General features: G+C 70.3%; 102 protein-coding genes, 5 tRNA genes and 1 pseudogene. 53 read left to right on the forward strand and 55 right to left on the reverse strand.

Features of this window, described 5'->3' with window-relative positions; all coding sequences use genetic code 11:
* Positions 1-96: 96 nt before the first annotated feature.
* The 3 genes from ndk to ASG74_RS01105 are packed head-to-tail and all read right to left on the reverse strand — an operon-like array spanning position 97 to position 1,191.
* Positions 97-519, reverse strand: coding sequence for a nucleoside-diphosphate kinase (gene ndk / locus ASG74_RS01095; protein WP_056138090.1), 423 nt, complete (start codon positions 517-519; stop codon positions 97-99).
* Positions 520-529: 10 nt separating this feature from the next.
* Positions 530-925 carry a DUF4233 domain-containing protein gene (locus tag ASG74_RS01100; RefSeq protein ID WP_056138092.1) on the reverse strand — a complete coding sequence of 132 codons (396 nt, stop codon included), beginning with the start codon at positions 923-925 and terminating at the stop codon, positions 530-532.
* Positions 922-1,191, reverse strand: coding sequence for a hypothetical protein (locus ASG74_RS01105; RefSeq protein WP_056138093.1), 270 nt, complete (start codon positions 1,189-1,191; stop codon positions 922-924). Before ASG74_RS01105 ends, ASG74_RS01100 begins: the two co-directional genes overlap by 4 nt.
* 108 nt (positions 1,192-1,299) lie before the next feature.
* On the opposite strand from ASG74_RS01105, the gene ASG74_RS01110 reads away from it, so the two are divergent.
* The gene (locus ASG74_RS01110) at positions 1,300-1,881 is read left to right on the forward strand and encodes a cation transporter (protein WP_235498756.1); all 582 of its coding nucleotides are present in this window, start codon (positions 1,300-1,302) and stop codon (positions 1,879-1,881) included.
* Positions 1,882-1,957: 76 nt separating this feature from the next.
* Here the strand turns inward: ASG74_RS01110 and ASG74_RS01115 are convergent, their stop codons facing one another.
* From ASG74_RS01115 to ileS, 4 genes are all read right to left on the reverse strand, one after another.
* Complete coding sequence (locus ASG74_RS01115) at positions 1,958-3,349, reverse strand: bifunctional folylpolyglutamate synthase/dihydrofolate synthase (protein ID WP_056138095.1); 1,392 nt, start codon at positions 3,347-3,349, stop codon at positions 1,958-1,960.
* 51 nt (positions 3,350-3,400) lie between these two features.
* Complete coding sequence (locus tag ASG74_RS01120) at positions 3,401-3,844, reverse strand: VOC family protein (RefSeq protein WP_056138097.1); 444 nt, start codon at positions 3,842-3,844, stop codon at positions 3,401-3,403.
* Positions 3,841-4,341, reverse strand: a complete 501-nt coding sequence (locus tag ASG74_RS01125) for a helix-turn-helix transcriptional regulator (RefSeq protein WP_056139518.1) — start codon at positions 4,339-4,341, stop codon at positions 3,841-3,843. Before ASG74_RS01125 ends, ASG74_RS01120 begins: the two co-directional genes overlap by 4 nt.
* A gap of 146 nt (positions 4,342-4,487) precedes the next feature.
* Positions 4,488-7,832 carry an isoleucine--tRNA ligase gene (gene ileS, locus ASG74_RS01130; protein WP_056138099.1) on the reverse strand — a complete coding sequence of 1,115 codons (3,345 nt, stop codon included), beginning with the start codon at positions 7,830-7,832 and terminating at the stop codon, positions 4,488-4,490.
* Positions 7,833-8,355: 523 nt separating this feature from the next.
* Here ileS and ASG74_RS01140 point away from each other — a divergent pair.
* From ASG74_RS01140 to ASG74_RS01165, 6 genes are read left to right on the forward strand one after another with little or no spacing between them, the layout of a single operon-like run.
* Positions 8,356-9,975, forward strand: coding sequence for a prenyltransferase/squalene oxidase repeat-containing protein (locus tag ASG74_RS01140; protein WP_156465238.1), 1,620 nt, complete (start codon positions 8,356-8,358; stop codon positions 9,973-9,975).
* The gene (locus ASG74_RS01145) at positions 9,972-10,904 is read left to right on the forward strand and encodes a hypothetical protein (protein WP_056138105.1); all 933 of its coding nucleotides are present in this window, start codon (positions 9,972-9,974) and stop codon (positions 10,902-10,904) included. Before ASG74_RS01140 ends, ASG74_RS01145 begins: the two co-directional genes overlap by 4 nt.
* Before the next feature lie 21 nt (positions 10,905-10,925).
* Positions 10,926-12,041, forward strand: coding sequence for an energy-coupling factor transporter transmembrane component T (locus ASG74_RS01150; RefSeq protein WP_056138108.1), 1,116 nt, complete (start codon positions 10,926-10,928; stop codon positions 12,039-12,041).
* The gene (locus ASG74_RS01155; protein ID WP_056138110.1) at positions 12,038-13,657 is read left to right on the forward strand and encodes an ABC transporter ATP-binding protein; all 1,620 of its coding nucleotides are present in this window, start codon (positions 12,038-12,040) and stop codon (positions 13,655-13,657) included. The genes ASG74_RS01150 and ASG74_RS01155 overlap by 4 nt, the downstream gene beginning before the upstream one ends.
* Positions 13,654-14,502 carry an ECF transporter S component gene (locus tag ASG74_RS01160; RefSeq protein ID WP_056138116.1) on the forward strand — a complete coding sequence of 283 codons (849 nt, stop codon included), beginning with the start codon at positions 13,654-13,656 and terminating at the stop codon, positions 14,500-14,502. Before ASG74_RS01155 ends, ASG74_RS01160 begins: the two co-directional genes overlap by 4 nt.
* A 30-nt stretch (positions 14,503-14,532) precedes the next feature.
* On the forward strand, positions 14,533-15,072 hold the full coding sequence (locus tag ASG74_RS01165; RefSeq protein WP_056138118.1) for an NUDIX hydrolase family protein: 540 nt from the start codon (positions 14,533-14,535) through the stop codon (positions 15,070-15,072).
* Positions 15,073-15,295: 223 nt separating this feature from the next.
* Here ASG74_RS01165 and ASG74_RS01170 read toward each other — a convergent pair whose 3' ends face one another.
* Both ASG74_RS01170 and eccCa read right to left on the reverse strand, forming a co-directional pair.
* A complete protein-coding gene (locus ASG74_RS01170) occupies positions 15,296-16,066 on the reverse strand; it encodes a lysophospholipid acyltransferase family protein (protein ID WP_056138120.1) in 771 nt (256 codons plus the stop codon).
* Positions 16,067-16,153: 87 nt separating this feature from the next.
* Positions 16,154-20,122, reverse strand: coding sequence for a type VII secretion protein EccCa (gene eccCa / locus ASG74_RS01175; protein ID WP_056138121.1), 3,969 nt, complete (start codon positions 20,120-20,122; stop codon positions 16,154-16,156).
* 138 nt (positions 20,123-20,260) lie between these two features.
* Here eccCa and ASG74_RS01180 point away from each other — a divergent pair, with 138 nt between their 5' ends.
* Entirely contained in the window at positions 20,261-21,916 is a 1,656-nt protein-coding gene (locus ASG74_RS01180) for a hypothetical protein (protein ID WP_056138123.1), read from the forward strand.
* A 72-nt stretch (positions 21,917-21,988) separates the two neighbouring features.
* Here ASG74_RS01180 and ASG74_RS01185 read toward each other — a convergent pair whose 3' ends face one another.
* The 5 genes from ASG74_RS01185 to ASG74_RS01205 all read right to left on the reverse strand — a co-directional run bounded on the left by ASG74_RS01185 (position 21,989) and on the right by ASG74_RS01205 (position 26,388).
* Positions 21,989-23,536, reverse strand: coding sequence for a WXG100 family type VII secretion target (locus tag ASG74_RS01185; protein WP_056138125.1), 1,548 nt, complete (start codon positions 23,534-23,536; stop codon positions 21,989-21,991).
* Complete coding sequence (locus ASG74_RS01190; RefSeq protein ID WP_056138128.1) at positions 23,520-25,061, reverse strand: S8 family peptidase; 1,542 nt, start codon at positions 25,059-25,061, stop codon at positions 23,520-23,522. Before ASG74_RS01190 ends, ASG74_RS01185 begins: the two co-directional genes overlap by 17 nt.
* Positions 25,062-25,063: 2 nt before the next feature.
* Positions 25,064-25,603 carry a hypothetical protein gene (locus ASG74_RS01195; protein WP_056138129.1) on the reverse strand — a complete coding sequence of 180 codons (540 nt, stop codon included), beginning with the start codon at positions 25,601-25,603 and terminating at the stop codon, positions 25,064-25,066.
* A 171-nt stretch (positions 25,604-25,774) separates the two neighbouring features.
* Complete coding sequence (locus tag ASG74_RS01200; RefSeq protein WP_056138131.1) at positions 25,775-26,068, reverse strand: WXG100 family type VII secretion target; 294 nt, start codon at positions 26,066-26,068, stop codon at positions 25,775-25,777.
* Entirely contained in the window at positions 26,068-26,388 is a 321-nt protein-coding gene (locus tag ASG74_RS01205; protein WP_056138133.1) for a WXG100 family type VII secretion target, read from the reverse strand. The genes ASG74_RS01200 and ASG74_RS01205 overlap by 1 nt, the downstream gene beginning before the upstream one ends.
* A 220-nt stretch (positions 26,389-26,608) precedes the next feature.
* On the opposite strand from ASG74_RS01205, the gene eccD reads away from it, so the two are divergent.
* The 4 genes from eccD to valS all read left to right on the forward strand — a co-directional run bounded on the left by eccD (position 26,609) and on the right by valS (position 33,316).
* Complete coding sequence (gene eccD / locus ASG74_RS01210) at positions 26,609-27,940, forward strand: type VII secretion integral membrane protein EccD (RefSeq protein ID WP_056138134.1); 1,332 nt, start codon at positions 26,609-26,611, stop codon at positions 27,938-27,940.
* A gap of 9 nt (positions 27,941-27,949) precedes the next feature.
* The gene (gene eccB / locus ASG74_RS01215; RefSeq protein WP_056138137.1) at positions 27,950-29,296 is read left to right on the forward strand and encodes a type VII secretion protein EccB; all 1,347 of its coding nucleotides are present in this window, start codon (positions 27,950-27,952) and stop codon (positions 29,294-29,296) included.
* A gap of 74 nt (positions 29,297-29,370) precedes the next feature.
* The gene (locus ASG74_RS01220) at positions 29,371-30,510 is read left to right on the forward strand and encodes a S8 family serine peptidase (protein ID WP_156465239.1); all 1,140 of its coding nucleotides are present in this window, start codon (positions 29,371-29,373) and stop codon (positions 30,508-30,510) included.
* Between the two features lie 133 nt (positions 30,511-30,643).
* Positions 30,644-33,316: a valine--tRNA ligase gene (gene valS / locus ASG74_RS01225; protein ID WP_056138141.1), complete on the forward strand. Its 2,673-nt coding sequence runs from the start codon at positions 30,644-30,646 to the stop codon at positions 33,314-33,316.
* 24 nt (positions 33,317-33,340) lie between these two features.
* Here the strand turns inward: valS and ASG74_RS01230 are convergent, their stop codons facing one another.
* On the reverse strand, positions 33,341-34,024 hold the full coding sequence (locus tag ASG74_RS01230) for a hypothetical protein (RefSeq protein WP_056139520.1): 684 nt from the start codon (positions 34,022-34,024) through the stop codon (positions 33,341-33,343).
* A 121-nt stretch (positions 34,025-34,145) separates the two neighbouring features.
* Here ASG74_RS01230 and ASG74_RS01235 point away from each other — a divergent pair, with 121 nt between their 5' ends.
* From ASG74_RS01235 to ASG74_RS01255, 5 genes are read left to right on the forward strand one after another with little or no spacing between them, the layout of a single operon-like run.
* Positions 34,146-34,850: a DUF4129 domain-containing protein gene (locus ASG74_RS01235; protein WP_056138143.1), complete on the forward strand. Its 705-nt coding sequence runs from the start codon at positions 34,146-34,148 to the stop codon at positions 34,848-34,850.
* A complete protein-coding gene (locus ASG74_RS01240) occupies positions 34,847-35,344 on the forward strand; it encodes a hypothetical protein (RefSeq protein ID WP_056138145.1) in 498 nt (165 codons plus the stop codon). The genes ASG74_RS01235 and ASG74_RS01240 overlap by 4 nt, the downstream gene beginning before the upstream one ends.
* Complete coding sequence (locus ASG74_RS01245; RefSeq protein ID WP_056138147.1) at positions 35,345-36,340, forward strand: AAA family ATPase; 996 nt, start codon at positions 35,345-35,347, stop codon at positions 36,338-36,340. It begins immediately after the preceding gene.
* A complete protein-coding gene (locus ASG74_RS01250) occupies positions 36,337-37,866 on the forward strand; it encodes a DUF58 domain-containing protein (protein WP_056138149.1) in 1,530 nt (509 codons plus the stop codon). Before ASG74_RS01245 ends, ASG74_RS01250 begins: the two co-directional genes overlap by 4 nt.
* The gene (locus tag ASG74_RS01255) at positions 37,863-38,429 is read left to right on the forward strand and encodes a hypothetical protein (protein ID WP_056138151.1); all 567 of its coding nucleotides are present in this window, start codon (positions 37,863-37,865) and stop codon (positions 38,427-38,429) included. Before ASG74_RS01250 ends, ASG74_RS01255 begins: the two co-directional genes overlap by 4 nt.
* A gap of 92 nt (positions 38,430-38,521) precedes the next feature.
* Here the strand turns inward: ASG74_RS01255 and clpX are convergent, their stop codons facing one another.
* From clpX to ASG74_RS01280, 5 genes are all read right to left on the reverse strand, one after another.
* Entirely contained in the window at positions 38,522-39,796 is a 1,275-nt protein-coding gene (clpX, locus tag ASG74_RS01260; protein WP_056138153.1) for an ATP-dependent Clp protease ATP-binding subunit ClpX, read from the reverse strand.
* 308 nt (positions 39,797-40,104) lie between these two features.
* Positions 40,105-41,061 (reverse strand): hypothetical protein, encoded by a 957-nt coding sequence (locus ASG74_RS01265; protein WP_056138156.1) that lies wholly within the window; start codon positions 41,059-41,061, stop codon positions 40,105-40,107.
* A gap of 276 nt (positions 41,062-41,337) precedes the next feature.
* Positions 41,338-42,000: an ATP-dependent Clp protease proteolytic subunit gene (locus ASG74_RS01270; RefSeq protein ID WP_056138158.1), complete on the reverse strand. Its 663-nt coding sequence runs from the start codon at positions 41,998-42,000 to the stop codon at positions 41,338-41,340.
* 26 nt (positions 42,001-42,026) lie between these two features.
* Positions 42,027-42,650 carry an ATP-dependent Clp protease proteolytic subunit gene (locus ASG74_RS01275; protein ID WP_056138160.1) on the reverse strand — a complete coding sequence of 208 codons (624 nt, stop codon included), beginning with the start codon at positions 42,648-42,650 and terminating at the stop codon, positions 42,027-42,029.
* A 124-nt stretch (positions 42,651-42,774) separates the two neighbouring features.
* Positions 42,775-44,091 carry an MFS transporter gene (locus ASG74_RS01280; RefSeq protein ID WP_056138162.1) on the reverse strand — a complete coding sequence of 439 codons (1,317 nt, stop codon included), beginning with the start codon at positions 44,089-44,091 and terminating at the stop codon, positions 42,775-42,777.
* Positions 44,092-44,242: 151 nt separating this feature from the next.
* On the opposite strand from ASG74_RS01280, the gene ASG74_RS01285 reads away from it, so the two are divergent.
* Positions 44,243-45,331: a LacI family DNA-binding transcriptional regulator gene (locus ASG74_RS01285; protein ID WP_235498757.1), complete on the forward strand. Its 1,089-nt coding sequence runs from the start codon at positions 44,243-44,245 to the stop codon at positions 45,329-45,331.
* On the opposite strand, the gene ASG74_RS01290 is transcribed toward ASG74_RS01285, so the two are convergent.
* On the reverse strand, positions 45,317-45,784 hold the full coding sequence (locus ASG74_RS01290) for an SRPBCC family protein (RefSeq protein WP_056138166.1): 468 nt from the start codon (positions 45,782-45,784) through the stop codon (positions 45,317-45,319). The two genes, ASG74_RS01285 and ASG74_RS01290, sit on opposite strands and share 15 nt — an antisense overlap.
* Positions 45,785-45,912: 128 nt before the next feature.
* On the reverse strand, positions 45,913-47,301 hold the full coding sequence (gene tig, locus ASG74_RS01295) for a trigger factor (RefSeq protein WP_056138169.1): 1,389 nt from the start codon (positions 47,299-47,301) through the stop codon (positions 45,913-45,915).
* A gap of 267 nt (positions 47,302-47,568) precedes the next feature.
* Between tig and ASG74_RS01300 the strand changes: the two genes are divergently transcribed.
* The 4 genes from ASG74_RS01300 to ASG74_RS01315 all read left to right on the forward strand — a co-directional run bounded on the left by ASG74_RS01300 (position 47,569) and on the right by ASG74_RS01315 (position 52,473).
* Positions 47,569-48,513 (forward strand): zinc metalloprotease, encoded by a 945-nt coding sequence (locus ASG74_RS01300; protein WP_056138171.1) that lies wholly within the window; start codon positions 47,569-47,571, stop codon positions 48,511-48,513.
* A 136-nt stretch (positions 48,514-48,649) separates the two neighbouring features.
* Entirely contained in the window at positions 48,650-50,302 is a 1,653-nt protein-coding gene (locus tag ASG74_RS01305) for a long-chain fatty acid--CoA ligase (RefSeq protein WP_056138173.1), read from the forward strand.
* Between the two features lie 148 nt (positions 50,303-50,450).
* Positions 50,451-51,812: a TrkH family potassium uptake protein gene (locus ASG74_RS01310; protein ID WP_200942498.1), complete on the forward strand. Its 1,362-nt coding sequence runs from the start codon at positions 50,451-50,453 to the stop codon at positions 51,810-51,812.
* A complete protein-coding gene (locus tag ASG74_RS01315; protein WP_056138177.1) occupies positions 51,805-52,473 on the forward strand; it encodes a potassium channel family protein in 669 nt (222 codons plus the stop codon). Before ASG74_RS01310 ends, ASG74_RS01315 begins: the two co-directional genes overlap by 8 nt.
* A gap of 189 nt (positions 52,474-52,662) precedes the next feature.
* Here the strand turns inward: ASG74_RS01315 and ASG74_RS01320 are convergent.
* Positions 52,663-52,733 (reverse strand) — tRNA-Gly (locus ASG74_RS01320).
* A 116-nt stretch (positions 52,734-52,849) separates the two neighbouring features.
* Here ASG74_RS01320 and ASG74_RS01325 point away from each other — a divergent pair.
* A tRNA-Pro gene (locus ASG74_RS01325) sits at positions 52,850-52,923 on the forward strand.
* Between the two features lie 17 nt (positions 52,924-52,940).
* On the opposite strand, the gene trmB is transcribed toward ASG74_RS01325, so the two are convergent.
* The 4 genes from trmB to ASG74_RS01345 form a co-directional block, all read right to left on the reverse strand.
* Positions 52,941-53,657, reverse strand: a complete 717-nt coding sequence (trmB, locus tag ASG74_RS01330) for a tRNA (guanine(46)-N(7))-methyltransferase TrmB (protein WP_056138178.1) — start codon at positions 53,655-53,657, stop codon at positions 52,941-52,943.
* 28 nt (positions 53,658-53,685) lie between these two features.
* Positions 53,686-54,726, reverse strand: coding sequence for a PP2C family protein-serine/threonine phosphatase (locus ASG74_RS01335; RefSeq protein WP_056138180.1), 1,041 nt, complete (start codon positions 54,724-54,726; stop codon positions 53,686-53,688).
* A 150-nt stretch (positions 54,727-54,876) separates the two neighbouring features.
* Positions 54,877-55,344: a ribose-5-phosphate isomerase gene (locus tag ASG74_RS01340; protein ID WP_056138181.1), complete on the reverse strand. Its 468-nt coding sequence runs from the start codon at positions 55,342-55,344 to the stop codon at positions 54,877-54,879.
* A gap of 62 nt (positions 55,345-55,406) precedes the next feature.
* Positions 55,407-56,039: a mycothiol-dependent nitroreductase Rv2466c family protein gene (locus ASG74_RS01345; protein ID WP_056138183.1), complete on the reverse strand. Its 633-nt coding sequence runs from the start codon at positions 56,037-56,039 to the stop codon at positions 55,407-55,409.
* Positions 56,040-56,185: 146 nt separating this feature from the next.
* On the opposite strand from ASG74_RS01345, the gene ASG74_RS01350 reads away from it, so the two are divergent.
* The 8 genes from ASG74_RS01350 (at position 56,186) to ASG74_RS01385 (ending at position 67,259) form a co-directional block, all read left to right on the forward strand.
* A complete protein-coding gene (locus tag ASG74_RS01350) occupies positions 56,186-57,490 on the forward strand; it encodes a lamin tail domain-containing protein (protein ID WP_056138185.1) in 1,305 nt (434 codons plus the stop codon).
* 109 nt (positions 57,491-57,599) lie between these two features.
* A complete protein-coding gene (gene pepN / locus ASG74_RS01355) occupies positions 57,600-60,158 on the forward strand; it encodes an aminopeptidase N (protein WP_056138188.1) in 2,559 nt (852 codons plus the stop codon).
* Positions 60,155-61,090 (forward strand): mechanosensitive ion channel family protein, encoded by a 936-nt coding sequence (locus ASG74_RS01360; protein WP_056138189.1) that lies wholly within the window; start codon positions 60,155-60,157, stop codon positions 61,088-61,090. The genes pepN and ASG74_RS01360 overlap by 4 nt, the downstream gene beginning before the upstream one ends.
* Positions 61,087-61,494 carry a globin gene (locus ASG74_RS01365; protein ID WP_056138191.1) on the forward strand — a complete coding sequence of 136 codons (408 nt, stop codon included), beginning with the start codon at positions 61,087-61,089 and terminating at the stop codon, positions 61,492-61,494. Before ASG74_RS01360 ends, ASG74_RS01365 begins: the two co-directional genes overlap by 4 nt.
* 78 nt (positions 61,495-61,572) lie before the next feature.
* Positions 61,573-63,330 (forward strand): glycoside hydrolase family 13 protein, encoded by a 1,758-nt coding sequence (locus ASG74_RS01370; RefSeq protein ID WP_056138193.1) that lies wholly within the window; start codon positions 61,573-61,575, stop codon positions 63,328-63,330.
* Between the two features lie 3 nt (positions 63,331-63,333).
* On the forward strand, positions 63,334-64,149 hold the full coding sequence (locus ASG74_RS01375; RefSeq protein WP_056138195.1) for a glycerophosphodiester phosphodiesterase family protein: 816 nt from the start codon (positions 63,334-63,336) through the stop codon (positions 64,147-64,149).
* 31 nt (positions 64,150-64,180) lie between these two features.
* Positions 64,181-65,590 carry an MFS transporter gene (locus ASG74_RS01380; RefSeq protein WP_056138197.1) on the forward strand — a complete coding sequence of 470 codons (1,410 nt, stop codon included), beginning with the start codon at positions 64,181-64,183 and terminating at the stop codon, positions 65,588-65,590.
* Positions 65,591-65,810: 220 nt separating this feature from the next.
* The gene (locus ASG74_RS01385) at positions 65,811-67,259 is read left to right on the forward strand and encodes an HNH endonuclease signature motif containing protein (RefSeq protein WP_056138199.1); all 1,449 of its coding nucleotides are present in this window, start codon (positions 65,811-65,813) and stop codon (positions 67,257-67,259) included.
* Between the two features lie 90 nt (positions 67,260-67,349).
* Here the strand turns inward: ASG74_RS01385 and ASG74_RS01390 are convergent, their stop codons facing one another.
* Positions 67,350-68,006, reverse strand: coding sequence for a hypothetical protein (locus ASG74_RS01390; RefSeq protein WP_056138200.1), 657 nt, complete (start codon positions 68,004-68,006; stop codon positions 67,350-67,352).
* Positions 68,003-68,479, reverse strand: coding sequence for an acyl-CoA thioesterase (locus ASG74_RS01395; protein WP_056139522.1), 477 nt, complete (start codon positions 68,477-68,479; stop codon positions 68,003-68,005). The genes ASG74_RS01390 and ASG74_RS01395 overlap by 4 nt, the downstream gene beginning before the upstream one ends.
* A gap of 189 nt (positions 68,480-68,668) precedes the next feature.
* Between ASG74_RS01395 and ASG74_RS17510 the strand changes: the two are divergent.
* The 3 genes and pseudogenes from ASG74_RS17510 to ASG74_RS01405 all read left to right on the forward strand — a co-directional run.
* Positions 68,669-69,053, forward strand: a pseudogene (locus tag ASG74_RS17510) (AMP-binding protein); the annotation flags it as partial.
* Positions 69,054-69,144: 91 nt separating this feature from the next.
* The gene (locus ASG74_RS01400) at positions 69,145-70,536 is read left to right on the forward strand and encodes a serine hydrolase domain-containing protein (RefSeq protein WP_056138202.1); all 1,392 of its coding nucleotides are present in this window, start codon (positions 69,145-69,147) and stop codon (positions 70,534-70,536) included.
* Between the two features lie 34 nt (positions 70,537-70,570).
* A complete protein-coding gene (locus ASG74_RS01405) occupies positions 70,571-72,688 on the forward strand; it encodes a RecQ family ATP-dependent DNA helicase (protein WP_056138204.1) in 2,118 nt (705 codons plus the stop codon).
* A 231-nt stretch (positions 72,689-72,919) separates the two neighbouring features.
* Here the strand turns inward: ASG74_RS01405 and ASG74_RS01410 are convergent, their stop codons facing one another.
* Positions 72,920-73,915, reverse strand: coding sequence for an N-acetylglucosamine kinase (locus tag ASG74_RS01410; protein ID WP_056138206.1), 996 nt, complete (start codon positions 73,913-73,915; stop codon positions 72,920-72,922).
* Between the two features lie 72 nt (positions 73,916-73,987).
* On the opposite strand from ASG74_RS01410, the gene ASG74_RS01415 reads away from it, so the two are divergent.
* Positions 73,988-74,755, forward strand: a complete 768-nt coding sequence (locus ASG74_RS01415; protein ID WP_056138208.1) for a sugar isomerase domain-containing protein — start codon at positions 73,988-73,990, stop codon at positions 74,753-74,755.
* Here the strand turns inward: ASG74_RS01415 and yczE are convergent.
* A complete protein-coding gene (gene yczE / locus ASG74_RS01420) occupies positions 74,728-75,441 on the reverse strand; it encodes a membrane protein YczE (protein WP_056138211.1) in 714 nt (237 codons plus the stop codon). The genes ASG74_RS01415 and yczE overlap by 28 nt on opposite strands.
* 61 nt (positions 75,442-75,502) lie before the next feature.
* Between yczE and yczR the strand changes: the two genes are divergently transcribed.
* Together yczR and ASG74_RS01430 are read left to right on the forward strand one after the other, a co-directional pair.
* Positions 75,503-76,960, forward strand: a complete 1,458-nt coding sequence (gene yczR, locus ASG74_RS01425) for a MocR-like transcription factor YczR (protein WP_056138214.1) — start codon at positions 75,503-75,505, stop codon at positions 76,958-76,960.
* A gap of 65 nt (positions 76,961-77,025) precedes the next feature.
* Positions 77,026-77,991 (forward strand): acyl-CoA thioesterase, encoded by a 966-nt coding sequence (locus ASG74_RS01430; RefSeq protein WP_056138217.1) that lies wholly within the window; start codon positions 77,026-77,028, stop codon positions 77,989-77,991.
* An 87-nt stretch (positions 77,992-78,078) separates the two neighbouring features.
* Here the strand turns inward: ASG74_RS01430 and treZ are convergent, their stop codons facing one another.
* From treZ to glgX, 3 genes are read right to left on the reverse strand one after another with little or no spacing between them, the layout of a single operon-like run.
* On the reverse strand, positions 78,079-79,797 hold the full coding sequence (gene treZ / locus ASG74_RS01435) for a malto-oligosyltrehalose trehalohydrolase (protein ID WP_056138222.1): 1,719 nt from the start codon (positions 79,795-79,797) through the stop codon (positions 78,079-78,081).
* Positions 79,794-82,319, reverse strand: coding sequence for a malto-oligosyltrehalose synthase (treY, locus tag ASG74_RS01440; RefSeq protein WP_056138223.1), 2,526 nt, complete (start codon positions 82,317-82,319; stop codon positions 79,794-79,796). Before treY ends, treZ begins: the two co-directional genes overlap by 4 nt.
* A 5-nt stretch (positions 82,320-82,324) precedes the next feature.
* The gene (gene glgX, locus ASG74_RS01445) at positions 82,325-84,478 is read right to left on the reverse strand and encodes a glycogen debranching protein GlgX (RefSeq protein WP_056139524.1); all 2,154 of its coding nucleotides are present in this window, start codon (positions 84,476-84,478) and stop codon (positions 82,325-82,327) included.
* Between the two features lie 157 nt (positions 84,479-84,635).
* On the opposite strand from glgX, the gene fabG reads away from it, so the two are divergent.
* The 4 genes from fabG to ASG74_RS01465 are packed head-to-tail and all read left to right on the forward strand — an operon-like array spanning position 84,636 to position 87,368.
* Positions 84,636-85,391, forward strand: a complete 756-nt coding sequence (fabG, locus tag ASG74_RS01450) for a 3-oxoacyl-ACP reductase FabG (protein ID WP_056138225.1) — start codon at positions 84,636-84,638, stop codon at positions 85,389-85,391.
* 9 nt (positions 85,392-85,400) lie between these two features.
* A complete protein-coding gene (locus tag ASG74_RS01455) occupies positions 85,401-86,444 on the forward strand; it encodes an acyltransferase family protein (protein WP_056138227.1) in 1,044 nt (347 codons plus the stop codon).
* Positions 86,445-86,493: 49 nt separating this feature from the next.
* Entirely contained in the window at positions 86,494-86,850 is a 357-nt protein-coding gene (locus ASG74_RS01460; RefSeq protein WP_056138229.1) for an ArsR/SmtB family transcription factor, read from the forward strand.
* Positions 86,847-87,368: an SRPBCC family protein gene (locus tag ASG74_RS01465; RefSeq protein WP_056138231.1), complete on the forward strand. Its 522-nt coding sequence runs from the start codon at positions 86,847-86,849 to the stop codon at positions 87,366-87,368. Before ASG74_RS01460 ends, ASG74_RS01465 begins: the two co-directional genes overlap by 4 nt.
* Before the next feature lie 10 nt (positions 87,369-87,378).
* On the opposite strand, the gene ASG74_RS01470 is transcribed toward ASG74_RS01465, so the two are convergent.
* The 12 genes from ASG74_RS01470 to ASG74_RS01525 all read right to left on the reverse strand — a co-directional run bounded on the left by ASG74_RS01470 (position 87,379) and on the right by ASG74_RS01525 (position 96,695).
* Positions 87,379-87,999, reverse strand: a complete 621-nt coding sequence (locus tag ASG74_RS01470) for a flavodoxin family protein (RefSeq protein WP_056138233.1) — start codon at positions 87,997-87,999, stop codon at positions 87,379-87,381.
* Complete coding sequence (locus tag ASG74_RS01475; RefSeq protein WP_056138235.1) at positions 87,996-88,952, reverse strand: TIGR03557 family F420-dependent LLM class oxidoreductase; 957 nt, start codon at positions 88,950-88,952, stop codon at positions 87,996-87,998. The genes ASG74_RS01470 and ASG74_RS01475 overlap by 4 nt, the downstream gene beginning before the upstream one ends.
* 65 nt (positions 88,953-89,017) lie before the next feature.
* Positions 89,018-89,851, reverse strand: a complete 834-nt coding sequence (locus ASG74_RS01480) for a hypothetical protein (protein ID WP_056138237.1) — start codon at positions 89,849-89,851, stop codon at positions 89,018-89,020.
* On the reverse strand, positions 89,851-91,080 hold the full coding sequence (locus ASG74_RS01485; RefSeq protein ID WP_056138239.1) for an NRAMP family divalent metal transporter: 1,230 nt from the start codon (positions 91,078-91,080) through the stop codon (positions 89,851-89,853). The genes ASG74_RS01480 and ASG74_RS01485 overlap by 1 nt, the downstream gene beginning before the upstream one ends.
* Positions 91,077-91,460, reverse strand: coding sequence for a hypothetical protein (locus tag ASG74_RS01490; protein WP_056138245.1), 384 nt, complete (start codon positions 91,458-91,460; stop codon positions 91,077-91,079). Before ASG74_RS01490 ends, ASG74_RS01485 begins: the two co-directional genes overlap by 4 nt.
* A 346-nt stretch (positions 91,461-91,806) precedes the next feature.
* The gene (locus ASG74_RS01495) at positions 91,807-92,280 is read right to left on the reverse strand and encodes a hemerythrin domain-containing protein (RefSeq protein WP_056138247.1); all 474 of its coding nucleotides are present in this window, start codon (positions 92,278-92,280) and stop codon (positions 91,807-91,809) included.
* 72 nt (positions 92,281-92,352) lie between these two features.
* Complete coding sequence (locus tag ASG74_RS01500; RefSeq protein ID WP_056138249.1) at positions 92,353-93,120, reverse strand: GAF and ANTAR domain-containing protein; 768 nt, start codon at positions 93,118-93,120, stop codon at positions 92,353-92,355.
* A gap of 169 nt (positions 93,121-93,289) precedes the next feature.
* The gene (locus ASG74_RS01505) at positions 93,290-93,589 is read right to left on the reverse strand and encodes a GlsB/YeaQ/YmgE family stress response membrane protein (protein ID WP_056138251.1); all 300 of its coding nucleotides are present in this window, start codon (positions 93,587-93,589) and stop codon (positions 93,290-93,292) included.
* Positions 93,590-93,669: 80 nt separating this feature from the next.
* Positions 93,670-93,930 (reverse strand): WhiB family transcriptional regulator, encoded by a 261-nt coding sequence (locus ASG74_RS01510; RefSeq protein ID WP_235498758.1) that lies wholly within the window; start codon positions 93,928-93,930, stop codon positions 93,670-93,672.
* Positions 93,931-94,030: 100 nt separating this feature from the next.
* Positions 94,031-94,282 (reverse strand): DUF2795 domain-containing protein, encoded by a 252-nt coding sequence (locus ASG74_RS01515; RefSeq protein WP_162252769.1) that lies wholly within the window; start codon positions 94,280-94,282, stop codon positions 94,031-94,033.
* Positions 94,283-94,365: 83 nt separating this feature from the next.
* The gene (locus tag ASG74_RS01520) at positions 94,366-95,178 is read right to left on the reverse strand and encodes a sigma-70 family RNA polymerase sigma factor (protein ID WP_056138257.1); all 813 of its coding nucleotides are present in this window, start codon (positions 95,176-95,178) and stop codon (positions 94,366-94,368) included.
* A 362-nt stretch (positions 95,179-95,540) separates the two neighbouring features.
* Positions 95,541-96,695, reverse strand: a complete 1,155-nt coding sequence (locus ASG74_RS01525; RefSeq protein ID WP_056138259.1) for an acyl-CoA dehydrogenase family protein — start codon at positions 96,693-96,695, stop codon at positions 95,541-95,543.
* A gap of 71 nt (positions 96,696-96,766) precedes the next feature.
* On the opposite strand from ASG74_RS01525, the gene ASG74_RS01530 reads away from it, so the two are divergent.
* The 3 genes from ASG74_RS01530 (at position 96,767) to gdhA (ending at position 99,602) form a co-directional block, all read left to right on the forward strand.
* A complete protein-coding gene (locus tag ASG74_RS01530) occupies positions 96,767-97,408 on the forward strand; it encodes a TetR/AcrR family transcriptional regulator (RefSeq protein ID WP_082569451.1) in 642 nt (213 codons plus the stop codon).
* Between the two features lie 11 nt (positions 97,409-97,419).
* Complete coding sequence (locus ASG74_RS01535; protein ID WP_056138261.1) at positions 97,420-98,151, forward strand: class I SAM-dependent methyltransferase; 732 nt, start codon at positions 97,420-97,422, stop codon at positions 98,149-98,151.
* Between the two features lie 101 nt (positions 98,152-98,252).
* Complete coding sequence (gene gdhA, locus ASG74_RS01540) at positions 98,253-99,602, forward strand: NADP-specific glutamate dehydrogenase (RefSeq protein WP_056138264.1); 1,350 nt, start codon at positions 98,253-98,255, stop codon at positions 99,600-99,602.
* Positions 99,603-99,609: 7 nt separating this feature from the next.
* On the opposite strand, the gene ASG74_RS01545 is transcribed toward gdhA, so the two are convergent.
* Positions 99,610-100,521, reverse strand: coding sequence for an LLM class F420-dependent oxidoreductase (locus ASG74_RS01545; protein WP_056138267.1), 912 nt, complete (start codon positions 100,519-100,521; stop codon positions 99,610-99,612).
* Between the two features lie 27 nt (positions 100,522-100,548).
* Here ASG74_RS01545 and thpR point away from each other — a divergent pair, with 27 nt between their 5' ends.
* Complete coding sequence (gene thpR, locus ASG74_RS01550) at positions 100,549-101,154, forward strand: RNA 2',3'-cyclic phosphodiesterase (RefSeq protein ID WP_235498759.1); 606 nt, start codon at positions 100,549-100,551, stop codon at positions 101,152-101,154.
* Here the strand turns inward: thpR and ettA are convergent.
* The 4 genes from ettA to ASG74_RS01570 all read right to left on the reverse strand — a co-directional run bounded on the left by ettA (position 101,141) and on the right by ASG74_RS01570 (position 106,990).
* Positions 101,141-102,823 carry an energy-dependent translational throttle protein EttA gene (ettA, locus tag ASG74_RS01555; RefSeq protein ID WP_056138268.1) on the reverse strand — a complete coding sequence of 561 codons (1,683 nt, stop codon included), beginning with the start codon at positions 102,821-102,823 and terminating at the stop codon, positions 101,141-101,143. The genes thpR and ettA overlap by 14 nt on opposite strands.
* Positions 102,824-102,877: 54 nt before the next feature.
* Positions 102,878-103,414 (reverse strand): single-stranded DNA-binding protein, encoded by a 537-nt coding sequence (locus ASG74_RS01560; RefSeq protein ID WP_056138270.1) that lies wholly within the window; start codon positions 103,412-103,414, stop codon positions 102,878-102,880.
* Between the two features lie 151 nt (positions 103,415-103,565).
* Positions 103,566-105,278, reverse strand: coding sequence for a YfjP family GTPase (locus tag ASG74_RS01565; RefSeq protein ID WP_235498760.1), 1,713 nt, complete (start codon positions 105,276-105,278; stop codon positions 103,566-103,568).
* Positions 105,275-106,990 (reverse strand): ABC transporter, encoded by a 1,716-nt coding sequence (locus ASG74_RS01570; RefSeq protein ID WP_056138274.1) that lies wholly within the window; start codon positions 106,988-106,990, stop codon positions 105,275-105,277. The genes ASG74_RS01565 and ASG74_RS01570 overlap by 4 nt, the downstream gene beginning before the upstream one ends.
* A gap of 113 nt (positions 106,991-107,103) precedes the next feature.
* Between ASG74_RS01570 and ASG74_RS01575 the strand changes: the two genes are divergently transcribed.
* Positions 107,104-107,179, forward strand: a tRNA-Arg gene (locus ASG74_RS01575).
* A 129-nt stretch (positions 107,180-107,308) separates the two neighbouring features.
* A complete protein-coding gene (locus ASG74_RS01580; RefSeq protein ID WP_056138276.1) occupies positions 107,309-108,061 on the forward strand; it encodes a 4'-phosphopantetheinyl transferase family protein in 753 nt (250 codons plus the stop codon).
* On the opposite strand, the gene ASG74_RS01585 is transcribed toward ASG74_RS01580, so the two are convergent.
* Positions 107,974-109,206 (reverse strand): M20 metallopeptidase family protein, encoded by a 1,233-nt coding sequence (locus tag ASG74_RS01585; protein ID WP_056138279.1) that lies wholly within the window; start codon positions 109,204-109,206, stop codon positions 107,974-107,976. The two genes, ASG74_RS01580 and ASG74_RS01585, sit on opposite strands and share 88 nt — an antisense overlap.
* Complete coding sequence (locus ASG74_RS01590) at positions 109,206-110,387, reverse strand: PrsW family intramembrane metalloprotease (protein WP_056138282.1); 1,182 nt, start codon at positions 110,385-110,387, stop codon at positions 109,206-109,208. The genes ASG74_RS01585 and ASG74_RS01590 overlap by 1 nt, the downstream gene beginning before the upstream one ends.
* A 37-nt stretch (positions 110,388-110,424) precedes the next feature.
* Between ASG74_RS01590 and orn the strand changes: the two genes are divergently transcribed.
* The 4 genes from orn (at position 110,425) to ASG74_RS01610 (ending at position 112,091) form a co-directional block, all read left to right on the forward strand.
* Entirely contained in the window at positions 110,425-111,123 is a 699-nt protein-coding gene (gene orn, locus ASG74_RS01595; RefSeq protein ID WP_082569452.1) for an oligoribonuclease, read from the forward strand.
* Between the two features lie 47 nt (positions 111,124-111,170).
* A tRNA-His gene (locus ASG74_RS01600) sits at positions 111,171-111,246 on the forward strand.
* Positions 111,247-111,312: 66 nt separating this feature from the next.
* Complete coding sequence (locus ASG74_RS01605) at positions 111,313-111,942, forward strand: copper resistance CopC family protein (protein WP_162252770.1); 630 nt, start codon at positions 111,313-111,315, stop codon at positions 111,940-111,942.
* Positions 111,943-112,015: 73 nt separating this feature from the next.
* Positions 112,016-112,091 (forward strand) — tRNA-Lys (locus ASG74_RS01610).
* Positions 112,092-112,260: 169 nt separating this feature from the next.
* Here the strand turns inward: ASG74_RS01610 and ASG74_RS01615 are convergent.
* A complete protein-coding gene (locus ASG74_RS01615; protein WP_056138290.1) occupies positions 112,261-112,992 on the reverse strand; it encodes a haloacid dehalogenase type II in 732 nt (243 codons plus the stop codon).
* 116 nt (positions 112,993-113,108) lie between these two features.
* Complete coding sequence (locus ASG74_RS01620; RefSeq protein WP_162252781.1) at positions 113,109-113,465, reverse strand: hypothetical protein; 357 nt, start codon at positions 113,463-113,465, stop codon at positions 113,109-113,111.
* 32 nt (positions 113,466-113,497) lie between these two features.
* On the opposite strand from ASG74_RS01620, the gene ASG74_RS01625 reads away from it, so the two are divergent.
* Positions 113,498-113,983 (forward strand): acyl-CoA dehydrogenase family protein, encoded by a 486-nt coding sequence (locus ASG74_RS01625; protein WP_235498761.1) that lies wholly within the window; start codon positions 113,498-113,500, stop codon positions 113,981-113,983.
* Between the two features lie 14 nt (positions 113,984-113,997).
* Positions 113,998-115,158, forward strand: coding sequence for an acyl-CoA dehydrogenase family protein (locus ASG74_RS01630; protein WP_056138294.1), 1,161 nt, complete (start codon positions 113,998-114,000; stop codon positions 115,156-115,158).
* Positions 115,159-115,343: the final 185 nt, after the last annotated feature.

Consider the following 115,343-nt stretch of genomic DNA (forward strand, 5'->3'; position numbering starts at 1 on the left):
TGGCCCAACACGCCCGTTGCCTCTCGCATCGGCCCACGAACGCAGGTATGCCGGCCGCCCAGGTGGGCGGCCGGCATACCGGATGCGTGGAGCCGGTCAGAGCTCGGGGAACCAGATGCCGATCTCGCGCTCGGCGGACTCGGCCGAGTCGGATCCGTGGACGATGTTCTTCTGGACCTTCTCGCCCCAGTCGCGCCCCAGGTCTCCGCGGATGCTTCCCGGCGCCGCCTCGGTCGGGTTGGTCGCACCGGCGAGCGAGCGGAACCCCGGGATGCAGCCCTGGCCCTCGATGACCGCGGCGGTCACGGGACCGGACGACATGAACTCGAGGAGCGGCTCGTAGAACGGCTTCCCCTCGTGCTCGGCGTAGTGCGCCGCGAGCATGTCGCGGGTCGGCGAGGTCACCGAGAGGGCGGCGAGGGTGTAGCCCTTGGCTTCGATCCGGCGCAGCACCTCCCCGGACAGACCGCGGGCGTAGCCGTCAGGCTTGACGAGGACGAGCGAGCGTTCGAGAGTCACGCGGGCCAGCCTAGCGAGCAGCCCCGGCGCCCTGCTCGCGGGCCGCCATCATCGCGTCGACCTCCTGCCCCTTGACGAGGCAGAGGACCCAGAGCCCGGTGAAGACCAGGCCCACACCGATCATGGCGGGGACGACGAGGGCACTGAGCCAGGTGAGCAGCTGGACGAGCCACCCCAGCGGGAGACCGAAGGGTCCGCGCAGGAGGCCCGCAGCGACGAACGCGAGCACGGCCAGGGCGACACCGGCCCAGAGCAGTGTGTGTCCGTTGTCAGCACCCGCGGCCATGGCCGTACCGCGCGCAAGGAGCGCTCCGAGCAGGATGACGATGGTCTGGCTGCCGAGCACCACGGCGAGCATCCGCCAGGTGAACTTGCCGAGCACCCCGGTCAGTGGCAGGCGGCTCATGCCCCACGCTTCCACTCGCGCACGTCGATCGCGGCCTTGGCAGCCTCGAGCGGCGCCTTGGTGGCCTGGCGGTAGAGCTTGATCGCGGTGACCTTCTTGCCCTTGGCCAGCGCGAGGTCGATGTGCTGCTGGGTCTCGGGCGGCAGGTCCTCCACCGGCCGGAAGCTGATCTTGTCCCCGCGGGTGCTCGCGCGCAGCTTCGTCACCAGCCAGAACACCAGGGCCGCGACGGCGATGATGACGACCAGTTTCGTGAGCGGGTGCATGGGACGAGGGTATGCCGGGTGCGCTGGTTGGATGGACGGGTGCCCGTCCACCCCCCTGCGCCTTCTCCTGCCCCGCCACCCGCCGTCGAGCCCGCGCGCCTGCGCCGCGTGGTCCTCGTTGTCGCTGGCCTCAACTTCGCCTGGTTCTGGGTGGAGGCAGCCGTCGCGCTCGCGATCGGGTCCGTCGCCCTCTTCGCCGACAGCGTCGACTTCCTCGAGGACACGTCGATCAACCTGCTCATCGCGATCGCCCTGGGCTGGGGGGCGCGCCACCGGGCCATCGCGGGCAAGGTCATGGCCGGGATCCTGCTCGTGCCGGCTGCCGCGGCGGTGTGGCAGGCGGTGTCGAAGTGGGGTGACCCCGCTCCGCCTGAGGCCACGTGGCTGGTGCTCACCGCCGGCTCGGCGGCTCTCGTCAACGGCCTGTGCGCCTGGCTGCTCGTGCGCTTCCGGCACGAAGGCGGGAGCCTCTCCCGGGCGGCCTACCTGTCGGCGCGCAACGACGTCCTGGTCAATGTCGCGATCATCGCCATGGGTGGGGTCACGGTCCTGACGGACTCGGGGTGGCCCGACATCGTCCTCGGCCTGGGCATCGTGGCACTGGGAATCCACGCCGCGGCAGAGGTGTGGGAGGTCGCGAGCGAGGAGCACCTCGCCGCCAAGGCCCTGGCCGGCGAACCCCTCGACTGACGTTTGCGCGCCGGTCGCGCGACCGGCGCAGAGATGCCCCCGGTGGCAGTGCGCTGTCGGGGGAGGGGAGAGGGGGTCAGCCGTCGGTGACGCCGAGGAGCAGGCGCACCTCGGCGGCCGTGATCACGGAACCCGTCGCGAGGACTCCCCCGCCGACGCCGCTCTCGTCGGCGATGCCTGCCGCACGGTCGAGGGCGTCGGGGAGGTCGTCGACCACGGTGACCCGCGCCTCTCCGAAGATGCCCTTGGCGAGCTCGCCCAGGTCGTTGGGGCGCATGGCCCGCGGTGAGGTCGTGCGGGTGACGATGACCTCGTCGAGCACCGGCTCGAGGATCTCGAGCATCTCGGAGGCGTCCTTGTCCTTGAGGATCGCCACGACGCCGACGAGCTTGGTGAAGGTGAAGGCCTGCTGGAGACCGTCGCGCAGTGCGGTGGCGCCAGCGGGGTTGTGGGCGGCGTCGACGAGGACGGTGGGGCTGCGACGCACGACCTCGAGGCGACCGGGTGAGGTCGCCGCCGCGAGGCCGGCCCTGAGGACCTCGATGTCCAGCTCCTGCTCACCCCCGCCGAGGAAGGCCTCGACCGCAGCGACGGCCAACGTGGCGTTCTGCGCCATGTGGACCCCGTGGAACGGGAGGAACAGGTCGGGGTAGGTCGCTGCCAGACCGCGGACGGTCAGCGCCTGGCCACCGACGGCGACCTCGGCACCCTCCAGCCCGAACTGCTCGCCTTCGACGGCGAGCTGCGCGCCGACCTCCTCGGAACGCTCCGCGAGGATGGCCGTGACGGCGGGGTCGTCCTGCTGCGCCGAGATCGCGATGCCATCGGCCTTGATGATGCCCGACTTCTCGAGCGCGATCGCACCGACGGTGTTGCCCAGGAAGTGCTGGTGGTCGAGGGCGATGGGCGTGATGACGGAGACGACACCGTCGGCGACGTTGGTGGCGTCCCAGCTGCCCCCCATGCCGACCTCGATGACCGCCACGTCGACGGGGGCGTCGGCGAACGCCGCGTAGGCGACGGCGACGAGCACCTCGAAGTAGGTCATGCGCGGCTCGCCGTCCTCGGCCGACCGGGCATCGACCAGCTCGATGAGGGGAAGCACCTCGTCGTAGGCGCGCAGGAACTTCTCGGCCTCGATGGGACGGCCGCCGATGGCGATCCGCTCGAGGAGAGTGTGCAGGTGCGGGGAGGTGAACCGCCCTGTGGTCAGCCCCATCTCGCGCAGGATGGACTCGACGACGCGCGCCGTCGTCGTCTTGCCGTTGGTCCCGGTGATGTGGATGACGGGGTAGGTGCGCTGGGGGTCGCCGGCGAGCTCCATGACCGCTCGGATGCGGTCCAGCGACGGCTCGAGGTCGTGCTCGGGCGCGCGGGCCAGGATCGACTCCTCGACCTCGCGCAGTCGCTGCAGGATCTCGAGGGTGCGCGCAGCCTCGCGCTGGGAGGAGTCAGGTGCCGGTGCCATGGCCCCATTCTCGCAGCCTCGGCACCGGCCGCCTGACGCCCGAGGTGGACGTCAGTCGAACGTGACGCCCTCGAAGTCCTGCGGGGTGAACTCGCGCGGCTCGACGAGCACCATCCAGTTGCCGGAGTTGTCGCGCATCACGGCCTCGACGCCGTAGGGCCGGTCCAACGGCTCCTGGAGGAACTCGACCCCCTTCGCCCTGAGGTCGTCCACCGTCGCGCGGCAGTCGTCGACCTGCAGTCCGAGCCCGGGCATGCCACCGTCGAGCTGGGCGCGCTGCATCGCAGAGATCAGGTCGTCCGAGAGTGGCTTGCTCGGAGTGGTCAGGTGGAGCTGCAGCTCGGGCTGCGAGGGGTGGGTGACGGTGACCCACCGGAAGTCCTCCCCGAGCATGATGTCGTCGCCGGCAGCAAAGCCGAGGACGTCGGTGTAGAAGGCGAGGGACTCGTCGAGATCCTTCACCCAGACGGACACGAGACTGACGTTGGTGATCATGGACCCGACGCTAGGTCCCCACGCCCCTGCGCTGCTTCTCCCGGATTGCTCGGTATGCCGTCCGCCCCCCTCCACGCGCCGGCTCGCCTCTCGACGAGGCCGGCCATGAAGACCCAGCAGCCCGGGATCCGCGGAGCTCCACGCACGGCATACCGGGCCTGGAAGGCGCTGGGAGTCTCGCCCACGAGCTCGCGGAAGCGAGCACTGAAGGAGCCGAGGCTCGTGTAGCCGACCGCGTGGCACACCTCGGTGACGGTGAGGTTGCTCGTGCGCAGCAGGTCCTGCGCCCGTTCAACCCGTCGCTCGCCCAGGTAGGCCAGCGGGGTGAGCCCGTAGACCTTGCCGAACGAGCGCAGGAAGTGGAACTTGCTCATCCGGGCGATCGCCGAGAGCTCCTCGAGGTCGAGCTCCTCCGTGAAGTTGCGGTCGACGTGGTCCCGGGCCCGGCGCAGGTGGACGAGGGCGTCACCGGGGACGCGACGGGTGGGCTCGGGCACCACGCCAGCCTAGAAGGGCGTCAGCGCATGACGCGGCAGATGTGGTCCACCCCGTCCCGGCTCCTGCACCCGGATGGGACACACTCCGTCGGCCGAGGGCCTGCGTGTGCGTGTCCCACCCGGGCACGAGGTGGGTGCAGGACCGGTCAGGCGAGCTTCTTGACCGCGATCCGCACGGACTCGCCGTCGCTGAGATCGGCCTCGGTCGTGCCCTCACCCAGGGACAGCGCCTCGAGCTGGGGAGCCGAGCCGAACTGCGTGGCCAGGGTCTCCTCGACGATGAGCGCTTGGTGGGCGACGGTGGCCTCCCACAGCGCCTGGGACCCAGTGACGGTCAGCGAGATCCGGTCGCTCACGTCGAGCCCGGCCTCGCGGCGGGCCTGCTGCACGGCGCGGATGACGTCGCGCGCCAGGCCCTCGGCCGCCAGCTCGGGAGTGACCTCCGTGTCGAGCACGACGAAGCCACCCCCGGGCAGCACCGCGGTCGCACGTGAGGAGTTCGCGCCTCCCTCGACGACGGTCTCGAGGGAGTACTCACCCTCGACGAGCTCGAGACCTCCACTGGTCACGGTCCCGTCCTCACCCACGGACCAGTCGCCGGACTTCGAGCCCTTGATCGCGGTCTGCACCTCACGCCCCAGACGGGGGCCGGCGGCGCGTGCGTTGACCGTGAGCTTCTGCGTCACGCCGAAGTCGCTGTCACCAGCCGACTCGAGGTCGAGCAGCGAGACCTGGCGCACGTTGACCTCGTCGGCGATGATCGCCGCGAAGTCCGTGAGCGAGGCGGCATCCGGCACGACGACCGTGAGGTCCCGCAGCGGAAGGCGCACCCGCAGCTTCTCGCTCTTGCGCAACGACGAGGCCACCGAGCAGATGGTGCGGGCCCGGTCCATGCCCGCGACGAGGTCGTCGTCGGCCGGGAGCTCGTCGACGGACGGCCAGTCGGTGAGGTGCACCGACCGCTCCCCCGTCAGTCCGCGCCAGATCTCCTCGGAGACCAGCGGGAGCAACGGAGCGGTGACCCGCGTCAGCACCTCCAACGTCGTGTAGAGCGTGTCGAACGCCGCCTTGGTGTCAGCCGCGCCCTCGTCAGAACCGGTGTCCCAGAACCGCTCTCGCGAGCGACGGATGTACCAGTTGGTCAGCACGTCGACGAACGAGCGCACCGAGTCACACGCGCCGGCCACGTCGAGCGCGTCGAGCTGCGCCGTCGTCGTCTCGACGAGCTGGCGCAGCTTGGCGAGCAGGTAGCGGTCGAGAGGTGTGGTCGACGCGGTCGATGACGACGCGGCATACCCCTGCCCACCGGCACCACCCGCGCCACCGGAGCCGAACGCGTTGGCGTAGAGCGTGAAGAAGTACCAGCTGTTCCAGAGCGGGATGAGCACCTGGCGCACGCCCTCGCGGATGCCCTCCTCGGTGACGATGAGGTTGCCACCACGCAGGATCGGCGAGCTCATGAGGAACCAGCGCATGGCGTCGGCGCCGTCGCGGTTGAAGACCTCGGAGACGTCGGGATAGTTGCGCAGCGACTTGCTCATCTTCTGCCCGTCACTGCCGAGGACGATGCCGTGGCAGATCACCGACGTGAAGGCCGGCCGGTCGAAGAGCGCCGTCGACAGGACGTGCATCGTGTAGAACCAGCCGCGGGTCTGTCCGATGTACTCGACGATGAAGTCGCCCGGGAAGTGGTGCTCGAACCAGTCGGCGTTCTCGAACGGGTAGTGGACCTGCGCATAGGGCATGGACCCGGAGTCGAACCACACGTCGAGGACGTCCTCGACCCGCCGCATCGTCGACGTGCCCGTCGGGTCGTCGGGGTTGGGCCGGGTCAACGAGTCGATGAAGGGTCGGTGCAGGTCCGGCTCGCCCGCGGCATTGAGCGGCAGGCGCCCGAAGTCGCGCTCGATCTCCTCGAAGGAGCCGTAGACGTCGGTGCGCGGGTGGGCCGGGTCGTCGGACTGCCAGACGGGAACAGGGCTGCCCCAGAACCGGTTTCGCGTGATCGACCAGTCGCGGGCGTTCTCGAGCCAGCGCCCGAACTGCCCGTCCTTGACGTGCTCGGGCATCCACTCGATCTGCCCGTTGAGCTCGACCATGCGGTCCTTGAACTTCGACACCTCGACGAACCACGAGGAGACACCCTTGTAGATGAGGGGCTCGCGGCAGCGCCAGCAGTGCGGGTAGGAGTGGTCGTAGGTCTCGCGGCGCAGCAGCACGGTGCCGGGCGTCACCGACCCGGTCTCACCCGAGCCGCGGGTCGCCGCGCGCAGGTGGTCGATGATCGGTGCGTTCGCGTCGAACACGAGCATGCCTTCGTACTCCCCGACGGGGAAGGTGAAGGCGCCGTCGGCGCCGACCGGCATGACCGGCTCGATGCCCTCGCGGTCGGTGACCTCCTTGTCGATCTCGCCGAAGGCGCCAGCGGTGTGCACCACGCCGGTGCCGTCGGTGGTTGTCACGGCGTCGTCGGCCGCGACGATGCGGAAGGCGTTCTCGTGGCCCTCGTAGTAGGAGAACGGCGGCGTGTAGGTGCGACCCACGAGCTCGGCACCCGTGTAGCGCCCCAGTACGCGAGGTTCCTCGCCCAGCTCACGCTTGTACTCACCCAGCCGGGCCTCGGCGAGCACGAACCGAGCCGTCGTCCCGTCCTCACGTCCCGGCACGGCGGCCTCGACCACGACGTAGTCGATCTGCGACCCGACCATCGCGGCCAAGTTGCTCGGCAGGGTCCAGGGAGTCGTCGTCCACACGAGGAGGTGCGCCCCGTCGAGCACCGCGTCCTCGCCCGTGGAGTCGAGCAGGTAACCCACCGTCACCGCAGGGTCCTGGCGCATCTTGTAGACCTCGTCGTCCATGCGCAGCTCATGGTTGGACAGCGGCGTCTGGTCGTTCCAGCAGTAGGGCAGCACGCGGAAGCCCTCGTAGACCAGGCCCTTGTCGTGCAACCCCTTGAACGCCCAGATCACCGACTCCATGAACGTCGGGTTGAGGGTCTTGTAGTCGTTGTCGAAGTCGACCCAGCGCGCCTGGCGGGTGACGTAGTCACGCCACTCGTCGGTGTACTTGAGGACCGAGGAGCGACAGGCGTCGTTGAACTTCTCGATGCCCAGCTCGAGGATCTCGTCCTTGGTCTTGATGCCGAGCTGGCTCATCGCCTCGAGCTCGGCGGGCAGTCCGTGGGTGTCCCAGCCGAAGCGGCGCTCGACCCGACGACCACGCATCGTCTGGAAGCGCGGCACGAGGTCCTTGACGTAGCCCGTGAGCAGGTGGCCGTAGTGCGGCAGTCCGTTGGCGAACGGCGGCCCGTCGTAGAAGACGAACTCGTTCTCGCCATCCGTCCCGGCGTCCCGCTGCTCGACGGAGGCCCGGAAGGTGTCGTCGCGCTCCCAGTACGCGAGGATGCGCTCCTCGATCTCGGGGAAGCGCGGGCTCGAGGGCACGCCGAGGGCAGCGCCGGGGTGGCTGGAAGGGACCTTCGGGTAGGTCATGGCGGTCGTGGCTCCTGCGGTCGTCTCGTCGTCGGACGAGGACGACGGGCCTCCGGCGCACGCCGGCGGTTCCCTCCGCGGTACCACCTCGGTTGCTGCACGCCCGGGCGGGGCACTTGCCACACCCGGAAACACAGCCGCTCTTGGTCGAAGGTCGTGACGTGACCCGGACGTTCGGTTCTAGTGGGCGGGCGGACCCGCTGTTCTTCCGAAGGCTCACCGCTGATGACGGCTCGAGCGCCTGTGACCCCAGTCTAGCGCCCGTCGTGTGCCGGGCCGCGGCGCGCTAGACTCCCCGCTGTCGCCGGTCCTTCGGTGACACCAACCGCGTCCGCGGGGGAAAGCCGGTCCGAAGCCGGCGCTGACCCGCAACCGTAGGCCGCCCGCGAGGGTGGCGAGCCGGACCTCCTCGTGGACGCGAGCGGCTCCACATCACCCGTCGAGGTCACGGGACGGAGCCCGAACAGCCTCCTGGCCGGGTTCGGGCATTCGTCACGAACCGCTGAGGAAGGCTGTCCACCACATGCTCCGCACCGCTCTTCGCGTGCGCGTCACCGCGCCGTTGGCGCTCGTCGCGCTCACCTTGGGTATGCCGTCCGTCGCCCATGCCGACGTGACGCCCACTCCCAGCCCGACCACCTCGGCCAGCAGCAGTGCCACCGCCACTGCCACCGCGTCGCCGACCCCGAGCGAGACGGCGTCGGCGACGCCCTCGCCCACCGACACGGCCACGCCGGGCGCCACGACGCTCAGTACGCCCGCACCCGCTGCACCCTCACCCGCCACGCCCGCCGCCGATGCGCCGGCAGCCAAGCCCACCGCGACCGAGGCACCGCTGGAGATGTCTCCCTTCGGCCTGTCGTCCGCATCCTCCTCGCGACGGATCGCCGGCACACGCAGTGAGCAGGCGGCATACGCCGGCGGTTTCATGGTGCGCACGCTGGCAGCCAACGGCAACCACTACAACTACCCGGAGTCGACGTTCTTCGACGGCGGCAACACGATCGATGCGGTCATCGGCCTCGACGGCGCCAAGGTGGGCCTCGACGGCGCAGACAAGGCCTTGGCCTACGTCGAGGACAACCTCGGCGGCTACATCGGGACGGCCTACGACGCCCTCTACGCCGGTCCGGCGGGCAAGGCCCTCGTCGGTGTCGTCGCCCACGGTGGTGACGTCAACGACTTCGGCGGCGTCGACCTCGTCGACCTGCTCCTCAACGAGTCTCTCGGGGCGGTCGAGCCGGGCCGCTTCTCGGACCTGCCCGCCACCGGGTGCGGCTACGACGTGTGCGACTACTCCAACACCATCGGACAGGCTCTCGACCTCATCGGGGTCGGCATGGCGACGGGCGAGGTTCCCGACGTCGCGATGGACTACCTCCTCGACCAGCAGTGCGCCGATGGCGGCTTCCGCGGCACGCCGGGCGACAGCAGCTGCGTGAGCGACCTCGACGCGACCGGCTTCGCGGCGCAGGCACTCGTCGGGCGCTACGGGCCCGACGACGCCAACACCATCAAGGCGCTCGACTACCTGGCGTCCAAGCAGGCGGCCAACGGCGGCCTGCTCAACCAGGACGGCCAGTCCAACGCCAACACCACCGGCGTTGCGGCACAGGCCTTCACCGTCGGCGGCTACTCCGATGAGCGGGTCAAGGCACAGTCCTTCCTCGCCAGCCTCCAGCTCGACTGCAGCGCGGCTGCCAGCCTGCGCGGAGGCATCGCGTTCACCGCTGCCGACAAGGCGACGCTGCTGAAGTCCCCGACCAACATCAAGGCCATCGACCGCGCACTGCGGGCAACCCCTCAGGCCACCCTGGGACTCGCAGGCGGCTCGCTGCTCGACGCCACCGCCGAGGGGTCAGCTGCCACCGCTCCCGTCCTGAAGTGCGCGAAGCCGTCCTCGACGGCAACGGCCACCTCCACCACGTCGCCCACACCGACTGTGGCCCCGAGCACCGCCGGCCCCTCCGCGGCGCCCGTCAACCACACGCCCGTCGCACAGCCCGTCGCACAGCCGGACACTGCACCGGGACTCGCCTACACCGGCGCCTCCCTGGGTGGACCGCTGAGCCTGGCCGCTCTGCTCCTCCTCGCGGGTGCAGCAGCGATCCTCGCAGCCCGCCGCCGGGGCGCTCACCGGTGACCTTCGCTCGTCGAGTCCTCGGCACCCTGCTGGGTGCCGTCCTCACCACGGCCGGCCTCGTCGGAGCAAGTGCTCCGGCGCAGGCCGCGTCGTGCTCGGGGACCAACGGTGTCACCGTGGTCATCCAGTCCGACAACGGCACCTCGACCCGTTGTGCACCCGGCGACCCGGGCAGCGCCCTGAGCGCACTTCAGGCCGTGGCGGGGGTGACCCAGGTGCAGACCCAGCCCGGCTTCGTCTGCCAGATCAACGGCTACCCCAACACCAACTGCACCCGCACCCCGCCGGCCAGCGCCTACTGGGCGTTCTTCCACGGCCCCGCCGGCGGCTCGTGGACCTACAGCCAGAGCGGAGCAGGCGGCTACGACCCGCAACCCGGGTCCTCCGTGGGCTTCCGGTTCGGTTCTGGTGCAGCGCCATCGGTGGGGCCGGCGTCCCCGGCGCCCGCTCCCGCACCGACCCGGACCACGGCGAAGCCGAAGCCGACCACGGCCGCACCCAGGCCCACGACGGCCGCGCCGCGGCGCACGACCGCGGCACCCGGAGGGGCCAACCCCACGCCCAAGCGCACCAGCTCGGCGGCACGCAGCACCGCCCCGCGCAGCACGGCGGCACCGTCGTCGTCGGCCTCATCGGCACCGGCCAGCCCCGCCAGCCCGTCCGGGTCCGCCAGCGCCACGACGTCCGCCTCGCGATCCGCCCCTGCCACCAGTCCCAGCCCCAGCGCGGCGGCCACGGCCAGCCAGACAGCCGGCGACACGGTGGCCGGCTCACCGAACGACGACGTGAACGCGCGGAAGGCGACCGAGACCGGCGCCGACAGCACCGGACGGCTCGTCGGTGGCGGTGTCCTGCTTCTCGCCCTCGCGACCGCCGTTGCAGCCGTTGCCCTCCGCCGTCGTCGTTCCGGCGACTCGTCCGCGTCATGACGCGTCCCCGGTGAGGACCCGATGAGCCCACTTCTCCCCCGCGGCCTGCATCCGGCGGCGTGGTGGGGGTGGGCCATCGGGCTCGCCGTCGCCGTGAGCACGGTGACCAACCCCTTCCTGCTGTTCACCGCGCTGGGGGTCGCGGCCCTCGTGGTCACCTCGCGCAGGGGCAGCTCACCGTGGGCCAGGTCGTTCCGGCTCTACCTCTGGCTCGGCGTGTTCATCGTCGCCGTCCGCACGGTGCTCCACGTCCTCGTGGGCCTGAAGTACGGCGACACGGTGGTGCTGCCGCTGCCGGAGGTCACCCTCCCGTCGTGGGCCGCCGGCATCGACATCCTGGGCGACGTGCGCCTCGCCGGGCTGGTCGGCGCCGTCACGGACGGGCTGCGGCTGGCGGTCATGATCGCGTGCATCGGTGCCGCGAACGCACTCGCCAACCCCAAGCGACTGCTGCGCAGCCTCCCGGGCGCCCTGAGCGAGATCGGGTCGGCCGTCGTCGTCACCATCACCGTCGCGCCGCAGCTGGCCGACAGCGTCCAGCGCGTGCTGCGGGCGCGGGCCCTTCGCGGCGACACCTCCCGCGGCATCCGGGCCCTCCCGCGGATCGCGCTCCCCGTCCTCGAGGACACCCTCGACCGTTCCCTGCTGCTCGCCTCGGCCATGGACTCCCGCGGCTACGGCCGACGACGCGCAGTGAGTCCCTGGCAGCGCTCACTCACCGCCACCTGCACGCTCGGGGGCTTGCTCGCCAGCGCGGTCGGCATCTACGGAGTGCTCGACACGACGACCCCCGGGTGGCTCGGGGCCCCCCTGCTCCTCACCGGAGCCGCCCTGTCGCTGGTCGGCATCTGGCTCGGTGGCCACGCGAACGCCCGGTCGACCTACCGCCCCGACCCGTGGCAGTGGCCGGAGTGGCTCACCGTGGCCTGCGGGTTCGGCGCCGCCGTGGCGATGCAGCTTGCGTCCCGCGCTGACGGCTCGGCGCTGGGCATGCCGCTCTCCCCCCTTGCCGTGCCCGCCCTGCCCTTGGTGGCCGTGGCCGGCTTGCTCCTGGCCGGACTGCCCGCCTTCCTCACCCCCGAGCCGCCGCCAGCCGCCACCCGGGGCCCGGGCCGACGCGCGGAGGTGCCGGCATGATCGAGCTCGACCGCGTCTCGGTGACCTTCGAGGGCGCCAGCCAGCCGGTGCTGCGCGACGTCACCCTCTCCATCGACGAGGGCGAGCTCGTGCTCGTCGTCGGCCGCACCGGTTCCGGCAAGTCCACCCTCCTCGGCACCATGACCGGGCATGTCCCACACTTCACGGGCGGAACCCTTGCGGGGCACGTCCGCATCCACGGACGCGACACCCGCACGCACCGCCCGCGCGACCTCGCCGACCTCGTCGGGGTCGTCGGCCAGGACCCCCTCGCCGGCTTCGTCACCGACTCCGTCGAGGAGGAGCTCGCCTACGGCATGGAGCAGCTCGGGCTCTCGGCCTCGACGATGCGCAAGCGGGTCGAGGAGACCTTGGACGTCCTGGGCATCGCCGACCTGCGCGGCGCGGCGCTGCGCGAGCTCTCCGGTGGCCAGCAGCAGCGCGTCGCCATCGGCTCGGTGCTCACTGCCCACCCCAAGGTCATCGTCCTGGACGAGCCCACCTCGGCCCTGGACCCGACCGGGGCCGAGGACGTGCTCGCCACGATCACACGACTGGTCCACGACCTCGCGGTCACCGTGGTCGTGGCCGAGCACCGCATCGAGCGCGTCCTGCAGTACGCCGACACCGTCGTGCACGTCGGCACCGATGGCGTGGTGACACATGGTGATCCGGCCGCCCTCATGACCACCTCCGACGTCGCCCCACCCGTGGTCGAGCTCGGCCGGTGGGCAGGGTGGTCACCCCTCCCCCTGTCCGTGCGTGACGCCCGTCGGCGCGCCAGGCAGTGGCGCAGTCGCCCCGTGCTCTCCCCTCCGTCGGCTCCCACCGACGGCCCCGTGCTGCTCACGGCCAAGGGTGTCGTCATCCAGCACGACGCCGTGGTTGCGGTGGCCGGGGTGGACCTGTCCCTGCGTGGCGGTGAGATCACCGCTCTCATGGGTCGCAACGGCGCCGGCAAGTCCTCACTCCTGTGGGGACTCCAGGGTTCGGGGCGGCTGCGCTCCGGCAGCGTCCTCGCCACGGGTCCGGCCGGCTTCCCGGGTGTCGACGTGCACCGGCTCGACGCGGCGCAGCGACGACGCCACGTCGGCCTCGTACCGCAGTCCGCGGCGGACCTGCTCTACCTCGACTCGGTGGGCGCCGAGTGCCGTCAGGCCGACCGCGAGAGCGAACGCCCGCCCGGCACCTGCCGCAGCCTGCTCGACAGCCTGGCACCCGGCATACCCGATGGTCGACATCCCCGGGACCTGTCCGAAGGACAGCGGCTCGCCGTCGTCCTCGCCGTACAGCTCACCGCGGACCCGCCGATCCTCCTCCTCGACGAGCCCACGCGCGGCCTCGACTACACCGGCAAGGCCGCGCTGCGACGTGCGCTTCACGAGCTCACGGCACGCGGCCGGTGTGTCGTCGTGTCGACCCACGACGTCGAGTTCGTCGCCGAGACGGCCGACCGGGTGGTCGTCCTGGCCGCCGGCGAGGTGGTCGCCGACGGGCCCACCGCCGCTGTCGTCGTCTCCAGCCCGGCCTTCGCACCCCAGGTCGCCAAGATCACCGCACCCCAGCCCTGGCTCACGGTCGACGACGTGAGGTATGCCGTCGGGGAGCCTTCGTGACGAGCCTCTCGACCTCACCCCGGCGGGCACATGGGACGGCGCAGACGCGGGCGGTTCGGCTGCGGCCCAGGTCCGTGGCCGCCATCGCCGCAGTGAGCCTCGCCGGGGTCGTCGCCTTCGCCTGGCCGCTCATCGTCGACCCCGGAGCCACCCTCGGGCACTCGACCAACGCACCGTTGCTGTTCTCCCTCCTCATGCCGCTCCTGCTGGCGGTCGTCCTCGCCGAGATCTCCGAGGGTGGGCTCGACGTCAAGGCGATCGCCATGCTGGGGGTCCTCGCTGCCGTCGGCGCGGCCCTGCGACCCGTCGGTGCCGGAACCGCGGGACTGGAGACGGTGTTCTTCCTCCTCATCCTCGGCGGCCGGGTGTTCGGGGCCGGGTTCGGCTTCGTGCTCGGCGCGACGACGCTGTTCGCGTCGGCGCTCATCACCGGCGGGGTGGGCCCGTGGCTGCCGTTCCAGATGCTGGGGGCGGCCTGGGTGGGCCTGGGCGCGGGGCTCCTGCCGCCGCTGCGGGGCAAGGCGGAGATCGCCCTCCTCGCGGCCTACGGCGCGGTGTCAGGACTGTTCTACGGGCTCGCCCTCAACCTCATGTTCTGGCCGTTCACGACGGGACTCGAGGGCCACCTGTCCTTCGTGGCGGGAGCGCCGGTGCTCGAGAACCTCCACCGCTTCGTCGTCTTCTCGCTCGCGACCTCGCTCGGCTGGGACATCGGCCGGGCCGTCACCAACATCGTCCTGGTGTGCCTCACCGGCAGCGTCGTCCTGCGCACCCTGCGTCGAGCCGCGCGCAAGGCCGCCTTCGAGGCGCCCGTGGAGTTCACCGCCGCGACCACAGTCGACTGAGCCCACTGCCGCTTTGGCACAATCGCGGGCATGGGTCCCCTCGAACTCGACAACACACCCGCCTGGCTGAGCCGCGAAGAGCTCGACAACGCGCGTGAGCGCCTGCCCATCCTCTATGTGGATGCCGTGCCGGTGCGCGTCGACGAGCGGGGCACCGTGACCGGCGTCGGCCTGCTCCTGCGGGCCTCCACCGACGGAGACATCCAGCGCGAGCTGGTCTCGGGCCGGGTGCTCTACCACGAGCGGGTGCGCGACGCCCTCCTGCGGCACCTCGAGAAGGACCTCGGCCCCATGGCGCTTCCCCACGTGCCGGCGTCTCCCGTGCCGTTCACCGTCGCCGAGTACTTCCCGACCCCCGGAGTCACCCCGTTCCACGACCCGCGCCAGCACGCCGTGTCGCTCGCGTTCGTCGTCCCGGTCACCGGAGACTGCGCCCCCCAGCAGGACGCGCTGGACCTCGCGTGGCTCACCCCCGACGAGGCCCTCGCCCCCGGCCTGCTCGCCGAGATGGAGCGCGGTCATGGCGTGCTTCTGCGCCAAGCCCTCGCTCACCTCGGTCACCCCGTCTGACCTCTTGGTGCGGTCGCTTTCGCGCCCATGCGGTCGCGGTCACAATCCTCGTGCGCCGCCGTCCCATCCGCACTCGCGCGCGGAGCGCGCTTCGTGCTCCCGCCAGGCCCAGCCAGCGGCGCACGAGGACTGTGACGCTCGGCGTGCGGTGGCACTCGGCGTGCGTCGGCACTCGGCGAACCGGGTCAGTCGTGCCACGTCCGGCGCTCTTCGGCGAAGCGGGTCAGTCGCGCGACTCGCGTCCTTTGTTGAACTTGTCGACCGTGCGGTTCATGTCGTGATGGTCCAGGGCCAGTGCCGCCTCGGGAGTGGGCGCCGTGCCACCGAGGCGGGCCGGCAGGAAGACGAGGTCCTCGCCGGTCATGGGCGGGTAGGCCGCCTGCTGCGCCTCGAGCTGGGCCTGCATGAGCACCCGGAGCCGCTCGGTGGCCTCGACGCGGTTCTCGTCGGGGGCGACGACCATGGGCTGCCCCACGGTGATGAAGACGGGGATGTTGCTGCGGCCCACGTGCTTGGGAGTGTTCTTGCTCCAGACCCGCTGCGAACCCCACAGGGTCGTGGGCAGGATCGGCACTCCCGCCTCCTGCGCCATGCGCACCGCGCCCGGCTTGAACTCCTTGAGCTCGAACGAGCGCGACATCGTGGCCTCGGGGAAGACGCCGACGATTTCGCCGTCCTTGAGGGACTGCACCGCCCGGTTGAACGACCCACGGCCGTCTCGGCGGTCCACCGGGATGTGCTTCATGCCACGCATGAGCGGGCCGGCGACCCGGTGGGAGAAGATCGACTTCTTGGCCATGAAGCGCACGAGGCGCTTGGACTTCACAGCCGCGAGGCCGGCATACGTGAAGTCGAAGTAGCCCGTGTGGTTGATGGCCATCACGGCCCCGCCGGTGCGGGGAACGTTGTCCTCGCCCACGATCCGGAACTTCAGCCCCTGGGCAGCGAAGACGAGGCGGGCGGTGCTGATCACCGAGGTGTAGACGGGTTCCATGGGGTCAGCCTACGGTGCCGTAGGTTGTGCCGGCGCGCTGCGCACAGTGACCTCGGCACGAGTCGGACGGCGAGGACCTGAGGCCGGTCAGCTGTGCTGTGCAGGCAGCCAGGCGAGCTGCACGACCTGGTTGCCCTGGTCGCGGGTCACCAGTCGTCCCCGACCGGGCGGCTGCAGCGAACCCCGGACGTTGCCCACCAGCGCGCCCTCGTCGGGCGGGGTGCTGAGCATGATGCCGGGGCTCGCGAGGTCGCGCATCGCCTGGAGGACCGGCTCGTAGCTGGCCCTCGAGGCGCCACCGGCCCGCCGGGTCAGCACGAGGTGCAGACCGACATCGGTGGCCTGCGCGAGCAGGGGGATGAGGGGACGCAGCGGGGACCCGGCCGACGTGACGACGAGGTCGTAGTCGTCGACGAGGATGAACGCTTCCGAGCCCGACCACCACGAGCGCGCTCGCAGCTGCTCGGGCGTGACGTCCGGGCCGGGGAGGCGGGTGCGCAGGAACGCACTGAGACCCTCGATCTCGGCCGTCACCTGCTCCTCGGTGGTCATGTACTCGGCCAGGTGCTCGGTGGGCAGCTCCCCGAGCAGGGCGCGGCGGTAGTCCACGACGAAGAGCTTGGCCTCGTCCGGGGTGTAGAGGCGCGCCACCTCGCTGGCGTAGGCGCGCAACATGGCCGACTTGCCGGAGTCGCTGTCACCGAAGAGGTAGAGGTGGGACTCCTCGGCGACGTTGACGCCCACGGGCTCGAGGTTGCTCTCGTTGATACCGAGCAGCACGCGCTTCTCGTCGGGCCCCGCCTCCTTGCGGATCTTCTCGAGCGTGATCTGCTCCGGGAGCAGCCGCAGCTTCGGTCCACGGGGACCCATCCACGCGGCGGACACCTTGGCCACGAGGTCCTCGACACCCTCGCCGAGGTCGTCGACGCGGCCCGAGCCGTCGATGCGCGGGATGCCGGCGAGGAAGTGGTGCTTCGTCGTCGTGATGCCGCGTCCCGGCCTGCCCTTGGGCACGTTGGCGGCGACCTTGCGGTCGATCTCGGAGTCGCCCGGATCACCGAGGCCCAGCTCGACACGGGTGCCGAGCACGTCGCGGATCTGCATGCGGAAGTCCATCCAGCGGGAGGTGGTGATGACGACGTGGATCCCGAAGGTGAGGCCGCGACCGGCGATGCCACTGATGGTCTGCTCGAGCTCGTCGAACTCGGCCCGGATGGTCGGCCACCCGTCGACCACGAGGAAGACGTCGCCGTACCCGTCGTCGGCGCGCCCCTCGGCACGGCGCCGGCGATAGGTCTCGATCGAGTCGATGCCCGCGGCCCGGAAGTAGGCCTCGCGCTTGTCGATGATGCCCGTGATCTCGGCAACCGTGCGGCGCACGACGTCGGGCTCGTTGCGGTTGGCGACCCCGGCGACGTGAGCCAGGCCGGCGAAGGGCGTGAAGGTGCCGCCCCCGAAGTCCAGGACATAGATCTGGGTCTCGAGCGGGGTGGTCGTCAGGGCCAGCGAGCTGACCAGGGTGCGGGCGAACGTGCTCCGGCCCGTGCGTGGCCCGCCGACGACGGCGACATGGCCGGCCGCCCCGCCGAGACGCAGCACGAAGAGCTCCCGGCGCTGCTCGAGGGGACGGTCCACGATGCCCATGGGGATGACGTAGGAGCCCCGGCTGCGCCACCGCTTGCTCACCAGCCCCAGCTCGGGGTCGGGAGCGAGGTCTCCGAGGAGCTGGTCCAGGGAGTTGGGCACGTCGAGCGGCGGCAACCACACCTGGTGGGCGGGCCGACCGTGGCCCTTCATCCGCGCCACGGCGATGTCGAAGACGGCGCGGGTCTCCTCGGCCTCGTGGAGCGGCTGCGGCTCCTCCTCGACGCGCGCGGTGGCGGAGATGGCCTTGGTGGAGGTGAACGGCAGGACCTGCATGTTGGTGCCGGTGCCGCCGGTCGAGGCGCGTCGGCGCCGGCCCTTCGGGGGTCCGGAGACGTAGGCCGCCTTGAACTTGAGCAGGGTGGTCTGGTCGGGCTTGAGGTAGCCCAGGCCGGGGACCGGAGGCAGCTCGTAGGCGTCGGGGACACCGATGACCGTGCGGGACTCTCCGGCCGAGAACGTGCGCAGACCGATGCGGTAGGAGAGGTGGGACTCCAGCCCCCGCAGCCGGCCCTCCTCGAGCCGTTGCGACGACAGCAGCAGGTGCATCGACAGCGAGCGGCCGAGCCGACCGATGGCCACGAAGAGGTCGGCGAACTCCGGCTTGGCCGAGAGCAGCTCGGAGAACTCGTCGGCGACGATGAGCAGGGCAGGCAGGGGCTCGAGGTCGGCGCCTGCTGCCCGCGCTTTCTCGTAGTCGGTGACGTTGGAGAAGTTGCCGGCCGAGCGCAGGAGCTCCTGGCGCCGGGTCATCTCGCCCTGGAGCGCGTCCTGCATGCGCTCGACGAGCGTGAGCTCCTGGCCGAGGTTGGTGATGACCGCCGACACGTGCGGCATGTCGGCCATGCCGGCGAAGGTGGCACCACCCTTGAAGTCGACGAGGACGAAGTTGAGCTGTTCCGACGAGTGGGTCATGGCCAGCGCGAGGACCAGGGTGCGCAGCAGCTCGGACTTGCCGGAGCCGGTCGCGCCGATGACGAGGCCGTGGGGACCCATGCCCTGCTGGGCGGACTCCTTGATGTCCAGCGCCACGACCTGGCCGCTTCCCCCGACGCCGATCGGCACGCGCAGGCGGTCGCGCTGGAGCCGTGGGCGCCAGGCGGTGGCCGGGTCGAACTCGCGCACGTCGCCCAGCCCGAGCAGGTCGACCAGCTCGGTGCTCGAGGTGAGCGCGTCGCGCACCTCGACCTCGCCGCTGACGAACATCGGGGCCAGGCGGCGAGCGGCGGCCTCGGCCTGGGTCACGCTCATCTGGTCGGCCAGTCCTCGGGCGCCACCACGGCTGAGGCTGAGGATCTCGAACGGCACCTGGCCGTCCGGCATACCCGGTCGTGCAGCGTCGACCGCGAGACGCAACGTGGACGTGGAGTCGAGCTCGCCCCACTGCTCCGGGAGGTCGAGGACGGTGACACCCAGGACCCCGTCGTCGGTCACGAGGGGGTTGTGGCGCGGCAGGCGGGCGCCGTCGACGATGACGAGCACGTGCGGCGTCGGGCGCTGGCTGCCGGGGCCGAAGCGGGGACGGTCCGTGATGTCCTCGGGCAGGAGCTCGAGCAGCTCGTCGACGGACTCGGCGACGAGGCGCAGGGGCCCGATGGCGTCGCGCTCCCGTGGGCTCAGTGCGTGCGGCAGCCACTTGAGCCAGTCCCACTCCTGGCGGGACTCAGGGCTGGTCAACGCCGCCACGATGAGCGTGTCCGGCGAGTGCATGATCCCGGCATTGACGACCAGCGAGCGCGCGAGAGCTCGCGCTGGAGCCGCCTCCCCGGTGATCTGGACCCGGGCCCACGCCGGAAGCGAGACCGAGGCGGGCAGTCCGTGCTGGACCCGGTGGGTCGTGAGGAGGCGGTGCAGCCCGGAGGCGGCGACGGGGTCCAGCTGGGCCAGGGGCGGGGTCTCGGCGGGTTCGAGAGTGAGGCACAGCGGCTGCGAGGTCGTGCCCATGCGCACGTGGAGGAAGTCCTCGTCCTTGGGCAGTCGCTCCCAGACGCGGCTCTTCTCCTCGGCGAGCAGGGGCAGGGAGGCCGGGGCGGGGTAGTTCCAGAGACCGGCCTCGCGCTGCTTGGCCGCGGCGTCGCGGACCGTGTCTCGGACCTCGGCGAGGTAGGCGAGGTACTCCCGCCGGTTCGCGATGACCTCCGTCGTGTGCTGCTGGCGCTGGCGCAGCCCGCTCGAGAAGACGAAGCCCAGCGAGGCGAGGAGGAACATCCCGGCGCCGACATAGCCCTTGGCGCCCTGCCCCGAGATGGCGACGAAGCCCATGGAGCCGACGCTGCCGAGCATCGGCACGGCCTGCATGAGGAGGTTGCTGACACCCTCCGCAGGAGTGATCTCCGGCGGTGGCTGCAGGACGATGCGCCCCGTGGGGACCGATGGCGCCTCCTGACGTGTCCCTCCGACTGTCGCCGTCACGCTTCCCCTCCCGAGTGCAGGTGCAGGCAGTCAACGTATCCGAGACCTCCCCGACCGGCAGAGGCTGGCACACCGAGGACCGTGCCGCCCGCCTATCCTTCGTGGAAGCCGAGGCAGTCTGGACGAGGAGGGGACGGTATGCCGGGTACGGACGCGAGCGCCGGTCTCCAGATCAGCCTCACTGCCGGGGGACGGCGCTACGACCTCGTCGTGCCGGTGGGGGCGCAGGTCACCGAGGTCCTGTCGGTCCTCGGGATCGCCTCGCGCGCCAACCCGCACGCCATCGCCACGCCCAGCGGGCGCATCCTCGGCCCGCACGACACCTTCGACGAGTCGGTGCCGACCGGGTCCATCCTCAGCGTGGTGCCGGTGACCACGCATGCCGTGACCCGGGACATCCTCAACCTCGACCGGGGACGCGGCGCCGGCGGTGCCCGGGCCAGCACTCCCTCGGGATCCGGTGGACGCCACCGGGACGAGGCACCGGCCGCCGTGCACCCGGAGGTCGACGAGTCGACCCGTCGCCGCGGCGAGGGTGCGCCGACCGATGCGTCCGACGTGACCGCCCCACGGTCCAGCCTCGGCGGGCGTGGGACCGGGCCGGGCGCGGGGCAGGGCATGGCCAGCCGGTCCCGTGCGCCCGGCTCCGTACCTCCGCTCCGACGCACCACTCCAGCGGCGCTCCCCTCGACGTCTGCGCAGCTCCTCTGGCTCGCTGCCGCCTTCGGCGCCGTCACCAGCCTCGTCGCTGCGTGGGGGCTCGCCAGCCAGGTGGAGCGCGATGCACCGTCCTCCGTGTTCGGCCTGGACCCGGCATGGCTGCCCACTGCCGCCGCCGCCCTCCTCGCAGCCGGGGCCATCGGGCTGGCGGCCTTGAGCAGCAACCGGTCCCACCGGTTCGCCGCCGCGGCATCGGCACCCGCCCTCGGCCTGGGCGCCGGCCTCACGCTGCCGCTGCCCGACTCACCCGGACGTGGCTCGGTCGCCGTGGTCGCCGGCTGCGCCGTGGCCGTGCTCGCCCTGGCGATCACCCGGACGCGGGTCGACGTCGACTCCCCCGGGGACCGCACGGTCATGACGGCGATCGGTGGCCTGGGCCTGCTCGTGGGGCTGGGGACGGTGCTCGACTGGCCCGGTCCCGCTGTCGCGGCCCTCGTCGCCGGGCTGGGGCCGCTCTTGATGCGCCTGCTGCCCACGACGAGTCTCACGGTCGACCTCAACCAGCTCGTCGACACCGAGCGCCTCTCGACGACGATCTGGTCGGTGCGTGAGCGCGGCGCCACCCGGCGCAAACGGCTCGCGCGGGCAGACGTGCGCGCGCGCTTCGAGGCGGCCCGCGAGATCGTGGCGATCGGCACGGCCTACCTCTCCCTCGCGACCGCCGTCGGCGGATGGGTGCTGGTGACGAGCGCCGGCACCGACCGCGTGACGCGGTGGGGATCGGTCGCTGCACTGGTCGTCGCAGCCCTGGCCTGCAGCTACCAGTCGCGATCGGTGCGAGACCGCCTCCCCCGCTACAGCATGCTCGCCGCCTCCGCTGCGCTGCTGCTCGCGGCAGCCGTCGCGCTGCTCGGGACAGGGTGGGACGGTGCGGCCTTCGTGGTCTTCGTGGTCGGCTCGATCATCGCGTGGACCAGTGTCGCGAGCGCCGCTGCGATCGCCCGCGGCTACCGCAGCACGCGCATGTCGCGCTTCGCGGACGCGATCGAGACGATGACCGTCGCCCTCTGCCTGCCGCTCGGCATCGTGGCCGCGGGCGGGGTCGAAGCCCTCCGGCGGGTCACCTCCGGCTGAGTCCTCCACCGGACGGCCGCCGCATCGGCGCCTTCCGCCGGAACCGCCTTCCATCAGCTCAGCGGACTCGGGTCACCCCCAGACCTGGGGCGAGGACTCGTCGGTGCCCTCGTACCAGCTCTCCTCGTCCTCCACGGTCAGCCTGTCGACGTCCTCGGGGGTGCCCTTCTGGTCGCCTTGGCGGGACCCGCCACGCCCGGCCGCACCCAGGGCGGCACCACCGCGCCCGGAGCCGCTCCGGCCCGTGCCCGCGGCGCCCTTGCTGCCCGGCCCGCGGCCACCTGCCTTGGCGCCCTGGGCACCAGCGGTGGGAACGACGCCGCCGCCCTTGCCGCCACCGACCTTCGGGACGCCGTACTTGCCCGAACCCGTGGACCCCTTGACTGCGCTCCCCCGGCCAGAGGCGCCGGCGGAGCCTCGTCCTGCCGCTGCCCCGCCACCGGGCACCATCGAAGAACCGCGCGTGCCGCCACCGGCGCGCAAGGCCGCGCCGCGAGAGCGACCGGCGCCTCCTCTGGCTGAGCTCGCGCCTGCGCGTGACGAGCCCCCGGAGAACATCCCACCAGCGCGAGCACGCAGCAGACCACCGAGGCCTGCAGCACCGGCCACCCCTCCGGCCGCGACACCTCCGGCCCCCACGCCGCTGCCACCGCTGCCACCGCTGCCACCGCTGCCACCGCTACCGGTCGGAGGGCTGCCCTCTGAGCCACCCGGAACGGTCGAGGTGGGGTGGCCGGTCGTGCCGGTCACGTCACCGTCCGAGCTGATCGGGTCATGGACGTCCGGAGTGGAACCGGGGCCCTCGTCCGGAACGATCATGGTGGGGCCGTCATCCGGACCCGGACCCACGGGGACCAGGCCCGTGTCGTCCGGGATGCCGATGACCGGGTTGCCCACCGGAACGCCGATCTGAACCACGCCCTGCCCACCGCTGGGGTAGCTGCTCGACCCCGTCCGGGTGGCCGAACCGGGAGTGCGCGTGGTGGACGCCGGGCCCTGGTTGTCGTAGGGAGTGGACTCCGAGTCGTCCTGCACGTCAATGGGCATCGTCGCCTTCGCCGTCCGCGTGTCCGTGTCGAGCTGCTCGAGGACCTTCTTGGCAGCCAGGTTGCGCTGTTGCCACTTCGCGTCCTCGGCGGCAGCCGCGTCCGGGACGCTGTACTTCTCGACGTTCTCGGCCGTGGGCGTGTAGGGCGCCGGGAGGCGCATGTGGTCGGCCGGGTCGACGTAGGTGGAGATGCTCGCGACGTCGGAGTACCACGCTGCCTTGGCATCGACGACGGCCTTGTAGACCTGCCCAAGGCTCGTGTCCACGTCACCGACCTCGCCGGCGTGGGCGTCGAGGGTGTCGCTCAGCTTCTTGAGCGTGGACTGGGCCGCCGTCGCCGCCGGCCCAGTCCAGCCCTTGCCACCGTCCGCCGGCGCCTGCAGCTCGCTGCGCACGGCACGCACGTCCTTGGCGAGGCTCTCGAGCTGGCTCCTGGCCGCCTGCCAGTCGGCCTGCGTGAGCGAGATGGACCCGGTGTCCACCGCGAAGACCTTGAAGAGCTCGCGCTCGTACTTCTTGGCCTTGGGGTCGAGCGTGGGGCCGCCCCCACCACCGTCAGAGATCAGAACCATTGCTGTGCTCCTTCGTCGTGGCGGCGACCCCATCCGTCGCTGCCGTGCGTGCATGGAAGTCGTCACGGTGGGAGTCGGCCCGGTGGGAGTCGGCCCGGTCGGGCGTTCGGCCCGGGAGCGCCGTGGTCGCTTCGCTCGGCCGACGTCGCAGGACAAGCACGAGGACCGCGACCAGGGCCAGCACCGCCACTGCGCCCAACAACCACGGCAGGGCGGAGCCACCGTCGTGCGAGGTGGCACCGGACGACTGTGATGGGCCGGCCGCCTCGGGCGAGGTGGAGGAGCCGGCAGCCGAGGCGCTGGGCGAGGCCTGCGCGGAGGTGCCGCGAGAGGAGCTGGGGGTGCTGCCCGTCGAGCCTTGCGTGGCGGCGGTGATCTGCTGTGCGGTCGGTATGACGACGCCCTTGTCCACCACCATGGGGTTGGTGTCGGGCAGGGACTCGACGTCGACCTTCACGGCGTCCGCGGGGTCCGCGATGCCGAAGCCGTAGGACTCGGTCTTGCCCGTGGCCTTCGGGAGGTTGTCACCGACGCGGCGGAACCAGGTGAGGTGCTTGCCGTCCTCGGCCCGCATCCCGATCTGGTCCCTGAGCGCCTGCAGCACCTGGTTGCCGGTCGCGCCGGGGTGCGCCGACCAGACCGCCGCGAGGCCTCCCGCGGTGATGGCCGTGGCCTGGGAGCTTCCGTCGGAGAGGACGTCGCTGCGCCATCCCGACGGCGTCCACTGGCCGGCAGCGATCCTGGTGCCGGGAGCGGCGAAGTCGACGAACGAGCTCCTGCGCATGGCGCTGGTGTCGAGGTTGCCGGCCGCGTCGACATGCGTCACCGTGACGACGCCGTTGCCGATGCCCGGCCAGAAGACCTGTCGCGTCTCGTTGTTGGTGGAGGCGACGACGATGGCCCCCGCGCGATAGGCACCGAGGAGGGCCTCGACGTAGGCGTCGTCGTAGTCCGTGGTCAGGCTGATGCTGATCACCCGTGCCCCGTCCCTGACCGCCTGGCCGATCGCCCGCGCCGTGGCCTCCGAGGCCTCGTTGAGGCTCGGGTCGGTCAGACCGCACGAGAGCTTCGTCGGGTTCGAGGGCGCCGGATAGGTGACCGCGTAGTGGCGCAGAGTGGCTTCCGGGGCGATGCCCGAGATGCCCCGCCCGCCCGATGCGGTCCCCCGGCCGGAGCCGACCAGGAGCGAGGCCATGCGCGTGGCATGGTCGGCCGCCTCCCCTTTGACGGTCGCGGGCTGTTTGCCGCCACCGGCCGCCAGGCACTCGGTCCGGGACGAGGCCACCCTGCCCTTGAGCTCGGGGACGCTCGAGTCGATCGGCCCGTCGATGAGCGCCACGGTGATGCCCTTGCCCGCACCGCTGCGGTGGAGCTCGTCCACGCCCATGGCGGAGCGCCACCACTGCCCGTCGTCGAGCGCATCGGCACTGGCCGCGGGCACTGCCACGCACAGGCCCAGGACGGCGCCGCCCGCGGCCATGCCCAGGGCACGGCGACGCCTGTGGAGCAGCGGTCCGGTGGACATGGTCACTGCGGCGACGGCGAGTCCTGGCCCGGACCCGTCGGAACCACGGCCTCGCCGCGGGTGTCGGGGTTGGGGGCCGAGCCGTCGCCGGTCGGCACCTCGTCCTCCGGCATGGCACCGGTCGCGCCCCCGGCGGAGTCCGCATCGGCGGCGGCATCCTGCGCAGCCTGCGTGGAGGAGGCCTCGACCTGGTGGCGCGTGCTCTCGAGCGGGCCCCGCTCCCACCTCTGCCAGAGGTCGAGGAAGGCGCCGCCGGCCGCGTCGTCGTTGTCCCTCATCTGCCTGGCCGATGTCTTGATCCCCTGCGCGACGGAGTCCAGGTCGATCTTCGCGCCGCGCATGGTCTCGAGGTAGATCGTGCGCACCTGCGCGAAGACCCGCCCGTAGGAAGCCAGTGCGGGGACCTCACCGAACGAGCTCTCGTCCGCGAGGGCATCACGGATCTTCTTGATGCCCTCGCTGGAGTCGGTCTCCCACCTGGTCTGCTTGGTGTTGGCCAGGCTGTTCATGTACTCGGTGGGGTACTCGACCTTGTCGCCCATAGCTACCTCCCCTGAATCGTCATCACTGCGTGCGTTTCCGCACCGCTGCACCACGCTGCGTCTCGTCGGCCACTGCGCCGCTACGGCCCGTGGCGGCCTCGCTCGGACGCAACCCGTGCCGACACCCCACGTGGGGTGCCGGCACGATCGACCGCACAGCCGACCAGAGGGTCAGGACCAGCTGTTCTTGTTCTTGAGCTCACCGGCGAGGTAGGACTCCTTGGACTGCTCGACGGCCTTCTTGATGTCGAGGAGCAGCTCGTTGAGGTCCTGCACCTCACGGTTCCAGTTCTTCTTCACGTCCTCGAACGCACCCTTGGCGCCGGCCTCCCACTCGGACATGTAGGGCTTGAGGTCGCTCTCCATGTCGGAGACCTTGGTCTTGAGGTCGTTGACGCCCTTGACCATGTCCTGGATGAGGGTGTCGAGCCCCGCGCTGCCGACCTTGATGTTCTGGCCACTCATCACTTGCCACCCATCTGCGCGCTGTACTTGCTGAGGAGGTCGGAGGACATCTGGTCGTCCGACGTGTACTGCTTGTCATTGGAGATGAGGTTCTCGCGGAAGTGGTCGAGGATGTCGACCAGGTCCTTGGCCTGCACGGTCCAGGCGTTCTGCACGTTCTGGAACGCGCCGGCGCCGGCGCCCTCCCAGTGCGCCTTCACCTGCTCCATCTGCCCCTGCAGCGTGTTGAGCCTGGCCTTGAGGTCGGTGCGCGCCTGGTCGACGACGCCGGCACTCTTGGCGATCGCGCCGGAACCGACAGCAATGTTCTGGTTGCCCATGTCACTTCCCTTCTGTTCATGGCCCTGGGGCCTTCGGTGGTCCTACCGACCACTCCTGGTGGTTGGACCCCGGATTCAGACACCCCCGAAGTCCTGACATGGACGACCTTACGGGGGCGTACGACCCCCGGCCATGGGGAGAACTCCCCGTCTATGCTCGGGTGCGTCCTCCGTGTCGACGGAACGGACCAGAACTGCACGATCGGGGAGGACCACACTCGTGAGCCAGAGCACGGCGACGTCACTCGTCAGGTTGTCGGTGACGTCGGGGACCCGGCGCGCGGACCTGGGGATCCCGGGCTCCATCCCCGTCGCCGAGATCGTGCCGGACCTCGCTCGCGAGCTCGGCGTCCTCGACGCGCACTCGGCGAGCATGGGCTACCGGCTCATCCGCTCTGACGGGCACCTGGTCGAGGGCGACAGAAGCCTTGCAGCACAGGGGATCGAGGACGGTGCGGTGCTCAGCCTCGAGCCCAACCGACCCGATGACGAGAAGGTCTACGACGACGTCGTCGAGGCAGTGGCCGACCTGGTCGAGACCCAGTTTCCACCGTGGACCTCCGCACACAGCGCTGGCACGGCTGTCGGCGCAGCCGTCGTCCTGTTCCTCGCCGCTGCCTACGCCCTCTTCACCGCCCGCGACAGCGGCATCCTCGTCGCGGCGTTGGCGGGGGTCTGCGCCGTGCTCCTCGTGGCGGCCGCCGCGGTCCTGGCGCACGTGCGCCAGCAGCCCTCGGCTGGCGTGGCGCTCGCCCTGACTGCCGTGGCGTATGCCGGCGTGGCCGGCTTCGCCGCCGTCCCCGACGCGCCGCTGTGGGGCGAGGGACTGCTGTATGCCGGTGCCGCAGCCACCGTCGTCGGTGTCCTCGGCGCGCTCGCCGTCTCCCGCCACCGGCTGCTCGTCGGCACGAGCGCCGTCGTCGGACTCGCCATGGTCGCGCTGGGAAGCCTGAGCCACTTCCTCGGATGGGGCCTGGCACCGGTCGCCGTCGTCATCTTCGTCGTCGCCGCGGTCGTCGGGAACGTCCTTCCGTGGGTGGGGATCTCGTCCAGCCGACTGACGACCCACCCGCCCAAGTCGGACCTCGAGATCTTTGCCGACGTGCCGGAGGTCGAGCGTGACCAGGTCCGGCGACAGGTCGCGGCCGGGCACGAGCTCATGGTCGCCCTCGGGGTGGCCAGTGCCGCCGTCATGGTCCTGTGCACCCCGCAGATCGTTTCGATCGGCGTGTCCGGAGCGCTGCTGACGTTCGTCGGCTTCGTCGCCACCCTCCTGCGCACCCGGCACAGCCGTACCCGCACGACGGTGCTCATCGCCATGGTCACCGGCGTCGCGGGGGTGGCCGTGGCCGCCGTCGCCGCAGCGCAGACCCACCCGCAGTGGCGGCCCCTCCTGGCGCTGGCGCTCGCGGCGGCTGCCGCGCTCGTCGTGGGCCTCGCGCTGGTCCTGCCGCGCACCCGCCTCCAGCTCGGCCGCATCGCTGACTCCATGGAGGGCGTTGCCCTCGTCGCGCTCGCCCCCCTGGCCGCCCTCGCGGCCGGGCTTCTCTGAGGCGGCAGCGTGGCCACCAAGAAGGACCTCGTCGAGGCCCAGTCCTTCAGCAAGCGCCGGTTGACGACGGCGTTCGTCAGCGGAGCACCGGGTGGCCGTGAGGTCGAGCCCCACCGCCCGATGAAGGCAGTGGTCGGTGGGATCGCCCTCACCGTGGTGCTCGTCCTCGGAAGCCTCGCCTTCGGCTGGCTCAAGGGCTCGCTGCCGCAGAACTGGGGCAACAACAAGCTCGTCATCGCCAAGACCAGCGGAGCCCGCTACGTCTCGATCAAGGACACCCTCCACCCCGTCCTCAACACCACGAGCGCGCGCCTCCTCATCCCGGCTCACGACTTCGAGGTCATCGCCGTCGCCGACGACAAGCTGGCCACGAAGAAGCGCGGTGCCACGATCGGCATCCTCGGCGCTCCGGACTCGCTTCCTCCCGGACGGTCCCTGACCAACACCGGGTGGGTGTCCTGCCTCGGGCCGGGAGGCGGCGTCGCCACCTCAGTGGGTGCCTCCGCCAGGAGCACCCCCGCCACAGAGGGCGCCACCGTGGTGATGACCGGTCGTCAGCCCTTCGTCATCGCGGGGGGGATGCGCTACCCGGTCCCGGCCAACCAGCTCGACGACATCACCCTGGCGCTGGGGCTCGACGGCAGCCCGCCCCGGCAGGCTCCGGCCGTGTGGACCAACCTCTTCGCGCTCGGGCCCGGCCTCACGAAGCTGACCCTGCCCGGTTTCGGCAAGGCTGCGCCGGGGCTGCCGCCGGGTGCGACGGTCGGCACCGTCCTCGCGGTGGCGAGCAGCGGTCAGCAGGCACGCCGCTACCTCGTCAACTCCCGCGGCGAGCTCGAGCCCCTCCCGGACTTCGCGCACGCCCTCTACGGCCTGGGTTCGGGGAGCACCACGGCCAAGGCGGACCTCCCCGTCACACCGGCACAGGTCACGCAGCTCAAGGTGGTCCCGCAGCAGTTCGCCCCCAAGGAATGGCCGGCGGAGCTGCCCACCCTCGTCAGCGACGCACCCTGCGCGAGCCTCACGGCGGCCACGGACAGCAGGCCGACAGTCACCCTGTCCACGTCGACGACGGTCACGCCCGAGTCCGGCGTCACCAAGGTGGCGGTCGATCTCGGCACCGGAGCCCTGGTGCGGGCGATCGGAGCCGGGTCCCTTGGCTCCGGTCCGCTCCTGGCCATCGACCAGACGGGCACCTCCTACGCCATCGACGCCTCGACGCCCGACCTCCTGCAGCGTCTGGGCTACCAGCCGGCAGACGTGGCACCCGTGCCGCAGGCCTGGACCGAGCTGTTCCGCACCGGACCCGAGCTCAGCGTGAAGGCCGCCCAGACCACCGTGACCGCAGCGTCGTGACGGCTGGCCGGTCCGGGATCCTCGCGTCCCTCGGAGCACTCAGCCTCCTGGCGAGCAGCATCATCCTCCCAGTGATGGCGACTCCTGCCATGGCGCAGGCACGGGACTGCACCGAGGGCCAGACCCGTTTCATCGCCGACTCTCCCCCGGCGCTGTCGCGCCTCGCCGCCTCGCGTGCGTGGACCATGTCGACCGGCCGAGGCGTGGTCGTCGCCGTGGTCGACTCCGGTGTCGCCGCCGCCAACGCCCACTTCCCCAAGGGGTCGGTCCTGCCGGGCAAGAGCTTCGTCGGTGGCAGGGCCACCACGGACGAGACCGGCCACGGCACGGCCATCGCCGGCGTGATCGCTGCGCGCGACATCGGCGAGAAGTCCGGTGTGGTCGGGCTGGCCAAGGGCGCGACGATCCTGCCCGTCAAGATCACCGGCGGCGCACCAACCGGCGACGAGGAGCAACAGCGCTCGGCCAACCTCGCCAAGGGGATCTCGTATGCCGTGTCCGCGGGCGCGGACGTCATCAACCTCTCGCTCTCGACCACCTCGAACCGCCCGGACGTGCGCGCCGCGGTCGCCTCCGCCGTGAAGGCAGGCATCGTCGTCGTGGCCTCCGGCGGCAACCGCGACCAGTCGGCCGAGGCCAAGGACGGCCCCCGCTACCCGGCAGCCAACCCGGGCGTCGTCGGCGTCACGGCGGCGGACGCGCGAGACGTGGTCACGCAGAGCTCCATCCACGGCCCCCAGGTGGACCTCGCGGCCCCGGGCGACGACATCCTCACCACCTTCCGCGCCTGGGGCGACTGCGTCTTCTCGCAGGAGGCGCAGTCGAGCAGCTACGCGACGGCCTACGTCAGCGCCGCGGCGGCACTGATGCGCGAGCGCTACCGCTCGGCATCACCGGCCGAGATCGCCTACCGGCTCGAGGCCACGGCCTCACGAGGCTCGCGGACCGTGCGCGACGACGTCTCGGGCTGGGGTGTGGTGCAGCCCTACGAGGCGATGACGGCGGTGCTCGACGAGACGGTCGCCGGGCCCGTCGCCCCCGGGGCCACGCCCAGGGTCACGCCACCGCCCCAGGTGTCCGCCATCGACCTCACACCGGCCCGCGACCCCCGCGCCGGTGACCGCACGACCGTGCTGTGGCTGCTGCTCGGCACCGGCGCATCCGTGCTCGCTCTCGCCATGGCCCGGATGCTCCGCCAGCCGCAACGTTCCTGACGAGGTCCCGACCACGGGCAGCGACGCACGGGCAGCGGTTCGGGGGCGCGGGTCCCGCGCTCTGCGTGGGCCGGCATACGGGAGCGGGGAACCCGGTTGGGAGCACCGGTGAGGTTCTGGGAGAATCGCGCCCATGTCTGCTGACCTCACCCCCTCCCGCGCTGCCACGATCCCGGAGCGCCCCTCGCTGGACGGCCTCGAGGACAAGTGGGGGCAGGTATGGACGCAGGAGCGGACCTACACGTTCGACCGCGAGGCTGCGCTGTCCGGGCCGCGCTCGGCGGTCTTCTCGATCGACACTCCCCCGCCGACCGCGTCGGGCAGCCTGCACATGGGGCACGTGTTCTCCTACACGCACACCGACTGCATGGCGCGCTACAAGCGGATGGTGGGGTTCAACGTCTTCTACCCGATCGGCTGGGACGACAACGGCCTGCCGACCGAGAAGCGCGTCCAGAACTTCTACGGCGTGCGCGGCGATGCCACGCTCCCCCACGACCCGGCCTTCGAGCCGCCGCACCGCGGTGACGCCAAGAGTCTGCGCGCCGGCGATGCCATGCCGATCTCGCGGCAGAACTTCATCGAGCTGTGCGACGAGCTGACCGTGGAGGACGAGAAGGCCTTCGAGTCGCTCTTCCGCCGGCTCGGCCAGTCCTTCGACTGGGACATCTCCTACCGGACGATCGACGACCACTCGCGCGCCACGGCTCAGCAGGCGTTCCTGCGCAACCTTGCTCGCGGCGAGGCCTACCAGGCCGAGGCCCCGGGCCTGTGGGACGTGACCTTCCAGACCGCCGTCGCCCAGGCCGAGCTCGAGGCACGTGACTACCCCGGCGCCTACCACCGGGTGGCCTTCCACCCCGTCGGCGGCGACGACGCCGTCGCACCCGTCCACATCGAGACGACCCGGCCCGAGCTCATCCCCTCCGTCGTGGCGCTCATCGCCCACCCGGACGACGAGCGGTATGCCGGCCTGTTCGGTTCCACGGTCCGCTCACCGCTCTTCGGTGTCGAGGTGCCGGTCGTGGCGCACCCGCTCGCGGAGATGGACAAGGGCTCCGGCATCCTCATGTGCTGCACGTTCGGTGACCTCACCGACGTCATCTGGTGGCGTGAGCTGCAGCTGCCGACGCGCTCGGTCATCACCCGTCAGGGCCGTATCCAGGCCGAGCCCCCCGAGTGGATCGCCGGCGGCCCCGGCGCCGAGCTCTTCGGCGAGCTCGGCGGCAAGACCGTGCACTCCGCGCGCGAGGTCGTCGTGGCTGCGCTGCGCGAGTCCGGTGACCTCGACGGTGAGCCCACGGCGACGCAGCGCAAGGCCAACTTCTACGAGCGTGGCGAGAAGCCCCTCGAGATCGTCACGTCACGCCAGTGGTACATCCGCAACGGTGGCCGCGACGCCGAGCTCAATGCCGCTCTCGTGGCGCGCGGCGACGAGGTGGACTTCCACCCCGACTTCATGCGGACCCGCTACAAGAACTGGGTGGCCGGCCTCAACGGTGACTGGCTGGTGTCGCGCCAGCGCTTCTTCGGGGTCCCGATCCCGGTCTGGTACCCGCTGGACGCCCACGGTGAGCCCCTGTGGGACGAGGTCATCGTGCCGTCCGAGGAGTCGCTGCCGGTCGACCCCGCCGCCCAGGCCCCCGAGGGCTTCGAGGAGTCCCAGCGCGACCAGCCCGGTGGCTTCATCGGCGACGCGGACGTGCTCGACACCTGGGCTACGTCGTCGCTCTCGCCCCAGATCGCCGCCGGCTGGCGACAGGTCGACGAGTCCGGCTCGGTGACGACGGACCCGGTGTTCGACAAGGTGTTCCCGATGGACGTGCGTCCCCAGGGGCATGACATCATCCGCACCTGGCTCTTCTCGACGGTGGTGCGCTCGCACTTCGAGCACGGCACCGTCCCGTGGACCAACGCCGCGCTCAGCGGCTGGATCCTCGACCCCGACCGCAAGAAGATGAGCAAGTCCAAGGGCAACGTCGTCACGCCCGAGGACGTGCTGCGCGAGCACAGCGCCGATGCGGTCCGCTACTGGGCGGCCTCGGGCCGGCTCGGCACCGACGCGGCCTATGACGTCGGGCAGATGAAGGTCGGTCGCCGCCTCGCGATCAAGGTCCTCAACGCCTCGAAGTTCGCGCTCTCGTTCGGCGAGGTCGAGGGTGACCTGGCGTCGCGGGTGACCAACCCCCTGGACCGCGCGCTCCTCGCCGGGCTGGCCCAGGTCGTCGCCAGGGCGACTGCGGGCTTCGAGTCGTGGGACTACACCCGCTCGCTCGAGGTGACCGAGTCCTTCTTCTGGACCTTCTGCGACGACTACCTCGAGCTCGTCAAGGACCGGGCCTACGGCTCGCAGGGCGACGCCGAGGCCGAGTCGGCGCGCGCCACGCTCCGCATCGCCCTCGACGTCCAACTGCGGCTGCTCGCGCCGCTCCTGCCCTACGTCACCGAGGAGGTGTGGTCGTGGTGGCACGAGGGCTCGGTGCACCTCACCACCTGGCCGACCGCCGAGGAGGTTGCCGTCCCCGGGGAGCCCGTGGACCCAGCCATGCTCGGCGCGGTGGGCGCGGCGCTCGCCACGGTGCGCAAGAGCAAGTCCGAGGCCAAGCTGTCGATGCGTGCCGAGGTCGCCCGCATCACGCTGGGCGGCCCGGAGGCGCTGCTGCACCACGTGCGCGCCGGCGAGGCCGATCTCCGCTCGGCCGGCAAGGTCACCGGGTCGCTCGACCTCGTGGCCGCCGACGCGTGGGGTGCGAGCGACGTCGAGCTCATCCCCGTCGAGAAGCCGAAGGCCCAGACGCAGTCGTAGGGCGCACTCTCCGGGTTCCGGGACTCAGGCGTTCGACGGGGCCCTGGCACCGCCCAGGGAGGTTGCGGGCGCAAAGGCGCGCACCCGGCGGTGACCGGTCGGCTGGACGATGAACCAGGGCACCTGCCACCCGCTGAGTCCCAGCCTGCGCTCCACCACGGTGTCGCGGCGGAGGTGGCCGACCCTGCCCGTGCCGGGGTCGTAGACGTCGAGGACCCGGTCGCCATCACCGGGCAGGACGAGGACGACGTGGCGCGGGAGGTGCGTGCTGCCGACATAGAGCAACCCCGGCTCACCCTGCGCGACGACGTCGACGAGGCGCTCGAAGGCCGCACGCAGACCGGCGTCCGAGAGGTGCCTGACGGAGGCGACGTCGTAGCGCGTGCCGGACGTGGCCGCGCCGTACTCGAGCTCACGCTTGGCACCCCACGGAGGTGTGCCCAGGGCTCGTGGCCACGGGACGTCGAGCCAGTGGGGTCCGGCCAGGATGCCGTTGGTCCGCCGCATCACCACCCGCTCGTAGGCGGCGAACCTCTCGGCCTCGGTCTCTCCTGCCGGCGAACCCGGCAGTCGCGGCTCCCCGGTGCGCACCCAGCTGGCGAAGACGGGGTCGACGAGCATGCGCGCCACGGTGAGGCAGGCGGACCCACAGGTCACCGGTGACTGCTGCACCGGCCCCGTGTCGCCAGCGCGAAGTCGGTATGCCATGGCCACGGGCCCATCCTGTCGCGCGGGGGGCGTTCGCGCCACCACCTCTCGTGGACAACGGCTCAGCCACAACCCAGCCGCGGCTCCCTGTGCTGCGCTCCACCGACGTAGGCTCCCGGCCATGGGGCGTCGTGCGTGGGCTTGGGTGCTGGGCAGCGGCGTCGTCCTGCTCCTTGCCGCCTGGGTCTCGGGGGCCGGCTCGATCACCGCGTTCGCCCCCAACATCGGCACGCCGGCCTCGGACAAGCTGTACGGCGAGACCGTGGACCAGGTGCAGACCGACAACTCCTCGCGTCGCGGCCCCGACCCGCAGGACGTGCCGGAGAACCACCTCGTTACCTACGTCGTCGTGTGGACCATGCGCGTGCTGCTCCTCCTCATCGTGCTGACCGTCGTGTTCGTCGTGGTGCGGGCCATCGCGCGCAGACTGCGCCGAGACCCGGTCACCCCGAAGGAGGCCGTGCGCGCAGGCGTCCTGCCCGACGTGCTGTCGGCGGGCCTGCGCGACATGGAGGGCGAGCTCGACCGCGGCAGCTCCAGCGAGGCCGTCATCAACGCGTGGCTCGCCCTCGAACGCACCGCCCAGGCCATCGGGATCGACGACGACGTGTCGCGCACCCCAGCCGAGCTGGTGGCCGAGGTCCTCGGGGGCTTCCACGTCGACCCCGTGGCGATCGAGGCTCTCGCGGCGCTCTACCGGGAGGCACGCTTCTCCGAGCACCCCATCGGCGAGGAGCAACGTGAGGCCGCACGTGAGGCCCTGCGCAAGGTGCGTGCGGACCTCCCCGAGGCACTGCAGCCCACAGAGCAGGGAGCGAGCCGGTGAGGGCCCGGCTCCTCGAGCTGGTCCGGCAGCAGGCGGTGCTCACGGCGGTGGGTGCCGCAGGGCTGCTCGGGCTCCTGCTCATGCTCGCGCCGGCGCTCGACCGCGCGGCGCTGCTCGTGGCCTCCGCCGGCGTCCTCGTCGGCGTCGGTGCCCTTGGCATCTGGTTGCTGCGCGACCACAAGGACATCGAGTGGACCACGAGCGCTGGGCGCGTCCCACGCGTGCGTGGCAGCGACCGGCGCGTGACCGCCCTCGCCCGCAGCATCGACGCCGCCGGCGCGGGCGACGACGCGGCGGCACGGCGCGTCCACGCCACCCTGCGATCGCTCGCGGACGCTCGCCTGGCACCCCGGGGCCTCACCCTCGACGGTCCCCCGGCGGATGCCGAGGCAGTGCTGGGACGCGACCTCACGGCATACCTGATCTCGACCGGGCAACGCCCGGTCAGCACGCAAGAGCTGGCATCGTTCATCACCACCCTCGAGGAGCACTGAGTGACCGACACACCCACGCCGAGCCAGGTCACCGACCTCTGCGCGCACGTCCTGGCTGCGGTCGAGCGGGCCGTCGTCGGCAAGCGCTCCAGTCTCGAGCTGGTCCTTGCCGGGGTGCTCGCGGGCGGCCACGTCCTCATGGAGGACTTCCCGGGTCTCGGCAAGACGCTGGCAGCACGCTCGTTCGCGCAGGCGCTCGGGATCGACTTCGCCAGGGCGCAGTTCACGCCGGACCTGCTGCCGAGCGACCTCACCGGTGCCTTCATCTATGACCAGCGCAACCACGAGTTCGTCTTCCGACGCGGCCCGCTGTTCACCGAGCTCCTCCTCGCCGACGAGATCAACCGGACCCCGCCCAAGACGCAGGCCGCGCTGCTCGAGGCCATGCAGGAGGGCCAGATCACCGTCGAGGGCGAGACGTTCCCCCTCGCCCGGCCCTTCCACGTGCTCGCCACGGCCAACCCGGTCGAGTACGAAGGGACCTATCCGCTGCCCGAGGCCCAGCTCGACCGCTTCCTGCTGCGGGTCTCGTTCGGCTACCCCGACCCCGGCGAGGAGTGGGAGGTGCTGCGGCGCAGGGTCGAGCGGCGGCAGGAGGCCCAGAGCGTGCCCGCCGTGACCGACGCGGCCGGTGTGGTCGCCATGCAGGGGGCCGTCGAGACCGTCACCGTGGACGAGGGCGTGGGGCGCTACTGCGTGCGGCTCGCGGCGGCGACACGGTCGCACTCGAGTCTCGTGCTGGGTGCCTCGCCTCGCGGCTCGCTCGCGCTCATGCTGACGAGCCGGGCGTATGCCGTGATCCGCGGCCGTGACTACGTCACCCCCGAGGACGTGAAGGCCGTCGCGCACGCGTGCCTGGACCACCGGGTGAGTGTGCGTCCCGAGCTGTGGATCAACGACGTCAGCGCCGAGAGCGTGATCGAGTCGATCCTCGCCACCGTGTCGACCCCGTCGCCGACCGGGCGCGAGGGGCGGACCGGGTACGAGGGGCCGTGAGCGAGGGCACGACGCCGGGCACGGGTGGAGCGGCGGCGGTGGGTGCACCGGATGTGGCTGCCGTGGCTGCGGCAGCCCCGGGGCCGGGCACAGCCCGGGGATCGGAGGCGCCCGAGGGTCCCCACGCCCCGGCAGGCAGCCGGCTCTCGGCACGCTGGAGGGTCACGCCCGCCCATGCCCGCGCGGTCGTCCTGGGAGTGGCGCTGGTCGCCGTCGGCGTCATCCTGCGGCGACCGGATGCCGTCGCCATCGGGACACCGCTGCTCATCGTGGCCGTCTGGTCGCACCTCAGGCGTCCGGGGGCGCCGCCGGTCGCCCACGCCTGGCTGCGTCACTCGGTGCTGCGCGAGGGACAGACGACGGCGTGGACCGCGACCGTGGAGCCGCGGCTGGGAGTGGAGGAGGTCGGCCTGGCCGTGACCGAGACCCAGTTCACCCGCTTCACCCCGACGAGCCAGTCGGTGGCGGTCGGGGATGACGGCGGAGCCGATGGTGGCGCCGGGGCCGATGCTGCAGGCTCGTCGGTCCGGCAGCTCGATGTGCTGTGCCAGAGCACCCGCTGGGGGCTGCGTCGGTTCGGGCCAGCCACGTGTGCGGTGAGCAGCGCCTTCGGAGCCTTCATCTGGGAACCGCCACCCGTCCACGCTCCCCTGGTGCCGACCGTCCCCCTGCCGGAGGCCTTCTCGGCGCGAGCACCCGTCCCGGACCCCGTCGGGCTGGTGGGGCGGAGCCGCTCACGGCACCAGGGCGACGGCAGTGAGCTCGCCGACATCCGAGCCTTCCGCTTCGGTGACAAGCTGCGTCGGATCCACTGGCCGGTGTCGGTGCGCACGGGTGAGCTTCACGTCACGACGACCTACTCCGACGAGGACAGCGAGATCCTGCTCCTCGTCGACGCGATGCAGGACCTCGGCGCCAGCACCGGCTTCGAGGGTGAGGCCAGCAGCCTCGACAACGGCGTGCGCGCTGCTGCCGCGGTGGCCGAGCACTACCTGCGAGCCGGTGACCGGGTCGGGCTCCAGGTCCTCGGTGCCCACCAGAGCCCACGCCTATCACCGGGCCTGGGCAGCAACCAGCTCCGTCGCCTCCTCGACGTGCTCGCGCGCGTCCGCGTCGCCGACGGTGGGGTCGTCGACGAGAAGCGCCTGCGCGGCCAGCTCCGCCATCCGGTCTCGGTGGGAACGCTCGTCGTCTTCCTCACCCCGGCCATCTCCGTCGAGGTCCTGGCGCACGCGTCCGCGCTGGCGCGACGCGGTACGTCCACCGTCGTGGTCGACACGCTGCCTCGTTCGATGGCCGACCCGAGCCTCGGCGACGACCTCCTCGACGGACTCGTCCCCGAAGACGAGGTCACGCAAGGGGCTCGGCTGGCCTGGCGCCTGCGCCTGCTGGAGCGCTCGCGCGAGATGACCCGCACCCGCCTCAGCGGTGTCCCCATCGTCACCTGGGTGGGGCCCGGCACTCTCGACCTCGTGCTGCGAGACATCGGACGGCAGCGGCGCTCTCCCAGGATGGTGACCCGATGAGCACGTCGCAGCAGGCGCTGCGTGCCCTCATCGTGGTGCCCTCCGTGGCGCTGGCGCTCGTGGCCGCCTTCGCCACCCCCCGCGGCACCGTCGTCGGCGCGCTCCTCATCATGGTGCTCACCGCCTTCGCGGCCCTGGAACCGGCGTCACGGCTCATGTCCCTGCTCCTCGCCGTGCAGGCTGTCAACTGGCTCTCGAGTGCCGCGGTGCCGGCCGACGCCGGTGACTGGGCGCTCACGCTCGTGGCTGCGGTCGCGGTGCTGACCATCCACCTCGCCGCGTCCCTGGCGGTCGCGCTGCCCCCGGCCGCTCCCCTGCCCCGGGCGACGGTGCGTCGCTGGGTCCGGCGCGCCGTGACCGTGCTCGCCCTGTCGACACCGGTGTGGGCCGTGCTGGTGGCCCAGTCGAGAAGCACCCCACCGGGGGTGCCCCTGCTGACCTACGCCGCGGTCGCCGCGGTCGCCATCCTTGCGCTCGCGTTCTGGTTGACCCAGTCCACAGCGACGACCCAGTCCACGCCCGCGACCCAGCCGACGCAGGGCAGACCACCGCGCGCGCAGTGAGCTGAGCACGCAAGCGGGCCGACCGGCATACGCCTGGGGTTGGCGTCAGCAGGCGACGCGACCGCAGGTGTCACGGTCGGGAGGTGTGGTGCTCAGGCGGTGCGCTTGCGGCGCTTGGGCCCGGCCTCACGACGCACGATCGTCGGCAGGACGTTCTTGCGCACGACCTCGTCGGTGACGACCACCTTGGTGATCTCGTCGTCGCTGGGAACGTCGAACATGACCGGGAGGAGGACCTCCTCCATGATCGCGCGCAGTCCGCGGGCGCCGGTGCCGCGGGCCTGGGCCTGCTCGGCGATGGCGACGACGGCCTCGTCGGTGAACTCCAGCTCGACCCCGTCGATGCGGAACATCTTCTGGTACTGCTTGACGAGGGCGTTGCGCGGCTCGGTGAGGATCTCGGTCAGCGCCGGGATGTCGAGCGGCGACACCGTGGTGATGACGGGAAGCCGGCCGATGAACTCGGGGATGAGGCCGAACTTCATGAGGTCCTCGGGCATGACCTCGTGGATCGACTCGGCGAGGTCCTTGGGGTTGTGCAGCTCGGACCCGAAGCCCAGGCCCTTCTTGCCGCTGCGCGACTCGATGAGCTTCTCGAGGCCGGCGAACGCACCACCGACGATGAAGAGCACGTTGGTCGTGTCGATCTGGATGAACTCCTGGTGCGGGTGCTTGCGGCCACCCTGGGGCGGGACGCTCGCGGTCGTGCCCTCGAGGATCTTGAGCAGGGCCTGCTGCACTCCCTCGCCGGAGACGTCGCGGGTGATCGACGGGTTCTCGCTCTTGCGGGCGATCTTGTCGACCTCGTCGATGTAGATGATGCCCGTCTCGGCCTTCTTGACGTCGTAGTCCGCGGCCTGGATGAGCTTGAGGAGGATGTTCTCGACGTCCTCGCCGACGTAGCCGGCCTCGGTGAGCGCGGTGGCGTCGGCGATGGCGAACGGGACGTTGAGCATCTTGGCCAGCGTCTGCGCGAGGTAGGTCTTGCCACAGCCGGTCGGACCGATGAGCAGGATGTTGGACTTCGCGATGTCGACGTGGTCGGCGTCCTTCTTGCCGGCGCCCTCACCCGACTGGATGCGCTTGTAGTGGTTGTAGACCGCCACCGCGAGCGAGCGCTTGGCCACGTCCTGGCCGATGATGTACTGCTGCAGGAAGTCGAAGATCTCGCGCGGCTTGGGAAGCTCGTCGAGGCCGCCGAGGTCCGAGGACTCCGCCAGCTCCTCCTCGATGATCTCGTTGCAGAGCTCGATGCACTCGTCACAGATGTAGACCGCCGGTCCGGCGATGAGCTTCTTGACCTGCTTCTGGGACTTGCCACAGAACGAGCACTTCAGCAGGTCGCTGGTCTCTCCCACTCGTGCCACGTGCTCAGGTCCCTTCGTCAAGACGGCTGGTCGTCGCTTCCCCGTCGGCGTGGAGCCACACGGCCCGTGGGCGACGCATCCGACGCTACCTCGCAGCAGCGTCGACGCAACCCATTGAACGCCTTCGACACGGCGCGAGTCGCGCTTGTCCGCTGAGGGCAGAACCTTCGTGTTGCCCGGGGCCGAGCACCACATCCACCGCCTCCCCCGACGCGAGACCTGCAGGTCTCGCCGGCGCACGTCGTTCTCGTTGGCGCACGGCGATGGGACGACGTGCCCCCGCGAGAACGACGTGCGCCGATGGCTCATCAGGCGACGTTGCCCGATCCCACATCGAACCATCGCGGGCGAGCCACGGCCGTGACACCGGCCTGCGCGAGGACCTGCGCGAGGACCTGCGGCTGCATCGCCTCGCGATAGGTCCAGCGCCCCACCGCCGCCTTGCGACGCAGCCGGTCCTCGCGCTTCTTCTCACGCCACACGATCTCAGCTGCCTCCTCCGCGCTCGCACCAGCGGGAACGCGGTACTTCGTCTTGCCGTCGAACTCCCCGACGACCCCCTCCCACCAGAAGTCCACGGTTCCGGCAAGACCCTCGTCGTCGTGAACCGCGTGCTGCAGCTCCGGTCTGGGCAGGTTGAGCCGGAACATCTGCACCCGGGACAGGCTCTCCCCGGGCGACATGCTGAGCGGGTCCGCAAGGTCGCGCACCACGGCGGCCCGCACCCGACCGGGGGCCCTGGCAGGGACCGAGCTCACCTCAGCCGCCAGATCCTCGGCTGCGCACAGCTCATGCCGCAGTGCATGGTCGGCAGCGGCAACCGCAGTGAACAGGGACCCCGTCCGGGCGAGATCAACGATGGTGCGAGCCACCGGGGTCACCAACAGTCCCTGTCGCTCCACCGGTTCCACCTCGGCTCCGAGGAAGGGACGAAGCAGGGCCGAGCCGCGGACACGCCGATCGCAGACGTGGTGCCTGACGAAGGCCGGCCACGCCTCGATCCGTGGCAGCCCCCACACCGCAGCGGCCGCCTCCACGGCACACACCACGGGCTCCTCGAGCCGACGAAGCAGAGCCGTGGCGTGGACAAAGGCTGCGTGCTTCTGGGTGGAGTCGAGCGTGGCCCACACCCCCGCGTCCATCCATACGCCCCGGCGGACGTGGTGCCATGCGCCACGGGAGGGCTCGATGCCGCTGCGACGCAGGTCCGACGCAGGGCGGAGGGTTCCGGGGTCGAACGGGAGGGGAGCAGCGGCACCGAGCATGGGGCCGAGCCTGACAGGAATCCCCCCGCCCACCTCCGAGATATCCACAGCTCCGGCCGGTTCCCACCCCCGCGAGAACTGCAGGTTTCGTCGGGGCACGTCGTTCTCGCTGGCGCATGGCGCCGGGGCGACGTGCGCCAGCGAGAACGACATGCGGGAGCGAGAACTGCAGGTGATGTCCGTATGGTCGGCTCACCCAAACCCGCCCCAGACGCAGGTATGCCGCCCACTCGGGTGAGCGGGCGGCATACCTTGCGCTTGTCGTGCGGCGAAGGATCAGACCTCGTCGGAGGCCTTGCGGGAGGCGAGCACCTCGTCGATCAGGCCATACTCCTTGGCATCGGCCGCCGAGAGGATCTTGTCGCGCTCGATGTCCTTGCGCACCAGCTCGACGTCGCGCCCGGAGTGGGCGGCGATGGTGTCCTCGAGCCAGGCGCGCATGCGCAGGACCTCGTTGGCGTGGATCTCGAGGTCGGAGGCCATGCCGCCCGTGCCCTCGATCGCCGGCTGGTGGATGAGGACCCGCGCGTTGGGCAGGGCATAGCGCTTGCCCGGCGCCCCCGCACCGAGCAGCACCGCGGCAGCCGAGGCCGCCTGACCGATGACGAACGTCTGCACGTCAGGCCGGATGTACTGCATGGTGTCGTAGATCGCGGTCATCGCGGTGAACGAGCCACCGGGGCTGTTGATGTACATGAGGATGTCGCGGTCGGGGTCCTGGGACTCGAGCACGATGAGCTGGGCGATGACGTCATCGGCGGACGCGTCGTCGACCTGCACGCCGAGGAAGATGATGCGGTCCTCGAAGAGCTTGGTGTAGGGGTCGGTCCGCTTCATGCCGTAGGAGGTACGCTCCTCGAACTGCGGCAGGATGTAGCGGCTCGACGGGGTCATCGAAGCGGGGACGTGGAGCCCACGCTGGGGGTAGTTCGCGTTCATGTCTGTGAGTTCTCCTGGTCGCCGGGTCAGTCAGTGACCGGGTTGTCGGACGAGTTGCCGGCCTGGTCGGCGCGCGAGAAGACGTGGTCGACGAAGCCGTAGTCCTTCGCCTCCGAGGCCGTGAACCAGCGGTCCCGGTCGGAGTCCTTCTCGATCTGCTCGGGGGTCTGGCCGGTGTGCTCGGCGATGAGCTCGGCCATCTGCTTCTTGATGTGGAGGAGCTGCTCGGCCTGGATCTTGATGTCGGATGCGGTGCCGCCGATGCCGCCCGAGGGCTGGTGCATCATGACGCGCGCGTGCGGCGTGGCGTAGCGCTTGCCGGGCGTGCCCGCGGACAGCAGGAACTGGCCCATCGAGGCCGCCATGCCCATCGCGACGGTGGCGACGTCGTTGGGGACCCACTGCATGGTGTCGAAGATCGCCATGCCGGCGGTCACCGAGCCACCGGGGCTGTTGATGTAGAGCCAGATGTCCTTGTCGGAGTCCTCCGCGGCGAGCAGGAGCATCTGCGCGCAGATCGCGTTGGCGTTCTCGTCGCGCACCTCGGAGCCGAGGAAGATGATCCGCTCCTTGAGGAGGCGGTTGTAGATGCTGTCGTCGAGCCCGAGCTTCTCGCCCGGACCGGCTGCGACGATCTCGTTGCTGCTCACGCTGGTCTGCTCCTGCCGTGATGTGGGGTCGTGCCTTTCGCTGACCTTAACGCGCGGGTCCTCCCGCGCACTCCCGGTGCCCGCGCGTGTTCGCCCTGAGCACAAAAGCCGGCCCGTATGCCGGTCAGCCGGCCTCGTGAGCTGCCGCCGGGACCGTCGTGCGTACGTCACCGGCGGGCTCACGCACGTGCTCGAGGATGACCTGGACGAGCAGCGCCATCGTGCCCACGGCGAGCAGGCTTCGAAGGACGCCGACGTGGTCGCCGAGGAAGCCAAGCACGGGCGGACCGGCGATGAAGGCCATGTAGCCGATCGTGGCCACGACCGACATCCGGGCTCCCGCACGCTGCGGGTCGTCGGCGCTGGCACTCATGCCCACCGGGAACCCGAGCGAGACGCCGATGCCCCACACCGCCGCACCCACGAAGGCGAGCCAGGCGTTGCCGAAGATGACGAGCAACGAGCCGAGGACGGCCAGGGCGAACGTCGCCCTCAGCACCGGCACGCGCCCATAGGTGTCGAGCCACCGGGTGCCCAGCAACCGGCCCACGGTCATGAAGGACAGGAAGGTGGCGAAGGCGAGGACGCCCGCCCAGGCGGGGAGGGCGTGACCCTCGACGAAGGCGACGGCCATCCAGTCGTTGGCCGTGCCCTCCGTGAAGGCCGCGACGAGGGTGACGACCCCGATGAGCAGGGTGCGTGGCTCGAGCCAGGCGGAGCGCGGGCGGACCGGCGCAGAGGGCGCGCCCGTGCTCGACCCCGAGCCGACTCCGGCACCGCCCCCGGCAGGCTCAGCGGCCCCGGCAGACCCGGCGGCCTCCGCCAGCTCGCTCGCCTCCGCGTCCTCGACCGTCCTCGGCAGGAAGGCGCGCATCGCCCAGAACCCACCAGCGGTGACCAGCAGGGCCGAGGCCAGGAGGTGCGGCAGCAGGGGGATCCGCGCCCACGACATGGCCGAGCCGACGAGCGCCGAGAGCACGGTCCCGCCACTGAAGGCGGCGTGGAACTGCGGCATGACCGTCTGGCCGAGCAACCGCTCGACGCTCGCGCCCTCGAGGTTCATGGCGACGTCCCACACCCCGACGCCGCTGCCGATGAGAAAGAGGCCGATGGCCACGATGAGCCGTGACTCGACGATGTCCACCCCCGCGCCGACCACGCCGAAGCCGACGATGCCCACGAGCATGCCGAGGCGGATGGCGTTGACGACACCGATGCGCGCCGCGATGCGTCCGGTCGACGGCATGGCGAGCAGCGAGCCGGCCGACATCGCGAAGAGCGTCGCACCCAGCTGACCCGGCGTGAGGTCGAGGGCCGACTTGGCATCCGCGATGCGCGAGGCCCAGGACGCGAAGGCCACGCCGGCCAGGGCGAAGACGATGAAGACGGCGGTGCGGGCACTGGCAACGCGTTCGCGTGGCAGGGCGGCGGGGCTGGTCACGGGCTGAGGCTCTCTCTGAGGGAATGCGACCGGTCCACTGATTGCGCGTTGGGACAGGTGCGAGGGCAGCAAGCGCCTGTCCCAACGCGCAATAAGTGGGATTTCTGGCACGAAGTGGGACAAGTCGAATCGATTCGATAGTGTCTCTCGCATGACCCCGCCCCGTCAAACGCCCCCAACGCGCCGCGCGCAGCCGCCGCGCAAGGTGACGCTGCGCGACGTCGCCGAGCTGGCCGGGGTCTCCATCAGCACGGCCTCGCTCGTCTTCAGCGGCAAGGGTCCCGTCGCCACCAGCACCGCCGAGCGCGTGCACGCCGCCGCGACGGAGCTCGCCTACGCAGGGCCCGACCCCCTCGCCAGCTCACTGCGCCAGGGGCGCTCCGGCACCGTGGCCGTCATCGTCGAGGACCGCCTGCTGCACGCCTTCCGCGATCCCTTCGCTCTCTCCGTGCTCGACGGCCTGGCCCAGGAGCTCGACGCGATGGGCACGAGCATGCTGCTGCTCGCCGACCACGGCGACACCCAGCCGAACCCGCTCGCGACGCACGCCGTCGACGCAGCCGTCTTCCCGCTCTGCGGCCGCACCGACAGCCCCCTGGTCGAGCACCTCCTGGCCCGTGGCATCCCCATGGTCGGAGCGGGCGCACCCCTGGACGGCGCCGTCACCCACGTCGTGGTGGACGAGCGCGGAGCCTCAGCTGCAGCGACCCAGCACCTCGTCGACCTCGGGCACGAACGGCTCGCGCACGTCCTCATGCCCCTGGGCATCCGCCGGCCCACGCACCGCGTCGAGGCCACGGAGCTCGAGCACGCGGCCTACCCCGATGCGCGGGAGCGGGCCCACGGCTTCCTCGACGTCGCCGGCCCTCGGGCGACCCTTGTCGAGGCCGAGCAGCCCGACGTCGAGCAGGGCGAGGCAGCCGGCCGACTGCTCCTCGACGTCGCCGTGCACGAGCGTCCCACCGGCATCGTCGCCCAGTCGGACCTGTTGGCAGCAGGCGTGATCCGCGCCGCCGAGCTGCTGGGCCTGCGGGTGCCCGAGGACGTCTCGGTGACCGGCTTCGACGGCGTCGACCTCCCCTGGCTCGACCACCGGCTGACGACGATCGAGCAGCCCGGCGAGGCCAAGGGCCGCCTCCTCGGAGAGCTCGCGCGGCGGCTGCTCGCCGGTGAGACACCCGGCGACCAGCCCCTCGAGGTCACTCTCCGAGTCGGCGACTCGACGTCAGGACCCGGCTGAGACCTCGGCGAGCCGGGCGAGGGTGTCCTCGAGCTGGCCCTGGGTCACCAGGGGGAAGCTGACCTTCCGCAGGATGTCCTTGTCGGTCACCTTCGACCAGTCATAGGTGTGGGTGACGAGCGTCTGGTCGGGACCCTGCTGCTCGAGGCGCCAGACCCACTCCCACCCGGGAGGCGTCGTGCCGGCCGGCGCGGTCTCCCACGCGAGCAGGGAGTTCTCGGAGTAGCCGACGACGTGGTTGTCGGTCTGGTAGTCGCCACCCATGTGGTCGCCGGTCATGTTCATCGTGAAGACGTCGCCGACCTTGCTGATGCGGTTGGACTTCTCGTCCGAGCGCATGAACCCGGAGCCGTCGAGCTCGGTGTGCCGCTCGGGGTTGCTGAGCACAGCGAAGATCGCCTGGGCAGGCGCGTCGATGGTGCGCGAAACGGTGATCTGCTTGTCGTGGGTCATGCCTCGATCCTCATCACGGATCGCCACCCAAAGCAAACCCGGACCTCGTGCGACGTGCCGATACGCGTATGCCGTGTGCTTCCCGGAGAGGAAGCACACGGCATACGTCGTGGTGGAGCGAAGGGGCGTCAGGCCTTGGCCGGCGCCTCGGTGTCGGCCTCGGTGTCGGCGTCCGTGTCGACCTCGGAGGCGAGCTCCTCGAGGTCGGCCTCGTCGGCGTCGTCCTCGAGCTCGGGCTCGACGACCTCGGCCTGGGGCACCAGCTCGTTGAGGTCGATCGTCGTGCCGGCGGTGTCGGTGACGATGGCCTTCTCGAGCACGGCAGCCAGCGCCTTGCGGCGGGAGACCTCCTGGACCATCGCGGGCACCTGACCCTGCTGGTCGATGGCCTGGGCGAACTGGTTGGGGTCCATGCCGTACTGCTGAGCGCTCATGATGAGGTACTCGATCAGCTCGGGCTGCTCGACCTCGATCTCGAGCTTCTCGGCGAGCGCGTCGAGCAGGAACTGGCCCTTGAGCGCCTTGCGGGTGCTCTCGTCGACCTCGGCGCGGTGGGTGTCGTCCTCGAGGCGGTCCTCGCCCTCGAGGTGGCTGTGCACCTCGGCCTCGACGATGCCCTCGGGCACGGCGACCTCGGTGACCTCGAGGAGGTGCTCGAGGACCTTGTCGCGGGCCTGGACGCCCTGCTCGAACTTCTTGGCCTGCTCGGCCTGCGTGACGATGTCGGCGCGCAGCTCGTCCATCGTGTCGAACTGCGAGGCGAGCTGGGCGAAGTCGTCGTCGAGCTCGGGGAGCTCACGGACCTTGACGGACTGGACGGTGACGGTGCAGTCGGCGTCGCGGCCCTCGTGGTCGCCACCGGCGAGCGGCGCGGAGAAGGTCTTGGTGTCGCCGGCGTTGGCGCCCAGGACGGCGTCGTCCAGGCCCTCGAGCATGTTGCCCGAGCCGACCTCGTAGGTGACGCCCTCGACGCTGTCGATCTCCTCGTCGTCGATGACGGCCTTGAGGTCGATCGAGAGGACGTCGCCGTTCTCGACGGCGCGCTCGACGGAGGTCAGGGTGCCGAAGCGCTGGCGCAGTGAGGTGAGGCGCTCCTCGATGTCCTCGTCGGTGGCCTTGACCTCGTCGACCTCGACGGCGATGCCGTCCAGGTCGGGCAGCTCGATCTCGGGGCGCACGTCGGTCTCGACGGTGAACTCGAGGTCCTGGCCGTCCTCGAGCGGCACGGCCGTCACGTCGACGTCCGGCTGGCCGATGGCCTTGATGCCCTCGGCGTCGATGGCCTCGGAGAAGAAGCGCGGGAGGGCCTCGTTGACGGCCTCCTGGACGACGGCGCCGCGGCCGACGCGCTGGTCGATGATGCGAGCGGGAACCTTGCCCTTGCGGAATCCCGGAATCTGGATCTGCGACCCGATCGTCCGGTACGCCGCGTCGAGGTCGGGCTTCAGCTCGTCGAACGGCACCTCGACGATGAGCTTCACCCGGGTCGGGCTGAGGGTCTCGACGGCACTCTTCACTTCAGGCACTCCACAGGTGTTGGGGTCGGATGGTGCGAGGCGCTGCTCGCGGATGAGATCGGGTCGGGCATGCCGGCCACGGGCGCGGCCCGCGGACACGGGAAGGTGTGCGCACGGCATACCGATGAAACTCCACTCACCAACATGCTAACGGGCGCGGCGACACGGACCGAATCGTCGTCGCCGAAAGCCCCCACGCAGGGGGTCGGCCGGAGTACCGTCCGCGCAGCGGCCCGAACGGGTCGCTTTCCTCTGAGGAGATCCTTCATGTCACGACGTCTCATCCGACCTGCGCTCGGCGTCATCGCGCTCGCAGCGTCCAGCTTCGCCGTCTCGTCCCCGGCCACCGTGAGCGCCGCCTCCACGCCCTCCCCCGCCGTCGCCCAGTGCGACCCGGCAGGAGCGACCTCGGCCGCCCGCGTCCGCGACGACGCCAAGGACACGGCGAAGGAGCCGGAGCTCTACAGCAAGAACGAGGCGAAGGCGTACGGCGTCATCAAGGACAGCCCGCGGCTGGCCAACGGCTCGGTGACCATCCCGACGATCTTCCACGTCGTCTCCAAGGGCGCCCTCAGCTCGGCGGCCACGACGCGGATGAACACGATGATCGCGGCGCAGATGAAGGTCCTCAACGACTCCTACTCCGGTGCAACCGCGACCGACGCCTCCGACACCCCGTTCCGCTTCGACCTCACCAAGACGACCTGGACGGTCAACCCCGTCTGGAACACCGTCACCCCCGGCAAGGCCGAGCGGGACATGAAGAAGGCGCTCTACGAGGGCAGCTCCAGGACGCTCAACGTGTACGTCGCCGACATCGGTGGCGGCCTCCTCGGCTGGGCCTACTTCCCCAAGGGCTACAACAACGGCCGCGACTTCATCGACGGCGTCGTCATGCTCGACGAGTCGATGCCCGGTGGCACCGCCGGCAAGTACTCCCTCGGTGACACCCTCACCCACGAGGTCGGCCACTGGCTCATGCTCGACCACACCTTCAACAAGGGCTGCTCTGCAGCCGGCGACTACGTCGCAGACACCCCGCGCGAGGCCATGCCGCAGTTCAACTGCCCCACCGACGCGGACACGTGCACCGCTCCCGGCAAGGACCCGATCCACAACTTCATGGACTACACGCAGGACTCCTGCATGAACATGTTCACCCCGGGCCAGGCCGACCGCATGAGTGACGCCTGGCTCGCGTTCCGAGCCTGACGCCCCAGCTCACGACACACCGGGTATGCCGTCCGCGCACCGTGCGCGGGCGGCATACCTGCGTTCGCGACGGCGTGCGGAAGATTCCTCCCTTGAAAGGGGTGCGCACCGGTCGGGGCCCGGCGATCATGAGGTCATGTTGAGCACCATGCAGGACGAGCCCCTGTCCCTCGCCACCCTCCTTCGCCACGCGATGACCGCCAAGGCCGACTCGGAGGTCACCACCTGGACCGGGTCGGAGGTCCGGCGGATGACCTATGCGGAGGTCGGTCGACAGTCGGGGCGGCTCGCGAACGCCCTGCGCGCCCTCGGGGTCGAGCAGACCGACCGCGTCGCCACCTTCATGTGGAACAACAACGAGCACTTCGTCGCCTACGCCGCCGTCCCGGCCATGGGCTGCGTCCTGCACGCGCTCAACATCCGTCTCTTCCCCGAGCAGCTGACCTACGTGGCCAACCACGCCCAGGACAAGGTCGTCATCGTCGACGGCTCGCTGGTTCCCCTCTTCGGCCCGCTGCTCCCGGCCCTTCGGTCGGTCCAGCACGTCATCGTGGCCAACGGTGACCCGAGCGCCCTCGAGGCTCCGGCCGGGGTCACGGTCCACGGCTATGACGAGCTGCTGGGCACTCAGTCCGAGGAGTTCGACTTCCCGGTCGTCGACGAACGCATGGCGGCGGCGATGTGCTACACCTCCGGCACCACGGGTGAGCCCAAGGGTGTGGCGTACTCGCACCGGTCGAGCGTGCTGCACTCGATGCAGGTGTGCACGACCGACGGCATGGCGTTGTCCGAGCGTGACCGCGCGCTGGTCATCGTGCCGATGTTCCACGCCAACGCCTGGGGCATCCCCTACGCCGCACTGATGAGCGGCGCGTCCCTGCTCATGCCTGACCGCTTCCTCCAGCCGGCGCCGCTCCTCGAGATGATGGCCGCCGAGCAGCCGACCTTCGCGGCCGCCGTCCCGACGATCTGGACCGGGGTCCTCGGCCAGCTCGCCGCCCACCCGCAGGACATCACGCACCTCCGCGAGGTGATCATCGGCGGCTCAGCGGTCCCGCCGTCGATGATGAAGGCGTTCGACGAGGAGCACGGAGTCCGCGTGGTCCACGCCTGGGGCATGACCGAGACCTCGCCGCTGGGTTCGGTGGCGCACCCGCCCGCGAGGTCCTCCGGAGACGCGGAGTGGGAGTACCGCATCAGCCAAGGGCAGTTCGGCGCCAGCGTGCAGGCGCGGCTTCTCGACGACGAGGGCAACGTCGTCCCCCATGACGGTGAGAGCCTGGGCGAGCTCGAGGTCAAGGGTCCGTGGATCGCGAGCTCCTACTACTCCCCCGACGACACCGCCGTCGAGCCCGAGAAGTTCCACGACGGCTGGCTGCGCACGGGCGACGTCGGCCGGATCACCCCCAACGGCTACCTGACGCTCGTCGACCGGTCCAAGGACGTCATCAAGTCGGGTGGCGAGTGGATCTCGTCCGTCGACCTCGAGAACGCGGTGATGGCCCTCCCCGGCGTCGTCGAGGCCGCCGTCATCGGCGTGCCCGACGACGCCTGGGACGAGCGCCCCCTCGTGGCCGTCGTGCTCGGTGAGCACGCCAACGCCGACGCGGAGGCCCTGCGCACCGCCCTGGCCGACCGGTTCGCGAAGTGGCAGCTGCCGGAGCACTGGGCGTTCATCGACGAGGTGCCCAAGACGAGTGTCGGCAAGTTCAACAAGAAGGCCCTGCGGGCGCAGTACGCAGACGGGCAGCTCGACGTCGTCGAGCTCGAGGGTCCGACGCCGCGCTGACCCACGCCTCGCTGAGCCGACGCCGCCCGGCAGGAACAGGTGTGCCACCCGCCCACGAGAGCGGAGGACGGAGCGGTCAGGTCACGACGAGCTGAGGAGTGCAGGGACGGAGGCGACGAGGAAGGTTTGTTCCTGACATCCTTGACCGGTGTTTCTACGCCGAGTCGACCCCGCCTCTCGCCGTAAGCCCTTGTTCCGTCACCCAGCCCAGGTGGTGGCCTTCGCATTTGCCACCGCTGCGGCGATCGGGACGGTGTTGCTCATGCTTCCCATGTGCCGCACTGATGGAGACGGGGCGCCGCTCGTCACGGCGCTGTTCACGGCCACCAGCGCGGTGTGTGTGACGGGGTTGACGGTGGTCGACACGGCCACGTACTGGAGTGTGACCGGCCAGGTCGTCATCCTTGGGCTGATCCAGGTGGGCGGGTTCGGAATCATGACCCTGGGATCGCTGATCGCCCTGTTCCTGGCGCGCCGCATGGGGCTGCGTACTCGTCTGACGGCCGCGGCGGAGACCAGGAGCGTCGGCCTGGGGGACGTGCGCCGGGTCCTGCGTGGGGTCTTCATCATCACGTTCACGGTGGAGAGCGTCGTCGCGCTGCTCCTGACGTTGCGGTTTCGTTCGGCGTACGACGGCGCCTGGGGCACTGCCGTCTGGCACGGCGTCTTCCACGCCGTGTCATCGTTCAACAACGCCGGTTTCGCGCTCTACAGCGACAACCTCATGCGCTTCCTCACGGACGGTTTCGTCCTCATGCCAATCTCTGTCGCGATCGTCATCGGCGGCATCGGCTTCCCGGTGCTGATCGAGCTTCTGCGCAACCGGCGCCCACGGACGTGGAGCCTTCACACCCGGCTGACCCTGCTCATGACCGGTGCCCTGCTGGTCATCGGCACCGTCTTCATGAGCCTCACCGAGTGGGACAACGAGGGCACTCTGGGACCCTTGAGCCTTCCTGCAAAGCTGCTCGGCGCCTGGTTCCACGCCGTGCAGCCCCGAACCGCGGGCTTCAACGCCTGGGACTATGGCGCCGTCACCGACGAAACCCTGTTGGGGACCATCATGCTGATGTTCGTCGGCGGTGGTTCGGCCGGCACCGCCGGCGGCCTGAAGGTGACCACCTTCATCGTGCTGTTCTTCGTCATCGTGGCCGAGGTTCGCGGAGAGGAGGACGTCATCGCCTTCGACCGTCGAATCGAGCACCGTGTGGTCCGCCAGGCCACCACCGTCGCACTGCTCGGAGTCGCTGCCGTCCTCACTGCCACCATGCTCCTCACGGAGCTCACTGAGCTCCCGTTCCGTGACGTGCTGTTCGAGAGCACCTCGGCCTTCGCCACGGTGGGCCTGTCCACTGGCATCACACCGAAGGTCGGGGACGGTGGGGAGCTGGTGCTGGTGGTTCTCATGTTCCTGGGCCGCCTGGGCCCGATCACACTGGTGTCCGCACTGACGTTGCGGGAGCGGAACCGCCGCTACCGCTACCCCGAAGGAGCGCCACTCATTGGCTAAGAAGATTGCGCAGTCAGGCGGCGTCGCCGTCATCGGTCTCGGCCGGTTCGGCAAGTCGCTTGCGGATGAGCTCGAACGCGACGACGTGCAGGTCCTCGCCATCGACAACGACCCGAAACGCGTGCAGGACCTTGCCGGACGCTGGACTCACGTTGTCCAGGCTGACGCCACCGATCTGCAGGCGATGGAACAGCTGGGCGTCGGCGACTTCTCCAAGGCCGTCATCGGCATCGGCAGCAACCTCGAGGCCAGCGTGCTCACGGCGTTCGTGCTTCGCAAGCTCGGCGTCAGCGACATCTGGGCCAAGGCGGTCACCATGTCTCAGCGCGAGATCCTCACCCAGGTCGGGGTCACGCATGTGGTTCGCCCCGAGCACGAAATGGGCAAGCGCGTGGCCCACCTCGTGCGTGGCCGGATGCAGGACTACATTGAGTTCGACGACGGCTATGCCATCGTGAAGACCTCTCCACCGCGCAGCATTCTTGGCCGCACTCTCGCTGAGGCCGGGATTCGGAAGACCTACGGGGTCACCATCGTCGGCATCAAGGCTGCCGGTAAGGACTTTTCCTACGCCACGCCGGCGTCCGTGGTGAACGACGGTGACCTCATCATCGTCTCGGGCGAGCGCCGCAAGGTGGAGTTCTTCTCGGGCCAGGACTGACGACGAGCAACAGCCGCATTCGTCGACTGGACAACGCCCGCACCCGGAGAGCGCCAGAGCCTGCTCAGCGTGCCCGAAGGCATGGGAGCGGGCAGCCAGGGCGGCGAGGAGGTGGCGTGCAAGAACGCTCCCAGTGCACACGCTGTCGTCATACGCGCACTTCGCGAGCGTCCTTGCAGGCCAACAGAGAGCGGGCGACGGGAATCGAACCCGCGTAGTCAGTTTGGAAGACTGGGGCTCTACCATTGAGCTACGCCCGCGCGCCGGTCGTGGTCGACGTGGATCGACCTTCTCGGAGCAGGAGTTAGCCTAGTGGCCGCCTCCTCAGGATCCGAAATCGGGCCGGTCGTGGTGCGTCCGCTACAGTGCGGGCGAACGGGCTGTGGCGCAGTTTGGTAGCGCGCTTCGTTTGGGACGAAGATGTCGCAGGTTCAAATCCTGTCAGCCCGACACTCGTGCATGCGCCCTCAGGGCTTCCGCGCAGGCACCGGCCCCGGCGCCTGCCGCGGCGTGAGGGCGAACTCGGAGATCGAGCGGCCGGCCCGGCGGCCCTTGGCCTCGAACCCGTCCTGCGGACGCCACGGCGGCCGCTCCCCCTCGACGACCGTCCACCCGCCGTGGTGCTCGACCTGGTGCCGGACGTGCGCGGCATAGACCTCGTGGTCGGTGGCGATGCGCAGCACGCCACCGGCCTCCAGGCGGTCGGCGAGGAGCGCGAGCGTGTGCTGCTGGACGAACCGGCGCTTCGCATGCTTGCCCTTGGGCCAGGGATCGGGGAAGAACAGGTGCACGGCCGCCAGCGCCCCGCTGGGCACGCGCTCGGTGAGCAGCGGCAGGGCATCGTCGACCTCGACCCACAGGTTGCGCAGCTCCAGCGGCTCGGCGGATGACAACATGCGCGCGACACCGGGTACGTGCACCTCTGCGGCGATGAGGTCGTGCTCGGGATGGGCTGCCGCATAGGCGACCGCTGCGGCGCCGTGACCGGAGCCGATCTCGAGGACCACCGGGGCGACGCGGCCGAACCAGGCCTCCCGGTCGAGCTCGCCCTCGGCCGGGATCGCGTGTGCGGGCAGCAGGCGCTCCATCCGCTCCGTGGTCAGCGGCGAGCTGCGCCATCTGGGGGTGAAGGTGCGCACTCCCTGACGGGGAGAGTGGTCGAGGGTCGAGCGCGTGGGCGACACGCCTCGAGGCTAACCCGGCGTCCGGAGCTCAGCTGCGGAGGATGACGAACACCGCACGGTCGTCGGCCTCGCCCGAGCGGGCGGAGGAGACGACGGCGTCGGCCACCGAGTGGCCGTGGCGGACCATGGCGCCGGACGCGGCACCCAGCATGCGGTCGGTGCCCTCGGTGAGGTCGTGCCCGCGCGACTCGATGATGCCGTCCGAGTAGATCATCAGCGCGTCGCCGGCGGCGAGGGTGCCACCGGTCCGGGTGAACCCCGCCCCGTCCATGACGCCGAGCACGGGACCACGCCCGCCGTCGAGGACGTGCCAGGTCCCGGCCCCCGACGCGTAGCGGACCGCCGGGGGGTGCCCGGCGCTCCCCACGGAGAACTCCCCCGTGGCAAGGTTGATGTCGACATGGACGGCGGTCGCGAAACCCTCGTCCCACCCTTGGCGGACGAGGTACCGGTTCGCCGCACCGAGGAAGCTCGGGGGCGCGAGCGAGCCGAGCAGGGCTCCGAGGGCACCGGACAGCAGGAGCGAACGCGTGCCCGCGTCACGACCCTTGCCACTGACGTCGACGAGCGCCACCTCGAGGTGGCGGCCGCCCTGGGTGCGGTCGGCCACCATGAAGTCTCCGGAGAAGCCCTCGCCGTGTGCGGACAGGACGGCCGACTCCGCGGTCCACCCCGAGGGCAGGACCGGCAGCCGGGCGGAGCGGGCGATGCGGTCGCGGAGCTCGACCAACAGGTCCTCACCGTGGAACCCCGTCGCGCCGACCCGCCTGCGCGATGCCGCGACGATGACCATCATCACCATGAGCACGCAGATGGAGGTGAGCATGACTGCCCTCGTGGTGCCCGAGGTGGGCTGGCGAGGTGTGGCAATGCCCAACCCGATCGCGAGCGCGACATAGAGGGCGACGAGGTGACGGTTGGGCAGGTAGAGCCCGAACAGCACGATGAGCGGAGCCATCACGACCGGGGGGAACTGACCGGGGAAGATGAGGATCACGGCCATGAAGGCCGCCGAGACGAGCAGGCAGAGGGCGAAGACGATGTTGTCTCGCCGGGGCCCCGTGAACACATAGGCATGCCAACGACGTGCGAGCGTGGTTGGGCGTCTGTGCACGAGGACGCTGACGTCCGTAGCCACCAGCGGTTCTCCTGTCATGGACGGCGTACCGCCACACTAACTCACCGGTAGGCGCCCGCGAAAGGTTCGGCAGAAGTTGCGTCAGTGCAGGTCAGGCAGGGTCTTGCTGTCCTCGTAGGCGCTGACCATGTCGATCCGGCGCTGGTGGCGTTCCTCCCCCGAGAACGGGGTCTGCAGGAACGTGCGCACCATCGAGCGTGACTGCTCGACCGAGCTCATGCGGGCACCGATCGAGATGACCCGGGCGTCGTTGTGCTCGCGCGCGAGCTGGGCCAGCTCGTCGTTGTAGCACAGCGCCGCACGCACTCCCACGACCTTGTTGGCGGCCATCTGCTCGCCGTTGCCGGAGCCCCCGAGCACGATCCCCAGCGACTCGGGGTTGCCGGCAACGGCCTCGGCCGCCCGCAGGACGAACACGGGGTAGTCGTCGACCGGGTCGAGGGTGAAGGGCCCGTGGTTGGTCACCTCGTGACCCTCGCTCTCCAGGAACGCGACGAGGTCCTGCTGGAGGTCGTATGCCGCGTGGTCGCCGCCGATGTGAACGCGCATGTCTGGTGGTGCTCCTGTGTCGAACGTCGCTGGTCGAGGTGAGGTGGTGCGGCGGGCCGGGCTCAGTCGAACTGCGGGTCGGCCGTGCGGCTGCGCTTGAGCTCGAAGAAGCCGGGGGTGTTGGCCACGAGGACGCAGCCGTCCCAGAGCTTGCCCGCCGCCTCTCCCTTGGGGGCGGGGGTGACGACGGGGCCGAAGAAGGAGACGCCGTCGACGGAGATGACCGGTGTGCCGACGTCGTCGCCGACGAGGTCGAGGGCCCGCTGGGTCGAGGCGCGCATCTGGTCGTCGTACTCGTCCGAGGAGGCGAACTTCGCCAGCTCGGCCGGGAGCCCGGACTTCTCCAGCCCGGTGCGGATGGCCTCGTCGAAGTCCTGCACGCCCCCGGGGTGGATCGCCGTCCCGATCGCGTCGTAGAGCGGCTTCATGACGTCGGCGCCGTGCAGCTCGCCGGCTGCCGTGACGACACGGGCGGGGCCCCAGCCACGGTCCATGAGCTCGCGGTAGCCCTCGGGCAGGTCACGCCCCTCGTTGAGCACGGACAGCGACATGACCGACCAGGTGACGTCGACGGGCCGCGTCTGCTCGACCTCACCCATCCACCGGGAGGTCATCCAGGCCCAGGGGCACAGGGGGTCGAACCAGAACTCGGCGGTGTGTCGCTGCTCGGTGCTGTCAGTGCTCTCGTGGCTCATGGGGCCCATCGTGCCACCCCGCTGGAGGCGCGTGCAGACCTGGGGCGCCACCCTCGGCGGCTCGGTCGTGGCTGGGGTTCACCAGATCGACGAGCGAGACCTGCGGCCCTGCGTTAGTGTCACACTCCCCGTCCTGAAAGGTCCCTGTGTCTGCCCTGACTGCCTTCGGGCGCGCGACTGCGCGCCGCCGCCCCCTTCTCGCCGCAGTCGCGGGCCTCGCTCTCCTCGCGAGCGCGGCAGCGGTCGCCTCGGGCCCAGCCAGCGCGGCAACCACCTCCAAGGTGTGGGGAGCGCCAGTCACCTACGGGACGGTCGTCAGCATCGACGACGGGGACACGGTCGTGGTCCGGGTCGACGGTGACGACCCGACCACGGTTGCGCCGGTGCACGTGCGCAACGCCGGTATCCAGACGATGGAGAAGGGCACGTGCCACGCGGCACAGGCGTCGGCCGCGATGGCGCAGCAGGCTCCGGTCGGCAAGCGGGTGCGGATGTCGTTGTCGAACCCGGCCATGTCGAGCCTGGGCCGCCCGGTCCGGTTCGTCGACGCGTGGAACGGATCCGCGTGGGTCGACACCCAGCTGCCGATGCTCAAGGCCGGGCACGCCCTCCCCATGCCCGGTGCGGGCGGCGACACGTCCCGCTGGAAGGCGTACGAGGTCGCTGCGCAGCAGGCTGCGAAGGCTCGCACGAACCTCTGGGACACCGACTTCTGCGGCAGCGGACCCTCACAGACCACACCGTTGCGCACGTGGGTCAACTCGGACGGCAACCTCGACGAGTCGAAGGACCCGAACCAGGAATGGGTGCGCGTCCTGAACACGTCCGGGACGGCCCTGTCCCTCAAGGGCTGGGCCCTGCGGACGGGTGGGCAGGACTCGTACTTCTTCCCCTCAACCGCTGTGGTGCCTGCCGGTGGGATGACGACGTTGTTCGTCGGCACGGGCACGAACACGACCACACGGTTGTACTGGGGCTCGGCCAAGTCGAAGTTCTCCAACACCAACGGGACGACGGTTCCCGGCTCCGGGGTGTACCTGTACGACCCCCAGGGTGACGTGCGCGCCTGGTCGATGTACCCGTGCCTCTATGCGTGCACGGACCCACTGGTCGGCAAGGTCACGATGACGGCGAAGGCGGATGCTCCGGGAACTGATGCGACGAACCTCAACGGTGAGTACGTGACGGTGCGCCCGGCTGGGGCCTACAGCGTCGACGTGTCCTACCGGGTCATGTCGGCGTTCGGGCACACGTACGAGTTCCCGAAGGGGTCGGTCGTGCGCCCCGGCGAGCTGCTGGTGCTGCGCTCCGGCACGGGGACGAGCACCCGCCTGACCCGCTACTGGGGAAGTGCCACTCCCCTGCTGGCCAACGCGGGTGGCACCGCGGTGCTGCGCACCCCGGAGAACGTGCGGGTGGGGTGCATCGGCTGGGGTACCGGGCGCTGCTGAGCACTGTGTGATGGCGCGTCGGCCCACGCTGGGGCCCCGACGCCGCATGCGAGGATGAGGTTCTGAGGACCCCACCCCCTTCCTTTTCCGGCAGAGCAGGAGATCCCCCGTGCCCGGCACCAACCTGACCCGCGTCGAGGCCGAGGAGCGCGCAGCGCTCATCTCGGTCCAGGCGTACGCCGTCGAGCTCGACCTCACGACGTCCGACCGGACGTTCGCGACGACGAGCACCCTGACCTTCACCGCCACGGCGGGAGGCTCGACCTTCGTGGACTTCATCGGCGCGTCCGTCGAGAAGGTGACGCTCAACGGCGAGGCGGTCGAGCCGGCATACGACGGGTCGCGGATCCCGGTGTCTCCCGTGGAGGGCCTCAACGAGCTGCGCATCGAGGCCACGGGCCGCTACAGCAACACCGGTGAGGGCCTGCACCGCTTCGTCGACCCGGTCGACGACGAGGTCTACCTCTACAGCCAGTTCGAGGTGCCCGACAGCCGGCGCATGTATCCCGTCTTCGAGCAGCCCGACCTCAAGGCGCGCTTCAGCTTCACCGTCACCGCCCCCAGCCACTGGCAGGTGCTCTCGAACTCCCCCACGCCCGAGCCGACGCCCACGGGTCGGGACGGCGTCGCCACGTGGGAGTTTCCTGCCACCGAGCCGATCTCGAGCTACATCACCGCGCTGGTCGCCGGTCCCTACGACGTCGTGCGCGACAGCCTCACGAGCCGCCGCGGTGAGGTGCCGCTGGGCATCTTCTGCCGCAAGTCCCTGACCGAGTTCCTCGACGCCGACAACCTCTTCGACCTCACCAAGAAGGGCTTCGCGTTCTTCGAGGAGGAGTTCGACCAGCCCTACCCGTTCGAGAAGTACGACCAGGTCTTCACGCCCGAGTACAACATGGGCGCGATGGAGAACGCCGGCTGCGTGACGTTCAACGAGATGTACGTCTTCCGCTCCAAGGTCACCGACTCCATCGTCGAGCGCCGCGCCCTCACCGTGCTGCACGAGCTGGCGCACATGTGGTTCGGCAACCTCGTGACGATGAAGTGGTGGAACGACCTCTGGCTCAACGAGTCCTTCGCCGAGTGGGCGTCGACGACCTGCCAGGCCGAGGCGACCCAGTGGACCGAGGCCTGGACGACGTTCGGCACGCACGAGAAGGACTGGGCCTACCGCCAGGACCAGCTGTCGTCGACGCACCCCATCGTCGCCCCGATCCGTGACCTCGAGGACGTCGAGGTCAACTTCGACGGCATCACCTACGCCAAGGGCGCGTCGGTGCTCAAGCAGCTCGTCGCCTATGTGGGTCGTGACGCCTTCCGCGACGGCCTGCGCGCCTACTTCGCCAAGCACAAGTGGACCAACACGACGCTGGCCGACCTCCTGACCGAGCTCGAGGCGACGTCGGGTCGCGACCTGCGCACGTGGAGCAAGGCCTGGCTCGAGACGGCCGGGGTCAACACCCTGCGCCCGCTCATCGAGGTCGACGACCAGGGCCACATCTCGAGCGCCGTGGTCGAGCAGACCTTTGCTCCCGGCTTCGAGACGATCCGGCCCCACCGGCTGGCGATCGGCCTGTATGCCGTGGAGTCCGGTCCCGAGGGCGACTCCCGCCTCCTGCGGACCGACCGTCTGGAGATCGACCTCACCGGCACGCGCACCGAGGTGCCCGAGCTGATCGGTCGCGAGCAGCCCGACCTCGTCCTGGTCAACGACGACGACCTCACCTACGCCAAGATCCGGCTCGACGAGCGTTCCCTCGCCACGGCTCTCGAGCACGTCCGCGGCTTCGAGAGCTCGTTGCCCAAGTCGCTCGTGCTCGCGTCGGCGTGGGACGTGACCCGCGACGCGGAGATGAGCGCTCGCGCGTTCACCGACCTCGTCCTCACGGTCCTGCCCGGCGAGTCGGACTCCACGCTCATCCGCACGCTCATGGCCCAGCTGGGCACCGCCGTCCACCTCTATGTCGCCCCCGCGCACCGCGAGGAGACCCGCACCGCGACGCTGGCCCGCCTGTGGGAGATCGCGAAGTCCTCGGCTCCCGGCAGTGACGCCCAGCTCCAGCTGGTCACGGCGGCGGCCGGCTTCACCACGACCGGTGACGACACGGCATACCTGCGTGCCCTGCTCGCGGGCACCGAGAGCCTCGAGGGACTCACGCTCGACACCGACATGCGCTGGACGCTCATCACCGGCCTGGCCGGTGCGAACGCCCTCGAGGACGGCCAGATCGAGGCCGAGCTCGCGCGTGACGCCACGGCCACGGGACGAGAGCGCGCGGCGCGCGCTCGGGCAGCGGTTCCGACCCCGGAGGCCAAGGAGGCGGCGTGGAAGGCCGCCGTCGAGGAGGACGGGCTGTCGAACTCGATGGTCGACGCCTACGGGCTCGGCTTCGGCCGGCTCGGTGACGTGACCGCCCTCGAGCCCTATGTCGCGCGCTACCACGAGGCCTTGGCGTCGTTGGAGGGCAAGGGGTCCATGGCTCTCGTCGAGTCGATCGTCGTCGGCTTCTACCCCCGCGGCCTCGCGTCGGTCGAGCTGCGTGACGCCACCCAGACCTGGCTGGACACCCACCCCGACGCCCACGACGCGCTGCGCCGGATCGTCGCCGAGAACCGCGACCCGATCACGCGCGCCCTGGCGGCGCAGGAGCGTGACGCCCGGGCATGAGAACAGTGGACCTCACAACGTCCCTGGTGACCGCGGAGCGGGTGCAGGACTGGCTCCTCACCGACGGGCTGCGGATCCTCGTCACCATCGTCCTCGCGGTGGTCGTGACGTGGCTGCTGCACCGGCTCATCAACCGGGTCGTGAAGACGATGACCGCCAAGGCGGAGACCCGCGAGGTCGACGAGCCCGACCGGTGGCGGGCCGGACGGATCTTCGCCGAGGCCACGGCGGCGGCGCGGGCGCGTCACCAGCAGCGCACCGCGACCCTGGGCTCACTGCTGCGCAGCATCGTCACCTTCGTCATCGGGCTCGTGGCCGTGCTGACCGTCATGTCGACCCTCGGGATCGACCTGGCGCCCGTGCTCGCCACCGCCGGCGTCGGTGGGGTCGCGCTCGGCTTCGGTGCCCAGAGCCTCGTCAAGGACTTCCTCAGCGGGGTCTTCATGATTCTCGAGGACCAGTACGGCGTCGGTGACGTCATCGACACCGGCGAGGCGATCGGCACGGTCGAGGAGGTGACGCTGCGGGTCACCCGGCTCCGGGACGCCAACGGGGTCACCTGGTACATCCGCAACGGGGAGATCGTGCGCATCGGCAACCTCAGCCAGCACCGTGCGACGGCCATCGTCGACGTCCCTGTCGCCTACGACGAGGACGTCACGCGGGTCACCTCGCTCATCGAGGCGGCTGCCGAGGCCATGTCCGGTGACGCTGACTGGGAGGGGCGGCTGCTCGCCGTTCCCACCGTCGCCGGCATCGAGTCGATCACCGGTCAGACGATGACGATCAGGGTGCTCGCCGAGGCCGCGCCGAGCGACAAGGTCGCCATCCAGCGCGAGCTGCGCCAACGCATCAAGTCGGCGCTCGACGCCGCTGGCGTCAAGGCGCCGCCGATCAACCCCTTCGGTAGCGGGATGGGAGCGGGCCGATGAGCTTCTACGACGAGGTCGGTGGGGCCGAGACCTTCGAGAGGCTCGTCCACGAGTTCTATGTCGGGGTGGCGACCGACCCACCGCTGCGCGCGCTCTACCCGGAAGAGGACCTGGCGCCGGCCGAGCGACGCCTGCGCATGTTCCTCGAGCAGTACTTCGGTGGACCCAAGACCTACAGCGAGGAGCGCGGTCACCCCCGGTTGCGCATGCGCCACGTGAACTTCGCGGTGAGCCTCGACATGCGCGACCGGTGGATGCGCCACATGCTCGCGGCGATGGACACGCTCGACCTGCCCGAGGCCCATGCCGAGGCGATGCGCGACTACTTCATGCGGGCCGCGCAGATGCTGGTCAACACCGACGAGTCGCCGGCGCCGGGACCGCAGGGTCGCACCGCCCTCTGAGGTCATCCCCTCGTCGCTCGTCGCTCGTCGCTCGAAAGGCGAGCCGGGATTTTGGGCGGGCGGACGGCATACGGAAGCATGGGTCGGGTGACCCAGACCACCACTGACGCCGCTGTCCTGCACCCCGCCTCCCCCGTCGACGCGCCCTGGTGGCACGACGCCGTGATCTACCAGATCTACCCGAGGTCGTGGGCGGACAGCGACGGTGACGGTGTCGGTGACCTGCCGGGCATCACCGCCCGTCTGCCCTACCTGCGCGAGCTCGGCGTCGATGCGATCTGGCTGTCGCCGTTCTATGTCTCGCCGATGCACGACGCGGGCTACGACGTCGCGGACTACCGCAACATCGACCCCGTCTTCGGCTCGCTCGGCGATGCGGACACGCTCATCGCGACCGCGCACGACCTCGGCATCAAGGTCATCGTGGACCTCGTCCCCAACCACTCCTCGAGCGAGCACGAGTGGTTCCGGGCAGCCCTGGCCGCGGCGCCGGGGAGCCCCGAGAGGGGCCGCTACATGTTCCGCGAGGGCAAGGGCGAGGACGGCAGCGAGCCGCCCAACAACTGGCCGTCGGTCTTCGGTGGCGCCGGGTGGACGCGGGTGGTCGAGGCCGACGGCACCCCCGGCCAGTGGTACCTCCACCTCTTCGACACGACCCAGCCCGACTACGACTGGACCAACCCCGAGGTCGGCGACGAGTTCGTGTCGATCCTGTCGTTCTGGTGCGACCGGGGGGTCGACGGCTTCCGCGTCGACGTCGCCAACGCCCTGGTCAAGGAGGAGGGGCTGCCCGACTTCGACGGTCCGCTGCAGGCGTTCGACGCGACCGACCACAACCCCGAGGCGGCCCTGCCGCCGGCCCATGGTGAGGAGGCGGACCAGCCGCGCGCGCCCATGTGGGACCAGGAGGGCGTCCACGAGATCTACCGCCGCTGGCGCGCGACCCTCGAGGCGATGCCCGGACCCGAGCGGATCCTCTGCGCCGAGGCGTGGGTGAAGCCCGGCTCCCGCCTCGCCCGCTACGTTCGTGAGGACGAGATGCACCAGGCGTTCAACTTCGACTTCCTCGACACCCACTGGGACGCGACCCAGCTCCACGACGTGATCGAGGCGTCCTATCGCGACAATGACGCGGTCGGGGCTCCCACGACGTGGGTCCTGTCCAACCACGACGTGGTGCGGCACGCCTCACGGCTCGGCCTCGACCAGTCCCTCCCCCGCCCGAACGGCATCGCCGCCGACCAGCCCCAGCCCGACGCCGAGCTCGGGCTGCGTCGGGCCCGCGCCGCGACGATGCTCATGCTGGGGCTTCCGGGCAGCGCCTACATCTACCAGGGCGAGGAGCTGGGCCTGCCCGAGTCGACCGACATGCCCGACGAGTTCCGGCAGGACCCGACCTTCGCCCGCACGCGGGGCAAGGAGACCGGGCGAGACGGGTGCCGCGTGCCGATGCCGTGGGTGCGCGACGCGCCGAGCCTGGGGTTCGGTCCGGGGGACGGGACCTGGCTCCCCCAGCCGGAGTCCTACGGCCGCCTGGCCGTGGACCAGCAGGAGGGAGTCGCCGGCTCGACGCTCGAGCTCTACCGTTCGATGCTCGCAGCGCGCCGGGTCGACCGGCTGGGCCTGGGCTCGGCGTCGTGGCACGAGCTGTCGGACGACGACGTCGTCGCGTTCGTCAACGCGTCCCCCGACGGCTCCCGGCGCACGCTCGTGCTCGTCAACCTCGGCACGGAGGCCGTCGAGCTGCCCGAGGGTGCCACGGTGACGCACCAGTCGGAGGAGCTGACCGGCGACGGCCGGGTGCCGACCGACGTCGCCGTGTGGGCCCGGATCTGAGCCATGGCACGCGCGCGTGACTTCGCCTACTTCGACCACGAGGGGCCGATCGCGATGGCTCATCGTGGCGGTGCGGGCTATGCGCCCAACGTCGGTCTCGAGAACACGCTCGGCGCCTTTCGGCGGGCAGTGGAGATGGGTTACGAGTACCTCGAGACCGACGTGCACGCGACGTCGGACGGTGAGGTCGTCGCCTTCCACGACACCCAGCTCGACCGCGTCACCGACATCGAGGGCGCCATCCTCGACCTTCCGTATGCCGCGGTGCGCGAGGCGCGCATCAACGGCACCGACGCTGTCCCACTGTTGACTGAACTCCTCGAGGAGCTTCCGACGACGCGGCTCAACATCGACATCAAGGCCGACTCGGCGCTGGCTCCGACCGTGGAGACGATCCGCCGCCACGGGGCCATCGACCGGGTGTGTATCGGCTCCTTCAGCGAACGGCGCCTGCGGGCGGCCCGGCGGGCCCTCGGCCCCACGCTGGCGACGGCCGCCGGGCAGGTGGGCACCGGTGCGCTGCGCTATGCGCCCGGACCGCTGTCGCGCCTGCTCCACACGCCCGCGCCCGTGCTCCAGATCCCGGTGGCCCACCGGCTGGGGGGTCGCCAGATCACCCTGGTGACACCGCAGCTGGTGTCTCTGGCCCACCGGCTGGGCAAGCAGGTGCACGTGTGGTTCCACACCTGGAGCGATGAGAGCAGGGTGGAGATGCACCGACTGCTCGACCTCGGTGTCGACGGCATCGTCACCGACCACATCGACGTGCTGCGTGACGTGCTCGCCGAGCGCGGGCACCCTCTCTCGCCCGCCGGCTGAGCACGGTGCGGCCACCGCGTAGCGTGACCGGGTGAGCTCACGGGGAATCGCAGGGTCAGAGGTCGAGGCGCGCAGCAGCGGGCGGCTCTTCGGCCCGGAGTACGCCGCACTGACGGTCGCCATCGTCGCCCTCATCACGGTCATCGCCTTCGAGTCGATGGCCGTCTCCACGGCCATGCCCGAGGTCGCGGTCGAGCTCGACGCCGTGCGGTCCTACGGGCTCGCCTTCTCGGTGATGCTCACCCTGCAGCTGCTCGGCATCGTCCTGGCCGGCGTGTGGTGCGACCGTTCCGGAGCCCTGCCCTCGCTGCTCACCGGTCAGGTCCTCTTCGCGCTCGGGTGCGGGATCTGCGGTGCGTCCACCGACTTCACGCCGTTCCTCCTGGGTCGGGCAGTGGCCGGTCTGGGTGCTGGGCTGACCATCGTCGCGACGTTCGTCATCATCGGACGCACCTATCCGGAAGCGTTGCGACCCAAGGTCTTCAGCATCGTCAGCGCCGCCTGGGTGCTGCCTTCCCTGCTCGGCCCCGTCCTCGCTGGCTGGGTGACCAGCAGCTGGTCATGGCGCTGGGTCTTCTGGATGGTCATCGCCCCCGTGGTCGTCGCTCTCGTCGTGCTCGTCCTGCGGCGCCACCAGATCAGGGTGAGCGAAGCCGGCCTCGAACCCTCGAGCCGCGACCATCACGGGCACGTGCGCGCCGCGTGGCTGGGGCTGGGCATCGCCGTCTCGGCCGGGGTCATGCAGTGGGGCACCCACGAGCTCGAGCTCACGTGGTCGACCAAGACGGTGGCCGCCCTCCTGGGCCTCGTCGGGGTCTTCGCCTGCGCCCCCGGGCTGCTTCCGGCGGGGACCTTCGCGATGCGCCGGGGACTGCCCTCGGTCATGCTCAGCCGCTTCTTCCTGCCCTGCGCCTTCTTCGGGACGATCACCTATGTCCCCCTCATGCTCACGGGAGAGCGCGGCTTCTCGCTCTCGCAGGCGGGCACGGTGCTCGCCGTGGGCTCGATCGGCTGGTCGGCGGGGTCCTGGATCCAGGGCCGGGACCGGTTCGCGGGCAGTCGCGACCGCCTGGTCAGCGTCGGAGGCGCCGCGCTGGCATCCGGCCTGCTGTGTGTCGTCGTCGTCACGCACTTCGGCGTGTGGCCCTGGCTCACAGCGGTCGCTCTCGCCGTCTGCGGTCTCGGGATGGGGCTCGGGACGGCCAGCCTCTCCGTGCTCGCGCTGTCCCTGACGCCGCCCTCGGACCACGGCTCGGCCTCGTCGAACCTCCAGCTCTCCGACGTGCTCGGATCCGTCATCGGCATCGGCGCCACGGGGGCCGTCTTTGCGGCGATGCACGTCCGCGTTGGCGAGGACGTCCCGGTGTTCGTGACGATGTGGCTGGGGACGGCTGCGGTCGCGACCCTCGTCATCGTGGCCGGTCGCCGAATCCGGTCCTGACGGGCAAGGTGGGTCCATCCCCCACCGCAAGGTCGACGGGCCCTCAATGTATTTTCATCCGTTTTGGGTCAGAGCTTTCCGGGGTCAAGCGCAACTCGTGGGACTTGGGTGGCTCACGGGACCAAGGTGGCCACCCGGCATACGCCGTCGTGAATAATGTTGCACCGCAACAGGTTTCGCAGACCGAGCGCTGTCAGTACCCGTCCGTACGTTGGTTTCCATGAGCACGGCACCGGACCTGAGCTACGCAGACTGCGTGGACGCGTTGCGTGCCGCCCAGAAGGCTGCCAAAGCGCTGCCGGCGGTGCTGTTCCAAGCAACCGGCACCGAGCTCGCGCTCGGCCTCGAAGCGTTGGGTGAGCTGTCTGCGGTGGCCGAGGGCGCCGAAGCCGCCATCGTCATCGACGCCCTCGAACGCGGTGAACCCGCCGCCTGCGACCCGCCCGTGACCGGCAAGGAATGGGTGGCCACCCACCACCGCCGCTACGCCGTGGCCGGCGCCAGCCGCGTGGCGACCGTCGCCGAAGCCTGCCGCGAACCACGCCACCACATCCTCAAGGACGCCGTGGTCACCGGGCGGGTCAGCATTGCCACCGCCCTGGTCGCGCTCAAGGAGATGCGACTGCTGAAGCCCCATCTCAACCCCGACGCCGTCGACACCGTCTGGGACGCCTACATGGCCCTGGGGGAGCGCTGTGACGCGCGCACCGTGCGCCGCCTGCGCGAGGAGCTCCTGGCCCGCCACGGCCTCGACGGCCAGTTCGAGGACACCGAGGACCGGGCCCGCCAAGGGCAGTCCCTGTCCTTGGGCAAGGAGGTCGCCCCCGGCCTGTTCGAGTACGTGCTGCGCCTGACCCGCGAGAACCGGGCCATCCTCGAAGCAGCCATCGGACCCGGGTCCGCACCCGCCCCCGCCCCCGCGGACGAGCACGGCCCTGCGCAACCCGACACCCGACCCCACGACCAACGCCGCGCCGAAGCCCTCATCACCCTCATCGGGCGCGCCCAAAAAGCCGGCAACAGCACGTGGTCCTCGACCAAGGCCCAGATCTTCGTGGGCATCACGCTCGATGACCTGCAACGGCGCGCCGGCGCCGGGACCCTCCTCGGTGGCCTGACCACCGGCGACCTCGTCACCGCCGAAACCGTGCGCCGCTGGGCCTGCGACGCCACGATGATCCCCGCCGTGCTGAACTCCTGCGGTGAGGTCGTCGACCTCGGCCGGGCCGAACGCTACTTCACCCCCGCCCAGATCAAACGCCTCTGGCTCCGCGACCGGCACTGCACCTACCCCGGCTGCGATGCGCCCGCCTCCTGGTGCGATGCCCACCACCTCATCCACTGGCTCGACGACGGACCCACCGACCTGACCAACGCCGCCCTTCTGTGTCAGCGTCACCACACCGTCGTGCACGCCCAGCGCCACCACGGGTGGGTCGAGGTCGGCGACGACGGCAGACACCACGTCGTCTGGGACCGCACCCGAGGCGCCTACGACACCGCCCTCGCCCGACACAAGTCCGGACACCGCCGCGACAGTGGAAGCAGGGGTGGAGGTGCAAGCAGGGGTGGAAGTGGAGGTGGCGGTGCAGGAGGTGGCACCTCACCCACCGATGGGCCACCCCTCACACGCGCCTCCGGCGACGACCACACCTGGCACCGACCATGAACCAGCCCCACACCCCACGCCCCACACGGCGCTGGGGCCAACGGCATGCCCTCTGGTCCTGCCAGTCTCGGCAAGGTCGGGCGCGCCCGGTCAACGCCGGGTGAGGGCGTGGCCGGCTGGGGTCGTGAGCCGGATCCAGCGGCCGCTCGTCGCGAGAGCCGCTTCGGTCCTGGGCGACAGAAAGCCCAAGGCGTATGCCGCGAACGCCAGGGCCGCCGGGACAGCTGCCTCCAGCGCGGTGTTGGTCATCGGACGACGCCACACCTGCTCGCGCAGCGCCGCGACGGCGTGCGCGCCGGCCCCCTCGGGAGTGCCGTCGGCAACTTCCGCGATGCCCTCCGAGGCACTTCGCTGCAGCGCTTCGGCGCTCATCACCCCGACTGGCTGCCACCCCGACCGGGGTGGCGAGACGGCCGCCCACGCAGCCTTGACGGTCATCGGGGGCACCGGCAGGACAGGGCGCTCCCCCGGGTGTGCCACGCGGTCGCTCACCGCAGCCAGGGGGACGATGACATCGAGGTCGGCCGGAGTGGCAAGCTCGGAGGTGCGCAGCCCGATCGTCGTGCCGACTCCGAGAAGTCCGGAGCCCGGGAGCACCCCCACCCACGACGCGAGGACGAGCCCGACGGCCTGGAGGCGCACGGCACCGTCGGCGTCGAGCGCACGGGCGCGGGCGGCATACCTGCCGAGGTCCTGGAGGGACTCCGCATCGGCGAGGACGAGCTCGGAGGCGACGACGGCGCTCACCGGCGCGACCAGCGGAAGGCGACGGGGTCGCCAGCGTGCCCCGCGAGGACCACCTTGTCCTCGTCGGAGAGACGACGGGGACGCGAGGTGGTGAAGTCATAGAGGACGATGCCGGTCTCGGCGATCGCATAGGTCCGCTCGCCGAGGGACGCGGGGTCCCGGACGGCATACCCGAGGCTGAAGCCCGCACCATGCACCCCGGTGACCCACATGTCGACCTCGATCGGCTGAGGACGGTGGGTGAGCGGAGCGACGTACTCGATCTCGTGGCGCGAGACGATCACCCCGGCGTCGAGGAGTGAACGGTCCTCCCCGAACCACTCGCGGAAGCCGATGACGCGGGCGTCCTCGAGGAGGCGGAGGTACTGCACGTTGTTGACGTGGCCATAGGCATCCATGTCCGACCAGCGCAACGGCACCTGCGTGCGGTAGGGACGCGTACTCGGGTCGGGGGCACTGTCGGGCGAAGGCATGAGGACAGTCTGGCAGCGACGCTGCCGGGACGGTGATGTGCTCAGGGTGTGCGAGGCGCGCCACACAGTTCTCGACCCTGCGTCGGACGTCGGGGTCCCGCCTGGGCCGAGGCCATCGGAAAGGTGGCTGCTGATGCCGACAGACGTTGAGCGCCCCTGGCTCCGGCACCACGCCGTGCCCAGCACGTGGCCGAAGGCCTGCGCGGGCTGGGGATCGGCGCCGGCGACCGGGTAGCCCTGGTCCTGCCCAACTGTCCCGAGCACGTCGTCGCCTTCCATGCCGTCCTCCGGCTTGGTGCGATCGTCGTGGAGCACAACCCGCTGTCCACCACCGGCGGCCTCCTCGTCGAGGGCTACGGCATGACGGAGACGTCGCCCATCAGCATCGGCAACCCGATCGGCCTGGCCCGGCGCCCGCGTGCCGTGGGTGTGCCCTTCCCCAACACCGAGATCAGTGTCGTGGACCCGGAGCACCCGACCACCGACCGTGCCCCGGGTGAGCGCGGTGAGCTGCTCATGCGTGGGCCGCAGGTCTTCGGCGGCTACTGGGGCCCGACCGGACGAGACGGCCGCGGGACCGCCTTCTCGCCGACTGAGAACATCGGCTCGCGGTCCCCCATCTGCCCTGTCCGGGCTGGCCCCACGGACGCGCCTAGGGTTGGCGGATGCCGATCTCACCGACGACGTCCGCGCGCCTCGACCATCTCCTTGCCGCTGGCCAGCGCACCCACCGACTACCCTCCGTCGCAGCGGGTCTCGTCCGTGACGGGCAGCTCGTGTGGTCGGGGGCGGTCGGCACCGTGGACGGACGAGCCCATGGGAAGCCGGTCGACTCGGACACGCAGTTCCGGATGGGCTCGATCACCAAGACGTTCGTCGCCGTCGCGGTCATGCTCCTGCGTGACGCTGGGCGGCTCGAGCTGTCCGACCGGTTCGGTGCTCACGTACCTGGGAGCCAGCTCGACGACGTCACGATCGAGCAGCTCCTCACCCACTCCGGCGGCGTCCAGGCGGAGTCGTCGGACGACTGGTGGGAGCGCACCCCGGGCGGCGACTGGGAGGCGCTGCTCGCCTCCGGAGTGGGGACTCGCTTCCGCTCGGGGCGCCGCTTCCACTACTCCAACACCGGGTATGCCGCCCTGGGTCGCCTTCTCGAGGTGGTCCGGCAACGCCCGTGGTTCGAGGTGGTGCGCGACGAGCTGCTGGAGCCGTTGGGGATGACCCGAACCTCGCTGCGGCCCACGGGAGCTGCTGCCCAGGGGCTCGCGGTGCACCCGTTCGCGGACGTGCTGCTGCGCGAACCCGAGCACGACGCCGGCGCGATGGCACCCGCGGGGCAGCTGTGGACGACGGTCGACGACCTGGCGCGGTGGGCAGCCCTGCTGGGTGGGCAGTCCTCCGGCGTGCTGCCTGCGGAGACCCTCGCCGAGATGGTCGAGCCACACCACGTGGTGGACGAGCCCGGCCAGCCGTGGCTTGGGGCGCACGGGCTGGGGTGGCAGGTCTGGAACGTCGACGGTGCGCGGTCCGCAGGGCACGGCGGCTCCATGCCCGGGTTCCTCGCGATGCAGCGCGTCCACCTCGACGCCAACGGCGGTGACGGGCCGGCAGGGGCCGCCGGTGACGGCGTCGTCCTCTTCACCAACACGACCGCGAGCGCCGCCCTCAAGGCCCTGCCCAAGGATCTGCTGCGCACCATGCGTGAGCTCGAGCCCGCTGCGGTCGAGCCGTGGGTGGCCAGCGGCTCCCCCGAGGTGCTCGACCTCGCCGGGACCTGGCACTGGGGCGCGTCGACGGAGACGGCGCGGTTCATGGGCGAACACCTCGTGCTCGGGACCCCGGGCACGGGTCGTGGCTCGCGCTTCCGGAGGGTCGGTGATGGCCCGGATGAATGGGTCGGGCTGGACGGCTACTACACGGGTGAGCCGCTCAGGGTCGTGCGCCGAGGAGATGGCTCGGTATCCCACCTCGACCTCGCCACCTTCCGCTTCACGCGCACCCCCTACGACCCCGAGGGTGACATCCCGGGTGGGGTCGACGAGGGCGGCTGGTCCTGAGCGTGTCAGGCCGCCCGCCTACGGTGGGGGAACCATGACGAACGCACCTGAGACCACCACGCTCGCCACCGATGCGACGACCGCGCTGCGCCGGCTCGTCGGGCGCGAGGACGTCGACTTCCGCGACGGTCAGCTCGAGGCCATCACGGCACTGGTGGCCGACCGGTCCCGCGTCCTCGTCGTCCAGCGCACCGGCTGGGGCAAGTCGGCCGTCTACTTCGTGGCGACGGCGCTCCGCCGAGCCCAGGGCGCTGGCCCCACGGTCATCATCTCCCCCCTGCTTGCACTCATGCGCGACCAGATCGCCGCAGCGGAGCGCGCCGGCATCCACGCCGTGACGATGAACTCCGCCAACGCGCAGGACTGGGACGAGGTGCGGCAGGCACTGGCTTCCGACTCGGTCGACGTGCTGCTGGTGAGCCCCGAGCGCCTCAACAACCCGCGCTTCCGCGACGAGCAGCTGCCCGACCTTGCACGGCGCTGCGGCCTTCTCGTCGTCGACGAGGCGCACTGCGTCTCCGACTGGGGGCACGACTTCCGGCCCGACTACCGGCGCATCCGCGACCTGCTGACCGAGCTGCCCGAGGACGTGCCGGTGCTGGCGACCACCGCCACCGCCAACGCCCGGGTCGTCACCGATGTGGTGGAGCAGCTCGGCGTCGGTGGGCGTGACGTGCTGACGGTGCGCGGCGGCCTGGCCCGGGACTCGCTGCGCCTGGGGGTGCTCGGCTCGATGTCGCCGGAGCAGCGCCTGGGGTGGCTGCTGGCCCACCTCGACGAGCTGCCGGGCAGCGGCATCGTCTACGCGCTCACGGTGTCGGCGGCCGAGGAGGTCGCGGCCGCGCTCTCCGAGGCAGGGCACCGCGTCGCCTCCTACACCGGGCGCACCGACCCCGCCGACCGCGAGCGTCTCGAGGCCCAGCTGCGCGACAACGAGGTCAAGGCCCTCGTCGCCACCTCCGCACTCGGCATGGGGTTCGACAAGCCCGACCTCGGCTTCGTCGTCCACCTCGGGGCGCCTGCGTCCCCGGTGGCCTACTACCAGCAGGTGGGTCGTGCCGGTCGCGCCACCGATCGCGCCGACGTCCTGCTCCTGCCCGGGCCCGAGGACAAGGACATCTGGCTCTACTTCGCGTCGGTCTCGATGCCGCGCCAGGAGCAGGCCGACGCCGTGCTGACTGCTCTTGCCGAGGCCGGCCGGCCGCTGTCCACCGCGGCGATCGAGACCGTCGTCGACGTGCGGCGTACCCGCCTCGAGCTGCTGCTCAAGGTCCTGGACGTCGACGGCGCGGTGACCCGGGTGCAGGGCGGGTGGACGGGCACCGGCCGGCCGTGGACCTACGACGCCGAGCGCTACGAGCGCGTGGCCCAGTCCCGCAAGGACGAGCAGCAGCTCATGCTCGACTACGAGCAGACGACCGAGTGCCGCATGGCGTTCCTCCAGCGCACCCTCGACGACGAGAGCGCTGTGCCGTGCGGCAGGTGCGACTCGTGTGCGGGTCCCTGGTATGCCAGCGACGTGCCCGACAACGTGGTCGGGGCCGCCCGCACCAGGCTGGCCAGGGTGGGCGTCGACCTCGACCCGCGGGCCCAGTGGCCCACCGGCATGGACCGGCTCGGCGTCCCCGTCAAGGGCAAGATCCCGACCGACCAGTCGCTCTCCCGTGGGCGGGCGCTGGCGCGGCTGAGCGACCTGGGGTGGGGTCAGCGGTTGCGGCAGGTGCTGCGCGAGGACGCGCCTGCCACCCCGGAGCTGCTCCGGGCCTGCGTCGGCGTGCTCGCCGAGTGGGACTGGTCGCAGCGCCCAGCGGGCATCGTCGCGATGTCCTCGCGCAGCCACCCCCAGCTGGTGCAGTCGCTGGCTGCAGGCCTCGCTGAGATCGGCCGTATGCCGCTGCTCGGCACCCTCGACCTCGAGCACGGCGGTCCCACCGGTGAGCCGGGGGGCAACAGTGCCTTCCGCCTCGCCGGGGTCTGGGAACGCATCGTCGTCGGCCCCGACCTGGCCCGCACCCTCACCGACGTGCAGGGGCCGGTGCTGCTGGTCGACGACCTCGTCAGCTCACGCTGGACACTCACGGTGGCCGGTCGCGAGCTGCGCCGGGCCGGTGCTCCCGGCGTCCTGCCGTTCGCGCTGGCCGTCGACGGCTGACCGGCAGCCCGGAACGCGCGCCGTCAGGGGTGGCGGGACCGTCCTGGCGACCTGACGAGTCGGCAGTCGCGTCACGAGTCGGGAGTCGCGTCACGTGTCGGGGGTCGCGTCACGTGTCGGGGGTCGCGTCACGTGTCGGTGTCGCGTGACGAGTCGGGGGTCGCGTGGACGGTCGGGTCGCGTGCACAGGGCGACCGTCACGGGACCCCCGACCGACGAAGCCCCTCGGTTTCAGAGCTGCGCCGCAGGCCGTGCCAGCTGCTCGGCCGTCGTCGACCGCAGCCTCTCGAAGACGGCGTCATCAACCACCACCCCGGTGTCACGCACCGCAAGGACCGATGCACCGAGCAGACCGTCGACGGCCTCGATCACCGGCAGCTCGATCCCCGCCTGCCCCAACGCGGCGAGGGTTGCCCTGCGCAGACGCGGCTGTCCGGACATCACTCCGCCACCGACCACCAGCGGACCGGTCACGTCCGGAGAGTGCACGTCTGCGACGGCCCGGGCCAGGCCCTGCGCAGCCTCCTCCACGATCCCCGCGCTCACCGCGTCGCACTCATCGAGGAACGCCACGGGAGCCAGTGCCGCCAGGCCCAGCGGTGACCCGGCATAGACCACGTCGACAAGCTGGTGGTTCGCCACAGGACGTCCTCGGCGCAGCGTGAGGTCGACCTCGATCCCCAGGACCCGAAGGGCAGGCTCGACCATCGTGGTCGACTCCCGCCCATCGAGTGCGGCCGCAACGGCCCGTGCGACCCGGCGCCCGATCCAGAAGCCCGAACCGGTGTCGCCGAGCAGCCACCCGAGGCCGTCCGCCACCTGCACCTCGACGCTGTCGACGACCCGCACAGCGGTCGCCCCGGTCCCCGCCACGAGGCTGTAGCCGGACGTCGCGGGGGTGCCGGAGCAGAAGAGGGCAGCGAGGTCGCCCTTGAGCGTCACGGTGGCCGTCATCCCCGCAGCCGCGAGCCGCTGGGCGAGGAAGGCCGGGTCGAACACGCTGCCCCCGGCCCCGGCCAAGGTGACCCTGCTGACATCGCGGAGCTCGACCCGCGCGACGTCGGCGGCCTGCTCGACCGCGAGCAGAATCTGGTCGAACGCGGCGTCGGGTCCGCCACCCACCGGGTTCCCGCGACCGGCACGACCGGTACCCACACAGGCCAGTGCATCGTTCACGACGGACGCCCGCGTGCGGGTGCCTCCGGCATCGACGGCAACGAGGATCACGACCTCATCCTGCCTCCTCGTGCACCCGTGGCAGCATCACTGGTGAAGCCCCGACGACGAGAGAGCAGACCCATGTCAGCCAGCACCCCGCAGACAGCTCAGGCCGACCTCGCCACCGAGGTCAACAGTCGCCTTTCGCGGCTCCAGTCCTTCGTCGCCGACGGTGGGCTGGACGAGGCCATCGACCTCCTCACCGAGTGCGTGCGCGCCAACGGCGTGATCCAGGCGTTCGGGACCGGCCACTCCGAGGGGTTCGCGATGGAGGTCGCCGGGCGGGCCGGTGGCCTCATCCCCACTCGGCGGATCACCCTGCGTGAGGTCGTCCTCGTCGGCGGCCGCGACCCCGAGGACCTCTTCTCCCCCGATCTCGAGCGTGACCCCTCGGTCGTGGAGGAGCTGCTGTCCCACACCGAGATCCACCCCCAGGACGTCTTCCTCATCGCGAGCAACTCGGGCGTGAACTCCTCGATCGTCGGCATGGCCCTGGCCCTCAAGGAGCGCGGGCACACGGTCATCGCGGTGACCAGCCTCGAGCACACCCGGGCCGTCGAGCCCAAGCACGCCAGCGGCAAGCGACTCTCGGAGATCGCCGACGTGGTCATCGACAACCTCGCGCCCTTCGGCGACGCCACCCTCGACCTGGCCGAAGGCATCAAGGTCGGCGCCGTCTCCTCGCTCACCGCGGCCTACATCGGTCAGGCCCTCACCGTCGGCGTGGTGAGCAGGATGGTGCAGGCCGGTGAGGTGCCACCCGTGTTCCTCTCGGCCAACATCCCCGGTGGCGATGCGCACAACCGCGTCCTCCAGGACCGCTACGGCTCTCGGATCAGGTCCTTCTGAGGGCGAAGGCGTGACGGGGGCGTCAGCCTCACCGTCACGAGGGGCAGGAAGACCTGGACGGCCGGCCCGATGAGCAGGGCATAGAGCACCGTCCCCAGGCCGACGACGCCACCGAGCAACCACCCGATCGCGAGCACCGACACCTCGAGCGAGGTGCGCACGAGCCGGATCGAGAGTCCGGTCCGGTGGGCCAGACCGGTCATGAGGCCGTCACGCGGGCCCGGGCCGTACTGGCTGCCGATGTAGAGCGCTCCCCCGAGCCCGTTGACGACGATGCCGCCGAGCAGGAAGACCCAGCGCAGCCACAGGGCGGACGGCGTCTCGAGCAGGCCGAGCATGACGTCGGTGGCGATGCCGATGACGAAGACGTTCATCACCGTGCCGAAGCCGGGCCACTGCCGCAGCGGGATCCACAGGAGCAGCACCAGGGCGCCGACGATGATGACGATCGTCCCGAAGCTCAGCCCGATGTGCTGCTGCACGCCGTAGTGGAAGACGTCCCACGGGTCGAGCCCGAGCTCGGCGAGGATGAACATCGCCATCGCCGTCCCGTAGAGCCACAGCCCTGCGAAGAGCTGGACGACGCGGCGCACGGTGCGGCCTGCCCGCAGCTGCTCCATCGGCGTCATGGGCAGGAGCTCGACACGTCGGGAGGCACCCGCGCGCAGTGTCTGGATGGGACTCATAGGCCCATCCTGCCCGACAAGTGGCCTCCTGATCCATGGCCACTTGTGGGACAGTGGCCCCATGACCACCTCCGCGATCTCCGCCGCCCGCGTCGCCGACCTCATCGGTCCTGCGGCAGGTGACGGACCGGCATACCAGCTCATCGCGGACAGGCTGCGGCTCCTCATCGCCGACGGGCGCATCACCGTCGGCACGCGGCTCCCCAGTGAACGTGACCTGACGGGCGCGCTGGCAGTGAGCCGCACGACCGTGAGCAGCGCGTATGCCGTGCTGCGCGAACGTGGCTACCTCACCTCACGTCGTGGCTCGGGGAGCGTGGTGAGCCTGCCAGTGGGCGCTGTGCGTCGTGACACGGGCCTGCACCTGTCGCCGCAGGTGCCGGAGGGCACGATCGACCTCACCTGTGCCGCTCAACGCGCTCCCGCCGGGATGACCCGGGCGGCGGAGGCCGCCATCGCCGCCTCGCCGGGCTACCTGAGCGGCAGCGGCTACCTGCTCAACGGGGTGCCGGAGCTGCGGGAGGTGATCGCCAGGCGCTACACCGAGCGCGGCCTGGCGACCACTGCCGATGAGGTGCTCGTGACCACGGGCGCAGTGGTGGGGATGGCGATCGCCGTCCGGGCCCTGCTCTCCCCCGGTGAGACGGTCGTCCTGGAGACCCCCACCTATCCCAACGTCTTCCCGACGCTGGACCAGCTCCGGGCGCGCATCGCGGCGGTGCCGGTCGCCCCGGACGGGTGGGACGTGACGACCATGGCCGCGACGATCCGCACCTCGGGCGCCCGCGCAGCCATCCTCCTCCCCGACTTCCACAACCCCACCGGCAGTCTCATGAGCGACGAGCAGCGGGCGGTGGTCGCTCGGGCGCTGGCACGGGAGGGGATCACGGCCATCGTGGACGAGACGGTCAACGAGATCTCCCTCGACCACGAGGGGCCTCTGCCGTTGCCCTTCGGCGCCCACCACGCCGACACGGTCTCGGTCGGCAGTGCGTCGAAGTCCCACTGGGGAGGTCTGCGCATCGGCTGGGTCCGTGCCTCCGGCCCGACGCTCGAACGCCTCGCCGCCGCCAGGGTGCCGCTCGACATCGGCGCCCCTGTCATCGACCAGCTCGTGCTGCTGCAGCTCATGGGCGCCACAGCCGGGATCACCGACGAGCGACGGCGCGACCTCATCAGCAGTCGCGACGCGCTGGCCACTGCCCTGCGCCACCGGTTGCCACAGTTCACCTTCGTGCTCCCGAGTGGTGGGCTGTCGCTGTGGGTCGAGCTGCCCGAACCCATGGCGACCGAGGTGACCCTCGCCGCGGAGGAGGAGGGCCTGCTCATCGCCAGCGGCCCCCGGTTCGCGGCCGCCGGAGGCCTCGACCGTTGGATCCGCCTGCCCTACGTGCTGTCGCCGGAGGAGCTCGTCGAGGCGGTCGCCCGCCTCGAGAGGGCCTGGGTCCGCGTGGCCGCCGGAAGCCCCGTGACCCGGCGAGGACGCACCGAGCACTCCCTTGGACCGCTCGTCGCCTGACGGGTCGAGGGACCACACGGTTGGGCGTGGTGGCCCGCGGCCCGGCAGTCGTTAGGGTGACGCCTGTGACCGACCCCGCGCACGCCGCCCTCGCCGATCTCCTTGCCGTCCTCGACCTCGAGGAGGTGGGAACTGCCGATGTCAACATCACGACGTCCTCCAAGGGCGCCCATGGTGGCTCCGTCTCGGTGCCGGCGACCTTCGCCGAGGAGATGACGCTGTTCCTGGGGCAGAGCCAGAAGATGCCTCATGGGCGCGTCTTCGGTGGCCAGGTCCTCGCCCAGGGAGTCGTCGCATGCGGTCGCACGGTGCAGGCGGCCGAGAGCGGCACCCCGCGTCCGATCCACTCCCTGCACGCCTACTTCATGCGGCCCGGTGACGACACGCAGCCGATCCACTTCGCGGTCGAGAACATGCGGGACGGCCGCTCCTTCTCGACGCGGCGCGCCCACGCCATCCAGAACGGCAAGCCGATCCTGTCGATGAGCTGCTCGTTCCAGGAGCCAGCCGGTGGCCTCGACCACCAGGACGAGATGCCGGACGTGCCCGCACCTGAGGGACTGCAGTCCCTCGGTGACGCGTTCGGTGGCATCGACGACCCCGGCGCGAGGCACCTCGCCGAGGGTCGAGCCATCGAGCAGCGCCACGTCGAGGGCAACCTCTTCCTGGCTCCCGGCGAGGAGCAGGTCGCAAGACAGAGCGTGTGGATCCGTGCCGTCGGCGCACTCCCCGACGGCCCGCTGCTGCACGCGGCGGTGTTGGCCTATGCCTCTGACTACGCATTGCTCGAACCGGTCCTGCGCCGCCACGGCCGCCAGTGGGTGGGCGGCGGCCTCAACGTCGCGAGCCTCGACCACGCCATGTGGTTCCACCGGCCCGCCCGCGCGGACGAGTGGATCCTCTATGCCCAGCAGTCACCGTCCGCGCAGGGCGGTCGGGGGCTCGGCATCGGCCGGATGTTCTCTGCTGACGGCACGCTGCTCGCATCGGTCGCGCAGGAGGGGATGCTCCGCGTGCGCGATCTCGGCTGAAACCGAAGTTGGCAATGGCGCCAAGCACGCTCAGTCGGGACTCCGTCCCGAACGCGCGCACAGCGCCATTCACAACTTCTGGTGGGTTCAGGGAAAGACGAGGTGGGGTGTGCCGGGCGCGGACACCGTGACCGCGTCCCTCACGAGGTCGGCCGCGACCGAGATGCCACGGTGCGTCATCCTGAACGAGCGAGCGTCGACACCGACATCACACGTGACATCAGCGAAGCGGGTTTCCGACGTCCCGATGACGGTGCGCCGCAACGCAATCAGCTGCTTGTACCACCCGAGCAGCGAAGCGTGCGGTTCTGACAAGAGCTCTTCCCAGCGCAGCACGCTCGCATCACGGGTCCCCTGGGACTGCGGGTCGGGCACCTCGGCTGCGGCCCAACCATGGCCGCCGAACTCCGCGCGCCGCCCGGCTCGCACCGCCTCGGCCATGCCCTCGTCCTGGAAGTCGGTAAAGAACTGCCACGGCGACGACGCCGCGAACTCCTCACCCATGAAGATCATCGGCGTGCCCGGCCCCAGGAGATAGAGGGCCGCACCGATGGCCGCCCGGCCGGGGGTGAGCAGGGCGGTGATCCGGTCCCCGGTCGCCCGGTTGCCGACCTGGTCGTGCGTCTGCAGGTAGGTGACGAGCCGGCGCCCGTCCAGGCCGTCGACGTCGATGGGTTTGCCCCACTCGCACCCGCGGAAGGACGACCAGACGCCGTCGTGCAGGAACCCGCGCGTCAGGACCTTGGCGAGGACGTCGAGCGGGCCACCCTGGGGGAGTGTCCGGGTGCCACCCGCGAAGTCCTCGTAGTAGCCCTGCGTCTCCCCGGTGAGCGCCACGTGCAGACCGTGGTGCACGTCGTCGGCCCACTGGGCCGTCATCCCCAGGCCACTGTCTGCCGTGGGAGTGACCATCGCCGTGTCGTTGAGGTCGCTCTCGGCGATGAGGTCGAGCGGTCGCCCGAGCGCCTCCGACAGCGCGGCGACGTCGTCGGACAGCTCGGCCAGCAGGTGCCGCTCCCCCTCGTCGATGAGGGCGTGGACCGCGTCGAGCCGCAGGGCGTCGACGTGGAAGTCGCGCAGCCACCGCAGAGCGTTCTCGACGATGAAGGCCCGGACCTCGTGGGACCCGGGAGCGTCGAGGTTGACCGCCGGACCCCACGGCGTCATGTGCGTCTGGGTGAAGTAGGGGCCGAACCGTCCCAGGTAGTTGCCGCTGGGCCCGAGGTGGTTGTAGACGACGTCGAGGCACACCCCGAGACCACGGGCATGGCACTCGTCGACGAACCGCTGGAAGGCGGCCGGACCACCGAGCGCGTCGTGGACGGCATACAGGTCGACGCCGTCATACCCCCAGCCCCAGCGGCCCGGAATCGCCGCGACGGGCAGCACCTCGACGACGTCGACCCCCAGGTCGACGAGGTGGTCGAGGCGCCCGACCGCCGAGTCGAACGTCCCCTCAGGCGTGAAGGTGCCGACGTGCAGCTCATAGATGACGCCACCCAGCGTGCCCGCGCCACCGCGCGGTCCCCGCCAGCCCGCGTCGGACCACTCGTGGGCATGGACGTCGAAGAGCCGGCTCGGCCCGTCGACCCCCTGCGGCTGCCAGGCGCTGCGCGGGTCCGGCAGCGCCGGCTCCTCGCCGTCGAGCACGAACGCATAGTCGAGCTCCGCGTATGCCGTGTGGTCGCCTTCCCAGCGCCACCAGCCTCCCTCGGCAGGCGCCATCGGCTCCCGCGCGGGCCGCTGGCCGGGGGCGCCGAACTCGATCTCCACCTGCTCCGCCTCTGGTGCCCAGACCTCGATCATGACTCCCTCACCATCAGCGCCACCGGCAGGTCGACGAGCACGTCGGCCAGAGAGGCATCGCCTTCGAACGTGTCAGCCCTCGTGTCGCACAACAGGTTGCGCCATCGCCCCTCAGGCAACCGGACGGTGGCCTCGCCGAACCCACCAGCGGCAGCCAGCCGATCGGCCTCGCGCGTGACAACAGCCACCACGCCCCCCGGCGCCACCTCCCGCGATGGGTGCGTTTGCGACGAAGGAGCAACTGAGCGCACATCACGGTATGCGGCCCCGGTTCGGCCGCGGGTGAGGGCGACGGCGTGCGGGGTGGAGCTCTCGAGGCGCTCATACGAGGCGTCGTCGCCGACGAACCACTGCGGGTGCTCGCGCCGGAGCCGCAGCGCCGTCGTGGTCACCCACAGCTTCTCGTCGTCGAGGTCACGAGCGCGCTCCCCCGCGTCGAGCCGCGCCAGGCGTTCCGCGCGCTCGGCGTAGTCGACGGCGCCCCGGTTGTCGGGGTCGACGAGCGTGAGGACCTGGAGCTCGGCGCCCTGGTAGACGTCGGGCACTCCCACGGCCACGAGCTGGAGCAGCTTCTGCCCGAGGACGTTGGCGCGCACCGAGGCGGCGTGCAGCGAGAGCCAGGTCTCGATGTGCCGGGCGACCGCCGCGTCCGCGACCACTGCTCGCGAGAAGCCCACGACGGCAGCCTCGTAGTCGGCGTCGCCGTCGACCCAGGCCGTGTGGTCCTTGGCCTCGCGGACGGCCTTGAGGACATAGGTCTCGATGCGGTCGGGGACGATCGCCCACGCCCCGAGGACGGTCTGCCACACGAGGTACTCGGTCGCCGGGTCCACGAGCGAGGAACGGTGTGCCGCACCGAGGTCCGACGCCTCGTGGACCCACTCCGCCCACTCCTGGGCCGACTCGGCGAGGGTCATGAGCCGGGCGCGCACGTCCTCCGAGCGCTTGGTGTCGTGGGTCGTCAGGGTCGTCATCGTGGTCGGCCACGCGGCCAGCTGGCGTGACTCGAAGTCATGGAACGCGTCGGCGCCGATCGACAGGTGCGACGGGTGCCCACCGACCTCGTTGGCACCGCTCAGCCGGAACCACCGGTAGAACGCCGTGTCCTCGATGCCCTTGGCCATGACCGGTCCACAGGTCTGCTGGAAGCGAACCATGAACTCGTCGACGACATCCCGGTCCATGCCCGGCGCCACCTCACCCCGCGCCAGACCCAGAATCGTCTCGAGCCGAGGGTGGTTCGCCGGGTCGAGCAGTCCGTGCGCACGCTCTGCTGCGGCCGCCAGCACTGCGAGCTGGTCCCGATCCTGCGACTGGCCGGGCACGAGGTAGGCGCGATAGCGATCCATCGACACGAGAAGCGCTTCGAGGGCTGCGCGCAGTCCTCCCGGCTCCTCCTGCGGGCACGCGGACGTCACGAGGCCCATGAGGCGGTTGACCTCAGCGGCCTGGACGGTGGCCACGACGAGCTCCTTGGACTCGGTCACCACGTCGTCGAGCGAGGCACGGCCCTGTGCCGCATGCTCGGCCCACAGCCGGTCGAGCACCTCGTCGCCGGCCGACGACGTGAGCGCCTGCTGCACCCGCAGCAGCGTGTCGTAGCCGGTCGTCCCGGCGCACCGCCACGACTCGGGCAGCTGCTCCTCGCCCTCGAGGATCTTCTCGGCGACGACCCAGGCACCCCCCGTTGCCTCGGCCAGCCGGTCGAGGTAGCCCTGCGGGTCGGCCAGCCCGTCAGGGTGGTCGATGCGGAACCCGTCGATGGCGCCCTCGTGGAAGAGCGAGAGCAAGAGCTCGTGGGTGGCGTCGAAGACCTCGGGGTCCTCAACACGCACGGCGAGGAGCGAGGTCACGTCGAAGAACCGGCGGTAGTTCAGCTCGTCGGCACCTGCACGCCAGTTGGCGAGTCGATAGTGCTGGGCCGCAACGAGATCCGCCAACGGAAGGTGTTCGGTCCCCGCGGCAACGGGGTACTCGTGGTCGTAGTAGCGCAGCACGGCCTCGTCGCCGGCGGCACCTCCGTCACGGGCCAGCGACAGCTCACCCTGCGAGAGCACGTCCTCGAGTGATGCACCGAGCACCGGCATGAGGACCTTGCCGTCGTGGGCCGACCAGTCGATGTCGAACCAGGACGCGGTCGCGGCGTCTCGCCCCGCTTTGAGAAGCGTCCACAGCGCGGGGTTGAGGTGCGTCGCGTCGGGCACCGTCACGTGGTTGGGGACGACGTCGACGATGATGCCCAGCCCGCACTCGTGGGCTTCCGCCACCAGCCGGTCGAAGGCCTTGCGACCACCTGCCTCGGCGTTGAGCGAGGAGTGGTCGGTGACGTCGTAGCCGTGCGTCGAGCCCGGCGCGGGTTGCAGGATCGGCGAGAGATAGAGGTGCGAGACGCCCAGGGAGGCGATGTATGCCGCCTGCTCGGCTGCCGCGTCGAAGCCGAACCCACCATGGATCTGGAGCCGGTAGGTCGAGGTGGGCACGGCGCGGCCAGAGGGGCCCACGACAACCGGGGCAGACGGCATACGCATCAGCCGACGACGCGGTCGGGGCTGGCGGCGCCGACGGGGTGCGTCGCGACCTCGCGCGGGCTGCGCAGGACGACCACCGAGCGCGACCCCACGACGATCTCGGACCCGGCCTCGTGCCAGCCGGGGTCGACGAGGTTGGCAGAGGTGTCGACCTCGGTGACCCAGCGCTCCCCCCACTCGGCGTCCGGGATCGTGAACGCGGCCTGCTCGTCGTCGGCGTTGAAGAAGACGAGGAAGTCGTCGTCGGTGATGACCTGGCCGCGACTGTCAGGCTCGTGGATGGCGCCACCGTTGAGCCACATCGCGACCCGCAGCGACTCGCCGTCCCAGCCGAAGTCGTCCATGGGCTCCCCGGAGGGCTGCAGCCAGTAGATGTCGCCCAGCGTCGACTGACCGCCGTGGTCCGCCGAGCCGGCGAAGAAGCGGCGCCGCTTGAAGACCGGGTGGCTCTGCCGCAGCCGCACGACCGCCTTGGTGAACTCGAGCAGCTGGAGCTGGTCCTCGTCGAGGTTCCAGTCCACCCAGGCCAGCTCGTTGTCCTGGCAGTAGACGTTGTTGTTGCCCTTCTGGGTGCGGCCGATCTCATCGCCGTGGCTGATCATCGGCACGCCCTGCGAGAGCAGCAACGTCGTGAGGAAGTTGCGGAGCTGCCGCAGGCGCAGAGCCCGGATCGCCGGGTCCTCGGTGGGGCCCTCCACACCATGGTTCCACGAACGGTTGTGGCCCTCGCCGTCGTGGCCGTCCTCGCCGTTGGCCTCGTTGTGCTTGTCGTCGTAGGAGACGAGGTCGCGCAGCGTGAAGCCGTCATGCGCGGTGATGAAGTTGATCGACGCGATGGGGCGGCGGCCATTGTGCTCGTAGAGGTCGCTGGAGCCGGTGATGCGCGACGCGAACTCGCCCAGCGTGGCCGGCACGCCTCGCCAGAAGTCGCGGACGGTGTCGCGGTACTTGCCGTTCCACTCGGTCCACAGTGGCGGGAAGTTACCGACCTGGTAGCCGCCGTCTCCGACGTCCCACGGCTCGGCGATGAGCTTGACCTGGGAGATGACCGGGTCCTGCTGGATGAGGTCGAAGAAGGCCGAGAGCTTGTCCACCTCGTGGAACTGTCGGGCGAGCGTGGCGGCCAGGTCGAAGCGGAAGCCGTCGACGTGCATCTCGGTGACCCAGTAGCGCAGCGAGTCCATGATGAGCTGGAGGACGTGCGGGCTGCGCATGAGCAGGCTGTTGCCCGTGCCGGTGGTGTCGTAGTAGTGCTGCTTGTTGTCGTCGACGAGGCGGTAGTAGCTCGCGTTGTCGATGCCGCGGAAGCAGATGGTCGGGCCGAACTCGTTGCCCTCTGCGGTGTGGTTGTAGACGACGTCGAGGATGACCTCGATGCCGGCCTCGTGCAGCGCCTTGACCATGGCCTTGAACTCGGTGACCTGCTGGCCCTGCTGCCCCTGCGCATAGGAGTTGTGCGGCGCGAGGAACCCGATGGTGTTGTAGCCCCAGTAGTTGGTCAGGCCCTTGGCCTGGAGCGAGGTGTCCTGGACGAACTGGTGCACCGGCATGAGCTCGATGGCGTTGATGCCGAGCTCCTTGAGGTGGTCGATGATCACCGGGTGCCCGATCGCGGCATAGGTCCCTCGGACCTCCTCGGGCAGGTCGGGGTGCGTCATCGTCAGGCCCTTGACGTGAGCCTCGTAGATCACGGTGTCGTGGTACTCGTGGCGCGGCGGCCGGTCGTGCCCCCAGTCGAAGTAGGGGTTGATGACGACACTGAGCATCGTCTTGCCCAGCGAGTCCTCGGTGTTGCGCTGCGTCGGGTCGAGGAAGTCGTAGGAGAAGAGCGCCTGGTCGTTGGACACTTGGCCCTCGATCGCCTTGGCATAGGGGTCGAGCAGGAGCTTGCTCGGGTCGCACCGATGCCCGGCCTCGGGCTCGTAGGGCCCGTGCACCCGGTAGCCGTAGCGCTGCCCCGGCTGGAGCCCGGGCAGGTAGCAGTGCCACGTGAAGTGGTCCACCTCCTGCATCTCGACCCGCGTCTCGACGCCGTCGTCGTCGATGAGGCAGAGCTCGATCTCCTCGGCCACTTCGCTGAACAGCGCGAAGTTCACCCCGCTGCCGTCATAGGTTGCACCGAGTGGGTATGCCGATCCGGGCCAGATCTCCAAGGCCGCCTCCAACGTCGTGTTCAGGGTCAAACGATCACTTCTCCTCACGGGACGACGGCGGCCCGCGTGGCGCGAGCGACGAGCCGGTCGATCTGGCTGGGTATCGTTCGCGCAGGACGCCAACCTACCCGCCACCTGATACCCACAAGGACACGCCGTGAACCAGAACCGGACCGCAGTCGTCACCGGAGCCGCTCGGGGAATCGGTGCTGCGACTGCCCAGCGCCTGTCGAAGGACGGGTATGCCGTGGCGATCGTCGACCTCGACGAGGCCGCGTGCGAGGTGGTCGCCTCCGCGATCCGCGAGGCCGGCGGCTCCGCCCTCGGCGTCGGCATCGACGTGATGGACGCCGAGCAGGTCCGGGCCGGCGTGGCCCGGGTGGCCGACGAGCTCGGAGCCCCGGTGGTGCTGGTCAACAACGCCGGCATCATCCGCGACAACCTCATCTTCAAGATGAGCGAGTCGGACTGGGACGCGGTCATCAACGTCCACCTGCGTGGCGCCTTCCTCATGACCAAGGCCTGCCAGGCCCACATGACGACCGAGAAGTTCGGGCGCATCGTCAACCTCTCGTCGTCTTCGGCCCAGGGCAACCGGGGCCAGGCGAACTACTCCGCCGCCAAGGCGGGGCTGCAGGGCTTCACCAAGACCTTGGCCATCGAGCTCGGCAAGTTCGGCGTCACTGCCAATGCGGTCGCGCCCGGCTTCATCCAGACGGACATGACGGCTGCGACGGCCGAGCGCATGGGCGTCTCCTTCGAGGACTTCCTCGCCCACGCCGCCTCGCAGACCCCTGTGCAGCGCGTCGGCCAGCCCGAGGACATCGCGGCCATGATCTCCTTCCTCTGCTCGCAGGAGGCCGGATTCGTCTCCGGACAGGTGATCTACGTCGCCGGCGGGCCTCTCGACTGAGCCCCGGACGTGAGCGACGTGGACACCGCGCCCGCCGTCACCGAGCGGGACCGCTCGCTCGACGTGGCCAAGGGCATCGCGATCACCGCGATCGTGGTGTCCCATGTCCTGCGGGGCCTGGCCGGTCCCGACACCCTTCCCCGGCAGTCGGGCACCTTCCTCGAGATCGACGACGCGCTGTACTCGTTCCACGTGGCCGTCTTCGCCCTCCTGGCCGGCGTGTTCCTGCCCGCCGGTGTCGAGAAACGGGGTCGACTGGCCTACCTCAGACCGCGGGTCATCCTGTTCACCTATCTCTATGTCGTGTGGACGGTGATCGAGGCCGGCGAGAAGCAGCTCGAGGCCGTCGGTGCCGGTGACCCCGTCGACACCACAGGGTTCCTGCAGTCCTTCCTCACGGCATACGGACAGCTGTGGTGGCTCCCCTTCATGGTTCTGGCGTCGCTCGCGGCCGTCCTGGCCCGCCCATGGGCCAGCCCCAGCAGGGCAGTGCTCTCGATGGCGGCGGTGGGCGTCGCCGCCGTGGCGGCGTGGGGCTGGACCGGGCAGTGGGCCTTCGAGGAGGGCCTGGCCCTGCTGGTCTTCTTCTGGGTCGGGGTGCTGGCGGGCCGGCGCCGGTTGTCCCGCATCACGACGTCGCGCTGGACCGGGTGGATCGCGGCGCTCGGACTTCTCGTGGGCGCCGGGCTCCTGCTGCTCACCAACCCCATGCCACCCAGCTCGTGGATCGGTCCGCGCACGGCCGGCGGCATCGCGCTCGGCGTCGTGACGTCGACCTCACTGTGTGCCTCCGTCCTCGCCATTGCCGGCCTGCTGTCGCGCACGGCACTCCTGCGACCGCTGGGGCTGCTGGGTGAGCGGTCGCTGGAGCTCTTCCTCGGCCACATCCTGGCCATCGCCGGTGCCCGTGCCGCACTGGACTCCCTCGGCGTCGAGAACTTCGCGGCCCAGATCTTCGTCAGCACCGCGGCCGGCCTCGTGCTCCCGCTCGCTCTCTGGTGGCTCGGCCGACGGCTCAGGTTCCCGTGGCTGTTCACCAGCCCGCTCAGATGACCCCCGGGGACATTTGAGCAAGTAGTTAATTATCCACTAGGTTAACGATGTGACCGACCCTCTCAGCACCACGTTCGGCGCGCTGGCCGACCCGACGAGACGGGCCATCCTGGTTCGCCTCTCCTCGGGGGACGCCACGGTCGGCGAGCTCGCCGAGCCGTTCGCCATGTCGCTGCCGGCGATCTCGAAGCACCTCACCGTCCTCGAGCGCGCCGGCCTCATCACCAAGAGCCGGGACGGGCAGCGGCGCCACTGCCGCATCTCGGTGGCACCCCTCCAGGACGCGACGTCGTGGCTCGAGCTCTATCGCCAGCACTGGGAAGAGCAGCTCGACAACCTCGGCGGCTACCTCGCGACCATCCACGAGCCCTCGGACGAGGGCGACACCGACAGGAGACGGACATGAGCACAGAGTTCACGCAGCACGCCGCCACCGGCGCCCACGAGCGCGCCACCATCACCACCTCCGGCCCGCAGCTGGTCATCACCCGCGCCTTTCCCGCCAGCGCCGACCTGGTCTTCGAGGCCATGACCAACCCCGAGCACATCCGCCGGTGGTGGGGCGCGGGACACGGCACGATGACGACGTGCGAGGTGGACCTCCGGGTCGGTGGCGCCTGGCACTTCGCCCAGACGGCCGACTCGTCAGGCGAGGAGGTCTCGTTCTCCGGCCGCTACAAGGAGATCGAGCGTCCCGGTCACCTCGTACACACGGAGCGCTTCGACAACATCGACAGCCCGTACTCGCTCGTCGACACGACCTATGTCGAGCACGAGGGGACCACGACTCTGCGGGCGGTCATCACCTACGACTCCCCCGAGACGGTCAAGTCCGTCATCGACTCGGGCATGGAGCACGGACTGCAGAGCTCCTACGACGCCATCGACGACGTCCTCGCGGAGCTCGCCGCAGCTCAGAGCTGACCCGAACGCGTCACGCTTCCGGGTAGGCATCCCCACGCAGGAGGCGCGCCAGGTGAGCGGCGTTGGCGGCCAAGGTCTTCGTCGTGCCGGCGGTCACCTCGGGCGTCGAGCCGAGGTCCTTGTAGTCCGTGCTGTGCATCGCCTCGCCGTTCCAGTAGGTCACCCCACCGGCGGGGATGGTGAAGCCGACGTCGTTGAGGCCCTGGAAGAGGACCGCACTGATGTGGTGGGCGCCGTCCTCATTGCCGACGACGACCGCGCAGGCCACCTTGCCGTAGGTCAGGGGCTGGCCCTTGTCGTTGGTGTCGGACAGCTCCGCGTCCAGGCGTTCGAGCACCCGCTGGCACACGCTGCTCTGCTGCCCCATCCAGGTCGGGGTCCCCAGCACGAGGATGTCGGCGTCGAGCACCTTGCGGCGCAGCTCGGGCCAGGCATCGCCTTCTCCCATGTCCGCCTCGACGCCGGGCAGCACGTCATGGTCGACGACCCGGACGAGCTCCGACTCCACGTCGTGGGTTGCCAGGGCGTCCAGGAGCTGCTGCGACAGCAGGTCGGTGCTGGATGGCTCCGGCGACGGCTTGAGGCTGCACGTGAGCGCCACCGCCTTGAGCGGTCGTTGCGTGGCCGTCATGACGCGTCTCGCAGCGCCGGGAGGACCTCGCGCCCATAGAACTCGATCATGTCGCGGTAGTGGGGACCCATGTTGGCAACGTACAAGGTGTCGAACCCCACGTGCAGATAAGGCTCGAAGGCTTCGAGGTGCTCGTCCAGCGAAGACCCCGCAGCCACGCTCCCCGAGGTCGCCTCCCGGGTCACCAAGGAGGAGGCCTGCTCGAAGTGGGCCGGCGTGGGGAGCACCTGCGCCAGCTCTCCTGGCACGCCGGCGTTGGACCACAGCCGGTGGGCATGGTCCACGCCCTCATCGCGCGTGGGCGCGTAGGCCACCTTCAGGGCGGCCACCGCGGGTGCACCGGCGTGCAGGCTCCGGAAGGTGTCGGCGCCTTCTTGGTCGGGCGAGGTGGTCACCCAGCCGTCACCGATGCGGGCGGCCAGCTCGAGAGCCTTGGGCCCGAAGGCCGAGACGTAGATCGGTGGCGGGGTGGACGGCACGGTGTACAGGCGCGCGGTGTCGACGGTGTAGTGCCTGCCACGGTGCGACACCTGCTCGCCGGTGAACAGCGCGCGGATGATGCCCACCGCTTCCTCCAGCATCTCCAGGCGAACCTCTGCGTGCGGCCAGACCGACCCGGTCACGTGCTCGTTGAGGGCCTCTCCGGACCCCACGCCAAGGACGAACCTGCCGTCCAGCATCACCGCTGACGTGGCCGCGGCCTGGGCGATGACGACCGGGTGCACCCGGACCGTGGGGCACGTGACGGCGGTCAGGACCGGCAGGGAGCAGGCCTGGGCGATCGCGCCGATGACCGACCACACGAAGGGGCTCTGCCCCTGCTCGTCGTTCCACGGATGGAAGTGGTCGCTGATGCTCAAGGCGTCGAAACCAGCGGCCTCCGCCCGGACCGCCTGGTCGACCAGCTCCGCCGGGGAGTACTCCTCACAGGACAGGAAGTATCCGAACTGCACGTGTCGTCCTCTCGTCTGGGCCTGCGGACACTGGCTGGTACCCGCGCGGGCGTGGGCCCAAACCGCTAGCGGTCGTAGGGGTGCGTGACCTCGGCGTTACGCCTCACCGTGAGGCGGGTGGTGGCCCGCCCCTCCTCCGGCTTCTCGGCTGCCAGGAACGCGTGGAGGTCGAGGTCGTCCACGTGCACCAGCCGGTCGCCGCGGTGAAGTGCCTGCACGAGTCGCCGCACCACCCACGGGCCCTCGGGGGTCAACGTGTAGCCGAGCTCGCCGCCGATGCGACTGGTGGAGCAGATCAGCGCATCGAGCCTGAGCCTCCCGAGCGCCTCGGTGCCGTCGTCGTCCGTTGTGGCCGTGAGCTCGATGACGCGCCCGAGCGAGGAGTCCTCGCTGTCCCTCACCTCCGCCCCGAGCAGGTGGCCGATCGGCCTCGCACCGGGATCGGGCTCGAAGCCGGGGTGGCGCCGCCGGTGCGTGGCCACAGGACCGCGGTCGTCGTCGTCGCCGGCGAGCCCGCCCGGCAACCGCGAGATGACGTTCTCGCGCAGCCACAGCTCGATGCCCTGGGTCTGAGCAAGGGCACGAGCGGCACTCTCGTCCACGTGCACGGCGGAGTCGACCTTGGTGACGTGGCGCAGGGGCACGGCGACCGGCACGGGGTCGGCGTCGGGGTGCATGCGTCGCCAGATCGCCTCGACCCAACGGCCCATGCGCCCGCCCTGGCGCTGGGCGGCGGCCGCCGGACCGGTCATGAGGGAGGCCACGAACCAGTGACCGTCCACCTCCTCCATGAGGAGGTTGTCCACGTTGCCGAGGAGCTCGCCCTCGGGGCCCATGATCTGGTGGTCGAGCAGGCGCAGGTTGAGTGCGAGCTCGGCGCCCGGCTTGCGGGAGTCCATCACTGGCCTGCCTTCGTGAGGATCATCAGCGGGATGGCGGCGATGGACGCGACGAGGACGATGACGAGATAGACCACGCCGAGGGCGTTCGCGACCCGGCCGTTGACGTGCTCGCCCATGTAGGTCCGGTCGTTGGCGACGACGAGGATGGGGAAGTACGTCAGGGGAAGGGCAACAGCGCTGAAGACCACGCTGTACTCAGTGAGCATGATGGGGTCGACGGTGGTCAGGAGCAGCCCGACCGCAGCGACACAGGACAGCAGGACCACCGTGTGGAAGCGGGCCGCCCGCAGCGGTTCGACGAACTTGCCCCACTGCCACCCGAAGTACTGCGAGACGCTGTAGCCGACGGACAGGCCAGTCTCGCAGGCAGCACCGAAGGTGGCGGCGAAGAAGCCGAGCAGGACCAGAGCGAGCCCGATCTTGCCCGTGGCGGCAACGACGGGCATGGCCACCTGGCCGAGCGTGGCCACCTCAATGCCCCGGGGAAGCAGGACCGTCGCAGCGCTCACCGCGATCGCGACGGACAACATTCCACCCAACGGGAACCCGATGAAGACGTTGGCCCGCATCAGCTTGAGGTTCTCGGGCTTCCAGTGCTCCTCGACGCCGCCCGAGGAGAAGAAGAAGACCTCGTAGGGCGTCATGGCGGCCCCGAACAGAGCCACGGCGTAGTAGGCGTAGACGGCCACGTCCTCCGTCGCCGGCACCGACGGCATGGCCGCCTGTGAGGCCAGCTCACCCCAGTCGGGGCCGAGCTGCCACGCCGCGACGGCGAACACGATCAGCGCCAGCCCGGCGAGCCCGAAGGCGTTCTCGAGCACGGCGAACTTGACCCGCCACAGGACGATCCACAGTGCGGTCCCGACGAACGGGATCCACAGGTAGGCGTTCACGCTGCTCGCCAGCTCGAGCGCCAGGGCCACACCCCCGATCTCCGCGGCGAGGGTCAAGAAGGTGACGGCCATGGAGGCCAGCAGGTTGAGCAGGCCCATCCGCGGTCCCAGCCGTTCACGGATGAGGTCGAAGGTCGCCCGCCCGCTCACGGCGGCGACCCGCCCACTCATCTCGGCGAAGACACAGATGCCGAGGACGCCGACGGGCACCACCCACAGCAGGCTCACGCCGAACCGGGCACCGACGGCCGCGTTGGTCACGAGGTCACCGATGTCGACGAACCCACCGATGGCGGTGAGGATGCCGAGTGCGACAGCGAAGACCTTCTTCATCGCAGTGTGGCCGTCGTGGCTTCGAGGTCGGCTGCGGCCTTGTCCAGCGCGTCCAGGGCCGCCCGGACGCCCTCCGGGTCGTCGCGGCGCACGGCGATCCTGCTCTGCGCCAACGCATCCTCAGCGTCGCCGAGCAGGCCCACCACGTCCGAGCGCACCTTGTCGCTGTCACGGCTCGGCGGGTCCACTCCGCCGAACGCGACGTCGATCGGCCCGAGCGCACCCTCGGCATCGGTGACCACGACGTCGGCCGAGGTGCCCGGCATACGGCCGTCGAGCCACGACTGCAGGGCGAGCTCAGCCGAACGCACCGCACTCGTCGCGGACTGCAGCGACTGCGAGGCATCCTCCTGGTAGGCGGCACCGTCGCGAGCGGGCACGACACAACCCGACAGCACCAGACACACGAGCGCTCCCACTGCCCCGGCACGGAGCAGTGCCGGCCAGCCCCTCACCGCCGTCGCCACAGCAAGCGATGGGCGAGCACGGACAGGAACACGAGGTAGGTCAGCCAGGCCACCGCGAGTGGCCATCCTTCGTCCGTCGTCATCTCCGCCTCCTTGTGCTGAACGATCTTCAACAGTCAGGTTTCCGCCAGCGGCGTCGACTTCCACCATGCCACTGGGGGTGGCTCTATGGCGCTGGAGAGGTCCGCAGCCTCACGGCACATGGAGCGGCCCCACCCACTCCGGTCTGAATGGATGAAGCCTTGACGCCACGTGGACCCTAGGAACGTGTGGCGCCCGTCGTGCCCCCCGTCAGCTCGGAGAGCGCGCGCTCCTTGGCCTGGACGAAAGCCTCACCCAGCTCACTCAGCCGGGCGTTGTCGGCCTGCTCGGCGAAGGCGGGGAGGATCTGGGTCTCCTCCTCCTCGACGTGGTGGCGGACCTCGCCGATCATCGCTGCGATCAGTCCATCGACGCCCGGTGCCTCCGGGTCGGCGCCGAGCAGGCTCTTGAGCGTCTCCTCGACGTGGTGGTGCTCAGCCAGACCGTCGTCCACGTCGGAGCCCTCCTCGGGTGCCGCCTCCCTGATGGCCGGATACACCACCTGCTCCTCGGCCTTCGAGTGCGGGACGAGAAGCTCCTGCACCTGCTGGAGCAACGGCGGCGTGTCCGCCGGCTCGGCGGACTCCAGCTTCTTGAAGACCGCCTCGAGCTTCTTGTGGTCGTCCTTGATGAGGGTGATGACACCGGGCATGGATGGTCCTTCGACGAAGGGACAACTGCGACACCGGTGTCATGCCCACCGCAGCGCGCGCCAAACGTCGGGTCAGTCCTGCGGCCCCCTGGCCCGGGGCGACAGGTTGAGCTGCCCGGTCGCAACGACGTCTGCAGCGACCGCGGCCAGCTTGCGGTTGGTGTCCTGCGAGGCGACGCGCAGGACGGCGAACGCGGCCTCTTGGCTGAGCTTGCGCGTGGACATGAGGATCCCGATGGCGGCGCCGATCTCGCGGTTGGTCTCCAGGGCCACCTGCAGGTGGTCGGCGCGTTCGGCGTTGACGGCCGCAGCGACCAGCGCAGTGGCGTGGGTCGCGAGGAGCAGACCGGTCCAGCGGTCGGAGGCGTCGAAGGCTCGGGACTCCTGCGAGTACAGGTTGAGGCCGGCGATGCCGCTCTCCACGCCGGTCTCCATGGTTCCGAGTCGGAAGGACATCATGGACCTCACGCCCAGCTCGTCCACGACCCTCCTGCTGTAGACCGGCCAGCGGTCGTCATGCTCCAGGTCCTCCGGGCAGTACGTCGTGTCCTCGAGGACAGCGTCGACACACGGGCCCGAACCCAGTGTGTACTGCAGCTCGTCCGCCTGACGAGCGCGCTCGTCGGTCGGAGCGATGCTGTTGAAGCTGCCCCGTTGCAGGAGCGTCACACTCGAGAACTGGGCGTTGCCCACCGCCTCGACGGCCGCGCCGGGGATGGCTTCCAGCACGGGAGCCAGTCGTCCACCCCGCACGAGCGCACCCACCCGGTCGAAGGTGTCGGCCAGAACCTTCATGACCTGAGCCGACTCCTCCATCTCCAACGGCTCCGACGAGCTCATCGCTCTTCCTTCCCACCATGCACGTACGCGACCAGTGCGCGTCGCAATGTCACCAAACTACGCCATGTGGGGACCCGCGCCGATAGACGATGGCCCCCTGTGCCCCGGACATGGGACGGCCGGCGAACAGCACACTGCCTTACGCCGACCGTGCCAAGTATGCCGTGTCTCAGGGCACCCGGGCATTTCGCCCCTCAGCAGTCCTCAGCCGCCGTCCCGTGACTCTTCCGTAGATGAGGATGAGCACCGCCGCGACCACGATGCCAGCGAGGAACGGGATGACCTCGAACCCGCCGTTGGCATTGTGGTATCCGAACTCGTAGACGAGCCACGAACCCACGAGGGACCCCAGGAACCCCAGAACGACGGTCATGAGCAGCGAGATGTCCTGCCTGCCAGGCAGGACGAGCCGGGCCGACGCCCCGATGATGAGACCAGCGAAGACGGCGCCGAGAAGTGTTGCGATCATGGTCGTGCTCCTTGTCGTGTGGAACGTCGTCGTTGTGGACGGAGGCCGAGACAGGGCTCGGACTCTGTCGGGAGTGCGCGTCACGAAGCGATCAGCCGCTCCCGGTCGCGCCGCACCTGCAGTCGCTCCTTGGGGGTCATCCCGCCCCACACCCCGTGGTCCTCGGCGGCCAGGGCGTGCTCGAGGCAGAGGTCGATGACCGGGCACCCCCGGCACACCTCCTTGGCGCGGCGCTCGCGCTCCCCGTCGTCACCCCTCGGGGCGAGGTCGGCCCCGAAGAACACGGCGACCGAGGTGTGCCGGCAGTTCGCGCGGTCCTGCCACTGGTAGCTCTCCGTCAACGGCAAAGGCAGGTGTGGGGACCTCTTCATGGCGTGCCTCTCGAGGGGTTCGTCCCCACGAAATGCCCCGCCACCACGCGTGCAAACGTCACCACCGCAGTCATCTCTCGGCGTGCGCAGCAACCTCGACCACGGAGGACTGGCCCTGGCTCTCCCGGCAGGCACGCACCACCTCCGCGAGGTTGGCGAAGAAGGGATCCCCGTCCACCCCGTGGAGGTGTCGAAGCAGGCGACTGGGCGCCCGCTGCCGGACGAGGGCTGCCAGGAGGTCGTCCTTGCTGGCGGGGAAGCACTCGTTCGAGAGCAGGGCAGCACATTCCTGCCAGCACGGGACGGTCTCATCGACGTCCATCGGGACCTCCTCGTCCATGCGTGTTGACCACCCAGACCACGGCCACACCATTCCTCGGAATCGATGGGCAGGACACGACCGAGTCAGGCCGTCCCTCGCTCGTCCAGCAGGTCCGTGCGCAGACGCCCCAGGACGGCGGAGAGCAACCGGGACACCTGCATCTGGCTCACGCCAAGACGGCTGCCGATCTCGGCCTGCGTCATCTCGTCCACGAAGCGCATCGTCAGGATCCGGCGGTCGCGTTCGGGGAGCTGCGCGACCAGGCTACCCAGCGCAGCGCTGGTCTCCAGGGCCGCGAACGGGTCACCGGGACAGGGGACGTGGTCGGCCAGAGTCGAGCCCCATGCGTCCGGAGCACTCAACGACTCGGCGCGGTAGCCCGCAGAGCACGCGGCGGCCTCACGCACGTCGGCGCTCGCCACATCCAGGGACGTTGCGAGCTCCGCCACGCTGGGGATGCGACGGAGCTCGTGACAGAGCTGCTCCTCCTGGGCCACGACGTCCGCACGGAGCTCCTGGAGCCGGCGAGGCGGTCTCACCGACCACCCGCAGTCGCGGAAGTGCCGCTTGAGCTCACCGCTGATGGTGGCCGAGGCGTAGGGCGCAAAGCCGTGCCCCATACCGGGTCGGTAGCCCAGGGACGCCTTGACGAGCGCCATCCTGGCCACTTGCACGAGGTCGTCGAGCTCGATGCCCCGTCCTTGGTAGCGGTGGGCCAGCCCGTCCGCGAGGTCGAGCGTCAGGACGACCGCCTCCTTGCGAAGGCGAGCGGCGCGCTGTTCGTTCGTGGCGCACAGAGCCGCTTCCAAGAGGGTCTCGACGCTCGGGTCGTCGGGGTCGTTGTGCCCGGACGAATGCGTGGAGGAGTGGGTGGAGATACTCAGCAGCGATGCCATGACGTCCTTCTCACATAGGGGGACGACGGCACCGCTGTTGGACCGGTCGAGACCTCTAGACAACCACCGCTACACCCCCTTCGCAACGCTTAGCACCAGGGCAAAAATGGTGAGCAGTCCGGCGGCGGCTGCAGATCCGTCTTCCATGGAACGAATGGATCGAGGAGCAAGGGGTAGCCCGCCATGGGCGTCGTCTGCCTCCGACAGCGTGGGGTGGGCGGCGTCTCCCGCACGCTGCACTGCGACCAATTCCGCAGTGGCACAACAGAAACACGTCGTATGCCGGGCGGCATACGACGTGTTTCTCTCACCTGCGCTGCGCTTGCGTCAGAGAGCGACCCTTCTCGATCTCTGCGCTTGCGTCAGAGACCGAGGTCCCTGCCGATGAGCTCCTTCATGATCTCGTTCGTCCCCGCCCAGATCTTGTGGACGCGGGCGTCCTTCCATGCGCGGGCCACGCGGTACTCGTTCATGAACCCGTAGCCACCGTGCAGCTGCACGCACTCGTCGAGCACGTCGCACTGGACCTCTGCGGCCCACCACTTGGCCTTGGCAGCATCGACTGCCGTGAGCTTGCCCTCGGCGTGCGCCACCACACAGTCGTCGATGTAGGCCTCGGTCACCTCGACCTTGGTCACGAGCTCGGCGATCTTGAACTTGTTGTGCTGGAAGGCTCCGATCGGCTGGCCGAAGGCCTTGCGCTCCTTGGTGTACTCGATGGTCTCCTCGAGGATCTGGCGACCGTTCGCGATGTTGGCGATGGCGTTGCCGAGCCGCTCCTGCGGAAGCTTCTGCATCATGGCGATGAAGCCCATCCCGGGCTCGCCGAGCAGGCGGTCGGCCGGGACGCGAACGTTGTCGAAGAAGAGCTCCGAGGTGTCGGACTCCGGCTGGCCGACCTTGTCCAGCGGCTGCCCCTTGGAGAAGCCCTCGTCCTCGGCCTCCAGGACGAACAGCGAGATGCCCTTGGCGCCCTTGGTCGGGTCCGTGCGCACCGCGACGACGGCGAGGTCGCACTGGTGGCCGTTGGTGATGAACGTCTTGGAGCCGTTGATGATCCAGTCGCCACTGCCGTCGTCGGCCTTGACCGCCGTCGTCTTGAGCGCGGCGAGGTCGGACCCACCCGACGGCTCGGTCATGCCGATCGACAGGATCTTCTCGCCCGTCGCCACCTGCGGCAGCCAGCGCTCCTTCTGCTCCTGGGTGCCCAGGGCGACGATGTAGGGCGCCGTGATGTCCGAGTGGATGCCGAAGCAGGAGGAGGTGGCGGCGTTGAACTTCGCGAGCTCCTCTGCCATGACCGCGTTGAAGCGGTAGTCCTCGACCTCGGCGCCGCCGAACTCCTCGGGGATGCCCAGACCGAAGAAGCCCTGCTTGCCGGCCTCGATCCACAGGTCACGCGGGATGACGTGGTCGCGGATCATCTCCTCGGCGCGGGGCTTGAGGGACCTCTCGACGAACTCGCGCACCGAGCTCCGGAAGGCCTCGTGGTCGGCGTCGTAGATGTTGCGGGGCATGACATTTCCTCCCAGGAAAAACGGTGACTAAGCGCTTGCTTAGTCAAGCCGCAGTCGGGCATGCTGTCAACATGTCGGCCACCACGGGATCACCGCTGTCCGAGCAGAGCATCCTCGCCACGCTCGGGGACTCCGGAGACATGGCGGGCGCGACCGCCGTCCGGCTCATGATGGCGGCGGCCGACGCCTTCTCCGAGAAGGGCTTCCACGCCACGACGACACGTGACATCGCCTCGCGCGCGGGCCTGTCGCCTGCCGGGGTCTATGTGCACTTCACGTCCAAGGAAGACCTCCTCTTCCAGCTGAGCCGACGCGGGCACCAGACCGCCCGCGACCAGCTCGTGGCCGCCGCCGAGGCCACGGACTCACCCACAGAGGCCCTGCGCTCGATCATCGCCGGCTTCTCCACCTGGCACGCCGAGCACCACCAGCTCGGCCGGATCGTCCAGTACGAGTTCCGTCACCTGACGCCCGAGCACCGCGATGCCGTCCTCAGCCTCCGCAAGGAGATCGACCAGGTGGTGCGAGGCGTCCTCGCCGAGGGCGTGTCACGAGGCGAGTTCGAGGTGGCCGACACCTCCACCACGGCGCTGGCGCTGCTCTCGCTCGCGGTTGACGTGGCGCGGTGGTACTCCCCCGAGATCCGCCGCACGCCGGAGGACATCGGACGCACCAACGGGGAGCTCGCGGTCAGGCTCGTCACCCGCCGCTAGGCTCTGCCACCATGACCGACGCCGGAGGACACGGGGGCTCCCCGTCGATCGCGCAGCCCGACTACTGGTGGTACCTCGCACGCACGGATCTCCTGCATGCCGCGCTGAGCGACTTCGCCCGAGGGCGCCGCACCGTTCTGGACATCGGCAGCGCAGACGGTCCCAGCGCGAGCTGGCTGCACGACGGCACGAGGCAGCTGGCTTCCCTCGACATCGACCCACGTGGCCTGGGCGCCAACGGGGTGTGCGGCTCGGCCCTGTCCCTCCCCTTCGCCGACGCGAGCTTCGACATGGTGTCGGCCTTCGACGTCATCGAGCACTGCGACCCCGAGGACGAGGCGCTGGCCGAGGTGGCCCGTGTGCTCCAGCCCGGGGGGGCCTTCCTCATGGCGGTGCCCGCCTACCAGTGGGCGTGGACCGACTTCGACGTGGCCAACGGGCACTTCCGCCGCTACACGCGCCGCCGCGCCGTGGCCGCGGTGGAGGCGGCCGGGTTCCGGGTGCAGCGCTCGACCTACGCGTTCACGTCGGTCTTCCCCGGGTTCGTCGCGGAGCGGGTCGCCCGCCGGCTGCGCGACCGCCAGCACCGGCACGCAGCCCCGGCCGACGTCGTCGACGTGCCGCACGTCCCGCGAGCGCTCCACCACGTGCTCATGGGACTGACCAAGGTCGACCGGGCCGTGCTCAAGCGGGCCGACCTCCCCTTTGGCAGCTCGGTGTTCGTGGCCGCGACCAAGCGCTGAGGCGCGCGCGGCCACTGACCAGCACGTGGGCAGCTGTCCACACTGCGGTCGAGTCCCACTAACGTCCGGAACTCACCGACAGTGACGGAGGCGAGTCGCACATGGGCAACCTGAGCGCAAAACTGCAGGACATCTATGACGAGGTGCTGACCCGCAACCCCGGCGAGACCGAGTTCCACCAGGCCGTGAACGAGGTGCTCGAGAGCCTGGGTCCGGTGGTCGCCAAGCACCCCGAGTACGCCGACTCCGCGGTCATCCGTCGGCTCTGCGAGCCCGAGCGCCAGATCATCTTCCGCGTGCCCTGGGTCGACGACGCCGGCACCGTCCAGATCAACCGCGGCTTCCGCGTCGAGTTCAACTCTGCCCTCGGCCCCTACAAGGGTGGCCTGCGCTTCCACCCCTCGGTCTACCTCGGCATCATCAAGTTCCTCGGCTTCGAGCAGATCTTCAAGAACTCGCTGACCGGCATGCCCATCGGCGGCGGCAAGGGCGGGTCCGACTTCGACCCCAAGGGCCGCTCCGACGGCGAGGTCATGCGCTTCTGCCAGGCCTTCATGACCGAGCTCTACCGCCACATCGGTGAGTACACCGACGTACCTGCCGGTGACATCGGTGTCGGCGGCCGCGAGATCGGCTACCTCTTCGGCCAGTACAAGCGGATCACCAACCGCTACGAGTCCGGCGTCCTCACCGGCAAGGGGCTGACCTGGGGCGGCTCCCAGGTGCGCACCGAGGCCACGGGCTACGGAACCGTCTTCTTCACCCAGGAAGCCCTGCGGGCCCGCGACTCGTCGTTCGACGGCAAGCGCGTCGTCGTGTCCGGCTCCGGCAACGTCGCCACCTACGCCATCGAGAAGGTGCACGAGCTCGGCGGCACCGTCGTGGCGTGCTCGGACTCCTCCGGCTTCGTCGTGGACGACAAGGGCATCGACCTCGAGCTGCTCAAGGAGGTCAAGCAGGTGCGTCGTGCGCGCCTCGCCGACTACGTCGAGCTGCGTGGCAACGGCTCGTCGCATGCCGAGGACGGACGCCTCTGGGAGGTTCCGTGCGACATCGCCCTCCCCTGCGCCACACAGAACGAGCTCGACGAGGCGGACGCTCACACCTTGGCCCGCAACGGCTGCGTGGTGGTGGCCGAGGGCGCCAACATGCCGTGCACGCCCGAGGCGGCGCGTGCGCTGACCGAGGCCGGGGTGATCTTTGCGCCTGGCAAGGCCGCCAACGCCGGCGGCGTGGCCACCAGCGCGTTGGAGATGCAGCAGAACGCCTCGCGCGACTCGTGGACCTTCGAGCACACCGAGGAGCGTCTCGCCGAGATCATGCGCGGCATCCACGACCGGTGCCTCGAGACGGCGGAGGAGTACGGCAGCCCGGGGAGCTACGTCGCCGGTGCGAACATCGCCGGTTTCACCCGGGTGGCGGACGCCATGCTGTCCCTCGGCGTCATCTGACGGGAGCTCACCAGGTGCCGGCGGTCACCGGCTCCAGCTGGCGAACCAGCTCGGCGACGAGCTCGTATGCCGTGTCGTCCGTGTCGTTGTCCATGGACAGGATGACGTGGTCGAGCCCCACCCGTGCGAGCGTGCCGTAGTACTCCACCGCCTCGTCCACCGACTTGACCGTCGCTCCGCTGGGAGCTGTGTCTCCGGAGCGCCCGAGCGTCAGCCGTGACAGTGCGGTCACCTCGACCTCGCGAGGGTCTCGGCCCACGTCGTCGCAGTGCCCACGCAGGATGGCCAGCCGCTCGGCCATCGCCTCGGGGCCTGCGTCGAACAGGTTGCAGGCGTCGGCGTACTTCGCAACCAGGCGCAGCGTCTTCCTGGGTCCACTGCCTCCGATGAGCAGCGGCACGCGACGCAACGGCGCCGGGCTGTTGAGGGGACGTTCGAGCGAGTAGTGCGTGCCGGCATACGGCGTCTGGTCACCGTCGAACATCTGGCGCGCGATCTGCAGCGTCTCCTCGAGCCGCTCGAACCGTTCGGAGACAGCGGGATACGGCACGCCCAGGCCGCGGTGCTCCTCCTCGTTCCAGGCGGCGCCGATGCCGAGCCACGCGCGGCCACCGGAGAGGACGTCGAGCGTCGTGACCGTCTTGGCGAGGATTCCGGGGTGGCGGTAGGTCACCCCGGTCACGAGCGTGCCGAGCTCGATGCGCTCGGTGACCGCGGCGGCATACGCCAGGGTCGTGTAGCCCTCCAGCATCTCGGCCTCGGGCGGGCCGTTCATCGAGATCTGGAAGAAGTGGTCCATGACCCACAGGGAAGCCATGCCGGCTCCCTCCGCGTTCCGGGCAACCCGCCGGAAGGTGGGACCGAGCGACGCGGGGGCGCCCGGCCAGGAGAACGAGGAGACCTGCAGTCCACAGCGCATGAGGAGATCCTGCGCCGTGGTGGGCTGATGAGCAAGCACAATGGGACGGTGCGCATCTTTGCCGCGGTCGTGCCGCCACCGGACGCCCACGCAGACCTCGAGCGGTTCGTCGAGCCACGCCGGGACGTCTCCTCCGACCTGCGCTGGACGCCGTCGCATCTCTGGCACGTGACGCTCGCCTTCATGCCCGAGGTGGCGACTGCCCGCCTCGACGACGTGTTGGAGCAGGCGGCCCGGGTCGCCAGTCAGCACGCGTCAATTCCCCTGTGGCTCAGCGGTGCTGGCACCTTCCCAAACCCCGCAGAGGCTCGGGTCGTCTGGACGGGCGTGCGCTCGGAGCACCCCGACGGGCTCGCGGACCTCGGGAGGCTGGCGCTCGGCGTGCGCCGCGCGTGCGGACGGGTCGGCGCCTCACCCGCCGGCGGCGTCTATCGCCCGCACCTCACTCTGGCCCGCTCACGCCACCCCTTCGAGGCGACGCACTGGCTGCGCGTGATGGACGCGTATTCCGGCCCACCGTGGGTCGCGGACGAGGTGACGCTCTTCCTGTCACACCGGGGAGAAGGAAGGGGCAGACAGCATTACGAGCCCGTAGCGGTCTGCCCCCTCGGTGCAACGGTCAGTCGCGGGTGAGCTTGCGGTAGGTGACGCGGTGCGGTCGGGCCGCGTCCTCACCGAGCCGCTCGATCTTGTTGGCCTCGTAGGCCTCGAAGTTGCCCTCGAACCAGTACCAGCTGCCCGGGTTCTCGTCAGTGCCCTCGTAGGCGAGGATGTGGGTCGCCACGCGGTCGAGGAACCAGCGGTCGTGGCTGATGACGACGGCGCAGCCGGGGAACTCGAGCAGGGCGTTCTCGAGGGAGCCCAGTGTCTCGACGTCGAGGTCGTTGGTCGGCTCGTCGAGGAGGAGCAGGTTCCCACCCTCCTTGAGGGTCAGCGCGAGGTTGAGCCGGTTGCGCTCGCCACCCGAGAGGACGCCGGCCTTCTTCTGCTGGTCGGGGCCCTTGAAGCCGAACTGCGACACGTAGGCGCGCGAAGGGATCTCGACCTGACCGACCTGGATGTAGTCGTGGCCGCCGGAGACGGTCTCCCAGAGGTTCTTGTTGGGGTCGAGGCCGCCACGACTCTGGTCGACGTAGGAGATCTTGACGGTCTCGCCGATGTCGACGACGCCGCCGTCGGCCGGCTCGAGGCCCACGATGGTCTTGAAGAGGGTGGTCTTGCCGACACCGTTGGCGCCGATGACCCCCACGATGCCGTTGCGCGGCAACGAGAACGAGAGCCCGTCGATGAGGACGCGGTCGCCGAAGCCCTTCTTGAGGTCCCTGACCTCGATGACCTTGCTGCCCAGGCGCGGGCCCGGGGGGATCTGGATCTCGTCGAAGTCCAGCTTGCGGGTGCGGTCGGCCTCGGCCGCCATCTCCTCGTAGCGGGCCAGGCGTGCCTTGGACTTGGTCTGGCGCGCCTTGGCGTTGGAGCGCACCCACTCGAGCTCGTCGGCGAGCCGTTTGGACAGCTTCTGGTCCTTCTTGCCCTGGATCTGCAGACGGGCCTGCTTCTTCTCGAGGTAGGTCGAGTAGTTGCCCTCGTAGGGGTAGGCGCGACCGCGGTCGAGCTCGAGGATCCACTCGGCCACGTTGTCCATGAAGTAGCGGTCGTGGGTCACGGCGACCACGGCGCCGTGGTAAGCCGCGAGGTGCTGCTCGAGCCAGAGCACGGACTCCGCGTCGAGGTGGTTGGTGGGCTCGTCGAGGAGCAGCAGGTCCGGCTTCTGCAGGAGCAGCTTGCACAGGGCGACGCGTCGGCGCTCGCCACCGGAGAGGACGGTGACGTCAGCGTCCGGCGGCGGGCAGCGCAGGGCGTCCATCGCCTGCTCGAGCTGTGAGTCGAGGTCCCACGCGTCGGCCGCGTCGATCTCCTCCTGGAGCTTGCCCATCTCGACCATGAGCGAGTCGAAGTCGGCGTCGGGCTCACCCATCTCCTCGGAGATGGCGTTGTAGCGGTCGAGCTTGGCCTTGATCTCGCCCGCGCCCTCCTCGACGTTGCCGAGGACGGTCTTGTCCTCATTGAGCTCGGGCTCCTGCATGAGGATTCCGACGCTGTAGCCCGGGGTCAGGCGCGCCTCGCCGTTGGAGGGCTGGTCCAGGCCGGCCATGATCTTGAGGACGGACGACTTGCCCGCTCCGTTGGGGCCGACGACGCCGATCTTGGCGCCGGGCAGGAACGACAGCGTGACGTCATCGAGGATGACCTTCTCGGCGTGCGCCTTGCGGGCGCGCGCCATGACATAGATGTACTCGGGCATGGGGCAAGGCTATCGACTGCCTGCCCCATCCCCGAATCGCCGCGGAACGCCTCCTCAGGCCGCAGCCTCGGCGGACTCCGCGAGTGCCTCGGACTCCTGGAGGGGCGCGGAGTCGGACGGCCGCTCGGCCAACAGGTAGTCGTCGGTCTCGGCGTCCCCGTAGCGGGACGGCTCCTCCTCGCCGCTGAACGCGTCGTCCATCCGGTCGCCGGAGCCGTAGGACGGCTTGGCGACCTTCTCATAGACCGCCTGTCCCCAGTTCAGGTCGTGGCCGGCGACGTTGGCGTCGATGTTGACGGAGGTGCCGTAGGACTTGTCCTCCCGCTGGAACTCGCGCACGCGCAAGCGGCCGAGCACGACCACCGGCTCACCGCGCGAGAAGGACTTCACGACGTTGGCGCCGAGGTTGCGGAACGCATAGACGGTGTAGAAGGCGGTGTCGCCGTCCTCGAAGGCGCCCGGCTGTCCTGCGACGGGCCGCCGCGGCGTGGAGGCGATCCGGAACTTGGCGTAAGGCTGTCCGCTGCGCCCGACGCAGACCTCGGGGTCGGCGACGAGTCGTCCGTGGACGGTCACGATGGTGTCCTGCATGGCAGATCCTCTTCCGGTCGGGCACCACTCGTGCGGTGCGCTGGGACCAGCGTCAGAGGGTCGCGGCGGTGCGGCAACCGTCACCGAACGATCTGTGGACAAACCGACTCGAGCGCCCGGCCTGTGGACGCAGACCGGTGCTCAGGGCGGGTCAGACCTTCGCGGCGGACTCGAGGTGCTGGCGCGTCTCGCGGTGCCGCTGCAGGATCGCCGTCACGGGAGCGAGGATGCGTTCGTCGGCCACGGCGGAGATGGAGTCGCGCAGCCGGCCGTTGATCACCGCACCGCGGCGACGGGCCCCGATCCCCGCGAGGAAACGAGAGACCAGCGCCAGCAGCAGGCCGGCGAGCACTCCCCCGACGAGCAGCACGAACGGCCAGGGCAGGGGCCCCCACATGGGGGTCTCGATGCTCGGGAACTGGAGCCACCCGAGCAGCATGAGCACGAGGAACCACACGAGCCCCGCCAGGGCCACGAGGGCGAGGAGGACCTGCACAATGCCAACCATCCGCCACCACACAGGGGTGCGTGAGCGCAGCGACGTGCCGATCACCGCCTGGTCGAGGGCGTCGGACATGGCGTGCCCGGGCGGGGCGGCGGCCTCGTCGATGGCGTCAGCCCAGGGAGTCGGCAGCGACGAGCCGGCTCGGTCCGCCAGCCGGCGGGTGGCGAGGTCGACAGCAGCACGGGCCGCCGGCGTCGGCGGGGGCAGGGACGAGCGTCCGAGCACTGATCGCACATCTGCCTGACTGACACTGATGTCGCCGTGCCCGTTGTCGAGCCGCAGACGTCGCAGCGGCTTCGGCTTGAGCCGCTGGACCCATCGGGTCATGGGCCAGCCGGTGTGGCTGACCGCCTGCATCACGTAGTCACGTTCGACCGCCCGCACGACGGTGGGGACCCCGGCCGCCCGGGCCAGGGCGTCGACGAGCTCGCCCTCCCCCTTGGCGGCGATCTTGGGCTCGGTGTCGGCAACGCCCGGACGCAGTGCGGCCGTGGCCTGGCGGATGTCGGCGGCCAGGCGTGCGCGGGAGGCGTTGGCCCCCGAGACCGCGTTGCTCAGCCGCTGCTCGAGAACGTCGACACCCCACCCGGTGCGCGCGGACGTGGGGATCACCGTGGCACGGGGCATGCCGTCGCGAGCCATGAGGCGGGTGAGGTCGGCGACGCACTGCTCGATCTCGGCCTCGCTGAGGCGGTCGACCTGGTTGAGGACCACGAGGGTGACGGCGTCGTGGGTCGCCAGCGCCGAGACGTAGTCGTCGTGCAGGCGCGCATCGGCGTACTTCTGCGGGTCCGTGACCCACACGAAGACGTCGACCAGCTCGAGGACGCGCTCGGCCTCGACCCGGTTCGCGGTCTCGCGCGAGTCGAAGTCGGGCAGGTCGAGGAGCACGAGCCCGTCAAGGGAGCCGACGCGACCGGCCAGACCAGCCCGAGCCCGAGCGCTCTTGCCCTCCTTGGCGGTGGGGCCGCTCGCTGCACCGGCGACGTGGTGACGGGTCGTGACCCCGACCCAGTCGAGCAACGGCCCGGCCTCCTCGTCACCCCACACCGCCGCCGTGGGCCTGGATGTCGTGGGCCGGCGCGCTCCCACGGTCGCCACGTCGGCGCCGACGAGCCGGTTGAACAGCGAGGACTTGCCGCTGCCAGTGGCTCCGGCGAGCGCGACGACGGTGTGACCCCCGACGAGTGAGGTCCGCTCCCCCACCTTGGTGACGACGGACGTGGCCCTACCGACAGGTGCCTGGGGCAGCTCGGAGCCACCCGTCTCGATCGCCGCCGACAGGGAGGAGGAGGCTGCGGTGAGGGCCTCTGCGGACACGGCCTTCACCGCGGCGCTGCCCATCCTCAATGGGCTCACGCAGACACCTCACGGATGCGAGCCGCAGCCGCGTGAAGCGCAGCGGACTGCTGTGTGGTGTCACCCACGGCGGCGACAGCCGCGGCATACCGTCGTTCCTCGCCGTCATACAGTTCGGCGACATGGGTCAGCAGGCTCCGTCGTGCCGTGGCCGCCATCTCGCGCACGGCCTGGTCGCCGAAGATCGCCTCGAGGACGCGTTGCGCGAGCACCGACGTTCCACCGGCGATCCCGAACTCGGCTCCGGTCAGTCCCCCGGTGGCTGCGAACGACACAAGCATGAGGAACAGGCCGATCCCATTGACGCCGTATGCCGCGATGCGGGCGTTCGTGCGCCGGTTGCCGCCCTCGTTGCGCACGATGTCGAACACCTCGCCCTGCCACTGGCGGACCATCGACTCGACCCTCGTGGTGAAGTCGGGTGAGGGCTTGGCCAGCTCGGGGTGCGCCGCGAGGAGAGCGTCCCCGCCGGGAAGCCGGCGCCACTCGCGCGCCGTGTCGGCCGACGCGGAGCTCGCGTGCGACACGAGGAGGTTGGCCACGCCCGACTGCAGCGCCTCGCCCAGGTCCTCCGCGGGAGGCGGCTGTCCCTTCAGTGCGGCGGTCAGCTTGTCGCGCCACTTGGACAGGGTCGACTCGATCTGCCGGAAGAACTCACCGGTGCCGACGAACTCCTGCCAGCGGGCCAGCACCTCTCCGCGCAGGAGCGTGCCGTCGGTCATCCCGTCCTTGACGCCATCGACCGCTCGCTCGTAGTTGCTTTGAGCGGCGGCAGCCAGCGCTCCTGCGGCAGAGGCCTGTTCGTCGGAGGCGTCGGCCAAGGTGGCGGTGCGACCCGACAGCGAAGCCATGGCGCCACGCAGGGTCTGGCTCACGACGATCGAGCGGGCGCGGGCATCTCCGGCAAGTGCATCGAGCCATGCCTTGAGGCGAGCCATGGCGTCAGCCGGGAGGAAGCCCTCGGGCGTGAGCACCGACTCCGGGATGGTGAAGATCGGTGCGGTGGGCAGCCCTTGCTCACGCAACATCGAGGCGAGGTGGGGCCGGATCTCGTCGACGGCCTCAGGAGCGATGCGGTCGAGGACGATGGCGACGGCTGTCCCACGCTCCGCAGCGGTGCGCAACAGGTCCCACGGGACCGCGTCGGCGTACCGGGCAGCGGTGGTGACGAAGAGCCAGAGGTCGGCCGCCGACAGCAGCTGGCCGGCCAGCTCGCGGTTGGCCCGGACGACGGAGTCGATGTCCGGTGCGTCGAGCAGGGCCATGCCGGCCGGGAGCGAGCCCGAGTCGACGAGGCGCACGGTGCCGGGCGCCGAATCCTCTCCCGGGCCGCCGGTGACTCGCGCGAGGCTGGGAAGGATCCGCTGGTCGGCGAACCACCGCCGGTCCTCGGGGTGGTGGACGAGCACGGGGCTGGTGGTCGTGGGACGCAGGACACCTGAGCGACTCACCTGGGCTGCGACGATGGAGTTGACCAGGGTGGACTTGCCGGCACCCGTGGAACCGCCGACCACTGCCAGCAGTGGTGCATCGATGGAGCGCAGTCTGGGCAGCACATAGTCGTCGAGCTGTTGCAGCAGCTCGCGGCGCACGACGAGGCCCTCGGCCTGTCCGGGAGTCGCCAGCGGGAGCACGGACGAGTCCACGGCGTCGCGCAGCCCGGTCACGGCCTCGACGAGGACACTCGCCTCGGTCGCTTCGGGTGTGGTCACGGGTTCACCCTAACGAAATGGAGGGAACCCGCGCGCCGACGTGCCGGGGCAGTGTGAGCGCTTGAGGCGCACGCAGTCGGCCTCAACATTCACCTAGACTTCGGAATCGATCAGCCCCCGTAGCTCAGCGGATAGAGCGAGTCACTTCTAATGACTGGGTCGCAGGTTCGAGTCCTGCCGGGGGCACCACTGTGCCGAGCGGGCGAGGCCTGTGGTGCCCCCGGCAGAAGCAACAGGTGCCTCGAACGACGTGAGAGCGCCGACGGGGGCACCACTGACCCCCCTGGTCGGCTGTCGACGGGATGACATGATCGGGCCATGTACGTCGTGATCCGCGCCACACACGTGAGCGACGATCCGCGACTGCTCGACGTGCTTGACGCCGGTGAGAGGGAGCGAGCCGATCGACGCTCGAACCCGCTCCCCTTCATCACCGCGCACGCGCTGCTGCGAGGCCTCGTCGCCGACGAGACGGGCGTGGACCCGCGCTCGATCGAGTTCGAGAGGCGCTGCGCCACCTGCGGCACCACGCGCCACGGCAAACCGCACGTGTCGGGCATGCCCGAAGTCCACGTGTCCGTGTCCTACGGCGAGCACATGGCCGTCGCGGCGTTGACCGGGCTCGGCGAGGTCGGCGTGGACGTCGAGGACCTGGAGTCAGCCGACTTCGACGGCTTCAACTCGGTCACCCTCGACGACAGCGAGGTCGCCCAGCTCGCCGGACTGCACGGTGATGCCTTGCTCGGTGTCCGGGCACAGCTGTGGTCCCGCAAGGAAGCCATCCTCAAGGCGACCGGCCACGGACTGGTCGTCGACCCGAGCCAGGTCATCGTCTCCGCACACGACGCGCCGGCCGAGCTGCTCGAGTGGAGGGCCGAGCAGCACCTGCCCGGGCCGATGCGCGTGAGCGACCTCGACGTGGACCAGCCCGAGCACCGGGCAGCAGTCGCGGTCCTCACGGACCGGCCGCTGGACGTGCGGCTTCAGCGCGCCTGGGCGCCCGAGCCGGTGCGACGCAGGGCCAGCTCCGCCAGGAGTGCAGCCATGTCGGGGATGACCGAGTCGTCGTAGGCCGCGCGCGGCGAGTGGTTGTCGTCGGCCGTGGTGTGGTCGTCGCTGACGCACGCGCCGATGTTGAGATAGGCCCCGGGCACCTCATTGAGCACGAAGGACATGTCCTCGGCGCCGGCCTCCGGCGTGACCATGTCGGCCCATCGCTCCTCACCGAAGAGGTCCACGACCGTCGCCCGGGCGAGGGCGAACTCGTCCGGGTCGTTGACCGTGACGGGGTAGCCGCCACTGATGTCGACGGTGGCCGCGAGACGGTGTGCCGCCGCCACGTGCTCGGCGACGTTGCGGATCTCGGCATGCGCCTTCTCACGGTGCTCGGGCGAGAAGGTCCGCAGGGTTGCGGAAATCCCGGCGGTGTCGGGGATGACGTTCTCGACGGTGCCGGACGTGATCCGGCCGACGGTCAGGACGACCGGGTCGAACACGTCGAAACGACGCGTCACCATCGTCTGCAGCGCGAGCACGATCTCGCACGCGACAGGCACGGGGTCCAGGGCGTAGTGCGGCTGCGAGCCATGACCACCCCTGCCCTGCACCGTGATCGACACTTCGTCGGCCGCGGCCATCTGGGGTCCGGGACGACCGAACCACACACCCCGGGGGTGCTCGGCGGCATACACGTGAATGGCGTATGCCGCGTCGACCCGTCGGCCGGCAACGTCCAGGAGTCCTTCACGGAGCATGGGCTCGGCCCCTCCGGGGCCCTCCTCCCCCGGCTGGAACATGAAGACGACGTCGCCAGCGAGGTCGTCGCGCAGCGCGTGGAGGATGCGGGCGGCGCCGACGAGTCCGGCGACGTGCAGGTCGTGGCCGCAGGCATGCATGAGGCCGTCGCGCTCGGAGGCGAACTCGACCCCGGTGACCTCGGTCACCGGCAGCGCGTCCATGTCACCACGCAGCAGGACGACGGGGCGCTCTCCCCCATCGCGCGCACCAGCGCGTCCGCGCAGCACCGCGACGACGCTGCTCAACGACGTGCCAGGCGTGATCTCGAGGTCGAGCCCGTCCAGCGCGTCGAGGACGGCCCGTTGGGTTCGTGGCAGGTCGTTGCCCAGCTCGGGGTGGCGGTGCAGGTCGTGCCGCAACGCGATGAGGCCCGGGCCGAGGCTGTGGGCGAGCTCCTTCACGGAGGTCCAGTCCCCCATCAGAGCACCTGACCGGCGAACTCGCGCCGACGGGCCGCGAGCTTTGCCAACAGCTCGCGTTCGTCGGACAGAGCCTTCTCGTCGGCGGCGGCGTAGTGCATCCGTCGTCGCAGCAGCGCCAGCTCGCTCGCAGAGTCCTGGAAGTCCTCCATGGACCGCAGTCCGGCCCGGCCACCGTTGGCCCGGGCCCACTGCCGTGCCTCTCGCCGACGCGGCATCGACGCGAGCATCGACACCTCCGCCGGCGAGAGCCAGCCCGCGTCGGAGTACGCGGAGAGGAACTGGCCGATGAGCCGGCCCTCGCGGCGCCGCACCCATCCGACGAAGGCCAGGAACGCGAGGAACAGCGGGACCTCGACGATGAGGTAGACCGCGATGAGGCCCTCTCCCCCGCTCACGGCGGCCAGGTTCCAGACGGCGTGCGCGATGACGGCGATCGCATAGCCGAGTAGGGGCGCACCGAAGCGGACGAGGCCGCGCCGTGACGTGGCCGCCACGCCGATCCCGATGCCCGTGCAGATGGTGAACATCGGGTGCGCGAAGGGAGAGAGGAGGCACCGGCCAATGAAGGTGGCCGTGAGCCCGTCCTGACCATGCTCGGTCCACGCGATCGCGAGGTACTGGATGTTCTCGGTGAACGCGAAACCGGCAGCCGTCACACCGGCATACACCATGCCGTCGGTGACCCCGTCGAACTCTCGACGGGCAAAGCGCCAGATCAGCAGCACGAGCAGGCCCTTGGCGGCCTCCTCGACGACCGGGGCGACGAAGACGGCGGTCAGCGCCAACGACTCCTGGTCGGGCGCGGATCCCCACAGGACCAGCTGGCCGACAGTGTTGAGGCTCATGGCGATGAGGACGGCGATGAGCGCTCCCCAGAGGAAGGCGATGACCAGGTAGCGGGTCGGCTCGGACTCGAAGCGGTCGAGCCACATGAAGGTGGGCACGACGATGCCCAGCGGGATCGTCGCGACCACGAGTCCGAGGATCGTCGCGCTGACTCCGGCGGCGGCGCCGATGGCCACCGCGACCGCGAGTGCGGCAAGGCCGAAACCGAGGACGGCGACCCCGAGCAGGACCCATCGGCGCAGCACCGAACGGGCGCGATGGGTCGCGGTCCGCGCGACGCCGTCGGCCGGTAGCCCGGCTGGATGGACGGCCACGGCCTGCTCCCCACTCATGAACGCGACCCTAGTGCAGCGACATACAGTGGAGGCCATGTCCAGCGCCCCCGACCGAGCCCTCACCGACCGCATCGTCTGGATCGACTGCGAGATGACGGGACTCTCCCTCGAGAACGACGCGCTCGTCGAGGTGGCCGCGCTGGTCACCGACTTCGAGCTCAACATCCTCGGAGAGGGTGTCGACGTCGTCATCCGGCCGACCGACGAGGCGCTGGAACAGATGGGGGACTTCGTGCGCGAGATGCACACGAAGTCGGGCCTCATCATCGAGCTCGCCGACGGGGTGACGATGGAGAAGGCGCAGCGACTCGTCCTCGACTACGTGCGTGAATGGGTGCCCGAGCCGCGCAAGGCACCCCTGGGCGGCAACACGGTGGCGACCGACCGTGGGTTCCTCGCCCGTGATATGCCCGAGCTCGAGGAGCACCTCCACTACCGGATCATCGACGTCTCCTCGATCAAGGAGCTCTCTCGCCGCTGGTTCCCCCGCGCGTACTTCGCGGCGCCCGCGAAGAACGGCGGCCACCGCGCGCTCGCCGACATCCGTGAGTCGATCGCCGAGCTGCGCTACTACCGGGGCGCCGTGTTCGTGGACCCTCCGGGACGGGGTTCCGACGAGCTGCGTGCCCTCGCTGCCGAGCACGTCGTCGACCACTCGACCCCGGTGTCGGGGGCAGCCCCCGAGGCGGCCTCGGAGGCGGTCCGGAGCACCCCCGGCGAGCAGGTACGATAGTTCGCGCTGCCTCGGCCGACAGACTCTGTATGCCGTGCAGCGACTTGGTGGGCGTAGCTCAGCTGGTAGAGCACCGCGTTGTGGTCGCGGGGGTCGCGGGTTCAAGCCCCGTCGCTCACCCCATTCGAAAGCCCCTGCACTGCAGGGGCTTTCGTCATGCTCACCGGGGGCTGTTGCACACTGGGTGTCATGCAAACGACGATGCGTGGGTTTCTCCTGCTGCTCCTGACCGGTGTCATCGGACTGTCGCTGAGTGTCCTTCCGGCGAGCGCCCACTCGCGCCTCGTCTCCATCTCCCCGGCTGACGGCGCGAGCCTTGCGAGCGCCCCCACCGAGGTCGTCCTCACCTTCAACGAGCCGGTCAACCCCAAGTTCGTCACCGTGCGGGTCACGGACGCCGAGGGTGGCGACGTCGTCGGCGAGAAGGCCACGGCAGATGGCTCCAAGGTCACGCTGCCGATCAGCGATCCCATCGCTGCTGGCACCTACAACATCGTCTACCGGGTGGTGAGCGCCGACTCGCACCCCATCTCGGGATCGACCTCGTTCACCCTCAAGGGCGACCCGCTCGCGCCGCCCGCATCGGCGACCCCGTCACCCTCGTCCAGCGATGCGGCCAGCGCCAGTGCGTCGCCAAGTGCATCCGCCAGCCCTACCTCCAGCTCGTCCGCCAGCAGCACCCCGGCGACGGCCGATGACGCAGGCACGGCCGACGGCGACAGCATCCCGGTGTGGGTCTGGATCCTCGTGACCCTGGGCCTGGTGGGTGCGATCGCCGGCACCTACTACGCCGTCCGGCGCGACGAGTCGCAGGGCTGACCCGGGTCCGTGGGCGTCGTGCGCGGACTCGATTTCGCACACGGGCCAGAGCCCTGCTAATGTCTCCGATCGCGCGCCATTAGCTCAATTGGCAGAGCAGCTGACTCTTAATCAGCGGGTTCGGGGTTCGAGTCCCTGATGGCGCACCATCACTGCAGGTCACGAGCTCGAGGGGCACCATTCGACCCCTCGAGCTCGTGCCTTTGTGGGACGGATTCTGCGGCGTCCTCAACGGACCTGGTCAGGCGCAGCGCGCCGACGAGCGCTGGAGTGGGGTGAAGCAACCGGCCCGGTGCCCGGCGGACCAGCCGGCGCAGGTCACGGGAGCTGCTCGGCCAGCTCTGTGAGGGATTGTGCCCTCAGGTCGGGGGACCTGAAGTACTCGGGGTAGATGCCCTCGTTCCGGTCGATCCAGGCCGTGGCGAGCCCCGCTCGCGCGGCGCCGTCGATGTCCCAGGGGTGCACGGCGACCAGCATGGCGTCCATCGGGTCCACCTCGCACCGCTGGAGGGCGTAGGCGTAGGCCCCTGGGGCAGGCTTCCAGATGCCAGCCTGTTCAACGGACAGGAGGGCCTCGAACGCGCCGCGGACCCCTGCCCGGTCGAACAGCGCCTCGGCAACCGACGCGGAACCGTTGCTCAGCGTCACCATGCGCAGCCCCAGATCGTGCAGCGCCGTGACACCGTCCGGGACGTCCGCATGCACGGAGAGTGCGGCGAACCCCGCCATGACGTGTTCGACCGCGTGCTCGGTGTCGCGCGTCAGCGCCAGCCCGTGGAGGTTGACCCGCAGTGCTTCCTCGGCGATGCGGGCGAAAGGTTCGCTGGCACCGGCTGCGGCGAGGGCGAAACCATCGCGGAGAACCGCTGAGAACCACGTTTTCGCCAGGTGCGCGGGAGCGCCGACGTCCTCGAAGCGCTGGCCCATCGGCGCCATGTCCGAGAGCGTCTCGTTGACGTCGAAGACCAGAAGGGCCGGTCGTCGAGATCCGTCGGGGCTTCCCGGCTGGTCCGCACTGTGGAGAGGCTGCTCGGCACGGTGGTTCGTCATGCACTTCACCGTAGACCCGGGCTCATGACCGGCCGCCCGGCGATGCCAGGCATTCGAAGCCACTCACGCCGCACAGCGTCGGAACGCTGCAGGCAGCGCGGCGCTCCAAGCACCAGTCAGGACGCGGTGGGTACCGGTGGTGCGAGGAGCGTCGCGTAGCGCCGCCGGGTCCTGGGTGCCAGCAGCGCCTTGAGTGAGGTTGCGCTCTGACGGGCGACATACTCCTCGAAGCTGAGCGTGCGCTCGAAGTACCAGTGCTTGAGGGCCCACGCGTGCGCCAGGAGCAGCAGGTTGTAGGACGCCAGCTCGACATCAGGAACGTCGAACACGCCTTGCTCGCGGCCGGCGCGCAGAACGTCCCGCAGGGGTTCGCTCGTCTCAACCTCGAGCTGCATGATCCGTGCCCTTCCCTCCGCGCTCAGGCTCTTGGTCTCGCGGTAGGTCAACACGGCGGCATGGCGGTTCGCGTCGATGACCTGGCAACGTGCGGGTCCCGGGGAGCGCCATGCTCGGCGCGGAGGGCGAGGGCTTCACAATCGCCATGCACTCGCTCGACAAGGGCAGGGTCTCGGTCGCCGCCGGCTGCACCGGCATCATCCAGGGTTGCCTGGAGTCCGTGGTGACCTACTCCCAGGAGCGCAAGCAGTTCGGTCGACCGCTTGCGTCGTTCCAGATGATCCTGGACATGATCGCCCAGATCTCGGTGGATGCCGATGCCGCGCGGCTGCTCACCTGGCGGGCGGCCGACCTCACTGAACGCGGTGAGCCCTTTGGCACCGAGGCGTCGAAGGCCAAGTACTTCGCGTCCGAGGCCGCCGTCAAGGCCGCCAACCTCGCCCTCTCGGCCTTCGGTGGCTACGGCTACGTTGACGAGTACCCCGTGCAGAAGTACATGCGCGACGCCCGCGTCATGACGCTCTACGAAGGCACGTCCCAGATCCAGAAGCTCCTCATCGGGCGTGCCGAGACCGGCATCAGCGCCTTCCTCTGAAAGGACCCCACACCATGAAGCCGCTCGAGTTCTTCGCCATCGACTCCCTCCTCACCGAGGAGGACATCGCAATCCGCGACACCGTCCGCAAGTACGTCGACGCAAAGGTCAAGCCGAACGTCGCCGACTGGTACGAGTCCGCGAGCATCCCGGCCCGTGAGCTCGCCAAGGAGCTCGGCGACCTCGGGGTTCTCGGCATGCACCTCGACGGGTACGGCTGCGCTGGGACGAGCGCCACGGCATACGGACTGGCTTGTCTGGAGCTGGAAGCGGGCGACTCGGGACTGCGCTCGCTCGTGAGCGTCCAGGGATCGCTGGCGATGTTCGCGATCTGGAAGCACGGTTCGGAGGAGCAGAAGCAGGAGTGGCTGCCACGGATGGCGGCCGGTGAGGCGATCGGCTGCTTCGGGCTGACCGAGGCCGACTTCGGCTCGAACCCGGCGGGCATGCGCACCCGAGCCCGTCGCGACGGCAGCGACTGGGTCCTCAACGGCAACAAGATGTGGATCACCAACGGCTCCGTGGCCGACGTGGCCGTCGTCTGGGCCCAGACGGATGAGGGCATCCGCGGGTTCGTCGTGCCCACGGACGCTCCGGGCTTCTCCGCACCCGAGATCAAGAAGAAGATGTCGCTGCGCGCCTCGGTCACGAGCGAGCTCGTCCTCGAGAACGTCCGGCTCCCGGCCGAGGCGGTCCTGCCCGAGGTCACTGGCCTGTCCGGCCCGCTGTCGTGCCTCAACGAGGCCCGTTTCGGCATCATCTTCGGGGCGCTCGGTGCCGCTCGCGACTGCCTCGAGACGGCGATCGCGTACGCCCAGGAGCGGGACATCTTCGACAAGCCGCTCGCCGCCTTCCAGCTGACCCAGGCCAAGATCGCGGACATGTCCCTGGAGCTGGGCAAGGGCATGCTGCTCGCGCTGCACCTCGCCAGCCTCAAGGACGCCGGCACCCTGGACCACCGCCAGGTCAGCCTGGGCAAGCTCAACAACACCCGTGAGGCGATCGCCATCGCGCGGGAGTGCCGCACGATCCTCGGCGCCGCGGGGATCACCCTCGAGTACCCGCTCATGCGGCACGCCAACAACCTGGAGTCCGTGCTCACCTACGAGGGCACCTCGGAGGTGCACCAGCTCGTCATCGGGCAGGCCCTCACCGGTCACGCGGCGTACCGCTGACAGCCGGCGGTGTCGGCGGCTCCGACGATGAGGACGACGACCATCCTCCTGTATGCCGTCCTCCCGTGCATCGGGACCGTGTCCTCTGCCGCTCGGCGCGTGCACTCCCCCGGCGAATGACCGTGAACGGTTGTCCATCGACCTCTCAGGTGGGAGCCCCACTGCTGGTCTAGCCTGCAAGGTGC

Source organism: Knoellia sp. Soil729, assembly GCF_001427985.1.
Lineage (GTDB): Bacteria > Actinomycetota > Actinomycetes > Actinomycetales > Dermatophilaceae > Knoellia.

Coding starts and splice junctions, on each gene's coding strand:
- ASG74_RS01100 (WP_056138092.1), bottom strand. CDS start 925: ATGAGCCGCCTGCCACTGACCGGGGTGCTCGGCAAGTTCACCTGGCGG.
- ASG74_RS01105 (WP_056138093.1), bottom strand. CDS start 1,191: ATGCACCCGCTCACGAAACTGGTCGTCATCATCGCCGTCGCGGCCCTG.
- ASG74_RS01115 (WP_056138095.1), bottom strand. CDS start 3,349: ATGGCACCGGCACCTGACTCCTCCCAGCGCGAGGCTGCGCGCACCCTC.
- ASG74_RS01120 (WP_056138097.1), bottom strand. CDS start 3,844: ATGATCACCAACGTCAGTCTCGTGTCCGTCTGGGTGAAGGATCTCGAC.
- ileS (WP_056138099.1), bottom strand. CDS start 7,832: ATGACCTACCCGAAGGTCCCTTCCAGCCACCCCGGCGCTGCCCTCGGC.
- ASG74_RS01140 (WP_156465238.1), top strand. CDS start 8,356: ATGCTCCGCACCGCTCTTCGCGTGCGCGTCACCGCGCCGTTGGCGCTC.
- ASG74_RS01150 (WP_056138108.1), top strand. CDS start 10,926: ATGAGCCCACTTCTCCCCCGCGGCCTGCATCCGGCGGCGTGGTGGGGG.
- ASG74_RS01155 (WP_056138110.1), top strand. CDS start 12,038: ATGATCGAGCTCGACCGCGTCTCGGTGACCTTCGAGGGCGCCAGCCAG.
- ASG74_RS01165 (WP_056138118.1), top strand. CDS start 14,533: ATGGGTCCCCTCGAACTCGACAACACACCCGCCTGGCTGAGCCGCGAA.
- ASG74_RS01170 (WP_056138120.1), bottom strand. CDS start 16,066: ATGGAACCCGTCTACACCTCGGTGATCAGCACCGCCCGCCTCGTCTTC.
- ASG74_RS01180 (WP_056138123.1), top strand. CDS start 20,261: ATGCCGGGTACGGACGCGAGCGCCGGTCTCCAGATCAGCCTCACTGCC.
- ASG74_RS01185 (WP_056138125.1), bottom strand. CDS start 23,536: ATGGTTCTGATCTCTGACGGTGGTGGGGGCGGCCCCACGCTCGACCCC.
- ASG74_RS01190 (WP_056138128.1), bottom strand. CDS start 25,061: ATGTCCACCGGACCGCTGCTCCACAGGCGTCGCCGTGCCCTGGGCATG.
- ASG74_RS01195 (WP_056138129.1), bottom strand. CDS start 25,603: ATGGGCGACAAGGTCGAGTACCCCACCGAGTACATGAACAGCCTGGCC.
- ASG74_RS01200 (WP_056138131.1), bottom strand. CDS start 26,068: ATGAGTGGCCAGAACATCAAGGTCGGCAGCGCGGGGCTCGACACCCTC.
- ASG74_RS01205 (WP_056138133.1), bottom strand. CDS start 26,388: ATGGGCAACCAGAACATTGCTGTCGGTTCCGGCGCGATCGCCAAGAGT.
- ASG74_RS01220 (WP_156465239.1), top strand. CDS start 29,371: ATGGCGACTCCTGCCATGGCGCAGGCACGGGACTGCACCGAGGGCCAG.
- valS (WP_056138141.1), top strand. CDS start 30,644: ATGTCTGCTGACCTCACCCCCTCCCGCGCTGCCACGATCCCGGAGCGC.
- ASG74_RS01230 (WP_056139520.1), bottom strand. CDS start 34,024: ATGGCATACCGACTTCGCGCTGGCGACACGGGGCCGGTGCAGCAGTCA.
- ASG74_RS01235 (WP_056138143.1), top strand. CDS start 34,146: ATGGGGCGTCGTGCGTGGGCTTGGGTGCTGGGCAGCGGCGTCGTCCTG.
- ASG74_RS01255 (WP_056138151.1), top strand. CDS start 37,863: ATGAGCACGTCGCAGCAGGCGCTGCGTGCCCTCATCGTGGTGCCCTCC.
- ASG74_RS01265 (WP_056138156.1), bottom strand. CDS start 41,061: ATGCTCGGTGCCGCTGCTCCCCTCCCGTTCGACCCCGGAACCCTCCGC.
- ASG74_RS01270 (WP_056138158.1), bottom strand. CDS start 42,000: ATGAACGCGAACTACCCCCAGCGTGGGCTCCACGTCCCCGCTTCGATG.
- ASG74_RS01285 (WP_235498757.1), top strand. CDS start 44,243: ATGACCCCGCCCCGTCAAACGCCCCCAACGCGCCGCGCGCAGCCGCCG.
- ASG74_RS01290 (WP_056138166.1), bottom strand. CDS start 45,784: ATGACCCACGACAAGCAGATCACCGTTTCGCGCACCATCGACGCGCCT.
- ASG74_RS01300 (WP_056138171.1), top strand. CDS start 47,569: ATGTCACGACGTCTCATCCGACCTGCGCTCGGCGTCATCGCGCTCGCA.
- ASG74_RS01305 (WP_056138173.1), top strand. CDS start 48,650: ATGTTGAGCACCATGCAGGACGAGCCCCTGTCCCTCGCCACCCTCCTT.
- ASG74_RS01340 (WP_056138181.1), bottom strand. CDS start 55,344: ATGCGCGTTCACATCGGCGGCGACCACGCGGCATACGACCTCCAGCAG.
- ASG74_RS01345 (WP_056138183.1), bottom strand. CDS start 56,039: ATGAGCCACGAGAGCACTGACAGCACCGAGCAGCGACACACCGCCGAG.
- ASG74_RS01360 (WP_056138189.1), top strand. CDS start 60,155: ATGAGAACAGTGGACCTCACAACGTCCCTGGTGACCGCGGAGCGGGTG.
- ASG74_RS01365 (WP_056138191.1), top strand. CDS start 61,087: ATGAGCTTCTACGACGAGGTCGGTGGGGCCGAGACCTTCGAGAGGCTC.
- ASG74_RS01370 (WP_056138193.1), top strand. CDS start 61,573: ATGGGTCGGGTGACCCAGACCACCACTGACGCCGCTGTCCTGCACCCC.
- ASG74_RS01375 (WP_056138195.1), top strand. CDS start 63,334: ATGGCACGCGCGCGTGACTTCGCCTACTTCGACCACGAGGGGCCGATC.
- ASG74_RS01385 (WP_056138199.1), top strand. CDS start 65,811: ATGAGCACGGCACCGGACCTGAGCTACGCAGACTGCGTGGACGCGTTG.
- ASG74_RS01395 (WP_056139522.1), bottom strand. CDS start 68,479: ATGCCTTCGCCCGACAGTGCCCCCGACCCGAGTACGCGTCCCTACCGC.
- ASG74_RS01400 (WP_056138202.1), top strand. CDS start 69,145: ATGCCGATCTCACCGACGACGTCCGCGCGCCTCGACCATCTCCTTGCC.
- ASG74_RS01405 (WP_056138204.1), top strand. CDS start 70,571: ATGACGAACGCACCTGAGACCACCACGCTCGCCACCGATGCGACGACC.
- ASG74_RS01415 (WP_056138208.1), top strand. CDS start 73,988: ATGTCAGCCAGCACCCCGCAGACAGCTCAGGCCGACCTCGCCACCGAG.
- yczE (WP_056138211.1), bottom strand. CDS start 75,441: ATGAGTCCCATCCAGACACTGCGCGCGGGTGCCTCCCGACGTGTCGAG.
- yczR (WP_056138214.1), top strand. CDS start 75,503: ATGACCACCTCCGCGATCTCCGCCGCCCGCGTCGCCGACCTCATCGGT.
- treZ (WP_056138222.1), bottom strand. CDS start 79,797: ATGATCGAGGTCTGGGCACCAGAGGCGGAGCAGGTGGAGATCGAGTTC.
- treY (WP_056138223.1), bottom strand. CDS start 82,319: ATGCCGTCTGCCCCGGTTGTCGTGGGCCCCTCTGGCCGCGCCGTGCCC.
- ASG74_RS01465 (WP_056138231.1), top strand. CDS start 86,847: ATGAGCACAGAGTTCACGCAGCACGCCGCCACCGGCGCCCACGAGCGC.
- ASG74_RS01470 (WP_056138233.1), bottom strand. CDS start 87,999: ATGACGGCCACGCAACGACCGCTCAAGGCGGTGGCGCTCACGTGCAGC.
- ASG74_RS01480 (WP_056138237.1), bottom strand. CDS start 89,851: ATGGACTCCCGCAAGCCGGGCGCCGAGCTCGCACTCAACCTGCGCCTG.
- ASG74_RS01485 (WP_056138239.1), bottom strand. CDS start 91,080: ATGAAGAAGGTCTTCGCTGTCGCACTCGGCATCCTCACCGCCATCGGT.
- ASG74_RS01495 (WP_056138247.1), bottom strand. CDS start 92,280: ATGCCCGGTGTCATCACCCTCATCAAGGACGACCACAAGAAGCTCGAG.
- ASG74_RS01500 (WP_056138249.1), bottom strand. CDS start 93,120: ATGAGCTCGTCGGAGCCGTTGGAGATGGAGGAGTCGGCTCAGGTCATG.
- ASG74_RS01505 (WP_056138251.1), bottom strand. CDS start 93,589: ATGATCGCAACACTTCTCGGCGCCGTCTTCGCTGGTCTCATCATCGGG.
- ASG74_RS01515 (WP_162252769.1), bottom strand. CDS start 94,282: ATGGACGTCGATGAGACCGTCCCGTGCTGGCAGGAATGTGCTGCCCTG.
- ASG74_RS01520 (WP_056138257.1), bottom strand. CDS start 95,178: ATGGCATCGCTGCTGAGTATCTCCACCCACTCCTCCACGCATTCGTCC.
- ASG74_RS01525 (WP_056138259.1), bottom strand. CDS start 96,695: ATGCCCCGCAACATCTACGACGCCGACCACGAGGCCTTCCGGAGCTCG.
- ASG74_RS01530 (WP_082569451.1), top strand. CDS start 96,767: ATGTCGGCCACCACGGGATCACCGCTGTCCGAGCAGAGCATCCTCGCC.
- ASG74_RS01535 (WP_056138261.1), top strand. CDS start 97,420: ATGACCGACGCCGGAGGACACGGGGGCTCCCCGTCGATCGCGCAGCCC.
- gdhA (WP_056138264.1), top strand. CDS start 98,253: ATGGGCAACCTGAGCGCAAAACTGCAGGACATCTATGACGAGGTGCTG.
- ASG74_RS01545 (WP_056138267.1), bottom strand. CDS start 100,521: ATGCGCTGTGGACTGCAGGTCTCCTCGTTCTCCTGGCCGGGCGCCCCC.
- thpR (WP_235498759.1), top strand. CDS start 100,549: ATGAGCAAGCACAATGGGACGGTGCGCATCTTTGCCGCGGTCGTGCCG.
- ettA (WP_056138268.1), bottom strand. CDS start 102,823: ATGCCCGAGTACATCTATGTCATGGCGCGCGCCCGCAAGGCGCACGCC.
- ASG74_RS01560 (WP_056138270.1), bottom strand. CDS start 103,414: ATGCAGGACACCATCGTGACCGTCCACGGACGACTCGTCGCCGACCCC.
- ASG74_RS01580 (WP_056138276.1), top strand. CDS start 107,309: ATGTACGTCGTGATCCGCGCCACACACGTGAGCGACGATCCGCGACTG.
- ASG74_RS01585 (WP_056138279.1), bottom strand. CDS start 109,206: ATGGGGGACTGGACCTCCGTGAAGGAGCTCGCCCACAGCCTCGGCCCG.
- ASG74_RS01590 (WP_056138282.1), bottom strand. CDS start 110,387: ATGAGTGGGGAGCAGGCCGTGGCCGTCCATCCAGCCGGGCTACCGGCC.
- orn (WP_082569452.1), top strand. CDS start 110,425: ATGTCCAGCGCCCCCGACCGAGCCCTCACCGACCGCATCGTCTGGATC.
- ASG74_RS01605 (WP_162252770.1), top strand. CDS start 111,313: ATGCAAACGACGATGCGTGGGTTTCTCCTGCTGCTCCTGACCGGTGTC.
- ASG74_RS01615 (WP_056138290.1), bottom strand. CDS start 112,992: ATGACGAACCACCGTGCCGAGCAGCCTCTCCACAGTGCGGACCAGCCG.
- ASG74_RS01625 (WP_235498761.1), top strand. CDS start 113,498: ATGCTCGGCGCGGAGGGCGAGGGCTTCACAATCGCCATGCACTCGCTC.
- ASG74_RS01630 (WP_056138294.1), top strand. CDS start 113,998: ATGAAGCCGCTCGAGTTCTTCGCCATCGACTCCCTCCTCACCGAGGAG.